This window comes from Anaerostipes stercorihominis, from assembly GCF_057535655.1.
Genome location: NZ_BAAJCL010000003.1, coordinates 1,403 through 116,745 on the forward strand (window position 1 = coordinate 1,403; position 115,343 = coordinate 116,745).

The 115,343-nt window shown below is 41.3% G+C and carries 120 protein-coding genes, 1 tRNA gene, 3 pseudogenes and 1 other annotated feature (1 of these 125 cut by a window edge); of the genes and pseudogenes, 24 read left to right on the plus strand and 100 right to left on the minus strand.

All coding sequences use genetic code 11. The features are described 5' to 3' along the window. Positions 1–258 (plus strand): IS3 family transposase (locus AC27EF_RS03830; protein WP_487109012.1); only part of this gene is annotated, 258 nt, incomplete at its 5' end. 6 nt (positions 259–264) lie between these two features. Here AC27EF_RS03830 and AC27EF_RS03835 read toward each other — a convergent pair. The 7 genes from AC27EF_RS03835 to AC27EF_RS03865 all read right to left on the minus strand — a co-directional run bounded on the left by AC27EF_RS03835 (position 265) and on the right by AC27EF_RS03865 (position 4,422). Further along, a complete protein-coding gene (locus AC27EF_RS03835; protein WP_487109014.1) occupies positions 265–696 on the minus strand; it encodes a site-specific integrase in 432 nt (143 codons plus the stop codon). Continuing rightward, the gene (locus AC27EF_RS03840; protein WP_487109016.1) at positions 684–1,268 is read right to left on the minus strand and encodes a site-specific integrase family protein; all 585 of its coding nucleotides are present in this window, start codon (positions 1,266–1,268) and stop codon (positions 684–686) included. The genes AC27EF_RS03835 and AC27EF_RS03840 overlap by 13 nt, the downstream gene beginning before the upstream one ends. A gap of 30 nt (positions 1,269–1,298) precedes the next feature. Then, complete coding sequence (locus AC27EF_RS03845; RefSeq protein WP_004843915.1) at positions 1,299–1,475, minus strand: hypothetical protein; 177 nt, start codon at positions 1,473–1,475, stop codon at positions 1,299–1,301. An 89-nt stretch (positions 1,476–1,564) separates the two neighbouring features. Continuing rightward, the gene (locus AC27EF_RS03850; protein ID WP_009245419.1) at positions 1,565–1,789 is read right to left on the minus strand and encodes a DUF6462 family protein; all 225 of its coding nucleotides are present in this window, start codon (positions 1,787–1,789) and stop codon (positions 1,565–1,567) included. A 100-nt stretch (positions 1,790–1,889) separates the two neighbouring features. Next, the gene (locus tag AC27EF_RS03855; protein WP_243116269.1) at positions 1,890–2,801 is read right to left on the minus strand and encodes a nucleotidyl transferase AbiEii/AbiGii toxin family protein; all 912 of its coding nucleotides are present in this window, start codon (positions 2,799–2,801) and stop codon (positions 1,890–1,892) included. Beyond that, on the minus strand, positions 2,792–3,391 hold the full coding sequence (locus AC27EF_RS03860; protein ID WP_487109019.1) for a type IV toxin-antitoxin system AbiEi family antitoxin domain-containing protein: 600 nt from the start codon (positions 3,389–3,391) through the stop codon (positions 2,792–2,794). The genes AC27EF_RS03855 and AC27EF_RS03860 overlap by 10 nt, the downstream gene beginning before the upstream one ends. 248 nt (positions 3,392–3,639) lie before the next feature. Next, complete coding sequence (locus AC27EF_RS03865) at positions 3,640–4,422, minus strand: AAA family ATPase (RefSeq protein WP_487109021.1); 783 nt, start codon at positions 4,420–4,422, stop codon at positions 3,640–3,642. Between the two features lie 783 nt (positions 4,423–5,205). Between AC27EF_RS03865 and AC27EF_RS03870 the strand changes: the two genes are divergently transcribed. Genes AC27EF_RS03870 through AC27EF_RS03880 form a run of 3 tightly spaced genes read left to right on the plus strand, consistent with a single transcriptional unit; the run spans position 5,206 to position 6,347 of the window. Continuing rightward, positions 5,206–5,592 carry a plasmid mobilization protein gene (locus AC27EF_RS03870; protein WP_487109023.1) on the plus strand — a complete coding sequence of 129 codons (387 nt, stop codon included), beginning with the start codon at positions 5,206–5,208 and terminating at the stop codon, positions 5,590–5,592. Beyond that, complete coding sequence (locus tag AC27EF_RS03875) at positions 5,570–6,064, plus strand: hypothetical protein (RefSeq protein ID WP_487109025.1); 495 nt, start codon at positions 5,570–5,572, stop codon at positions 6,062–6,064. The genes AC27EF_RS03870 and AC27EF_RS03875 overlap by 23 nt, the downstream gene beginning before the upstream one ends. A gap of 4 nt (positions 6,065–6,068) precedes the next feature. Continuing rightward, positions 6,069–6,347 carry a helix-turn-helix domain-containing protein gene (locus tag AC27EF_RS03880; protein ID WP_487109026.1) on the plus strand — a complete coding sequence of 93 codons (279 nt, stop codon included), beginning with the start codon at positions 6,069–6,071 and terminating at the stop codon, positions 6,345–6,347. A gap of 50 nt (positions 6,348–6,397) precedes the next feature. Here AC27EF_RS03880 and AC27EF_RS03885 read toward each other — a convergent pair whose 3' ends face one another. From AC27EF_RS03885 to AC27EF_RS03930, 10 genes and pseudogenes are all read right to left on the minus strand, one after another. Further along, a complete protein-coding gene (locus tag AC27EF_RS03885; RefSeq protein WP_487109027.1) occupies positions 6,398–6,844 on the minus strand; it encodes a hypothetical protein in 447 nt (148 codons plus the stop codon). A 17-nt stretch (positions 6,845–6,861) separates the two neighbouring features. After that, a complete protein-coding gene (locus AC27EF_RS03890; protein ID WP_487109028.1) occupies positions 6,862–8,040 on the minus strand; it encodes an HNH endonuclease domain-containing protein in 1,179 nt (392 codons plus the stop codon). Further along, the gene (locus AC27EF_RS03895) at positions 8,001–8,609 is read right to left on the minus strand and encodes a class I SAM-dependent methyltransferase (RefSeq protein ID WP_487109029.1); all 609 of its coding nucleotides are present in this window, start codon (positions 8,607–8,609) and stop codon (positions 8,001–8,003) included. Before AC27EF_RS03895 ends, AC27EF_RS03890 begins: the two co-directional genes overlap by 40 nt. 88 nt (positions 8,610–8,697) lie before the next feature. Next, entirely contained in the window at positions 8,698–9,624 is a 927-nt protein-coding gene (locus AC27EF_RS03900; RefSeq protein ID WP_487109030.1) for a site-specific integrase, read from the minus strand. 347 nt (positions 9,625–9,971) lie between these two features. After that, positions 9,972–10,358, minus strand: a pseudogene (gene metG, locus AC27EF_RS03905) (methionine--tRNA ligase subunit beta); the annotation flags it as partial. A 246-nt stretch (positions 10,359–10,604) separates the two neighbouring features. Further along, the gene (locus AC27EF_RS03910; RefSeq protein WP_226844448.1) at positions 10,605–11,840 is read right to left on the minus strand and encodes a site-specific integrase; all 1,236 of its coding nucleotides are present in this window, start codon (positions 11,838–11,840) and stop codon (positions 10,605–10,607) included. Between the two features lie 32 nt (positions 11,841–11,872). Next, a complete protein-coding gene (locus AC27EF_RS03915) occupies positions 11,873–12,046 on the minus strand; it encodes a hypothetical protein (RefSeq protein WP_004606461.1) in 174 nt (57 codons plus the stop codon). A gap of 111 nt (positions 12,047–12,157) precedes the next feature. Continuing rightward, complete coding sequence (locus tag AC27EF_RS03920; protein WP_008976866.1) at positions 12,158–12,367, minus strand: DUF6462 family protein; 210 nt, start codon at positions 12,365–12,367, stop codon at positions 12,158–12,160. Between the two features lie 196 nt (positions 12,368–12,563). Then, positions 12,564–12,836 (minus strand): hypothetical protein, encoded by a 273-nt coding sequence (locus AC27EF_RS03925; RefSeq protein WP_487109031.1) that lies wholly within the window; start codon positions 12,834–12,836, stop codon positions 12,564–12,566. 30 nt (positions 12,837–12,866) lie between these two features. After that, positions 12,867–13,277 (minus strand): peptide deformylase, encoded by a 411-nt coding sequence (locus AC27EF_RS03930; protein ID WP_487109033.1) that lies wholly within the window; start codon positions 13,275–13,277, stop codon positions 12,867–12,869. A 372-nt stretch (positions 13,278–13,649) separates the two neighbouring features. Here AC27EF_RS03930 and AC27EF_RS03935 point away from each other — a divergent pair, with 372 nt between their 5' ends. The 6 genes from AC27EF_RS03935 to AC27EF_RS03960 all read left to right on the plus strand — a co-directional run bounded on the left by AC27EF_RS03935 (position 13,650) and on the right by AC27EF_RS03960 (position 17,548). Continuing rightward, positions 13,650–14,036, plus strand: coding sequence for a plasmid mobilization protein (locus AC27EF_RS03935; protein WP_268803559.1), 387 nt, complete (start codon positions 13,650–13,652; stop codon positions 14,034–14,036). Then, positions 14,014–15,561: a relaxase/mobilization nuclease domain-containing protein gene (locus AC27EF_RS03940; protein WP_487109034.1), complete on the plus strand. Its 1,548-nt coding sequence runs from the start codon at positions 14,014–14,016 to the stop codon at positions 15,559–15,561. Before AC27EF_RS03935 ends, AC27EF_RS03940 begins: the two co-directional genes overlap by 23 nt. Positions 15,562–15,588: 27 nt before the next feature. Next, positions 15,589–15,915 (plus strand): hypothetical protein, encoded by a 327-nt coding sequence (locus tag AC27EF_RS03945; RefSeq protein WP_487109035.1) that lies wholly within the window; start codon positions 15,589–15,591, stop codon positions 15,913–15,915. Then, complete coding sequence (locus tag AC27EF_RS03950; RefSeq protein WP_487109036.1) at positions 15,902–16,681, plus strand: FAD-dependent thymidylate synthase; 780 nt, start codon at positions 15,902–15,904, stop codon at positions 16,679–16,681. The genes AC27EF_RS03945 and AC27EF_RS03950 overlap by 14 nt, the downstream gene beginning before the upstream one ends. Continuing rightward, positions 16,671–17,084 (plus strand): dUTP diphosphatase, encoded by a 414-nt coding sequence (locus AC27EF_RS03955; RefSeq protein ID WP_487109037.1) that lies wholly within the window; start codon positions 16,671–16,673, stop codon positions 17,082–17,084. Before AC27EF_RS03950 ends, AC27EF_RS03955 begins: the two co-directional genes overlap by 11 nt. 260 nt (positions 17,085–17,344) lie before the next feature. Continuing rightward, entirely contained in the window at positions 17,345–17,548 is a 204-nt protein-coding gene (locus AC27EF_RS03960) for a transposon-transfer assisting family protein (RefSeq protein ID WP_487109039.1), read from the plus strand. A gap of 115 nt (positions 17,549–17,663) precedes the next feature. On the opposite strand, the gene AC27EF_RS03965 is transcribed toward AC27EF_RS03960, so the two are convergent. The 9 genes and pseudogenes from AC27EF_RS03965 to AC27EF_RS04005 all read right to left on the minus strand — a co-directional run bounded on the left by AC27EF_RS03965 (position 17,664) and on the right by AC27EF_RS04005 (position 23,546). Next, on the minus strand, positions 17,664–18,656 hold the full coding sequence (locus tag AC27EF_RS03965) for a zinc metalloprotease (protein WP_487109041.1): 993 nt from the start codon (positions 18,654–18,656) through the stop codon (positions 17,664–17,666). 157 nt (positions 18,657–18,813) lie between these two features. Beyond that, on the minus strand, positions 18,814–19,134 hold the full coding sequence (locus AC27EF_RS03970; protein ID WP_487109043.1) for a hypothetical protein: 321 nt from the start codon (positions 19,132–19,134) through the stop codon (positions 18,814–18,816). Next, the gene (locus tag AC27EF_RS03975; RefSeq protein ID WP_487109419.1) at positions 19,131–19,355 is read right to left on the minus strand and encodes a helix-turn-helix transcriptional regulator; all 225 of its coding nucleotides are present in this window, start codon (positions 19,353–19,355) and stop codon (positions 19,131–19,133) included. Before AC27EF_RS03975 ends, AC27EF_RS03970 begins: the two co-directional genes overlap by 4 nt. A 102-nt stretch (positions 19,356–19,457) precedes the next feature. Further along, positions 19,458–19,664 (minus strand): annotated as a pseudogene (locus AC27EF_RS03980) (recombinase family protein); the annotation flags it as partial. Between the two features lie 42 nt (positions 19,665–19,706). Then, positions 19,707–21,218: a recombinase family protein gene (locus AC27EF_RS03985; RefSeq protein WP_487109045.1), complete on the minus strand. Its 1,512-nt coding sequence runs from the start codon at positions 21,216–21,218 to the stop codon at positions 19,707–19,709. A gap of 93 nt (positions 21,219–21,311) precedes the next feature. Then, entirely contained in the window at positions 21,312–21,467 is a 156-nt protein-coding gene (locus tag AC27EF_RS03990) for a hypothetical protein (RefSeq protein ID WP_022788525.1), read from the minus strand. A 43-nt stretch (positions 21,468–21,510) separates the two neighbouring features. Next, positions 21,511–22,452 carry a MobV family relaxase gene (gene mobV / locus AC27EF_RS03995; protein ID WP_065535596.1) on the minus strand — a complete coding sequence of 314 codons (942 nt, stop codon included), beginning with the start codon at positions 22,450–22,452 and terminating at the stop codon, positions 21,511–21,513. Between the two features lie 173 nt (positions 22,453–22,625). Next, on the minus strand, positions 22,626–23,021 hold the full coding sequence (locus AC27EF_RS04000; protein WP_022788524.1) for a replication initiator protein A: 396 nt from the start codon (positions 23,019–23,021) through the stop codon (positions 22,626–22,628). 111 nt (positions 23,022–23,132) lie between these two features. Then, positions 23,133–23,546 carry a cysteine-rich VLP domain-containing protein gene (locus AC27EF_RS04005; RefSeq protein WP_487109047.1) on the minus strand — a complete coding sequence of 138 codons (414 nt, stop codon included), beginning with the start codon at positions 23,544–23,546 and terminating at the stop codon, positions 23,133–23,135. Positions 23,547–23,917: 371 nt separating this feature from the next. On the opposite strand from AC27EF_RS04005, the gene AC27EF_RS04010 reads away from it, so the two are divergent. The 3 genes from AC27EF_RS04010 (at position 23,918) to AC27EF_RS04020 (ending at position 26,362) form a co-directional block, all read left to right on the plus strand. Continuing rightward, positions 23,918–24,817, plus strand: coding sequence for a helix-turn-helix transcriptional regulator (locus tag AC27EF_RS04010; protein WP_084462068.1), 900 nt, complete (start codon positions 23,918–23,920; stop codon positions 24,815–24,817). Positions 24,818–25,081: 264 nt separating this feature from the next. Continuing rightward, positions 25,082–25,882, plus strand: a complete 801-nt coding sequence (locus AC27EF_RS04015) for a helix-turn-helix domain-containing protein (RefSeq protein WP_065535597.1) — start codon at positions 25,082–25,084, stop codon at positions 25,880–25,882. A gap of 33 nt (positions 25,883–25,915) precedes the next feature. Then, positions 25,916–26,362, plus strand: coding sequence for a DUF4624 family lipoprotein (locus AC27EF_RS04020; RefSeq protein ID WP_487109049.1), 447 nt, complete (start codon positions 25,916–25,918; stop codon positions 26,360–26,362). Between the two features lie 560 nt (positions 26,363–26,922). Here AC27EF_RS04020 and AC27EF_RS04025 read toward each other — a convergent pair. The 22 genes and pseudogenes from AC27EF_RS04025 to AC27EF_RS04130 form a co-directional block, all read right to left on the minus strand. After that, a pseudogene (locus AC27EF_RS04025) lies at positions 26,923–27,225 on the minus strand (recombinase family protein); the annotation flags it as partial. 255 nt (positions 27,226–27,480) lie between these two features. After that, positions 27,481–27,771 (minus strand): molecular chaperone, encoded by a 291-nt coding sequence (locus AC27EF_RS04030; protein WP_117468700.1) that lies wholly within the window; start codon positions 27,769–27,771, stop codon positions 27,481–27,483. Positions 27,772–27,776: 5 nt separating this feature from the next. After that, positions 27,777–28,652, minus strand: coding sequence for a DUF4316 domain-containing protein (locus AC27EF_RS04035; RefSeq protein ID WP_173864534.1), 876 nt, complete (start codon positions 28,650–28,652; stop codon positions 27,777–27,779). Next, on the minus strand, positions 28,642–28,902 hold the full coding sequence (locus tag AC27EF_RS04040; RefSeq protein ID WP_173864533.1) for a transposon-transfer assisting family protein: 261 nt from the start codon (positions 28,900–28,902) through the stop codon (positions 28,642–28,644). Before AC27EF_RS04040 ends, AC27EF_RS04035 begins: the two co-directional genes overlap by 11 nt. Beyond that, positions 28,899–30,848 (minus strand): YodL domain-containing protein, encoded by a 1,950-nt coding sequence (locus AC27EF_RS04045; protein WP_487109052.1) that lies wholly within the window; start codon positions 30,846–30,848, stop codon positions 28,899–28,901. The genes AC27EF_RS04040 and AC27EF_RS04045 overlap by 4 nt, the downstream gene beginning before the upstream one ends. A gap of 89 nt (positions 30,849–30,937) precedes the next feature. Further along, positions 30,938–31,960 (minus strand): DUF5688 family protein, encoded by a 1,023-nt coding sequence (locus AC27EF_RS04050; RefSeq protein WP_487109054.1) that lies wholly within the window; start codon positions 31,958–31,960, stop codon positions 30,938–30,940. 15 nt (positions 31,961–31,975) lie between these two features. After that, on the minus strand, positions 31,976–34,087 hold the full coding sequence (locus AC27EF_RS04055) for a DNA topoisomerase 3 (protein WP_487109056.1): 2,112 nt from the start codon (positions 34,085–34,087) through the stop codon (positions 31,976–31,978). Between the two features lie 75 nt (positions 34,088–34,162). Further along, positions 34,163–34,882 carry a DUF4366 domain-containing protein gene (locus tag AC27EF_RS04060; protein ID WP_487109058.1) on the minus strand — a complete coding sequence of 240 codons (720 nt, stop codon included), beginning with the start codon at positions 34,880–34,882 and terminating at the stop codon, positions 34,163–34,165. Then, entirely contained in the window at positions 34,857–35,165 is a 309-nt protein-coding gene (locus AC27EF_RS04065; protein ID WP_487109059.1) for a DUF4315 family protein, read from the minus strand. The genes AC27EF_RS04060 and AC27EF_RS04065 overlap by 26 nt, the downstream gene beginning before the upstream one ends. A gap of 19 nt (positions 35,166–35,184) precedes the next feature. Then, positions 35,185–37,452: a C40 family peptidase gene (locus AC27EF_RS04070; RefSeq protein ID WP_487109420.1), complete on the minus strand. Its 2,268-nt coding sequence runs from the start codon at positions 37,450–37,452 to the stop codon at positions 35,185–35,187. 1 nt (position 37,453) lies between these two features. Further along, entirely contained in the window at positions 37,454–39,871 is a 2,418-nt protein-coding gene (locus AC27EF_RS04075; RefSeq protein ID WP_487109061.1) for a VirB4-like conjugal transfer ATPase, CD1110 family, read from the minus strand. Then, positions 39,840–40,244 carry a PrgI family protein gene (locus tag AC27EF_RS04080; RefSeq protein ID WP_120106234.1) on the minus strand — a complete coding sequence of 135 codons (405 nt, stop codon included), beginning with the start codon at positions 40,242–40,244 and terminating at the stop codon, positions 39,840–39,842. Before AC27EF_RS04080 ends, AC27EF_RS04075 begins: the two co-directional genes overlap by 32 nt. Before the next feature lie 21 nt (positions 40,245–40,265). After that, positions 40,266–41,138: a VirB6/TrbL-like conjugal transfer protein, CD1112 family gene (locus AC27EF_RS04085; protein ID WP_054705757.1), complete on the minus strand. Its 873-nt coding sequence runs from the start codon at positions 41,136–41,138 to the stop codon at positions 40,266–40,268. Positions 41,139–41,157: 19 nt separating this feature from the next. Next, a complete protein-coding gene (locus AC27EF_RS04090) occupies positions 41,158–41,373 on the minus strand; it encodes a Maff2 family mobile element protein (RefSeq protein ID WP_009268903.1) in 216 nt (71 codons plus the stop codon). Between the two features lie 244 nt (positions 41,374–41,617). Then, positions 41,618–42,070 carry a helix-turn-helix transcriptional regulator gene (locus AC27EF_RS04095; protein ID WP_487109064.1) on the minus strand — a complete coding sequence of 151 codons (453 nt, stop codon included), beginning with the start codon at positions 42,068–42,070 and terminating at the stop codon, positions 41,618–41,620. Between the two features lie 103 nt (positions 42,071–42,173). Continuing rightward, complete coding sequence (locus AC27EF_RS04100) at positions 42,174–43,988, minus strand: VirD4-like conjugal transfer protein, CD1115 family (protein WP_487109065.1); 1,815 nt, start codon at positions 43,986–43,988, stop codon at positions 42,174–42,176. Continuing rightward, positions 43,985–44,548, minus strand: a complete 564-nt coding sequence (locus AC27EF_RS04105) for a PcfB family protein (RefSeq protein ID WP_117826105.1) — start codon at positions 44,546–44,548, stop codon at positions 43,985–43,987. The genes AC27EF_RS04100 and AC27EF_RS04105 overlap by 4 nt, the downstream gene beginning before the upstream one ends. Then, positions 44,549–44,740, minus strand: coding sequence for a hypothetical protein (locus AC27EF_RS04110; protein ID WP_487109068.1), 192 nt, complete (start codon positions 44,738–44,740; stop codon positions 44,549–44,551). 69 nt (positions 44,741–44,809) lie between these two features. Further along, complete coding sequence (locus AC27EF_RS04115) at positions 44,810–50,038, minus strand: SpaA isopeptide-forming pilin-related protein (protein ID WP_487109069.1); 5,229 nt, start codon at positions 50,036–50,038, stop codon at positions 44,810–44,812. A 470-nt stretch (positions 50,039–50,508) separates the two neighbouring features. Further along, positions 50,509–51,129, minus strand: a complete 621-nt coding sequence (locus AC27EF_RS04120; RefSeq protein WP_487109071.1) for a sigma-70 family RNA polymerase sigma factor — start codon at positions 51,127–51,129, stop codon at positions 50,509–50,511. A 909-nt stretch (positions 51,130–52,038) separates the two neighbouring features. After that, entirely contained in the window at positions 52,039–52,455 is a 417-nt protein-coding gene (locus tag AC27EF_RS04125) for a hypothetical protein (protein WP_487109073.1), read from the minus strand. An 11-nt stretch (positions 52,456–52,466) separates the two neighbouring features. After that, complete coding sequence (locus AC27EF_RS04130) at positions 52,467–53,738, minus strand: Y-family DNA polymerase (RefSeq protein WP_487109074.1); 1,272 nt, start codon at positions 53,736–53,738, stop codon at positions 52,467–52,469. Positions 53,739–54,043: 305 nt separating this feature from the next. Here AC27EF_RS04130 and AC27EF_RS04135 point away from each other — a divergent pair, with 305 nt between their 5' ends. Next, the gene (locus tag AC27EF_RS04135; protein ID WP_487109076.1) at positions 54,044–54,454 is read left to right on the plus strand and encodes a helix-turn-helix domain-containing protein; all 411 of its coding nucleotides are present in this window, start codon (positions 54,044–54,046) and stop codon (positions 54,452–54,454) included. A 177-nt stretch (positions 54,455–54,631) separates the two neighbouring features. Next, positions 54,632–55,063, plus strand: coding sequence for an ImmA/IrrE family metallo-endopeptidase (locus tag AC27EF_RS04140; protein ID WP_268999734.1), 432 nt, complete (start codon positions 54,632–54,634; stop codon positions 55,061–55,063). Between the two features lie 59 nt (positions 55,064–55,122). On the opposite strand, the gene AC27EF_RS04145 is transcribed toward AC27EF_RS04140, so the two are convergent. Further along, complete coding sequence (locus AC27EF_RS04145) at positions 55,123–55,284, minus strand: type II toxin-antitoxin system antitoxin (RefSeq protein ID WP_009263236.1); 162 nt, start codon at positions 55,282–55,284, stop codon at positions 55,123–55,125. Between the two features lie 132 nt (positions 55,285–55,416). Between AC27EF_RS04145 and AC27EF_RS04150 the strand changes: the two genes are divergently transcribed. Together AC27EF_RS04150 and AC27EF_RS04155 are read left to right on the plus strand one after the other, a co-directional pair. After that, positions 55,417–56,130: a hypothetical protein gene (locus AC27EF_RS04150; RefSeq protein ID WP_487109077.1), complete on the plus strand. Its 714-nt coding sequence runs from the start codon at positions 55,417–55,419 to the stop codon at positions 56,128–56,130. Between the two features lie 51 nt (positions 56,131–56,181). Further along, positions 56,182–56,604 carry a regulatory YrvL family protein gene (locus AC27EF_RS04155; RefSeq protein WP_487109078.1) on the plus strand — a complete coding sequence of 141 codons (423 nt, stop codon included), beginning with the start codon at positions 56,182–56,184 and terminating at the stop codon, positions 56,602–56,604. A 190-nt stretch (positions 56,605–56,794) separates the two neighbouring features. Here the strand turns inward: AC27EF_RS04155 and AC27EF_RS04160 are convergent, their stop codons facing one another. The 24 genes from AC27EF_RS04160 to AC27EF_RS04275 all read right to left on the minus strand — a co-directional run bounded on the left by AC27EF_RS04160 (position 56,795) and on the right by AC27EF_RS04275 (position 79,052). Continuing rightward, entirely contained in the window at positions 56,795–57,091 is a 297-nt protein-coding gene (locus tag AC27EF_RS04160; protein WP_487109079.1) for a hypothetical protein, read from the minus strand. Positions 57,092–57,101: 10 nt separating this feature from the next. After that, the gene (locus tag AC27EF_RS04165; RefSeq protein WP_487109080.1) at positions 57,102–58,100 is read right to left on the minus strand and encodes a DUF6017 domain-containing protein; all 999 of its coding nucleotides are present in this window, start codon (positions 58,098–58,100) and stop codon (positions 57,102–57,104) included. 90 nt (positions 58,101–58,190) lie between these two features. Next, the gene (locus tag AC27EF_RS04170; protein ID WP_487109081.1) at positions 58,191–59,096 is read right to left on the minus strand and encodes a ParB/RepB/Spo0J family partition protein; all 906 of its coding nucleotides are present in this window, start codon (positions 59,094–59,096) and stop codon (positions 58,191–58,193) included. Beyond that, positions 59,086–59,871: a ParA family protein gene (locus AC27EF_RS04175; RefSeq protein WP_487109083.1), complete on the minus strand. Its 786-nt coding sequence runs from the start codon at positions 59,869–59,871 to the stop codon at positions 59,086–59,088. Before AC27EF_RS04175 ends, AC27EF_RS04170 begins: the two co-directional genes overlap by 11 nt. Further along, positions 59,850–60,107 carry a DUF6462 family protein gene (locus AC27EF_RS04180; RefSeq protein WP_118700171.1) on the minus strand — a complete coding sequence of 86 codons (258 nt, stop codon included), beginning with the start codon at positions 60,105–60,107 and terminating at the stop codon, positions 59,850–59,852. Before AC27EF_RS04180 ends, AC27EF_RS04175 begins: the two co-directional genes overlap by 22 nt. Before the next feature lie 33 nt (positions 60,108–60,140). Further along, complete coding sequence (locus AC27EF_RS04185) at positions 60,141–60,377, minus strand: DUF6462 family protein (protein ID WP_008976884.1); 237 nt, start codon at positions 60,375–60,377, stop codon at positions 60,141–60,143. 239 nt (positions 60,378–60,616) lie between these two features. Beyond that, complete coding sequence (gene lysS, locus AC27EF_RS04190; RefSeq protein WP_487109085.1) at positions 60,617–62,554, minus strand: lysine--tRNA ligase; 1,938 nt, start codon at positions 62,552–62,554, stop codon at positions 60,617–60,619. Positions 62,555–62,569: 15 nt separating this feature from the next. Beyond that, the gene (gene greA, locus AC27EF_RS04195) at positions 62,570–63,049 is read right to left on the minus strand and encodes a transcription elongation factor GreA (RefSeq protein WP_487109086.1); all 480 of its coding nucleotides are present in this window, start codon (positions 63,047–63,049) and stop codon (positions 62,570–62,572) included. A gap of 74 nt (positions 63,050–63,123) precedes the next feature. Further along, a complete protein-coding gene (gene dusB, locus AC27EF_RS04200; protein WP_487109088.1) occupies positions 63,124–64,137 on the minus strand; it encodes a tRNA dihydrouridine synthase DusB in 1,014 nt (337 codons plus the stop codon). Beyond that, positions 64,124–64,888, minus strand: coding sequence for a type III pantothenate kinase (locus AC27EF_RS04205; RefSeq protein WP_487109090.1), 765 nt, complete (start codon positions 64,886–64,888; stop codon positions 64,124–64,126). Before AC27EF_RS04205 ends, dusB begins: the two co-directional genes overlap by 14 nt. Before the next feature lie 4 nt (positions 64,889–64,892). Continuing rightward, positions 64,893–65,225 (minus strand): DUF6145 family protein, encoded by a 333-nt coding sequence (locus AC27EF_RS04210; RefSeq protein WP_487109091.1) that lies wholly within the window; start codon positions 65,223–65,225, stop codon positions 64,893–64,895. A gap of 14 nt (positions 65,226–65,239) precedes the next feature. Next, a complete protein-coding gene (locus tag AC27EF_RS04215; protein WP_487109092.1) occupies positions 65,240–66,220 on the minus strand; it encodes a biotin--[acetyl-CoA-carboxylase] ligase in 981 nt (326 codons plus the stop codon). An 8-nt stretch (positions 66,221–66,228) separates the two neighbouring features. After that, complete coding sequence (argF, locus tag AC27EF_RS04220) at positions 66,229–67,167, minus strand: ornithine carbamoyltransferase (protein WP_487109093.1); 939 nt, start codon at positions 67,165–67,167, stop codon at positions 66,229–66,231. A gap of 72 nt (positions 67,168–67,239) precedes the next feature. Further along, positions 67,240–67,890: an SGNH/GDSL hydrolase family protein gene (locus AC27EF_RS04225; protein WP_487109094.1), complete on the minus strand. Its 651-nt coding sequence runs from the start codon at positions 67,888–67,890 to the stop codon at positions 67,240–67,242. Positions 67,891–68,027: 137 nt separating this feature from the next. Next, the gene (locus AC27EF_RS04230; protein ID WP_487109095.1) at positions 68,028–68,759 is read right to left on the minus strand and encodes an amino acid ABC transporter ATP-binding protein; all 732 of its coding nucleotides are present in this window, start codon (positions 68,757–68,759) and stop codon (positions 68,028–68,030) included. Next, the gene (locus AC27EF_RS04235) at positions 68,749–69,435 is read right to left on the minus strand and encodes an amino acid ABC transporter permease (protein ID WP_487109097.1); all 687 of its coding nucleotides are present in this window, start codon (positions 69,433–69,435) and stop codon (positions 68,749–68,751) included. The genes AC27EF_RS04230 and AC27EF_RS04235 overlap by 11 nt, the downstream gene beginning before the upstream one ends. A gap of 15 nt (positions 69,436–69,450) precedes the next feature. Continuing rightward, positions 69,451–70,209 (minus strand): transporter substrate-binding domain-containing protein, encoded by a 759-nt coding sequence (locus tag AC27EF_RS04240; protein ID WP_487109421.1) that lies wholly within the window; start codon positions 70,207–70,209, stop codon positions 69,451–69,453. 65 nt (positions 70,210–70,274) lie between these two features. After that, the gene (locus AC27EF_RS04245; protein WP_487109098.1) at positions 70,275–71,210 is read right to left on the minus strand and encodes an SPFH domain-containing protein; all 936 of its coding nucleotides are present in this window, start codon (positions 71,208–71,210) and stop codon (positions 70,275–70,277) included. A 4-nt stretch (positions 71,211–71,214) separates the two neighbouring features. Continuing rightward, positions 71,215–71,649: an NfeD family protein gene (locus AC27EF_RS04250; RefSeq protein ID WP_487109100.1), complete on the minus strand. Its 435-nt coding sequence runs from the start codon at positions 71,647–71,649 to the stop codon at positions 71,215–71,217. A gap of 1 nt (position 71,650) precedes the next feature. After that, positions 71,651–72,427 carry a TrmH family RNA methyltransferase gene (locus tag AC27EF_RS04255; RefSeq protein ID WP_487109102.1) on the minus strand — a complete coding sequence of 259 codons (777 nt, stop codon included), beginning with the start codon at positions 72,425–72,427 and terminating at the stop codon, positions 71,651–71,653. 7 nt (positions 72,428–72,434) lie between these two features. Then, entirely contained in the window at positions 72,435–73,079 is a 645-nt protein-coding gene (locus AC27EF_RS04260) for a potassium channel family protein (RefSeq protein ID WP_487109104.1), read from the minus strand. Between the two features lie 18 nt (positions 73,080–73,097). Then, the gene (locus AC27EF_RS04265) at positions 73,098–74,447 is read right to left on the minus strand and encodes a TrkH family potassium uptake protein (RefSeq protein ID WP_487109106.1); all 1,350 of its coding nucleotides are present in this window, start codon (positions 74,445–74,447) and stop codon (positions 73,098–73,100) included. 73 nt (positions 74,448–74,520) lie between these two features. Continuing rightward, positions 74,521–75,510 carry a 6-phosphofructokinase gene (pfkA, locus tag AC27EF_RS04270; RefSeq protein WP_487109107.1) on the minus strand — a complete coding sequence of 330 codons (990 nt, stop codon included), beginning with the start codon at positions 75,508–75,510 and terminating at the stop codon, positions 74,521–74,523. Positions 75,511–75,596: 86 nt separating this feature from the next. After that, a complete protein-coding gene (locus AC27EF_RS04275) occupies positions 75,597–79,052 on the minus strand; it encodes a DNA polymerase III subunit alpha (protein WP_487109109.1) in 3,456 nt (1,151 codons plus the stop codon). Between the two features lie 134 nt (positions 79,053–79,186). Between AC27EF_RS04275 and AC27EF_RS04280 the strand changes: the two genes are divergently transcribed. Both AC27EF_RS04280 and AC27EF_RS04285 read left to right on the plus strand, forming a co-directional pair. Further along, positions 79,187–80,560 (plus strand): UDP-N-acetylmuramoyl-tripeptide--D-alanyl-D-alanine ligase, encoded by a 1,374-nt coding sequence (locus AC27EF_RS04280; RefSeq protein ID WP_487109110.1) that lies wholly within the window; start codon positions 79,187–79,189, stop codon positions 80,558–80,560. A gap of 76 nt (positions 80,561–80,636) precedes the next feature. Beyond that, positions 80,637–80,880: a binding site (T-box leader), on the plus strand. Between the two features lie 183 nt (positions 80,881–81,063). Continuing rightward, positions 81,064–82,779: a carbon starvation CstA family protein gene (locus AC27EF_RS04285; protein ID WP_487109112.1), complete on the plus strand. Its 1,716-nt coding sequence runs from the start codon at positions 81,064–81,066 to the stop codon at positions 82,777–82,779. Positions 82,780–82,867: 88 nt separating this feature from the next. Here the strand turns inward: AC27EF_RS04285 and AC27EF_RS04290 are convergent, their stop codons facing one another. Genes AC27EF_RS04290 through AC27EF_RS04305 form a run of 4 tightly spaced genes read right to left on the minus strand, consistent with a single transcriptional unit; the run spans position 82,868 to position 86,985 of the window. Beyond that, the gene (locus tag AC27EF_RS04290; RefSeq protein WP_487109113.1) at positions 82,868–84,238 is read right to left on the minus strand and encodes a sodium-dependent transporter; all 1,371 of its coding nucleotides are present in this window, start codon (positions 84,236–84,238) and stop codon (positions 82,868–82,870) included. Between the two features lie 52 nt (positions 84,239–84,290). Then, positions 84,291–85,646: a sensor histidine kinase gene (locus AC27EF_RS04295; protein ID WP_487109114.1), complete on the minus strand. Its 1,356-nt coding sequence runs from the start codon at positions 85,644–85,646 to the stop codon at positions 84,291–84,293. Further along, the gene (locus tag AC27EF_RS04300) at positions 85,643–86,317 is read right to left on the minus strand and encodes a response regulator transcription factor (protein ID WP_487109115.1); all 675 of its coding nucleotides are present in this window, start codon (positions 86,315–86,317) and stop codon (positions 85,643–85,645) included. The genes AC27EF_RS04295 and AC27EF_RS04300 overlap by 4 nt, the downstream gene beginning before the upstream one ends. 44 nt (positions 86,318–86,361) lie before the next feature. Further along, entirely contained in the window at positions 86,362–86,985 is a 624-nt protein-coding gene (locus AC27EF_RS04305) for a GNAT family N-acetyltransferase (protein WP_487109117.1), read from the minus strand. Between the two features lie 180 nt (positions 86,986–87,165). Between AC27EF_RS04305 and AC27EF_RS04310 the strand changes: the two genes are divergently transcribed. From AC27EF_RS04310 to AC27EF_RS04320, 3 genes are all read left to right on the plus strand, one after another. Continuing rightward, complete coding sequence (locus AC27EF_RS04310; RefSeq protein ID WP_487109118.1) at positions 87,166–87,651, plus strand: OmpH/Skp family outer membrane protein; 486 nt, start codon at positions 87,166–87,168, stop codon at positions 87,649–87,651. A 32-nt stretch (positions 87,652–87,683) separates the two neighbouring features. Beyond that, positions 87,684–88,577, plus strand: coding sequence for an Ig-like domain-containing protein (locus AC27EF_RS04315; RefSeq protein ID WP_487109119.1), 894 nt, complete (start codon positions 87,684–87,686; stop codon positions 88,575–88,577). A gap of 116 nt (positions 88,578–88,693) precedes the next feature. Then, positions 88,694–88,996, plus strand: a complete 303-nt coding sequence (locus tag AC27EF_RS04320; protein WP_487109120.1) for an alpha-helical endospore appendage domain-containing protein — start codon at positions 88,694–88,696, stop codon at positions 88,994–88,996. A gap of 69 nt (positions 88,997–89,065) precedes the next feature. On the opposite strand, the gene AC27EF_RS04325 is transcribed toward AC27EF_RS04320, so the two are convergent. The 14 genes from AC27EF_RS04325 to AC27EF_RS04390 all read right to left on the minus strand — a co-directional run bounded on the left by AC27EF_RS04325 (position 89,066) and on the right by AC27EF_RS04390 (position 103,210). Then, positions 89,066–90,130, minus strand: a complete 1,065-nt coding sequence (locus AC27EF_RS04325; RefSeq protein WP_487109122.1) for an acyltransferase — start codon at positions 90,128–90,130, stop codon at positions 89,066–89,068. 166 nt (positions 90,131–90,296) lie between these two features. Further along, positions 90,297–90,369, minus strand: a tRNA-Thr gene (locus AC27EF_RS04330). Between the two features lie 22 nt (positions 90,370–90,391). Beyond that, complete coding sequence (locus AC27EF_RS04335; protein ID WP_487109123.1) at positions 90,392–90,649, minus strand: HPr family phosphocarrier protein; 258 nt, start codon at positions 90,647–90,649, stop codon at positions 90,392–90,394. After that, a complete protein-coding gene (gene whiA, locus AC27EF_RS04340; RefSeq protein ID WP_487109125.1) occupies positions 90,646–91,572 on the minus strand; it encodes a DNA-binding protein WhiA in 927 nt (308 codons plus the stop codon). The genes AC27EF_RS04335 and whiA overlap by 4 nt, the downstream gene beginning before the upstream one ends. A gap of 3 nt (positions 91,573–91,575) precedes the next feature. After that, a complete protein-coding gene (rapZ, locus tag AC27EF_RS04345; RefSeq protein WP_487109126.1) occupies positions 91,576–92,430 on the minus strand; it encodes an RNase adapter RapZ in 855 nt (284 codons plus the stop codon). Positions 92,431–92,440: 10 nt separating this feature from the next. Then, positions 92,441–93,349: a UDP-N-acetylmuramate dehydrogenase gene (gene murB, locus AC27EF_RS04350; RefSeq protein ID WP_487109127.1), complete on the minus strand. Its 909-nt coding sequence runs from the start codon at positions 93,347–93,349 to the stop codon at positions 92,441–92,443. 23 nt (positions 93,350–93,372) lie between these two features. Continuing rightward, entirely contained in the window at positions 93,373–94,308 is a 936-nt protein-coding gene (locus tag AC27EF_RS04355; RefSeq protein WP_487109128.1) for an ROK family glucokinase, read from the minus strand. A 13-nt stretch (positions 94,309–94,321) separates the two neighbouring features. Further along, on the minus strand, positions 94,322–95,254 hold the full coding sequence (gene hprK, locus AC27EF_RS04360) for an HPr(Ser) kinase/phosphatase (protein ID WP_487109130.1): 933 nt from the start codon (positions 95,252–95,254) through the stop codon (positions 94,322–94,324). Between the two features lie 40 nt (positions 95,255–95,294). Then, entirely contained in the window at positions 95,295–97,178 is a 1,884-nt protein-coding gene (gene uvrC / locus AC27EF_RS04365; protein WP_487109132.1) for an excinuclease ABC subunit UvrC, read from the minus strand. Between the two features lie 220 nt (positions 97,179–97,398). Then, positions 97,399–97,890, minus strand: a complete 492-nt coding sequence (gene nrdG / locus AC27EF_RS04370; protein ID WP_487109134.1) for an anaerobic ribonucleoside-triphosphate reductase activating protein — start codon at positions 97,888–97,890, stop codon at positions 97,399–97,401. Position 97,891: 1 nt separating this feature from the next. Next, positions 97,892–100,012 (minus strand): anaerobic ribonucleoside-triphosphate reductase, encoded by a 2,121-nt coding sequence (gene nrdD / locus AC27EF_RS04375; protein WP_487109135.1) that lies wholly within the window; start codon positions 100,010–100,012, stop codon positions 97,892–97,894. A gap of 124 nt (positions 100,013–100,136) precedes the next feature. Continuing rightward, positions 100,137–100,673 (minus strand): Ger(x)C family spore germination protein, encoded by a 537-nt coding sequence (locus tag AC27EF_RS04380; protein WP_487109136.1) that lies wholly within the window; start codon positions 100,671–100,673, stop codon positions 100,137–100,139. Beyond that, a complete protein-coding gene (locus AC27EF_RS04385) occupies positions 100,660–101,709 on the minus strand; it encodes a GerAB/ArcD/ProY family transporter (RefSeq protein ID WP_487109137.1) in 1,050 nt (349 codons plus the stop codon). The genes AC27EF_RS04380 and AC27EF_RS04385 overlap by 14 nt, the downstream gene beginning before the upstream one ends. Beyond that, positions 101,699–103,210 (minus strand): spore germination protein, encoded by a 1,512-nt coding sequence (locus AC27EF_RS04390; RefSeq protein WP_487109139.1) that lies wholly within the window; start codon positions 103,208–103,210, stop codon positions 101,699–101,701. The genes AC27EF_RS04385 and AC27EF_RS04390 overlap by 11 nt, the downstream gene beginning before the upstream one ends. Before the next feature lie 117 nt (positions 103,211–103,327). Here AC27EF_RS04390 and AC27EF_RS04395 point away from each other — a divergent pair, with 117 nt between their 5' ends. Continuing rightward, positions 103,328–104,683 carry an MATE family efflux transporter gene (locus AC27EF_RS04395; protein ID WP_487109141.1) on the plus strand — a complete coding sequence of 452 codons (1,356 nt, stop codon included), beginning with the start codon at positions 103,328–103,330 and terminating at the stop codon, positions 104,681–104,683. A gap of 73 nt (positions 104,684–104,756) precedes the next feature. On the opposite strand, the gene AC27EF_RS04400 is transcribed toward AC27EF_RS04395, so the two are convergent. The 7 genes from AC27EF_RS04400 to metF form a co-directional block, all read right to left on the minus strand. Next, on the minus strand, positions 104,757–105,431 hold the full coding sequence (locus AC27EF_RS04400; RefSeq protein ID WP_487109143.1) for a GntR family transcriptional regulator: 675 nt from the start codon (positions 105,429–105,431) through the stop codon (positions 104,757–104,759). A gap of 21 nt (positions 105,432–105,452) precedes the next feature. Continuing rightward, positions 105,453–106,316, minus strand: a complete 864-nt coding sequence (gene ispE / locus AC27EF_RS04405; RefSeq protein ID WP_487109145.1) for a 4-(cytidine 5'-diphospho)-2-C-methyl-D-erythritol kinase — start codon at positions 106,314–106,316, stop codon at positions 105,453–105,455. A gap of 108 nt (positions 106,317–106,424) precedes the next feature. Next, positions 106,425–107,987: a DUF3794 and LysM peptidoglycan-binding domain-containing protein gene (locus AC27EF_RS04410; protein ID WP_487109147.1), complete on the minus strand. Its 1,563-nt coding sequence runs from the start codon at positions 107,985–107,987 to the stop codon at positions 106,425–106,427. Positions 107,988–108,052: 65 nt separating this feature from the next. After that, positions 108,053–108,301, minus strand: coding sequence for a Veg family protein (locus AC27EF_RS04415; protein WP_487109148.1), 249 nt, complete (start codon positions 108,299–108,301; stop codon positions 108,053–108,055). A 167-nt stretch (positions 108,302–108,468) separates the two neighbouring features. Continuing rightward, positions 108,469–110,835 carry a homocysteine S-methyltransferase family protein gene (locus tag AC27EF_RS04420; protein WP_487109149.1) on the minus strand — a complete coding sequence of 789 codons (2,367 nt, stop codon included), beginning with the start codon at positions 110,833–110,835 and terminating at the stop codon, positions 108,469–108,471. Beyond that, entirely contained in the window at positions 110,802–111,452 is a 651-nt protein-coding gene (locus AC27EF_RS04425; protein WP_487109151.1) for a Vitamin B12 dependent methionine synthase, activation domain protein, read from the minus strand. The genes AC27EF_RS04420 and AC27EF_RS04425 overlap by 34 nt, the downstream gene beginning before the upstream one ends. Continuing rightward, on the minus strand, positions 111,449–112,342 hold the full coding sequence (gene metF / locus AC27EF_RS04430) for a methylenetetrahydrofolate reductase [NAD(P)H] (RefSeq protein WP_487109152.1): 894 nt from the start codon (positions 112,340–112,342) through the stop codon (positions 111,449–111,451). Before metF ends, AC27EF_RS04425 begins: the two co-directional genes overlap by 4 nt. A 232-nt stretch (positions 112,343–112,574) precedes the next feature. Here metF and AC27EF_RS04435 point away from each other — a divergent pair, with 232 nt between their 5' ends. After that, positions 112,575–113,252 carry a Crp/Fnr family transcriptional regulator gene (locus tag AC27EF_RS04435; protein WP_487109153.1) on the plus strand — a complete coding sequence of 226 codons (678 nt, stop codon included), beginning with the start codon at positions 112,575–112,577 and terminating at the stop codon, positions 113,250–113,252. On the opposite strand, the gene trxA is transcribed toward AC27EF_RS04435, so the two are convergent. Next, positions 113,249–113,569, minus strand: a complete 321-nt coding sequence (gene trxA, locus AC27EF_RS04440; protein WP_487109154.1) for a thioredoxin — start codon at positions 113,567–113,569, stop codon at positions 113,249–113,251. The two genes, AC27EF_RS04435 and trxA, sit on opposite strands and share 4 nt — an antisense overlap. A 164-nt stretch (positions 113,570–113,733) precedes the next feature. After that, a protein-coding gene (ftsH, locus tag AC27EF_RS04445; protein ID WP_487109422.1) for an ATP-dependent zinc metalloprotease FtsH crosses the window boundary here: on the minus strand, positions 113,734–115,343 show its 3' portion. 289 nt of this gene lie beyond the right edge of the window; only the last 1,610 of its 1,899 coding nucleotides appear in the window; the start codon falls outside the window, past its right edge; its stop codon occupies positions 113,734–113,736.

Sequence of the window (115,343 nt, forward strand, 5' to 3'; positions counted from 1 at the left end):
ATTCGTAGTTATTCGAAGAAAGCATATCCATGGGATAATGCTTGCATCGAATCCTTCCATGCACTCTTGAAAAGAGAATGGATTCATCGGTTTAAAATCTTCAACTACACGCATGCATATAAATTGATTTTTGAATACATCGAAACATTTTACAATACCATACGCATTCACAGTCATTGTGGATATTTGTCTCCAACTGAATACGAAGAACAATATCTCGAAAAGCTTGAAAAGAATGCAGTAAAAATTGCAAGTTAAACTTTGCTAAAAATAGAGAAAATTGGTTACATTTAATTTGTGCTTTTTCTTGACATAGGACCACACAGCACTTGGTAAATAAATTGATCCAGTAGCAGTTACAAAAACAAAATTAGAATACCCATCAATTTCTTCTGAAGAAAAACCCACACACTTTTGAAGTTCATATTCATCTAAAAATGCATTGAATACTTCATCAATCATAGGAATCGTTCTTCGACCGGAAATTGTTTTTGGAGTCGAAATATGCTTTGCAGATTTCCCTTCCTCGTCTGGTCTGTAAACAAATGTATGATTCACACTGATGATACGATTTTCAAAATTCAGGTCATCCCAGCGTAACCCTAAACATTCTCCGATTCGCATTCCTGTTCCAAGAAGCACTGTAAGAATCGGTACCCAGCCATGATATTCTCGATGTGCTTTCAAATAATCCATAAATGCTTTCTGCTGCGGAATCGTAAGAGCATGTCTGGGATTTTTTCCCAAATATGACTCTTCTTAATCTCTGCCATAACTCCATCTGTAGGATTCTGTCTGAGAATTTCATCTCTAACTGCCATTTGGAAGGCCGGATGTAGCTCAGTATGAATAGTCTCCAATGTATTTAGCTTCATTTCCTCATCTAATATCATTCCATAATAAAATCTCTTTATATCAGAATATTTGATTTTTCCAATAAATCTTTTTCCAAATGTCGGTCTGACAAAACGATTATACATATATATGTAATTCACTTTTGTCGATGGTTTCAGATCATATTTCTGTTCAATATATTTGTCATATAAACGATTCAGCGTAATCCTGTCCGCAAGCATAGGATCAAGCCCATCTTCCTTGTCACGGATTATTTTTCTTTCTTTTGTTCTTAATTCTACTAATGTTTTTGCATAAATAGTTCGCCTTTTTCTATTCAAATCTGTATAAGAATAGGAATAGCGACCGTCTTTTCTCTGACTCTCACCGGTTCGCAACACATACCCCCGGCTGTCTTTTCTTGATTTTGCCATCCTCTCACCTCACTAATCGTGAGGAGCATCTTAGCTGTGCTTATCCTGTCGGTATAATAGTTCCAATCCTTTCTTAAGCACCTGCCCTTTTGTAAGATCGTACTTTTCAGCATAAGCTTCCAATTGCTTCTGCTCAGCATTGGAGAAACGGATGGTGAAACGATAATTCATGGGATCATCACTCTTTGGTCTTCCCATCTTTGCCATACTATTTCCTCCTTCCTTACAACACCATTATACTTTATGTCCGACAACAAGTCAACGTGTTTTGCTCCTCATGTATTACATTTTATTTTTTATAATTCATCTCTGAAATTCTCAAGATATTCATCCACAATCTCTGTATTGACCAGAACAACTCTCTTCACATGATAGACTGCTTTCGCATCTTTCGCTAATTCCTGAAATGTATGCAACCCCATAGAATATAATTGTGCCCCTTCCTCATAACGGACAAATTTCTTTCTTCCGACCTGCACCAGCTTTTCCAATTCTGGAATTTCTTTTCTGACTTTAGGCATGAAAAAACCTCCTTCCTTCGTACATAAAAAATATCTTTCATATATACAAAAGAAGGAGGGTGAAAATACAGCCTCTGATATGCAATTTTTTTAAAACAAGTTATTTCCATACATTTTCTTTCGATGACCACATCCCAAAGAATTCATCTTCTCGCAGTAGTGCTCCATATACAGGGCAAATAAACCGGTTAATCTGAACCAATACAGAAGAAAAATCCGGCTTTTCAAGCCCTGGTCCGGGATTGTAATTATTCCACAATTTTTGAAGGAATTCATTCTGATCAAATGCTCTTATTTGTTCCATGCTATCTTTCTCGTATGGCGTTCCTCTATGTTGCAAGGTTTCAGAAATTGCTTCCTGCAACACCCTGCCTTCAAAATCAAATACCTGCGACCAGTAATAAATATCATAAAAATCTTTCATCCTACTAGAAGCAGTCATTCTCTTTAAGATGGCATCAAATTTCTCTGCCATTGTGCTCTCCAAAGAATATGTATAAATATTTGGTTCCTCAAAGCCTTCCAGCCTAGTTGCCACAGTTCGCTTAACTGCACCAGGTACTATCACGTCATCTACACCAATATCAACAGAAAATGGAATTCTCACATTTTTGATATGAGCCATCAAATTTATACCTATACCAGGATACTTTTTCTCTGGAGTGATTTTCCTCGTTCCTAGCACTTCCATACTAATAAAATCATTGTGAGTATCTGTTTGACAAATTTCCTCCATGATTGTTTCCATCCCAGCTACATCATTTGACATTCTTCTTAGCATGAAATCAATATCCATAGTTGGTCTGCCCTCATAATTTGAAATAGTGTATAAGAACATTCCACCTTTCAAAACAAGATTCTCTGCATATCCTGACATTTCAAGCTTACGAAGAAACTCTTCCTGTGCAAAAAGCTGTAGACAAGTCTGATAGTTGATTCCTGTTTCTTTCGCCTGTTTCTTTAATCTTGTGAGCACAGATGCACCCATATCTTTTATCTCTTTTACAGCCATATTCCAACCACCCTTCTTGCTTTCTTCTCCACACCAAGCTTTGAGGCATACATCATTAGTTTCGCAGCATCTTTCTTTTTATCACCAATATACCTTTGGATTACAGTATTAAAGACCTCTCCATCCATCGTATTAACATGACGCAAACAATCACATACAACACGCTCTCTGTCATAAATCTTTACCGTAATTCCATCTATGTTTCCTTCACTCACACCAATATTCAATCTGGATGTTTCAATAAAATGTGGTTTTATGATAGGAAAATCTAGCTTGAATTTGTTTCTTGCAGACTTATTATCTACAGCTATATGCCAGACTCCTGGCACACGATCCGTATAACCATAATACATCGCAGCTGACATGTCACAGATAATAGCTTTGGGAAAGAGTGCCGTTATTACTGACACTTCTGTAAAAGCCTTTTCATCCTGCCACTGATAATAACCATACTTGATCTTTTCTACTCTTCCTTGTTCTATTAGATTTTGAAGTACCTGATAAGATATACCTTCCCTTGTAAGTTCGCAGGTACGCATTATTCCTCCATATCGTTTAAATATTGATTCATAATTCATAACCGTATTCATGCACATCTCCTTAAACAACTTCATACAATTTCTTAATAGTTTTTGTACCAAGTTCTATTATACACAAATGTCGAGAAAAATCAACTTGATACAAAAAGTAATATGTTTTTGTATCAAGTTCTAAAAATAATTTTCAACATATACATCCAATTTCTTCTGCTCAGCATTGAAGAAACGGATGATGAAACGATAATTCATGGAATCATCAATCTCTGGTCTTATATTTTGCCAGTTCCATAGCACACCTCCTATTTCAGAGATGCAGCTATACTTTTCTTCAACTGCATATAAGCTTCATAAGTAGGTGTCGTTCCTTCCAGAAATCCACTCTGATAAGCATCGCTTTTCTTAATATCGTTTCTTTTTAGAATGTTGGAAAGATTCTCTGCTGTAATCCCATCTCTGTTTCTAGTAATAAAAATACTGTCATTACGGTCGTATTCATCCAAAAGCTCCGGATAATGAGTGGAAAAGATTAGCATACCACCATTTTTATTTATTTTTCCGTCCATAAAGAAACGTATTAAAGTACTTACTATTTCTTTATTGAAATGATTCTCTACCTCATCAACAATCAGGCAGCCTCCATCTTTCAGAACTTCTTGCGCCAGAGTGAAAGTAATCATTCCTTTTACAGTTCCTGACGAGAGATAATTATTTAATTCGATTGGATTGTTCAATACAATCTCTTCTTTTCCTTTAAATTTTAAATGTATAATTGGCTTCTCATTTTTTTCTTCAAAATATAATTTTTCAATTGTTGGATCCAGATAGGAAATAACCTCAGCCGGAATTCCTTCTGAAAATGGTAACACATTCACATTGGTGAAAAGTAACATGCTGACTACTTTTATATGTTCACCAGTTTTTTTATTATATGCGATCATAATACTAACATCATCTGACAAAAAGCTTTCCTGTTCATCTCGAACAATGAATGGTTCTCTCTCCTCAAAATCCAGCATAGCTTTACGAGTTGTTACTTCTTCAGCTTTTTTTGACCATAATGATTCTGATTCAATACTGTACACAACTCCTTCTACTTTCGTATTCTTAGATGTTATGACCGTTTCCAGTCTGCAAATTTCTTTTGTAGTCTCCGAATAAAAATATACATTCAAAATAGCATTTTTTGTATTTCCTAATATATTTTTCGTATTCATATGATTGATTGGTTCGTTATTTATAATTCCCAACGCAAGAAGAAGCACCTTTAATACAGAGGTCTTTCCTGAAGCATTGATTCCTATAAACGCGTTAGCCGGATTTAAATATATATTTGAAAACAAGGAATACAAATTCATTTTATCTTCTTCCGCAACTCTTTGCTGCGCATAAAAAGATAAATCCAGCTTCTCTTTAAACAATGGTAAGCCTTGTGCGGTAACTCTCAATAATTTTATATAACGCCTCCAATTTAAAAACTGATTATACGTGGTTATTTTTCTTTTTCTTCAATTACATCCACATTTCTATATTTTATCAACGGATAACCCGTTTTTATTTTTTTAATTTGAAAATTTTTCTCTCACACCCTGTATTTTTCCCCTCCATCTTTTGTATATGTAAGAGGGTTCGTAGATTAGAGCAAGATCCACCCAGGTATTACCGTATCGCCATTTTATGGCTACGGCATACCTCCGGGTAAGTCTCTTGATGGGGATTCCGATTCCCCATACCCTCGTACAGACATCAAAGATATCTGTTGGCTCTCTATCAAAGATAGTCGCAGCACTTTATATAACCGGAAGGGACAGCCGGTTAAAAAGTGTAATCGCACATCCAAGATGTCTTATCAAAAAGGAAGGAGGACTATGGCACCAAAGAAGAAAGAAAAGAATCTCAAGAGGAGTAACATCATCACGTTGAAATTAACGGATATTGAACTGGCAGTGTTAAATGAAGCTGCTGACATTACAGGATTTTCCCGATCTGAATATCTGAGAAAACTTCTGCTTGAGAAGCAAATCAATCATCAGATTGAAGTTGTTGCAGACATGAATGATCTCAGAAAACTGGTCAGTGAGTATGGAAAAATCGGATCGAATCTCAATCAGATTGCCAAGCATTTTAACAGTGGAGGCAGTCAGTCACGTGCTATAGAAAACGAAATCCATCAGTGCATCACGGACTTATTCCTATTGAGAAAAGAGGTACTGAAACTGGCAGGTGGTATGAATGGCAATCGTAAAACACATTAAAAGCAGAAATGCAAATTACTCGGCGGCTATCAATTATCTTCTGTTTGAACATGATGAAAAAACCGGAAAAAAGATTGTAGATGAATCCGGACGAAGCATCCTGCGAAAAGAATTTTATATGGATGGGCTGAACTGTGATCCGATGTCTTTTGACAAGGAATGTGAACTGACAAATGCTCATTTTCATAAGAATAAGAAACGTGAAGATATCAAAAGTCACCACTACATTATCAGCTACGATCCAGCCGATGTTACAGAAAACGGACTTACCGGAGAGAACGCACAAGCAATCAGTTTGAAACTTGCAAAGCAGATGTTTGCCATTATCAGCAACGTGAGTACATCTTCTCAGACCATTCATAAAGACACACGCGTCGGTCAGCTGGTGATCACACCGGTCGTGATCGCAGACTTTGTCCTGGACCTTGGCGAAGAACGAGGAACCGGGGCATTCGGAAGCACAGGAGAATAATACTATGATTACATTTGGAAGAAAATTAAAACACTTAAGACAGAAAAATCATCTCACCCAGAAAGAACTTGGCATGGCTGTTGGATTTCCCGACAGCTGTGCTGATGTCCGGATTGCTCAGTATGAAAGCGATGTCCGAACACCGAAAGAGGATCTTATGAAACTCTTCGCATCAACTCTCGGTGTTCCGATTGAACTCTTTACCGTTCCGGTGCTCTCAGAACCCAGAGAGTATGAGGCAGCGGAGTATTGGAGGTATGAACTCGGGGCAGAGTTGGGTTGATTGTTATGATGTTGAAGGGAGGCAACGGATTTCCGCTACCTCCCTTTTAATCATTTTTTATGATTATCAAAAATATCATCTAAGATTTCCATTGTTCCATAAGCTTCCCAAAACGAATCTCGTTTCTGTCTTTTCAATTTCTGCTTTTCTTGTTTTCTGATACGTTCTGGGTGTTTATAGTGTTCATTCATAATCATAAAACTATCTTGTGCATCAGCAATCTTTTTTTTCTGATTTTTATCAGCATACTTCTGAATTTTTGACAATGCATCAAAATGCTGTAATGCCAACCCATATCTTTCTTCCCTTGTCTTGCTATTTTTAGACTCCATCACACGACAAACACTTTCTTCTAAAATTCTAATATGCTGATTGATATAGATTTCTGTAGCATTCTTTAAAAGACCATCATTAATCTGCATACCTGGCTTAATTCCATGGATTACAATAGATGCCCAAGTTTCTTTTTCTCTCCGAGATAAACCAAATAATCCCATCGTATCATGATCTCCTTCTATCCATAGTTCCAGATTTCATATCCCTGTCTTCTAGCTGAATCATATACCGGCATCATGTTCTTTTCCAAAATGTTATAAAAAACTTCTTTTGAATTACCTTTACGATACAATTCCTGACCTGCCCAGATAGAATGTAGATTATCCCGATAACATGCTTCAAATCGTTTATGAAGTTCTGGTCTTTTATTTATCATTTCATACATCAGATACTGGTTTCTAGCGAAAACCTCAAAAAACGGATTCCATTTGGGTAATCGGTTGCTTTTTGACGAATTTAAGGAAGAGTCCATCGGCATCAGATTCCATAATTCATCATTCATCACAAATGACCACGGAATAAAATGATCTACATCATACTGCTTTTCTTTTACTGGTTGTCCTGTAAACACATCCCTTACTTCCTGTATTTCCATGATTCCCTGCCACAACTTCCGCACATTTGACAGTTTTCGCATTTTTTCATCCATTGGAGCAAGTTTATATATCAGACCAGGCACTTCAGGATTATTGTTTTGAAGCCATTTCACTTTTTCATATTGAATCCAGCCAAGGATATTGACTGTATTATCCTGAATCATTGCTATCCAGTCTGGATGAAAATGCACCTCTTTTTTTAATTTGCTGCTATCACCCAATATATATGGCAAAGGAGTTACCAGTTCATTTATTTTTTCAATATACGCTGTAATGCGTTTGACACTTCCCCAGTCTGGTACTTCATTACTCCTTGTAAAAAAGCCTGCCAGTGCTCTATATGGCACCATATTAGTCAACTGTTCTTTGGCTTTCTTTAAATCTGTCTGATGTTCCCGAATAGCATTCTTTATTTCAATCTTAGATGCATTTGCTGGAAGATCACTGAGTTCTGTCAGCTGTAAAATTGCCCTTTCCAGACCATCTCTGACCAATCCATCTACCTGCATTCCACTAAGGTGAATATGGAATTCTCGTACTGAATACCAAGCATTCGCTATCATTTCATCAATAATCTCATCAAATGTTGTCTCATTCTTTCCTTCTGAAATAATATGTACCACGGCCTCCAGCCAATAAAACTTGTAGCAATAAGAAGGATCTTTCATCATCTGAGAAAAAGCTTCGATATCCAGTTTATTATAATATTTTGCTTCAATATTCAACAAATGTCCGTCTTGCGAAGCAATATATTCAACCATCGTTCATCACCTCTTCCTTCTCTCACATCTCCGGTAATCCACATTTTATCTATCTGTAATCCAGAAATCTGTCTTGCAAACTCTTCAAACATCACTTCTGTAAAATCCGTAAAATATCGACCATTTCGTTCACCTTCAAATGTACCGTATTTGAACGATGTATAAATTATGCCATTTGTTTTTAATGCTTGATACATTTTATGAAATATATCCGGTAATTTTTCTCTGGACAGATGAAGAATAGAGGCACATGCCCAGATTCCATCATATTGGTTTCGATCATCAAATTCTTCAAACAGCATCTGTTTTACTTGGATGCCTGTGTAATCAGTTGCCATTTTACAAATCATCTCTGATCCATCTATTGCTGTTACATGATAACCATGATTTAAAAAATACTTTGTATCACGTCCAGATCCACAACCAAAATCCAGAATAGAAGCATTAGGGGAGAGATGCTTTGTGAATATTTGCTGTACTTCCGAAAAATCTACATTCTTTGTAGTTTCAGAAAAAACAGCAGCATTGCTATTATAATAATTTAGTGTTATAGCATCGCTCATATTCATACCATCCCTTTCCGACTTTATTATTCAGTCAATTTGTTATATTTATAGCTATAGATCAGCGTAAGTAATCCTGTTTAATTATTTGCGTTTATAATCCTGATAATGTTCTCATTACCAAGTCAACATCTTTATTTTCGAGTTCCTGAATGATATGCAGATATGTTTTCTGCGTTGTTGTCATACTGGCATGCCCCAGGCGTCTGGCTACACTGGCGATTGATACACCTGCAAACAGAAGAAGCGAGGCATGTGTATGTCTGAGTCCATGAATTGATATCTCTGAAATTCCACACGCTTTGCAATGTCTGGTAAGTACATCATTCACTGTAGAATTATAGATCTTTGTTTCTCCAACAAAAATCGGTTTATCTTCTGGCAGATTCTTCGTAAGCTCTGAAAATTTCACAACGATCTGCCAGTCAATCTGAATTTTTCTCACTGATGAGTTATTCTTTGTTGGAAGGAAGCCACCATTACCCTTATAATCCCATGTTTTACTAATAGACAATGTCTGTCTTGCAAAGTCAAAGTCCGAAGGAGTAATCGCAAGTGCTTCTGAAAATCTCATACCGGTTTTTGCAACCAATAGAATAAACCAGTCCCAGTTTACCTCTTCTCGAATATCAAGGTGTGCAATTAACGTATGTAATTCAAACTGATTCAAATACTTTATCTTTTTTGTTCTTGGCGATTTTCCCTTGATGATTGCCTTTCTGGTAGGATCTCTATCTATCATTCCTTCATCTACTGCATCCAGAATTGCTCCTTTCAACTGATGATGAAAATCGAGCGTTGTCTGACGTTCATGATCTTTCGCATAATCATTCAGCAATTTCTGATAAGCAGTCCTGGTGAGTTCACAAACCTTCAACTCCGGAGCAAGTTTTTCTACCCATTTCTGCGTCATCAGATACTTAGCCATCGTGGCATCCCTGATTGCACCTTTTTTGTATACTTCAATCCACTGTTTATAGTACTCATAAAATAATTGCATTTTGTCTGTTTCCTGTTGCATAAGTTTCTCTTCCTTTCCCGAATCACTTACGCTGATACAGACAATTAATCACCTATTATTTTCTTAAAGGACACCTTCCATTGGTATTTCTACCAAAAGAGAAGTGTCCCTTTATACACCTTATTTTTGAAAAATGCTCCTCAAAAATAATCCATATTTTACTTGTAAACAAATAAGTCAAACAGTTAAGAATCCATAGAGCTCCTTATTCTGTTTCCTTATAATCCATACATCATTATTTCAATCTATACAGCTCCAAGCCGATTCATGTAGCTCCATGTCAATCCGTGGAACCACTTTTCCTGATTGGACGTCTATGACTACCAAACCGAACTCTTTTTTCTGGATTAGTACAGCTTAGCACCTGCCGGGATTCTGTCATTTACCATCAGAAGGTTCAGTCCTTCGTGACCGTCTTCCTCGTGTACTGCTGAGATCAGCATACCCTCAGAAGGGATTCCCATCATCTTTCTCGGTGGCAGGTTCACGATAGCGATTGCGGTCTTACCAACCAGTTCTTCCGGCTCGTAATAGTCGTGAATACCGCTTAAAATCACACGGTCTTTGCGTTCTCCGTCATCTAATGTAAACTTCAGAAGTTTCTTTGACTTCGGTACTGCTTCGCAAGCTAAAATCTTAACTGCACGGAAATCAGATTTTGCAAATGTATCGAAATCTACCATCTCTTCAAAGATTGGCTCAATCTTTACCTTAGAAAAATCAATTTTCTCAGGCTCTGAATTTGGTGTAGAAACCTCTTTAGAACTTACACCATTTTCGGATTTTACACCACCGAGGGTCTTCATCGTCGGGAAAGATTTCAGGTTTTCTTCACGATTCTTCGGGATGCGTTATTATACTATATTGTCCAAATTTATAAACCTTATATATTCTTCACTATTCTTCATTATTAAGTTCTTTTTGTTGTCAATTTGTTGTAAATCAAACAAATTGTTGTCATCCGTTCTACTAAGCACTTCTCAAAAAATATCTAATTTTGTTGCTAAATTCTCGAATGACTCTTGTTTCTTTTCCTCTGTTGCTTCCGCATAAATATCCATTGTTGTTTCAATGTTTCTATGTCCCATAATGGATTGAATAACTTTTAAATTTGTTTCATTTTCACAAAGTCGTGTACAAAAAGTATGTCTCAGATGATGACAAGAAAAATTGGGTAATATAATAGGATCTCTCCGTTCTTTCTTAGCTCGCACCACTTCGTCTGCATTATAACTGTTTGCTATACGCTTAATCGTATGATTGACTGTTTGTGGATTTGGAACTGTTCCAAAACGATTACAAAAAATAAATCCTGACATTCCATCAATTTCTGTTTCATTAAAACCATTTTCCAGTTGTTCTTCATAAAGCATTTCAAAAGCATCTTTTACAACGTCCAGCATTGGAATTGTACGTATTCCAGCTTCTGTTTTTGGTTTGGATATTCTCAACACACTTTTGTTGTTCTCTGGTTTTTGATAATAGCTCAAACTATGATTTATACTGATTGTTCTTCTGTCATAATCTAAATCTTGCCATCGAAGCCCTAATGCTTCTCCAATTCTGCACCCTGTTCCAAGCAACACCGTAAACATAGGCCACCAATGATAATATATCGGATGGTTCGCAATGTATTCCATGAATGCTCTTTGCTGCTCTACGGTCAATGCATGTCTGATTCCTCTGTTCTTTCCGGATTCTCTGCTGATTTCTTTCATTACTCCATCCGTAGGATTATTTCGTATAATCTCATCCCGTACTGCCAACTGAAATGTTGGATGAAGCAAACAATGAACAGTATCTAAAGTTCCCAATGAAATTTTCACTTCATTAAGAAGATAATAATAAAACTGCAATACATCAGAATACTTTATTTCTGCAATCCGCTTATTTCCAAAGGTATCACGTACATAATGATCGTACGTATAGAAATATGAACTTCTCGTAGATTCACGCAAATTATACTTCGTGGACATATACCGATCAAACGTATCATTCACACTTGCCTTTCCCGCAACATAGAGATCCAATCCGTCCAACTGATCCTTCATCAGTTTAGCTTCTTTCTCTCTTAGTTCTGTTAGATCGTTAGCATATATAAATTTACGTCTGCCCATCGGATCTGTATAGGTGTACATGTATCTTTTATCTGATGATCTTTGTACTTCTCCTTTGCGTAAAGATCTTCCTCGCAAATCTTTTCTGACTTTCGCCATAATAGTTTCCTCCTCTTAAAGAGAAGCACTCACTATTTTTTCTGCTCGGATAAAAGTATCTCTACCCCTTTTAGGACAATGTCCGTTGTAGTCATTTTATGTTGTTCGGCGTATGCAAGCATCTGGGAATATAGCTGATCAGGAACACGAATGCTTAATACTTTTTTCTTTGCATTGTCTGATTTTGGTCTTCCCATCTTTTTCATTTCAGCTCTTATACCTCCTATACCAACATTATACTTTCTGTATGACGTAAAGTCAATTAAAAATGCAGAAAAATATAGAAGTTCTTCTCTCTTCTTTTCTCTCTTAAAATTTTAATATTCTCGGAATGTTTCCAAATATTTTTCAAATATCTCACAATTTACTAAAGCTACTTTATCAATTTTATAGACTGCTTTTGCCTCTTTTGCTAATGCCTGAAATTTTGTCAATCCTAAACTATATTTCTCCGCACCTTCTGGATATCTCACGAATTTCTTTTCCATTTTCTTTGTAGCTTCCACATCTTTTCTTGCAAAACCCATATCACAAAACTCCTTTCCATTTAAAAATAAGAAAGAAAACAAATTTGTCTTCTCATATAACGAAAGGAAATCAATGGATTTTACAGGGTGATTATGAAAAAAGTTAAAAAAATAGTTGCCGAAGTATCTTCTTCAGCAACTATCATGTCAAATTACCTCTATTCGTATCGCATTATTTCATTTTTCACGTTTTACATCATAATCCATTTCTATAAATCTCATTTATAACAGCCTGCGCCTGCTCCATTTCTTTTTTCTTTATGATTTCTTCCCGGTCACTTAGGATTGCAATCATTTCATCTATCACATCTTCCAGTCTAGGCTCTGTGTAACGATACAAGTATCCCAACATCCTGGTCGCTGTATAATCTGTATTCAGATTCTTATAGGCTATTTCTGCACAAAGTTCTTTCGGATATCCTTTGGTAAGTAAAAACTTATATAATTCATCTGTTCTTTCCGTTCCCATAAAGTATCACTCCTGTAAATTTCTCTCTGCTTAAATCAGTATGCCTTCCAAATGATCCAGCTCATGCTGACAAATCTGTGCGGTCCAACCGTCAAGTTTCAAATTCTGTTTCTTCCAATTCATATCCAAATATTCAACTTCTATCGTCTGATATCTCGTTGTCTTACGCACTCCCGGAAGAGATAAGCATCCTTCTTCGGTTTCATAAGGCAATTCTTTTTTTACCAATACAGGATTAAACATTACCACATCTACAAATCCCATATTTACAATAATAACACGTTTTTTCACACCGATCATATTCGCTGCCATTCCAACACATCCCTCACGGTTCGCAGCTAACGTGTCCATTAAATCCCTTCCTATTTGAAGATCCGCTTTTGTTGCCAGCTCAGATTTTTGTCCCAGGAAAAATATATCTTTCATGATTTGTTTTACCATTTTCTTCATACCCCTACTATTCTAAAAGTCGCTTTTTTTTATTGTTCCTGAATGGTAGTATAGCAGTTTTTTTACTTTTTTTCTATCTCGCCCTGTATTTTGCCCTCTGAGCCTTTCGTTATATGAGAGGGTTAATCTTTCAAGAGCAAGATCCACCCAGTAATACGGTATCGCCATTTTGGCTTTCCTATTACTCTGAGTTTTATCTTGATGTGGATTACGCTCCCCATACCCTCGTTACTGACATTCACAAAATGTCAGATTGGCTTCCACATAAAATGTGTGCGCAGCACCAGAAGTATCAGAAGGGACAGCTGATATTTCTAGTGGAGTACCATAAAGTTGGAAGCACTCAATTAAGGGAGGAGGAACATGGCACCAAAGAAAAAAAGAAATGAAATGAAACACTCTAATATCATTTGTTTAAGATTAAGTGACATTGAATTAGAGTTAGTCAATCATGCCGCTTCTCAGGCGAAATTATCCCGTTCTGATTATCTGAGAAACCTGATTTTAGATCACAAAATGGCTATACACTATGAAGTTGTCATTGATAGCCAAACAATAAAAATGCTCTTAGCAGAGTATGGAAAAATCGGCTCTAATCTTAATCAGATCGCAAAATATTTCAATACAGGAGGAGCGTACTCTAAATCTATAACAAACGAAATCCAGCAATGCCTTTACGACCTCTATAGGTTAAAAAAGGAGTTGCTAAAAATGATAGGTGATTATCGTGGCAATAGTGAAACATATTAAAAGTCGGAATGCAAACTATTCAGATGCTCTGAATTATCTCATCTTCCAGCATGATGAATCAACCGGAAAAATGATTCTCGATAAATTTAATCGGCCACTGCGAAGAGATGAATTCTACATGGATGGTCTCAACTGTGATCCCGATACTTTTGATGTTGAATGCTATGAATGTAATGAACATTTTAAAAAGAACCGAAGCAGATCTGAAATCAAAAGTCATCACTATATCATCAGTTTTGATCCAGATGATAAATCAGGATGTGGGCTGACCGGAGAAAAAGCACAGGCTCTATCTTTAGAACTTGCAAAGAAAATATTTCCCGGATATCAGGCTCTTATCGTGACACATACCGATGGTCACAATGGTTCCGGCAATATCCATACGCACATTGTGATCAACAGCGTCCGTAAAGAAGCTGTCAGAAGGCAGAGTTACATGGATAAGCCCCATGAAGAAATTGCCGGATACAAACACCGATCCACAAATAAATTCCTGAATTATTTCAAAAAGGAAATTATGGATATGTGCATCCAGGAGGGACTTCATCAGATTGATCTTCTCTCTCCGGCTGAAACAAAAATCACACAGGCTGAATATATGGCGCAAAAATCCGGACAGAAAAAATTAGAAGAGACAAACAAAAAAATCATTGCAGATGGGTTGAAACCAACTGCCACTACATTTCAGACACAGAAGCAAGAACTCCGAAATGCCATCAAAGAATGCAGCTCGCATTCTAAAAGCTTTCAGGAATTTCAATCTCTGCTTTTTGAAAAATATCAGATTTCCGTCATTGAAGAAAGAGGAAGATATCGTTATCTCCATCCGGATCGGGACAAACGGATTACAGAGAAGGCTTTGGGAACTCAATACGGCAAAGAACATTTAGAACAGTTCTTCTTACGAAAAGATCCGATAACCATTCTTTATGTCAGATCTCATTTACGGCTGGTGGTGGATCTCCAGAAAAATGTGAAAGCAATGCAAAGTCCCGGATATGCTCATCGGGTAAAAATATCCAATCTTCAGGAAATGGCAAATACCATTATCTATGTGCAAGAACATGGATACAATACCCAAACTGAATTAAAAGATGCCTTTTCCGAATCTCAAAAACAGTTAGATCAGGCAACAGAGCAGCTTATGGAAATGAATGCAGATTTGAAAAACATCAACCGTCAGATCCATTACACCGGACAATATTTTGCACAGAAAGCAATCTATACCGAATTTTTAAAAGCGAAAAACAAAGGCAGATTCCGAAAGGAACACACCGCTGAAATTCAAGCATATGAAGAAGCCCGTGACTGGCTGAAATCTTTTTATCCAGATGGAAAGATGCTTCCTATCAAAACATTGAAGGAACAAAAAGCCAGCTTGCAGGAACAGATCGACCAGCAAAAATCATCCATCCGATCTCTAAAGTATCTGACACAAGATTTAAGAACCGTAGACAAAAATGTGGAAGCAATTCTCCACAACCAGGTTCCCAAAAAACAAAAGACACGGGAACCCGAATTATAAATCATTTTACGAAGGAGGAATTACAATATGACACAAAATGAATTTAATGTTGTCCTTGAACAACAATATCGAAAATGTGCCGATGTCCTGGCACATAAGAAGAAAGAATACACAGGAGACCGCATTGACCGCCTGAGTGCATTTAAAATCGCTGCCTCATTACAGGGATGCACACCTAAGGCTGCTCTAGCCGGAATGATGTCGAAGCATGTCGTATCTCTCTATGACATGTGTTACTCTTCTCTGCTCCAATTTGACTTAGAACAATGGGATGAGAAGATTACAGACTGCATCAACTATCTCGTTCTGCTGAAAGCATTGATAAAGGAGGAACAAGCCTATGGATCACATTGAGACAAAGATTTTAAATAGTTATACCATTCAAGAAGCAGATCAGAACATGGTATTCGCAGCAAGGCTTACCCAACAGGGGCATTCCATTCAAAACATGGATGATCTTATGGCTCTTTATCAGAAATCTTTTACGGATAAAACTGTAGACCGGATTGTCAGTCTTCCCCATCCAACCGTACAGAAATTTACGGTGATCACCGTTGCGATTGTAGGTGCAAGCAGACGTTTTCTTGCACAGATCACCCGTCATCAAAATGAAGTAAAATTCACGAGTGCATCTCTGCAATATAGCAACTATTCAGAAAAAGCTGCATTTGTGATCCCATATGAAATCCTTTTTTCCGAACAGAGATACATTGATCTCTATCTGCAAAGCTGCTTATCGGATCTCAGATGTTATCAGGAATTGTGTTCTGTGGGATTTCATCATGATTCTGCCGGATATGCCCTCCCCCATGCTTTAAGAAATATTCTGATCATCTGTGCTACACCTTATGAGTGGAAACATATGATTAGTCAGCGTATCTGCAGGAGAAATACCGATGAAACAAGAATTGTAATGTTGGATATCTGGCAGAAACTATATGAATTCGATCCGGTGTTATTTTCACCGAAGCTGACCGGTCCTTTTTGTCAGAGGGGCTGTTGTGAAGAAGGTGCTATGTCTTGCGGAATCCCCATCCCAAAAGATTGGTCTCCATTAGAAATAATGAGAGCAGATTATCCTCTGCTCGTAGAAGGGAGGGAAGCTGTTTATGAAAATTAAATTGATCGATTTTGGATTAGAGAAAGATCATTATCCCTTCCGACCTCATGAAAACGATGCCGGTGCTGATGTATATATGCCTTATGACTGCACATTAAAGCCAGGAGAGATTGCAAGAATCCCCTTAGGATTTGGTCTCATGATTCCGGATGGATATGCCGGGTATGTCTTTCCACGAAGCAGTATGGCTGCAAAAGGATTGGTCTGCGAGCTTCCGCCTATTGATTCCGGATATCGTGGAGAAATTCATGCCATCATCAGCAATGTTAGTTCAGAATCCCAAACACTCCGCAAAAATACCCGCGTAGGGCAACTGGTTATCACTCCTGTTCTAATCGCTGACTTTGTTCTGGATCTCGGAGAAGCAAGAAATACCGGTGCTTTCGGAAGCAGCGGAGAATAAGCCTCCCTATAAAACCAGAGGTGCCGAATAATTTATGATTCGACACCTCGCACACTCAAAATAACTTATAAGTCCCTGTGCTTTACCGGCATAAAAGACCGACACGGGGTATATGCCATGATTGACAAAGACGAGCGCCGGGATGTGAGTATTCGCAGGCCCCGGCCCTCTATCCGAAAGCAGCTTGCCGACACCAAACAGGCCGCCAGCCCGAAAAAGGCGGCGGCCAGAACCAGGAAAAACGAATTGGAGGTATGAGAATGATGCACTTTACCGTGGAGGAAGAAAACCTGATCTGTATGTATCACAACGCCGACCGGCGCAGGACGATAGGCAAGATCACCGCCGCCCTGCCGGATATGGACGGGGATATGCGGGCGCTGGCCCAGCAGACCCTTTCCAAGCTGGAACGCATGACGGATGCCGACTATGACGGCCAGAAGTTCCATTTCACTGACGAATAAGTAAAGCAGACGCCGGGCGCGGCGGCCATGTGGCCGCTTGCGTCCGGCGTCTTTTCTTTTTGTCTGTTTAATATCCAGATCACACATACAATCCCATGACGAATTTATCAGAATACTAAGCAGAATAGCTCTGTAATAGCCCCATCATAAACTTTTCGTGTTCTACAATTCCTTTGTTGCAATCTATCCGACACTTAACATTAAAATCCTTTGCCGCTTGCATTGCTTTTTCTTTATCACGCAGCACAAATATAGCATGGGCGTATATAGTGTGGTACGAAGATAAGGGGTCAAGACGTTCTTTTAATATGTTGCCTTTTAATGAGTATGCAATATTCCCTGAACCTGTTTTTACTGCCAACATCATTTCGCAGAACTGTTTCTCGCAAAGTGCTTCATTCTTATAAGTACCCAAAACAGCTTTTGCTTTAAGAATTTCATTGCATATATCAAGGGCCTTTTGATATTCCTGCTGCTCCAAAAGGAAGTAAATCCGATCAATAGCAAAGACACAAATCAAAGGATTGCTATAATTATGATCGGGTAGATCAGAGAACCATTGCTGGGGGAAATCCAAAAGATTCTTTTTTTCTGTTGCCCCAAACGCATTTATCTTCATCACTCTCCAAAATGCCCGTTTTGCGCTCGAATTGCTTATCATTGATAAGATATTATAAGCATCGTTAGCCGCTACTCTTGTTCGCATCGGGATTCCATTAGACACAACAAAGAATAAACCTATAATGCCGGCAAGAAGAAACGAAGTTCTTGCCATTGTTCCGTCACTAAAAATAAACGCAATTCCAATACAAAAGATTCCAGAGAGCAAATTAAATATTGCTCCACCTGCGTTATACCAAAAATAAGGAATACTATTGCTTTCTTCAAAAGCCGGTTCCATAAGGCATTGCCCGCCTGCTCCCGCAACACTGGATTTTCCAACAGATATTTTTTTACCATGTTTATAAATCCTGAAATTGAGTACGGTAAAAGAGATAAAACGATACCCAGTGGCAAGGCCAAACACAAGATGACCCGCTTCGTGAACCAAAATTTGCAAAATAGCAGAAACTCCTACAATCAAAATCAGCAGCATACTTTCAAACATACCGTGGCTCCTCTCTAAAACTTCCATAGAGGCATGAAAACCTCGGCATTAGTATAAATCATTTTTGCCAGAATGTAAAGTATTTCATACTTGATAAAAAAAAAATATTCATCCCTCGGATGTAGCAACAACCCATCTAAAGGATGAATAAAAGGGCTTAACGAATTTTTCTTAATATGGCAATAGAAATAATTGTCACCAGCATAAAACCGTCATATACAAGGCGAATAGCGTTTGCAAAAACAGCAATGCTTTGTATCACATGATACATATAATATGTCAGGATATTCATAAAGACGATTATGCCAATTATGCCATAAAAGCAGGCTGTTCCGATAATCGCTTTGCCGTGTTCGTCGCGTCCCTCTTTTGAGAGCGCATAAGCGAAAAAGAGAATAGTAAGTAAGATTGTTACTATCCAGACAAACCATGTAAACCCAATACTATTTAGCAATTCTCCAACAAAATCAATCATCATTGCACCTCTGAAAAATCGAATAAGTCCTCTATTGTTACATCGAAAACTTTTGCAATACCGTATGCCAGCATCATAGACGGATTATAGCGGTTTCTTTCAAGCTGCATAATAGTCTGCCTGGACACTCCCACCAGATCGGCAAGCTCCTGTTGCGTCATGCGCTTTGTGGCACGATATATGTGTATTTTACTTTCAAATTGGTACTTATTTTTATTTGCCACCATCCCACCGCCTTTTTCTTTTACTACATCGCCATCAGTGTAACATATTTCTTGCATTTGGTAAAATATTATTTTACATTCTTTTTGTCCCTCTATCCAATCAGGAAAGGAACCACTACAACGCTTTCCATCTTTCATACGGGCATCAAATACAGCCTTGATTTTGTTGCTTGTGTCTTTTGCATACCATTCATTCATAATATTCAAGAACGGGGCAAAGTCATTATCCAAAGCATTATCACTATCAATACTGTTGTTTATTGCAAGAAAACGAACATCTTTCTGTGGAAATAAAACTTCACTAATATAGACAAGAGCACAAAAGGGTAATGTACGACGGAGGTTAGCCCGTCAGATTTTCCACTCGATTTCTACTTTCTCATTGGTCGCCCGGATAACGGTTATCAGTGCGTCCACTACCTGCCGCTTGTCCTCAAAGCTGACATTTTCCCAATCGTCCAGATAGCCGGAAATGCTTTCTATCTTTTCGGCTGGCACAGCGTCCGCAGACAGTTTCGCAATCTCGCTGGAAATGTCCTGCCGCCTTGCGTCCAGTTCCTCAATCCTGCTGTTTGCGTAGGAGAGCAGCACCGGGCTTGCGCCTGTCAGCGTATCAAGCAGCTTTTCAATCTCGCTTTCCACCTGCGCCAGTTCCAGCCGCTTCGCTGTCAGCTTCGGGGAGATTTTTGCCGCCTTTTTCCGTCCCGTCAGCGTCTTAAAATCTTTCAGCTTCTTCACCATCGCCTTATACACAACCGCTTCCAGTTCGTGCAGCTTCACGCACCCGCAGCCGGGACAGGCCCCGCTGTCTGCATGGACGGTACAGCGCATATAAAGAATACCGTTGGAGTGCGCCGACATGAGCGCATAGCCGCATTTTCCGCACTTGATTTTTCCCGCTGTCCAAGTGTTCCGGGCTTTCCTTGCTGGCTGGTAAGTATGGCTGGCAAGCAGCTTCTTGCGGCATTTCAGCCACAGTTCGGAGGGGATAAAGCCCTCGTGGGGAGCAAGCACCAGCGTCTGCCCTTGCAGGTGTTTATGTTTGTCCTCGGTGTTCCCCTTGCCCTGATAGTAATAACAGCCGTTTGTCCCCGCAAAGTCGGCGGCGTTATTGTAAATATCCGTTCCCTGGCTTTTGTAGAACTCGTATATGTCGAGGTCAGCCATGACATAAATCGGGTTGCGTAGGATAACGCTCAAAGTTGCCCTCGACAGCGGCCTGCCATGATAGGTACGCATACCGTCCGCTGTCAGTTTCTTTGTAATGTCATGCAGGGACACCTGCGGGTCTGCGTACATTTCATACATCTGCCGCACAAACGCCGCTTCTGCCGGCTCAATGACCAGCTTCTTTGTCCGCACCCCGTCCATCACATACGGCTCTGTCCGAAACCCGTAGGGTGTTTTCCCTCCCATCTTGAAACCCCGCTGACAGCGGGAGTGCCATGCGTCCTGCACCCGCTTCTGTATGGTTTCCCTCTCAAGCTGGGCGAACACGATACAGATATTCAGCATAGCCCGCCCCATCGGGGTGGAGGTATCAAACTTTTCCGTAGAGGACACAAACTCCACTTCATACTTTTGGAAGTAGTCCATCATCTTCGCAAAGTCGAGAATGGAACGGCTGATACGGTCCAGTTTGTAGACCACTACTTTCCGCACAAGTCCGCTTTCGATGTCCCTCATAAGCTGCTGGAACTCTGGACGCTCCGTATTTTTCCCGGAATACCCTTTGTCTTTGTACTCTTTACAGTTACTGCCTTTTAGTTCATATTTGCAAAACTCAATCTGGCTTTCAATGGAAATGCTGTCCTTTTTGTCCACCGATTGTCTTGCATAGATCGCGTCTATTCGATTATCCATATTGTCGCTCCTTTTCTAAAAAAGAAACGGAGCTACTGACAGTTTCATTATACCGCCAGCAGCCCCGCAAATCAACGATGGCTTCGGAAAACCTTACGCCCCGGCTTCCTCGTTCTGCCGCTTGTCGGCGTACTTGCGGAACACCTCATAAAGCTGCTGTTCCAGCTCCCGGCGTTTCTCCGCTTCCTGCTCCGGCGTGAATATTGGGGAGAGATTTTCCAGCGTGATTTCCTTTCCCTGAAAAGTCACGATTTCGGTTTCTTTCTTGTATCTGATACTGTTACTTATAAAATCACCTTTCCTTTCTGCAATGCTGCTGCCGTTTCAGTTCTGCCAGCACCTCCGGCGGGATACGCTCAACCAGTCTTTGGATATTGTGCAGTTCGCTTTCTAACTTCGCCCGTTCCATACGGTCTTGCATTTTGCCGCTTTCGCTGGCTTTGGCTCTGGCTTCCAACTGCTGATTTTCTTCCAAAAGGTCATTGATTGTGACCTTGTACTTTTTCAGTTGCCCGGAGAAGTTGTCCATCTGCGGGAACCATTTTTTCAGCATAGCGAGGGCTTCCTCTTTCTTCTTTCCGGCGTTCAGTGGGTTAATGCTGTCAAGGGTGACTTCAATGGCTCTTGCCTGTTTGGAGAGGGAAACCGCCTGTTTGAACAGCCGGGTGGGGATATGCTTCCTGCCCGTCTTGCTGGCGCTTTCCCCACGCTCCAAATCCGTGTATTTCTCCACCATGTAGGCGTGAAAATCGTCCTGCCATTTTGTCAAATTCGCCCGGTTGCCTAAAATCTCTTTGGCGCACAGGCGGTTGTCCTGTGTCAGCGGAACAAAGGTCAAATGCAGGTGTGGCGTTTTCTCGTCCATGTGAACCACCGCCGACACGATATTTTCTTTGCCCACTCTATCAATGAGGAAGTCCGCCGCTCGCTGGAAAAACGCTTGTATTTCCTTTGGGGACTTCTTCTTAAAAAACTCCGGGCTGGCGGTAATCAGCGTATCTACAAACCGGGTGCTGTCCTTGCGGGTGCGACACCCTGCCTGTTCAATGCGGTTCTGGATAAAGTGGTAGTATCTACCCTCTGGCTTAATGATATGGAAGTTGTACTTGCTCCGGCTGGTGTCAATGTCGGGATTGCTGGCGTACTGTTCCTTTTGCCGTTCGTGATGGGCTTCCAGCGGTCTTGCCGGGTTGCCCTTGTGCTTTTCAAACCGCAAAATTGCGTGCTGTGCCATGAAACTCCTTTCCCCGTTCCCTTCCTTTCCAGCGGGTTTCCCCGCCAAAATTATCTCTGATAGGATAGGAATGAAATAGATATAAATCAATCGTTTTAATCTTTGTATTTCTATATACCGTCCAGTTTCCGTACTTCAAGAGGATTGATTATCGTACTTGTCGAGTACGGTTTTCAATTCGACCGCGTACCATAATCGGATTTCTTAAAGTCGGTGTTTGAAACCGCTTCATAAGATTTTGGATAAATGCGATTGGGTTTTCCGCAGCCCTGTTTCTTAATGTCAATCAACTCCGCATACTGCAACTCTCGCAAGGTGTTGACTGCTTTTTGCCGCCCACAATGGAGCAGGGCAACCACCTCGCAAATGGGATAATACAGGTAAATGCGACCGTACTCGTCCGCCCACCCGTTTTTCCGGGATAACTCCGCCCGCCGCAGGATAAAGGCATACAGCAGCTTTGCTTCGTTGGATAAGGGCTGGAATGTGGGCGCTTCAAAGAGAAAATTGGGGAGCCGGGTGAAGCTGGACGCCTTTCCTGGCTGATGAATATAAATCATGCTTGTCATAGTATGCTTTGTGGACGGTTAGAAAGGCATTTTCAGGGGAGGGCGATACTTTATACCACTTCTTCCGGTTCTGCCCTCTGAACGCTTTATAAATCAAGGACTTTTCAGCCCCTAACTGTCCACGCTCGACCTCCTTTTCCGTTCACTTTCTGTTTTCTGCCGCCTGTGAACTCTGGCGGCACAGTCCGGGCAGTATTTCCCTCGGTTGGATTTTGGGACGAACACACCGCCGCAGACCTCACAGCGTTTCAGATCCTTATTCCGGTAAATCGCCGCTTCCAGCGTCCCCATAAGTGGTAAGACCGCCCAACGGAACCACTTGCAGCAGACCGAGAAAGAAATCAGCTGCGGGCAGGTGTGGCTGTCCCAGTCGCCAAGGGCGATACAAGCCCCGTTTTCACAATTACAGCACTCCCGCCGGATAAGGGCGTTTGCCTGTTTCCTCTGCGCCGGGTTCATGCGGTAGAGGGAACCGTCCGGCCTGCGCTCTATGGGTGGCAGTCGTTTATATGGATTATCTCTCATGCGTTTCCTCCATTTGCTTTTTCGCTGCCGTTCTCTCCGAAAGGTTTTCCGACGTTGGCACGCTCCCCGGACTTCGGGACAAGTTGTCCCGAAACTGGCTCCTTGCGTTGCTTCCCCTGCCGGGAAACGCCTTTCGGACGGTCATTCTGTTTTCAAGGTGCGGCTCATCGATGAACTAAGATAAGTCTACACCTAAATGACCGCCCGTCCCGTATATCCATAATGTCGGAAATCAGCCCGGAAAACTTTCTATTTCCACGCTCTCGGAATTGTGGTAGAATGGAAACAGCAAAGCGACAAATGACAATTTGTCTAAATAAATCAAGATAAGCACGTTGTTAATTATGTATATTAGAGGTGGGTATAATTGAATGAGAGAAATAGAAACGGTACAGAAAATACAGGACTATATACGCATACATCATAAAGATGCTAATTTCAATATAAATGATATCTGTTCTAAGATTGGGTATTCAAGGCGACAAGTTGACAGAATTTTCAAGAAGTATCTGAACAAAACATTACAAGAATATGTTAGTGCAGTTTGTTTAACGGATAGCGCAAATGAATTATTGAATACAAAAAAAACAATTTTGGAAGTCGCATTGAACAGCCATTATGAAACGCACGAGGGATTTTCGCGTTCCTTTTATAAAAAATTTCATATCAATCCCTCTGTATATCGTGAAAAAAAGATTGCTATTCCATTATTCATACAATATCCGATTAGTCACTATTATGCTTTGTTTAAAAATAAGGAGGAATTATTTATGGGTAATGATTTAAGTTTTTGTATGATTACTGTTAAAGAACGTGAAAGAAGGAAGTTGATTTATCTCCCGTCACACCATGCACAAGATTATTTTTCGTATTGCGAAGAAGTTGGCTGTGAATGGGAAGGTCTGCTAAATAGTATTCCAGAAAAATTTGAACCTGCTGCTTTGATTGAATTACCAGACAAATTAGTCGAAAATGGTTTTTCAAAGATAGCAGCAGGCGTTGAAGTGCCATTAGATTATGATAAAGAACTTCCAGAAACATATAAAACAGTGGAACTTCCAGAATGTATCATGCTTTATTTTCAAAGTGAACCATACGAGAATGAAGAGGACTTCTGTAAGGCGATTGAAATCACATATGCAGCGATAGGAAAATACAATCCTGCGGTATATGGTTATAAATTCGCATATGATATAGCCCCAAGTTTTAACTTCGGTGCAGATACAAGTACGGGAGCAAGGATAGCTGTTCCAGTAATACTAACGGCTTGAATAGCTATAAATTCCAGTTCGTATAGAGCATGATGAATTAGAATTTGAAAGGTAAAAATATGAAACCAGAAGAAATATTAAAGTATTAATTCAAGCACCACGAATATATACGTTAATTCCAAAAAGAGTTTTTAAAGACCTAAACGAAAAACAACTATTTGAAGAAATTACACAATCAAGAGTAAAAACAACAAAACATGTATAATAAACATACCCCACAATGTAACAACTTCCTATTTTATAGAGTGGACAAGGAGGGAGAGCATGGAACTATCCACACAAGAACGCTTAAAAGACCTGCGTGTGGAGCGTGGCTTGACACTGGAACAGCTTGCGGAGCAAACGCACCTCTCCAAGTCTGCGCTGGGCAGTTATGAAGCGGATGACTTCAAGGATATCAGCCACTATGCTCTTATCAAACTGGCGAAATTTTACCGCGTGACTGCCGACTATCTGCTGGGGCTGTCCGAAACAAAAAATTACCCAAACGCCGATCTTGCAGACCTGTGTTTGAGTGATGATATGATTGAACTATTGAAAAGTGGGTTGGTAGACAATTCCCTCTTGTGTGAACTGGCGGCGCACCCGGATTTTCCCCGGCTGATGGCTGACCTTGAAATTTATGTGAATGGAATTGCCGGGAAGCAGGTGCAGGGCGCAAACGCCATTGTGGACGCTATGAGCGCAACCATTATGAAGCAACATAATTCCGGCTTGACCGACCCGCAGTTAAGACAGCTTATCGCCGCCCATATTGACGATGACAGCTTTTGCCGCTATGTGATACAGCAGGACATAAACAATATAGCATTTGACCTGCGGGAAACCCACAAGGACGATTTTTTCAGCGTCCCGGAGGATAACCCGCTGAAAGGATTGTTGCAGGCCGCAGACGAAGCCGCCAGCGAGGACGATGACATGGAGCAAGCGTCTATGGCTTTTATCTGCAAACAGCTCAAATTGAATTTGAAGAAGCTGTCAGAAGAAGAAAAGAAGTGGCTGAAAAAGATTGCGGAGAAATCGGACTTGCTGAAAAATCCAACCCCACAGCGGGGGAGAAAATAAAAGAGCAGAAAACCAAAGTATGCGGAGGTATTTATGAAGAAAATTCTTGTTTTATGTATTGCACTTATTAGTATGGCGGCCTTAACATCATGCATAAGTTCCATAGCCAATGCCAATACCGCAGATGGTGTAAAAATCGAAATGCAATTAAATGAAAATTATGATGATACAGAACCATTTATCAATGAAAAGCTATTTTGTGTATCAAATGATTTAGAGAATGTGACAGCAAAATGTGAATTGGAAATGGATGGAGAAAAAGGAATTTTAGAAATCAAGAACAATAAAACAAATGAGATTTTATGGAGTAATACATGGGACGGAGCAGTTGAATTAACTACTTTTTCCATTTCACTGGACAATCTAAAAAAGGATGACGAATATGCTGTATGTTTTACAGGGACAGGAATAAAAAATACAATAATTTCTATTAGCTTTGAAAATGATTATGTTCAAGAACGTGAAAAGCCACTCAAATAATTTCCTAATCTATCGGGGAAATAGCAAAGCCAGGCGAGCCAGTCAACGGTCAAGATGAACGGCGCATAAATGCGCCGCCGCTGACAGTCCCGCCTGTCTTTGCTGATGGGTAGTCAAGGCGGGAAAGCCCTAAAATGGCTTTCCTGCCCATTTCAATTTTGAGAGAAAAATCCGTCTTCTTTTTTGTGAGTGTGGCTATCCGTTTGGGACACTTTGTCTCATAGTCCGGCGTGGAACGGAAGTTCCATATACGCCCTGTCTGCTGATAAGACCAGTCTTGCGCTTGCGGCTCCACGTCACGCAATCACAGCCCTGTTTTCCTGCCGCTCCAAATGCTATTGCCTTTCCCGGTGGCAATCCCATTTTCGCAGCAACGCTGACAGAGCGTATAACACACTACACTTTGCAAGCAAAGTCGTGTGCCAAGGGGCAAGCCCCTTTGGAAACCCCAACAAACAACAAAAAGGCTGAATATCCCGCACTTTCCCTGTGCCGGATATTCAACCTTTATTTGTTGTCAGCAGCCCCATTTCATGGTCTGCCTTTTGTGTCCTTGTCTATAATGTTTCTGTATAAAAGCCAACTTGCAGATAGTTTCGCCCTAATCGGCTCATATCTTTAACAATGATTGTTGCGACATTGCCTGCTTCCACTTCTTTAATCAACGCTTGAAAGCCTGGGCGATTGAAATTCACACCCGAAAAACCATCATCCGTAAAATGTCGAATGTTACCGAACCCATTTCTACGAGCATAATCTTCCAAGTATTTCTTCTGATTGATGATTGAATTTGACTCGCCGGTAAGGTCATCGTCCCTTGATAATCGCTCATAAAGTGCGGTAATCTTTGAAGTCCTTGACATTCTCTTAACCTCCTTTCGTTATGTAATCTTGTAATTTAAAAAGGACGATGTTTATCGTCCTGTTAAAGTATAGCCCTCCGGTGCAAATTTTACTATATTTATTGTCGTTTCAAAAACATATGCCCCAACTACTTTTTTACTAAAAAAAGCCTAGAAGAGACATTTTCTCTTCTAAGCCTTATTACTTTATCACAGAATACTTTTTGCTTTCATTTTTCCTCATGGTCATGAGACATTTTTCGCTTAAATTGTGTCTTATGAATCATCCAACTTCTCTTCACGTGCTATTTGAATTGTTTCTAATGCTTTCTGAATTCGTTCCTTTGCATAAGGAGGTCTTAAATTCAATGATAACCGTCCCTTTTGGATTATATAGGTTTCACTTCCTTCTTTTGTTGAGTTGCTTAGATAGCAGCATTCAGGATATCTCTCTGCAAAATTCTTTAGTCGTTTCTGTAATCCCTGATTAAATGTATAGACACTATAATATCGATCTTCTTCATTTGTCAGGATAATCGTTTCTTTTTCATACTTTGACAGTTTCATAGCATCTATCCTCTCCTCCTTTCCATATCCTGCTCCAAATATCTCGGTACCGGTTTTCCAGATTTCACAGCGATTGCAATCTGTTTTTCTCGTAATCTCTTGATCACCGACTCTCTTTTCTTTGGTTTCTTTTTTGAGGATTGTTCTGGGCTTTGTGCCGGCTTTCTTTCCACTCTTTTCCCTTCTGCACTTTTTAGATTATTTACCTGACCATCCACCATATTATAGTTTTCTTCTGTTCCGGATTCCCAGCTTCTCTCATAAGTACCATTCTCAAAAAATTTCTGATAATGTTCCAGCCTGTCTTTATATTTTTGATGTTCCTGTTCTTTTTGTTCCGGTTCTTTCATAAGCTCATGGAGTTTCTGTTTGGTTTTTTCATCAAATCCATTCTGACATTCCTCCATGATCATCTTTCCATAACTGTCTAGGATGATATAGGCAACCTGTCTGTGATATTCCTGATGCTCCATGAGATAAAACTGTTTTCCATCAATAATGATATCATCCGTAGCCATCCAGTTTCCCGGCTTGCCACTAATGCGATAATTTTCCGTATCCAACGTGACCAATGTACCTGACGGGTTTAATCGGATGAACCCTGATAAAAGCTGTGGATAGTCTTCATTGACATAATAACAATGGATTTCCCCATTCTGATTCAGTACAAGCACATCACTGACTTCACAAGACTCTTTCATGCGTTTCCATAAAGCAATCGCTGTTTCTCCCGGCAATAATGGTCTGATATCCATCTGCCGGTAATATTCAATCCGTATCGCAAGTTTCCTACTTACCGCTTCCTGATAGGAAAGGTGCCAGAGGTCTCTCCCTTCCGAATTACGGTCTACTCGGTAAACTGCAAATTGATCATTCTTCATAAGCATCATCCTCCAGATTATTCAGATAACGATTCAGATCCAGGGAATAATAATATTTATCTTCGATCATCTGTAACTTACTGATCGCAGATGCAATGGTTTCCAGCAGATCGTCTTCCAACGGATTTTCTTTCGTTTCTTCCAATGCCTCTAAAGTGTCTTTCAAAATATCTATCGTATCTTTTCTAGTGTTTTCCTGGAAAAGAGCCACAACTGCTAATTCATCTTCTTCAAATGTTACTTTGCTCATAAGCTCATATCCTCCCTTCTTTTTTGAGATTTGGTTTTCTGTATCTCTCCTTTTTCTTCTTTTGGTCTGGTTTTCTCTACATTCAGAGGCTTTTCTTCGATATATTGTTCTACATGTTTCAGGGCTTCCTGCACCAACCTGTTCTCCCTGTAAAACGGTATGGAATCTAAGATTTCTCTTTGTGATCTTCCGGCAACCATCAGATCCATCATTCCGTCATAATCACTGCCTTCCTGCAGGTTAAATCCAACTGATTTTATTCCATTCATTCGTTCTGCAGGTATCTTCTCATACGCTTCTAAAGCTTCCGGCAAAGTAAGATCATGATGAACTTCTCCTAATACCGGAAACTCTGAACATTCTGCCGCATAGAAGCTGATACAGCTCGTTTGCTCTAAGATATCCTTTTTCTGAATGTCACTTTCCATTCCAAGTATCTTTTTTCTCTCTTCCACAAAACCCGGAAGTTCCTGGAAGCCAAAGCGATCCACAAAATATGCTTTCATATCCCCATTCTGGTTCATAATCACAACATCACTGACAGACAGGGAGTGTGCCTTATAATCTGCCGGTGGATCATCATTAAAAATACTGTAAATCGCATTCATATCTTCATTTGGCAGATACAGGCTGGAATAAACACATCGATACTGATCAGCAGTTACCGTGATCCCTTTTTTCTGCAAGTCTTCCATTCCTACAAATAATTGATCTTTTCCAGAGCCATTTTCATCTAAATGATAAATTGAGAGTCTGCATTCTTTTCTTGTAAACATCATTTCTTCAAAACTCTGTTCAAACCGTTCCGGATAGATTACTCGCTCTACACGTTCTTTCTGGATTGGATCTCCTTTTTCTATGATTGCATCTACCCATCGTTCCACTTCATTCCAGGATTTTGCAAATAAATGTCCCTGCATCCTATGAGTGCCGTCCGGAATAAACTGCAGATGTTGGGAATTGCTTTCTTCTTTTACATAACGGTATCCGGCAGCTTCTACTGCAGCAAGTAATTTCTCTTGTTTCTGTTCCAGCATCATTTCTATTTTTTCTGTCAGTTCATCGATCATTTCTCCGGCTGTCTTACGGATCACATCCATAGATGCTTTCAATTCTCTCATTTCTTTTCCACTACTCCAACCAGCAATATAAGGAAAACTATATTCTGATGTATCTAATTCAAACGCAGAACATACACAATAAGCGACAGACTCTGCTTCCACTTCTTTTGTCAGCCGGTCCTTCTCAATGCCCTGGCTTTCCATGATTTCTCTGTCATGCAGCCTTGCATGTGCTGTTTCATGGATTGCCGTTTTTAATGTCTGACTCTGGCTCATATCCTTTTTGATCACAATCTCTTTATCCAGATTGTGATAATAACCGTTTGCAGTTCCATCAATCGTATCGAATCGTATCGGTACCGGTGAAATTTCCTGGATTGCTTGCAGGAATAAGTCAAAATCTTCTACTGCCGCTGTCAGGATTTCCGGAGCAAGTGTCTGGATCGGTTCTCCCGTGGTCTGTTCAATATCAAATACTGTAATCGCCTTGAAACACGGAAGTGTGATCTCTACCTCTTCTGTCTTTGGTTTTCCATTCGGACCGATGACTGGTTTCTGATCCTGATCCAATACTGCCTGCTCCTTTTTTCTTTTGATTGGTGCCGGTGCGATAATGGTGATTCCCTTCTCCCCTTTTTTTACCTGTCTGCCCATAGACTGCCAGTTCCGATATCCCGTTACTAAGGTGGCATCTGGCCTTTGCATTGCAATCAACAGCGTATTATTAAAAGAATAATTATGGAATTTTGACATGGTTTTCAAATATTCCTGATACCGTTCACTGGTAAATAGTTCTGCGACTCCTGTTTCCAGATTTTGCATGATACTGTCCATATCTTTTCCCTGTATGGGAAGTAATTTGGTTTTTGTCAATTCTTCGCTCATTCATTTCCTCTCTTTCTCTTTCAAAAAATCCCCCATACAGCCGTGTGTATGAGGGATTCCCATCTTATTGTTATACGGACTCTACACTTCTATAATTCCATAGCATGTTTCTTTGGTTTTGGATGCTCCATCTTCTGCTCTTTTCTGGTATGTTCATTTTTATCGAGCTGAGCTGCCTTTTCTTTCTGACGCTCTTCAAATTTATCTGCCCTTTCAAATACCCGGTCTTTCACATCATAATGATAGACATGATCGGAAAGTCGTTCTTCCGGAGCGACTTCATTTTCATTGATCGTCTGGACCATATCCTCCAGAACCCGGTAATCAAATGCTCCATTATCTGGAATGACTAATGTTTCATGAGTGGAAGAAGGCAGAATAAAGAAGTCTCCCTGAAAACCTTCCCCAATCTGATCCATTACTTCCGGATAAAAAATCACACCTGCTCCATCCACTGTCTGTGAGTTCGTTACAATAAACATCGGATTCTCACTTCCCATTCCATTTGAGATAACTTCTGCAATACTCTGAACAGATTCATCTTTCAGAATTGTTTCTGATCCCATTCCCATAAGCTGCTCGATCATACTTCCCATTACCATCACATGGATGGGTCTGACATTCGGACTGTTTTCCATAGCATCTGCATGAAGCTGTTCCTCACTGATCCCATAACGCTTTAAAATATCATTCGTGATCGTCGTAGAACCCACCCCAATATCATCAATGCTGATTGCAAGATGATAGGTAATTGCCAGATCTTCTCTCATCTGGTGAGGTACGTTCTGCAGCATTTCTTCATTTTTTTCTGCTGAAGATAATTCTGTGATGCTCTTCGGATCAAACTGTTCCGGTGCATCAAGCACCAGCTCCGTAATATTTCTCAAAATGTTTTCCATAGAATTCTGTGGATCTGACTGGAACATTTCGTATAACTGATTCAGGTTAAAGGTCGGCGCGATTACCTGATTTTCTTTTAAGACCGTGATTCCGAGATAATTCTCATTTAATTTCTTGATTTCTTCGATTCTTACCTGTGCATCTTCATATTCAATCGGAAGAAACTGTTTAATTCCTCCCTTTACTTCGTCAACAAATTGATTAAAATCCATATCTTATTCCTCCTTCTATTTTCTCTTATTTTTCTTCGTTGTTTTCTTTTTCGGGAAAGATAATGAAAATGTCACTCTCCCGTTTTCATCGGCTTCCATATGCAGATCTGCTTCAAAATACAGATCTTTTTTTCTGGAATACAGATCCTTCACATGAACACTTCCATTCTTCAAAAGCTCAGCAGCCATCCTGGCATCCATATCCTTTTCCATACTCTGTAAATACTTGTTTTCTTTCCAGAGACAAAAATCACATGCACGGTTACCGCAATAGAAATTTTTCTTTCCTTCATAGACCAGGCCGCCACAGACCGGACAGGTTCCCACGCTCTCTTTTTTCTGGAACCTTCGTGTCTCTTCTTCCGGAATGGAGTCACAATGATTCAGCATCATGGAAATAAGCTTTTCGATGCCTGTCATAAACTGCCCAGGAGCCATCTTTCCCTGCTCCATCTCTAACAGTTGGTTTTCCCATTCGGCTGTCATGGTGGCAGACTTCAAGAAATCCGGTAAGATATCAATCAATATTATTCCGTCCTCTGTTGGAAGGATCTGTTTGCCTTTTCGTACCGCATATTGGGAAGCGATCAGTTTTTCTATGATCCCTGCTCTTGTTGCCGGAGTGCCCAGCCCTTTCTTCTCGGTATCTTCCTCAAATTCTTTATTTCCAGCGGTCTCCATAGCTGCAAGCAGAGTATCTTCACTATACGGTTTCGGTGGTGCTGTAAAATGTTCCGTCTTCGCTGCGGATACGTTGTAAAACTTATGATCTGCTTCTACTTTGGGAATGCGGTCCTTCCCTGCATCCGCCGGGTTTTCTATGGCAAGTCCATCATCATTCTTAAAGCATTCCTCATACAGTTTCCAACCGATCTGTTTGACCACTTTTCCTTTTGCTTTAAAAATCTCATCCTGACATCGTACTTCCACCTCTGTCTCCATGAATACATGATCTTCTTCCATTGCTTCTACGGTATGTACTGCGATCAGGAATAAAATCTTCTGTTCCCATTCTCTTAACTTAGAGAAATCAAATTCTGCAAGTTCTACCGTAGGAATGATTGCATGATGATCCGATACTTTCTTGTCATTCAGCACCTTCTTTACCTCCGGTGTTTTAGGCTGGTCAAACGGTCCCATCAATTGGTATTTCTCATGGATCTTACGGATCACTTGTTTCGCTGTTTCTTCCATATCACTTGTCAAATACTGGCTGTCTGTACGCGGATAAGTGATCACCTTCTGCTCATACAGGCTCTGCGCCGCATTTAATGTCTGCTGAGCAGTCATTCCATAGATACGGTTCGCCTCTCTCTGTAGGGTTGTCAGGTCATACAGTTTCGGTGGTTTTACCGTCTTTTCCTTTGACTCCACCTTTTCCACAATCGCCTCACTACCCTGACAGGTTTTCCACACTCTTTCTGCTTCTTCCACATCGAAGATTTTCTTCTTCTCTGCGATCAGTCCATCACAATCCAAAACTACATTAAAATATTTTTCTTTTTTGAAACCGGAAATCTGCTTCTGCCTTTCGACAAGCATGGCAAGTGTCGGTGTCTGCACGCGTCCAACTGCCAGCTTTTTAAAATATTTTGTCGTGTAAGCTCTGGTCGCATTCATACCGACAAGCCAGTCTGCCTGTGCCCGGCAAACCGCTGCTTCTGCCAGATTATGGTAGGTTTCTCCAGCTTTCAGATGTTCCATCCCTTCTAAGATCGAAGAACTTTCCAGCGAACTGATCCATAATCTCTTGACCGGTTTTTTACTTCCGGACAGATCATATACATGCTTAAAGATAAGTTCTCCTTCCCGTCCGGCGTCACAGGCATTTACCACAAACTCGATATCCGGGCGGTTCAGCAGCTTTTTCAAAATATAGAACTGTTCTTTCTTATCTTTGGATACTGCCAGTTTCCATTCCTCTGGGATGATCGGAAGATCCTCATACAGCCATCTGGTAAACCTTTCATCATAAGAATCCGGTGGAACATATTCTGCAAGATGGCCAAAACACCAACTGACAATGCATCCCTTTCCTTCCAGATACCCTTCTTCTTTTTTTGATGCCCCGATCACTTCCGCAATCGCTTTGGACACGCTTGGTTTTTCTGCAATTACTAAATACATAACTTATTACCTCCTTCATATAACGAAAGGAAACGCCCCAAAAATACAGGGCGTTCCACTCATTTTTTTTATTTTTTATTCATTTTCTTCTTCCCGGTCTTCAAATTCATCCTCATTGATGATTTCCAATCCGTCACTTGTTTCCAGTCCTTCCTCTTCAAAATCCTCTTCTTCCTCTTTCTTTGGCTTATAGATCTTGAAGTAGTAATAAGCTGCAACTCCACCTAACGCAAGAATAAGGATCGCTGCCATTGCTCCCATATTAGCTTGTGGCATCTTCTCTTTTTCTGGCTTTGCTATCTCTTCTTTTTTATCGGTTTCTTCGGTTTTATTTTCATCGATGACTACCTGCGGAGTGGGTGTGACAGTTGCCGGCCCTTTTTCCTGATCCACAAATTCCTTCAGCTCATTTTCATCTACCTGAGATAACAGATATACATTCTGGGAGGTAGAACTACGGTCAATCACAAGATAAAAGGTATTGTTATTCTTTGTTGTGATCGTAAGGAATTCTTTACTGGATTCATTCTGGATATCATCCTGGACTTCCCCATTTCCCGGTTCTGTAAAAGCATCTTCTTTCTTCTCTGTTGTATTATTTTCCGGCAGAATCTCCTTATCTGCCGGCTTTTCTGTTTCTTCATTCTGTACCGTCTCCGTCTGTGCCGCTTCTGTATTTGCCGTCTCTGCCGACGGATCCACATATGCAAAGGCTGTTGTGGATGCGGAAAAAAGCACCATAACGCCTAACAATACTCCTGCCACTTTCTTATTCAGTTTTTTCCATTTCACCATACGGATGTCCCTCCTCTTTCTTTTCTGTAAATACAAAGGAGCCTGCTCCTTCTTCCTCAGACTCCTGGCTGACCTGAAATTTTACGGTTCCTTCCTGGATTCCATTCAGAAGATCATGCAGGGCATGACTGTCTAATTTCATTCCACGGATGCTTTTGATCATCTCATTATCTTCTTCCTGTTTTAAAGCAGCATGAAGTCCTTTGAGATACTGCTGAAGATCAGCGATCTTCTGTTCTGTCTTATGGATCTCCTCCATATATTTCTTGATTTTTTTATTCAAATCTTTCACTCTCCTTTTCTTATGGCAATCTGCCAAAACACATAAAATGTTGCTGCCAGTATGCTGTACCGATATTGGAATAATGGATCGGATCCCCACAATGGATCATCATGTTATTTCCCACATAGATACCCACATGGCTTGCTCCTGGCGTACTGTACGTTCCCTGGAAAAAGATCAGATCCCCCGGCTTTGCATCTCCCGGAGAAACAAACGTACAACTGTTTCGCAATCCCTCTGCGGTCTGCCTTCCCAGATTCCATCCGTTTCCACAATGATTGATTACATAGGATACAAATCCGGAACAGTCAAATCCAGAAGGAGAATATCCTCCCCATACATACGGGACTCCCAGATATTTCTCAGCTTCCCGGATCATCCGGGCAAATTCTTCATCCTGTAATGCTTCCGGCGGTATCTCATAACTCATTCCGTCCGAACCGGAGCCTGTGGAGATATTTCCTATATCCCACAAGTAATTTCTGTTTCCATAGGTGGTATTCAAAGCATTGTATAGGATCATCTGTTCCTCATTCAGATTGGCTCTTGCGACTGCATCAAATCCTGTATTCCCTAAGGTTACATACAAGATCTTTTTCGTTGTTGTATTCGTTACCGTCACTTCATTGCTTCCGTTACTATCCGCAATAAACGCTTCCCAGGTCTTATGACCATGTGCGGATGCTGCGCTATGATTATCATAGTAAACATCGAACTGCACCCCATATCTTGCAAAGGCTCCCGTATCCTCTACGGTATATTCCACGCCATTCATCACAATCTTTGTTCCCATCGGAACAAATGGATCAGAAGCATCTACCGCGATCGTATGGTTTGCAGTTGGATAAACGCCACTCGCTGTAGGACCGCCTGACCATTGTCCGCAACAGATCGAACAATTACAGTAACCGCTGGTAACTACGTTCCCTAAGGATTCCCCTACCCGTACTGTCTTCGTTTCTGTCACGGTTTCTGTTTTGCTTTCTGTATCCAAGCTGTACTGTGCTTCAAATAAAGCCTGTAATTCATCCTTGATATCTTCAAATTTCCAATCCCCATATTTTGCTGTCAGATAGGAGATCAGATGATACGGATTATGAGCGATCTCGCCTACGTTGTACTGGTATTCATCATAGTCCGGATGAGTGGCTTCCATCTCATTGATCTGCTGGTTCAAAGCCGTTTCCAAAGAAACATAGTAGTTCTCAGCCGCATAGATATCTTCATCCGTTCCCGGATATGTGGTGATCTCGATCACAGAGCCGCCCCCTTGTATGGAAGCGCTGCAGCTTCCCAAAGATACTGCCACGATCAGAAATAAGAGCACAAAAATACCGGCGCCGAAAAATACAGCCCGATTCCGCTTCACAATCTCTTTTAATGCGATCTTCGCTTTCACGGTTATATTCTCAACGCCGGCAACAGTTGCCGCCCCGCCTGCACTGCCTGCAGTTTTTCCTGTTCTGGCAGCCCGATAGACATCCTTATATCGTTTTCTCTGGAAAAAGCGGTTCAGAACCCTTTTCTTCTCTTCCGACTTTTTGGCCATTTCCTCCGCCCCTGCTTTCCCCATGCTGTCACTCATACCAAATTTTAACTTTTCTCCGGTTTCATCCAGATGATATCCTCTCCGGTTTGCCTTTACATCTGCACGCTGGCTCCGAAGCTGTGCATAGCGCAGACCTCTTATTGCTGTTTCGGTTCCTCTTTCTGCAAACTGAACCGTTTCCGTTGCAACATCCTGTTCCTCTTCTTCTGGATCCGATACCCCTTTTGAAATTGCATCCCTTACCGCATACCTTCCAATGGTTCTGCCCGGTTTCATCCCCGGTCCTTTTACCATCTGATTTTCCTCATCATCAAAGGATAACCTTCCGGATTTTGCCTGCTCTTTTCTCATCTGTTTCTGGATCTGCTTTTTCCGGATCTTTTTCTTCTGTCCGGTCAAGGAGTCATCTTCCGGTATCTGCGCATGTTCCCGAAACTTTTTCTTGTATTGGGGAGATTTTTCAGATACGTTTTTCTCCCCAGCTCCCTCTCCGTCTAACACAGATTCTTCTAAAATAGGTTCCTCAGATATTGCTTCTTTTCGCAAAGAGGAGTTTCGGATCTGCTTTTTTTGCAGATTCCGTTCCTCGCTTTGTCCATCTGACAGCTTGTCTTTCTTCTTTTCCCGGTCAAAAACAAAGTCCTGTTTCATTTCCGGCGGTCTGCCTCGGCTTTTATGGCTGATATCTTTTACAGAACCATCTGCCAGATTTTCTTCCGTCAGACCGTCTCTTGTCATTTTACTTACAACTTTCTCTCTTCCTTTCAGTTCTTTCCCTGCCAAGACTTCCGCCTCCTTCCTTTTCTCTTTGTTCCACTTCTTCCGGCTTTGTTGTCATGAGCGAATATAACTTCAGCGACTTATCAAATTTATCCTTAAACGGAATGATTGTTGTCCCATAGAAGAGAAGTCCTTCTCCTTCCCCGGAATTCGTAACATAAGACAACTGATACGGTGAGATATTTAATTGTTTTGCCAGGATCTGCCGGTCACCTGCAGCCTGATTTAACATCAGAATAAAATCACTATTATCCAAAATATTTTCAATCTCACGGCTGGCAAGGAGGTCCTTTATATTCTGCGTGATTCCTGTCGGGATGCCTTGCCACTTCCTAAATCTCTTGAAGATCTCCACCGAATAAGATGCGGTCTGCTCTTCTTTCAGAAGAAGATGGAATTCATCGATATAGTACCAGGTAGATTTTACGCCACGGTTAACCGTCACCCTGTTCCATACCTGATCCTGTATGATGAGCATTCCAAGCTTTTTCAACTGCTTTCCAAGCTCCTTGATATCAAAGCAGACAATCCTGTTATTCAGTTCTACGTTGGTCTGGTGATTGAACACCTTCAAAGATCCGTTGACGTAGATTTCCAGAGCTGTGGCAATCCTCTGTGCCTGGGGTTCTTTCTGTTTGCGGAGACAATCATATAGATCTCCAAGGATCGGCATATTTTCCGGTTTCGGATCAGAAAAATAGTTCTGATATACAAGCGGAAGGCATCGGTCAATGACCGACTTTTCTTCTGCTTCAATCCCATCCCGGCTTCCCATGATCAATTCACAAAGGGATAAAATAAAGTCAGATTTTACTCCCAGCGGATTATCATCCTCAGAATAATTCATATTGATATCCATCGGATTGATGTAATCCTTACTGTTTGGGGAAATATGGATAACTTGTCCTCCCAAAGCGTTAACCAATGGATAATACTCGCCTTCCGGATCTCCAATGATAATGTCATCTTTGGTCGTAAAAAATACGTTTGTCATTTCCCTTTTTGCCGCAAAGGATTTTCCTGATCCGGGCGTACCGAGGATCAGACCATTAGGGTTTTTCGACTTCTTTCTATCTACCATGATCAGGTTATTGCTGGTAGCGTTCAGTCCATAATATAAAGAATCGCCGCCCATAAATAATTCCTGTGTGGTAAACGGTACAAAAATCGCTGTACTGGTCGTTGTCAGCGCTCTTTTTATCGGAATATGGCTGACTCCAAGGGGAAGGCTGCTCATCAAACCTTCTTCCTGCTGATAGTCCAGACGCTTTAACATACAATTATATTTCTGTGCAATACCGGCTGTCTGAAAGATCGCATTTTCCAATTCCTGCTTGCTTTTTGCTGTATTTAAAAAGAGCGCTGTTACAAGGAACATACGCTCATTTCGTGACTGCAGATCTTCCAAAAGCCGTTTTGCTTCCCCTCCATAGGTATTCAGATCCGACGGAATGATATCCATATCGTACCCTGCTCTTACTGCTTTTTTCTGCTCTTCAATTTTCATTCTGTTGATATCCGTTACTTTACTTTTTACCAGTTTGATCGCTTTCATCTGATCCACGGACTGAATGTGCAGATTTACGATCAAATCCTTATCAATATCCAAAAACTCTGCCAGCATCTTGTCCGTCAGTTCCGGAGCAAGGATCTGTAAATAAGAAACCGCCCCCATCGTATTTCCCATCTGGAAAGTCTTCCCATCCTTAAAGACAAAACTGGTAGGCGCTACATAATCTTTTGTATTTAAGCCGGTTTTAATCATAGAGCCATAATCAAACTGGAATTCTACCGTAGAATCCGGATTAAAGGTTTCGTACAGAATTCGCAATCGTTCTTCCCCGTTCAGAGGATACGCCATTACACCAAGTATTTTAAAGTTATTCAGGATATCAGACTCGATACGTTCCAGCTTCGGTTTTGCTTCCCGGATATTTTCTGCTTCAATGGAAAAGGTGATGTATTTCGTTTTCACCAAACCATTGTTTCCTTTTGCAAGCTGCTTTTTCAGCATATTGGCATATTCCATACGGATATCATCATAAGCATCTCCCTGTGGGCTGATCTTGATCACCTGCTCAAATTCCTTCATGCTGCTCTTATGATTGATAAAACTGAGCTGAAAATGGATGCTGCTGTCAAAATAATTCAGGAAATCACACCAGTTTTCAAAGATCGCATTCTTATCTTCATTCTGCGCCAACTGATAGTTGATATCGTAAAACCGGATACATTTGGAATAGACGTTTCCCTGCACCCTGCAAATACCATCCCTTCCCATTTCTTTGTAGGCAATGGTCTGTTGAACGGTAAGTTTCTTTACATCTTTTTTTCCATTCTTCTTTTTATTTGCGGTCTTTTTCCTTTTTCTTACCACCGCTTTTTCCCCCTTTCCTCTCTTCCTTTCTCATCGTTTTCTGATCTTCTCCATCCGGATCCGATTCATAATAGTTTTCAGTTTCATATTTTCTGACAGATGGCCGGATAAATTTCATCCGGATCACATGCATCAACACGTCTTCCAGATGCATTCCATCTTTCTCATACATGGCAAACAAAAAGGCCGGCAGCATCATAAGGACCATAAGGACTGCAGCATTATTGATTCCAAGAGCATTTCTAAAGAGAAAATAACAGGGAATCCCCATAGCTGCTCCAATGCCAATACAGATCAATTGCCTTTTCGTAAGATTAAATGCCACTTTATTCTTTACTTTCGTTAAATCTTTCGGCACACTCACATACGCCATGTGTTTCACTTCCTTTCTTTATTAATGTGCATTAAAGATTGACTTACTGAGTGATCCTGTCTTGAACAGACTGAAACATAAGATCACCGTATATGCCATTACACCAAATAATGAGGAACTCAGATTATCTGAAAACTGGATGCCTGCCACTAATACTGCATAAATAGCAACACATACCATCATCAGAAATGCCTGGAATGCCAGGGCAAAGAGTCCTCTGAAATAATTCGTTCCGATCTGTCCCCACTCTCTGTTGCTCATCGTTGCGAATGGGATCGGTGCAACTGAGGTATAAAGGTAAATTTCTATCATACGGACATACAAGATAACCGTAATGAGTACAGACATGATCTTCATACAGAAACTTACGATCAAAGTTTCCAATGCCAATATCACAAGTTCTCCGATCTCCATGCTTTCCAATGTAGTAGATAAATCTGTGATCGCAGAGCTGATATCAATGGATGTATCTCCGGAAACCAGCCCTGCCGCCGAGTTTACGACGTTTTGTCCTACATCAAAGACCGCCATCGTAATGGTAAACGTATTACTTACCAGATAAACGGCGATCCACATTTTTACAAAATACTTAAAGAACATCCATGTATCAATATCATGCATATTATTTCGCTCTGTCAGCATGGAGATCAGTTCATAACACAGTACAAATGTTATAATGATACCTGCAATCGGCATGATGACTGAATTTGACAGTCCTTCGATCATGCTAAAGATACTGCCATTCCATCCTTGTGGCGTCTGTCCAACCTGGCCCGCAATCTCACTTGTCTTCTGATTGACATCCGTAAACATACGGTCCAGGTTAGAACTGATCATACCTGTTAGAAGTTCCCTCATCCATTCCTCAATCGCATCAAAAATTTGATTGAACATGGATCTCTACTCCTTTCTTTTAACCAAATAATCCACTCAAAAGCGGAATCAACTGTGTACCAATCAGGATCACACCACCGCCACTCATAAGCTGCTTAATTCCCTGTGATTTAGCACCCGGATTATCATTTCCGTAACCTTCCATCAGGTTGATGACTCCCCAGACACCAAGACCTGCACCAATCGCTACGACTAATGTCTGTAAGATTGTAATTGCACTTCCGAAAAATCCCATATTCTTTTCTGAATAAACGCTGTTTCTATGGTCTGTCAGCGTTTTCTCTCTCCTTTCCCTATTATTCAGACCTCTTTTTTTACCTGTTTTATTTGCAAGGTGATCTTATTTTTATCTTCACTTTTTTCTCCTTTCTGCCTGATCATCAGGACCTTTTCTTAAAAAAACGCAAAAAAAGAGCACATAGACGGATATCTACATGCTCTAACGCTTTTTATTCTGTTTACAAATACTTGAAGATTTTTTACTTTCTTTCCAATTTTTTAGCCAACATAAAATTAAACATAAATGCTACTGTCACTATTAAAGCACATATTATCGTAATCCATGCTGGTACTTTCATATCAAATTGAACTCTTAATAACAAAGAAATTGCTAAAAATATACCTCCTACAATCTCTATAAAATCCAAGACTCTTTTTTGAATCACCTGAATTTTTTCCCTTTCTTTTATCTTATCAAATTTCCATATCCCATATTTTGATTGAATATCAGTGATATCTTCATCTGATATAAGTTCATCCAATGTGACTCCAAGCTCCATTGCTAATTTTTTTGCTGTAATTAGATCTGGACATCTTGAACCATTCTCCCATCGGCAAATAGTTTGTCGTGATACGTACAGTTTATCGGCAAGTTGTTGCTGTGTATATTTTTTTTCTTCTCTAAATTTTTTAATGTTATCATTTAATGCCATACTTCTTACCTCTCTTTCATTCATATCATATAACGATACCATTAAAAATGAAAGAACCAGCATGGTTTTCCTATGTTTCCACTTTGGTAACATATAAATTTTCTTAATTATTGATTTCCACTTGTCTTATTTCATCCTCTGTCACATCAATCCGAAAGGTGTCAAACTCAGTATCCTTTGAAAATGTCAACTTATGCTCCAGATATTTTTCCACATCAAACGCATTCCTTGTATCCGCATCTGCCAATTCCTTGTATCGTTTATGTTTTGTGATATCGTATTTATTGCTGAAAAATGGTCTTACACCTCTCAACTGAAGAATACATTTATTTCCATCCATAACAGCCAGCTCATCCCGGCTCATCAGTTCTTTTCCTGTCTTTTGGTAATTTAAACCATAAGACTGACTCGTTCCTCTGGTATCAGAAGTATTATATAGATCAATCGTCTCTTTCCCAAGCGTTTCAGAAATTTCCTTTAAAGTGGAGCTTTCCTTTCCCCCAAGAAATAATACGGTATCACAATTCCCCGTGATGGTTTCCGCAGCATCCTTATAAATGGTTTTTAACTGGCTTTGCGACTGTAAGATAATAGAGGCGGAGATCTCACGGCTTCGGATCGTTGCGATCAGTTTATCAAATTTGGGAATCTGACCGATATTACTGAACTCATCCAGCAGTAATCGCACATGGTACGGAAGTCTTCCACCATGCTCATCATCTGCTTTATCACAGAGCAGATTAAAAAGCTGTGTGTACATGATCGCCACCACAAAGTTGAAAGTATCATCAGTATCACTGATAATGACAAACATTGCTGTCTTCTGATCCCCGATCATATCCAGCTCCATCTCATCATAGGACATGATCTCCCGAAGTTCCTGGATATCAAATGGAGCAAGTCTGGCACCGCAGGAAATAAGGATCGACTTCGCTGTTTTTCCTGCAGCCAGCTTATATTTTCGGTATTGTCTGACTGCAAAGTGTTCCGGATTCTCTGCTTCCAATTCTTCAAACAGTTCATCTACCGCATTCTTAAATTCTTCATCATCTTCTCTCGTTTCACTGGCATTGATAAATTCCAAAAGCGTAGAAAAGTTCTGTTCCTCTTCCGGCGCTTCATACCAGATATAACCGATCAGGGCAGAATACAGAAGACGTTCCGCTTTAATCCAGAAATCCTCCGTAGATTTTTCTCCTTCCCCCTTCGTATTTGCTATGATGGTATTCACCAGTTTTAAGATATCTTTTTCACTACGAATGTAATGAAATGGATTATAGTGCATGGACTTTTTAAAATTGATCGTATTCAGCACCTTGATCCGATAGCCGCCATTTACCAGCATCTTTCCACATTCTACAATAATTGTTCCCTTTGGATCTGTCACCACATAGGATACGCGATCTGTCATCTGCATCAGATTGGGTTTGACGTAAAATCTGGTTTTACCGGATCCTGAGCCCCCGATCACGATCACATTCTTGTTTCTGGCATATTTGGGAGCCTTTGGCCTGCTGTTCATCGTAAGCCGTTCTGTTTCGGTCAGAATAATGTTATTTTCAAACACTGGATCTTCAAATGGCTCGATATCCTTCCGGTTTCCCCATCTGGCCGATCCATACTCTTCTCCATGCCGGAACTTCTTCGCATTCTTCGCTTTATAATACAAGATCAACCGAAAGATAAGCGCGGTCACCACTCCTCCTAACAGATCCTGCATATGGAAGCTTGGCAGCCAGTTGGTAAATGCCAGTTGGAAATTCATCAGCATCACACCGATTTTTTCAATCATACTGTCACCAATGCAATGACGGTATAGCCAAAAGCTTTTATCTGCAAGATAGAAGATGATCAGATACGGAATACTTAATATCACCACTCTCTTCATCGGGATATTCTGCATCTTTTCCCGGATCATCGTTCCTGCCCTCTGACTTTCTGCTTCGTCTTGACTCTCTGACGATGTTTTGCTTTCCTCTCCTGTGTCTTCTGCAGTTTCTTTCGGACAGAAGGCTTTTTCTTTTTAGACTGATCCAGCTCTATGCCTGCATATTCTTTAAATGCAGCCGTCATTACATCTACATCTTTCGATTTGAAAAATACCAGATACAACGGCGGTTCCACATGAGAATCCTTTTTCAGACTATAATCAATCCCGTATTTCCGGGCTACCCGGTCAAAAGACTTGATATTTTGATCCGTAATCTGAATATTTGTAAGCTGTGCTCCCTGTGCGATCAGTTGTTTTATCGTCTGCTTTCCATGAGGCTTTTTCATCTCCTGTCGTTTTCTTTCTTTTTCTCTGCCCTTTTCCTGTGCTTTTCCCGTTTTGACAGCCTGTTTCACCTGTACCCGCTTCTGTTTCTGTCTGCTCATTCCATCCAGAAATTTTCTCATAGATGCCTTTAGCACGCCGGTACTCATCCGGGTTGTCTGGACACACAAAGCTATGATTTTTTCATTCACTTCATCCTGCAATTAACCACTTCCTTTCTTCCTTTGATCCTTTTGGGGAAGCAAATAATAGCACTGCTTCTCAATGCAGCCCTTTTTTCTCCCTCCCCACCAATAGCAATATTTACAGGACCAGGGCTTTTCTTCACTGTATTTTCTCCCCGGCATTGCTGCATTTGGTTCTATGATCAGATTCTTATCTCTTCTCCTGTCCATCCTCATGTTCCTCCTAACAAAAAAGCGTTCACAGATTCCCTCCGGTTTCCATGAACGCTTTCTCTTACATTATTTCTTCTTTATTTTTCTTCCAAGGACTACCACTCCACTAAAGCTCATTCCAAGCACGATCAGCCATAACAGCAAGTTGGTGTTATCCCCAGTCTTCGGTGCATCTTTAGAAGGTTTTCCACCTTCCGGAGTGCTTTCTTTTGGTTTTTCCTCATCAACCATAACAACCTTCTGCACTTCGGCGGTATCTTTTACTTCAAATTCCACATCCTTTGCAACCAGATAACCTTCCGGTGCCGTTTCTTCCCTGAGCGTGTACTTTCCAATCGGAAGCCTCTCTATATAATGTGCCTCTTCTGTAGATGTCCAGCTTTCTACCACTTTTCCATCTTCATCTAAGATCGTAAGTTTTGCACCTGGAAGTTCTTTTCCTGCGATATCCTGTTTCGAGATCAACACTTTTGTCACATCATCTTTCATCTCCTGTTTCTGGATTTCTGCAGTATTTTCTACTGTAAAGGTAATGCTCTCGGCAGTTACATATCCATCTGCCGGTTTTGTCTCAGTCATCGTATAGGATTTTCCAACTGTCAGCTCCTTGATCACATGGGCTTTCTCTGTAGATACCCACTCATCGATTACATTTCCGTCTTCATCTGTTACCTTCAGATAAGCTCCCGGAAGTTCTTTTCCTGTGGTAAGGTCTGTTTTCGTAAGTTCTACCGTTATCGGCTCATTTTCAAAAACAAACTCATAGGAAACCTCAGCTTCTTCTGGTTTTCCATACTCAAAAGTGAATTCCTTTTCTTCATTCGATGTCACAAAACCATCCGGTGCATAGATTTCTTTTACGATATAACTCCCATCCACTGGAAGATCTGCTTTGAAAAGGATCTGTCCATTTTCATCCGTTGTTTTCTGCTCGATCAGCGTTCCGGCTTCCATCAGGACTTTTCCATCTCTGCCTTTGATATCTTCTTTTGTAAATAACCCGAAGATCGCACCTTCCAGCATACGTTCTGTATCCTTTTCTTTTTTAAGGACTGTTACTTTTATCTTCTGGCGGTTGTTCTGCCATTCTTCATCAAAAGTAACCACCGGTGTATCCTGATCTCGATAGGTCAAATCCACAAATCTAGGCTCTCCATCCAGTACAAAACCATGTGCCGTTTTCACTTCCTTCACATAATATTTTCCTACCGGAAGGTCTTCCATTTTTGCGATCCCCTTCTCGTCGGTTGTGATCGTGCCTACCAGCTCATCTTTCTTATAATGATCTGCACTTACGCCATCCGCAGCCTTGATATCTTCTGCAGCATAGACTTCAAAGGTGACTTCACTTAAGTTTCCTGTGATATATTCAAAGAAATGTTCTACCGTTCCTTTCACATTATCCAGAAGAGTGATCTTCTCTAAAAATACTCCCTTTTTGTTGATGATCAGAAGCCCTTTTGGAACCTCATCCTTCATTTCCACTTTCTGTACTTCGGCAGTATCTTTGAGCGTAAATGTCACATCCGTTGCTTTCAGATAACCGTATGGAGCAAATTCTTCATGAAGAATATAAGTTTCCCCTACTGCAAGACGTTTGATCACATGTGGCTTCCCTTTTACGGAAGTCCATTCATCAATTACTGTTCCATCTTTATCAATCACTTTCAGGCTTGCGCCCTCCAGCTCTACGCCTGTGGTCAGATCAGACTTTGTGAACTCTGCTGTAGTCGGTTCATTCTTCTTTACGGCCTGTAAGGAAACAATCTTTGTCTCCTGTCCCTGATACTCTGCAACAAATTCCAACACCTCATCCGAAGAAACAAAACCTTCCGGCGCTTTTAATTCTTTTACATAGTATTCTCCAAATGGAAGATCCAGGGTGCATGTTGCCATACCGTTCTCATCGGATGTCATTTCCTGTAATAAGGTATCTGCTTTCACAAGAACTTTTCCATTTGCCTGGATATCTTTCTTGTTATAGATGCCAAATACAGCCCCGGATAATACCTGTCCATTTTCTGCATCCTGTTTTTCTACGGAAATAGAGACTTTCTGTCTGTCATTTCCTACGATTGCTTCTGCTTCCACGATCGGTGTATCCTGATCCTGATAAGTTAATGCAACCTTTACCGGCTCCGGATTTAATACAAATCCTTCCGGCGCCTTTGTTTCCACTACATAGTATCTTCCAAGCGGCAGATCCTTTGCTACAGCTTTTCCACTCTCTCCCGTTGTGATCATTGCCACAAGCGTATCCTTTGCATAAAGTACGATACGGTTTCCATCTGCATCTTTCTGATGATCCGGAGTGCAGATATCCTCTGCAGCACGCACTTCAAATTCCGCCCCGGAAAGGTACTGTTCTTTATAGATAAAGTCGTTCTCAAAACCGGAAAGCATCTCACCTTTCTTATACACAACAAGATTTCCCTTTACCGGCTGATCTTCATAGGAAACTTCAATGATCACATCTCCACTTACTCCATCTACTTCATAGGCAGTATCCGAATCCACGGTGATCTCTACATAGTTTTTGTTCACAACATATCCTTCCGGCGCTGTCACTTCTTCAATACGATAGTGTCCGATCTCTAAGTTTTTTGGCAAGATCAGGTATCCCTGGCTGTCCGTAAAGAAAGATTTATGGACTGTGACCGTAGGATAGGTTGTTACCTGTTCCACATATTTCTTATGATCCAGATCATAAATTTTGAATTCTGTGCCGGCTACTAATACCGGTTTCTTTGTTTCATCATCTTTTTTGATGATCTTTAACTTTGCGGAAAATTCTTTGTCCAACAGTACCTTCCAAACCTGTGGTTTGTTTGGATTGTTTTCACGGATGGTAATCTCAAAATCCTCTACCGGTTTATAATTATGAGGCGTGGTTGTTTCTCGTACAATATACGTTCCATATGGAAGTGGAATACTGCACGCATACCCTTTCTCATCTGTGAACATTTCCGTTTTACCATCTGCTGTAAGGATGACTGGCTCTGCATGGGAGAAATCATAACTTCCATCTTCTTTTTTCTCCAGACTGCTCTTTAAGTAAGCGCTGAAACCTGCCCCTTTTAACAGATCTGCATCCGTTTGTCCATTGTTCGCAGCTTTTATGATCTGGAACGGCTGTTTCATAACAAGTTCTGTTGATTTCACAGTACGTTCTATCGTTGGAACTGTGCCACCTTCATAAGAACATTCCACATCATGCTCTGTCTCGTCTAACAGATATCCTTCCGGCGCCTGGATCTCTCTTACAAAATATTTTCCAAGATACAGGTCTTTTACCACAGCATCTCCCTTCTGATCTACTTTTAAGGTAGATACAAGATCACCGGCTTTATGTACAATTCCTGTTGTTCCATCTGGATGTACAATGTTTTCTCTCGCATAGAGGCCATACACCGCACCTTCTAAAGTCGCATCTCCTTGTGGATTTGCTCCTGTTTCTGCATCTTCTTTGATCAGATGGATCTTTGCATAAGTACGTTCATTCCGAACATTCTTTGTACTTGTTTTACCGATATTGACATCTACCGTATAAACAGTTGGATCTGCCTGATAATTTGCCGGTGGCTGGATCTCTTTTACATACACAACATCCTGTGTTTTTTCGACTGTTACTTTAGAAGCACCTTTGCTGTCTGTTGCTGGCATCTGTGTGATTAAATCTGAGCATTCCTTATCACGGTAAACACCATAGATTGCTCCTGCCAGATGGTTTCCGGTGTCTTTATCATTTTTTACAATCGCAATTTCCGCCTGTTTTGTCCATGTAACATTCAGACTTACTTTATTTGTTGTTTCCACACCTTCCCCGAAAAGAAAGGCAAGATCTTGAGTACTGGAATTCGTTGTCAGTTTATACGCAGAATAATCTTTCTTTAATCCACCTGCCATGGTTGTAGCAAATACTTCTGCGGTATCTTCTGCCTGTGTCAGAGGTGCAGAAAGATAAAACTTTGTACCTCCCTTGACCGTTACCTTTGCTCCCGGTGTACTTGTACTTCCTGTACTCACGTTGTGAAAACGCACTCCGGATGGAAGGCTGATCGTCACACTCTGCTGTCCTGCCGCATGGAATGTGATTTCCTTTGTACGCTGTGTATTTCCTTCTACATAAGCCTTTACATTGGCATCGGAAAATGACATGGACACATCCGGTATCTCAGGCTTCTTTACACAATAATTGTAAATATCCATTGCTAGTTCCTGTCCTGTTGCATTGGTTCCATAGAACGCATCACTACTGCCATAAGCATAAGCAGCCGCCATATGGACAAGGATAAATCTCTTTCCTGCTGAAAAATCACTGTGCTTGTTCGCAAAATAACTTTCTTCACCTGCCGCATCGGTACCGTAATAACAGACCTTTGCAAGAGCCTGATTATCAGCCAGCTTTGTGATGGTATAGGTACCGGAACCCGGACCTGGCTTTGCCGGCTGGATACAATAAGCCGTTGCTCTTACACTTCCATAAGAAATATAATACGGCTCTGTAAGATATGTTCCAAGCCCATAGTCTGCATATCGATATATTGGACCTTTTTCAATAGTTACCTGCTGAGATCCTACACTTGCATCTCTGGCTGCTATTGCTGAAAAAGTCGCAACTTCTCCGGTTTCCATAGCCTCAAAATCCACTCCCTGATTTGCAGCCTGTTCCATTACATCATGTAATGCTAATCCCGATCCTTCATCAAAGGTATCCTGTTCTGTCATCTGTTCTACCAAAGCATCAAAAGCAGCATTTCCTTCTGATACATCCGGTGTCTCTGTTGGGATTTCTGACGGCTTCTCTGAATCCTCCTCATCTTCTTCCGTCTCTTTTGTTTCGGATTGCTCTGCATCTGCTGAAGGACTTTCACTCTCTTTTTCTATTTCCTTTACGACCACATTTCTGCTGATCTGATAATTCGGATGTTCCTGATTGACCGTTTCTACCTGATAAACAGTTTTATAGGTATCTGCATGGGATGTTGTAAAATCCTCTCCCTGCTCATTCTTTGCTTCTTCAAAAGTAATCTTTACTTTTGCCGCATCCTTGATCTCTAACCCTGTAAAATCTGTTTTTACATCAAAATTTGTTCCCACTTCCACCTGATGATCCTTTGCCAGAACAATCTCATCTTCATCTAACTGGCTTTGTACCTCTTCCAAAAGAGGCAGTTTTCTTTCTTTGGGAAGCTCCGCAGCATAACTGCTGATTGGTGATAACACCGTAGATAAAAGAGTGACCGCTGTCAGCAATCCGGATACAACCCGCTTTGCTTTTTGTTTCACTTTCATGTTCTTAAATCCTTCCTTTCTTCTGAATCTTATTTATCCGTTATACTTGTTCATCGTTTTCCATCATTCTTTCCTGAAAATAATCCCCTCCTTTCCTGGTCTTGTGCTATTTGGGACAGTCAGCACTTTTGCCGAGATAACAGCACAAATATATGGCGGTATCTGCCTTTTCAAACAAACACCGCCATATGATTTCTACTGTCATCCTCATTTTGATTCAGACAATTATTTTTTATTTAAGATTTAAGCGTTTTCCTGTTCTCTTCCCCGGATCCGTTCCTGTTTTAGAGTCCATATCTCCAAAACGTTTTCTCTGTCAGGACACGCACAATGCACATTCAAGGCAGGTATCACTCCGGGCAGGCTATTCTCTTTTCAAGGTACATGAAGTGTTTCTTACAAACGTCTTCATATAACGAAAGGAAAATGGCCTGTTTTACAGGGTGCTTTTTAAATTTTTTTGATTTTTTTTAATTTTCTTCTGCATCTGCATGTTTTTTCATGACAGAAAGTGCTCTTTGCATCATTTCACAAACACTCTGCTGTCTGATCCCAAGATAGTCCGCAATCTTCTCTTGATTCATTTCTTCAAAGTAAAATAACTGGATGATTTCTTTCTGTCTGGCAGTCAGACAACCTAAGAAATCGCGGACCATCTCCTTTTCAATATACTGGTCGAGAAAATCTGAAGCTGGATCTAGCAGTAAGATCCTGTCATCCGCATAATCGCTATACGAAACGAGTCTATGGTTTGATGCCACCTTAGTCTGATTTATTTCCATACGATCCGTTGCTTCCATTAACAAACGAATGTACCAGTTTTCGTTGTCAAAAAATTCTTCGTTCATAATGCTTCGATCTTCCTTCACATCCATGTATTGATAATCTTTACAGGAATGGAGTGGAAAGATGGTTTTCTTTCCGTTTTCCCTGTATAACACATACCCATTTGCGTAAACGGTAATATCACATTCCCCACTCAGAATTTCCTTTACTACAATCTCTTCTGTTTCTAACGCCTTTTCAGAAGGGACTCTCTTTGTCATACCTGCCACTTTTACTACTTTCTTTAATTCTTTTAATGTCAACATATGAACCACCTTTCTGCCTTACGGCTACGGGTGATCCATGAACTCTATAAAAATCTCATCACAATTAGCCACGAACTCACCCGTTTTTTTTGAACGGGAGCCCGCAGCTCCTATGTAATTACCTCCTTCGGCTATATCATACAAAATCCCGTATGATCTCTGATTTTTGCACACGAAACTTTGCCCTCTATATATAGAAAGGAAAAAGCCCTGTTTTACAGGTTAAAAACTCAACTTTTTTTTAAATTTTTGAGAAAACAAAAAAGCCGGCAAAACAAATGCTTCCACAGACACAGAATGAAATATCATCCTGCATTGTATCTGCAAATGTTTTGCCGGGCTCTTCATGATTCCAGTCAGGTTCAGCTCCTTGACAAACTCTTGCTATCAGGTACAGCCTTAATGGTTCCAGCCAAATCCACCGCTTATCCTAATAGCTCATTTTATTTAGTTTCCTTTCGGGAATTCATCACTTTTTGAGAATATACCCGCATTCTTTCTTTCAGTTTTTCGTCTTTGATGTGCAAAGGCCGTACTGAAACAATATCATCTTTTACTAAAATCTCCAAAGTGCTTCTACATTTCTTACATTCTACTTCTGAATCGCAATGTGCGCTTTTTTCAATAAATGCTCCGCATACAGAGCAATGTACATGCCATCTGATAGCATCTGATCCCATAGGCTTCCTCCTTTAAGCAATAATAAAAAAGTCCATTTTATTACTCAACGGATCAAAGGGAAATCAAATCCGCCTTATGAGCATCATGTTGTCCATTCCGTAAGTGCCAAAGCTGCACGAACAGCATGATCATCAAATCCCAGACCTGCTTTGTTGATCTGGTGCATCCATCCTTATTCTCTCCGGATTCCCACTCACCCAGGATACTAAAAATTTCTGCCGATTGTATTTAACAAGGTAATTCCAATTCTTCAAATATATCTCCGGATAACTCACAAAGATCCTGGATCAAAATGATCGTATCATCAATCCGTAAATGAATCGATGGATCAAAAAATTCAACGGTTCCGCAAATCGTATGATACTGGCCTGCCGGTTTCATTTCCCGGCTTTCTTTAAAATAGGTTGCCTGTATCTTCATTCCAACAGAAACCATCTGTAGCTTCCTATCCAATCCACATTTTTGTTCTTCGGATAACATCTTCCTTTGTTCATAAAGTATTTCCTGTTTCCGTATGATCTCTTCAAATCCCCGAAGTGCTGCAAAAGGGGCAAATTGCTTCGCCCTGTGCTGCACATCCATAGGATATCTTTTGGAAACCGGTCTCGGAATATATAAATATTTCTGATAAGCCTTTGCCAGCATACTTTCACCTCCTACGCACGATGTCCCCCAACCTGATTATTTCTTTCCCGATAGGTAGAACATTCCAACAGATTGGATCCCCGCATGATCGCATTTTTTCCATAACGCTTTTTCACCTGTAATACTGCTTCCTGCAGATGTCTTTCCTTTTCTGCTTTTATGGAATCCTGGAAAAGAGTATATTGCTGATAGCCTTCCGGTGTTATCTTATTTGCAATGATCTCTATCCGTCTGATCCCGGTATGTGGATCTGCGATCTTTCGATAAAGCGCTTCTACTGTATCGATTATTTCCTTGGAACGATTGGTACGATCCGGAAACCTTGCGGTTCCTTTCGATGACTCCCTCTCAAAACGATGATCGTAAGCGATCCATAAGGTTACAGAATTCGTTACCAGTCCCTTTTCCACCAGATCCAAAACCAGTACATCTGTCATTTCTCTTACAACAACAGCAGCTTCTTCAAATGTGTAATTTCTCATCAATACCTGTCCATTGGAAAGACTATGCTCTTCTGTATGATAATTTTTGATATCACTCATTTTACAGGACTCACAGCCCCAGGCATGATCGATCAATAGTTCTGCATCGATCCCAAACATTTTATACAGCCAGTCTTCCGACTGGATAGAGGTAAGTGCGATATCCCCCATCGTTTGGATTCCATATCCGGCTAATTTTCTCTCTGTTCTGGAACCAATGCGCCAGAAATCACTCAATGGTTTATGTCCCCATAACTGTTCCCGGTAAGAGATCTCATCCAGCATTCCGATATGATCCTCTATATGTTTTGCCACAATATCCATTGCGATCTTTGCAAGATACAGATTAGTTCCGATTCCTGCTGTTGCTGTAATTCCGGTTTCTTCCATGACCGCATCCATCAGTTTTTGTGCCATTTCTTTCGCAGTAAGGTGATACAGGGGAAGGTATCTTGTGACATCCATAAAGCACTCATCCACACTGTAAACATGGATATCTTCTTTTGCCACATAGTTTAAATAAATCCCATAGATCCTTGCCGAATACTCCATATAGAGCTGCATCCTCGGTTTTGCCACAATATATTCGATATGATCCGGTATCTCATGGATCCTGCAACGGTTACGGATCCCCAGCTTTTTCATAGCCGGCGTGATAGCAAGGCAAATGGTGGATACCGATCGGTCCGGATCTGCAACAACCAGATTGGTAGTAAACGGATCCAGTCCTCTTTCCACACACTCAACAGAAGCATAAAAAGATTTCAGATCAATACAGAGGAATGTTTCCTTCTGTTTCAAATCAATCACCTCCCATAAGTTGCCTATCTTTCTCTTTCCCATAAGCAATCCGATCTCATCCCAACTCGTTTTCACACGATAGAAATCGTGTCAAAACAGGCAATTTTCAGTAAATCCATTGACAAGAAAGGAAATATCATTTATATTATAGGCAAGTAATTGCCGTTCTGTTGTGATTCACATTATAGGCAATCATTCGCCTCTTGTCAAGAGGCAACTTGTTGATTGTGGGAAATTTATTTCCCATCCCGTTTCAGCATCATACATAAAGATCCTGAAACGCCAATTAGAAAGTAGGTATTTTTATGACATTCGGTGAAAAAGTGAAAAATTTAAGAAAGAACAAAGGACTCAACCAAACCCAATTAGCCGATGCTGTCGGTGTCTCCCTTCGGACTGTTCGGGGATGGGAAATTGAAGGCCGTTATCCAAAGAAACATGACCTTTACCAGAAACTTGCAGACATTTTAAGCTGCGATATCTCCTATCTCATGACAGAAGAAGAGGCTTTTATCACAGAAGCATCTGAACGATTTGGAAACCGTGGAGCAAAACAGGCTCAGCAGATCTTAGAACAGGCCGCTGCAATGTTCGCCGGCGGGGAACTTTCTGATGAAGACAAAACAGCCTTTATGGATGAGATCCAGTCTTTATATCTGGATTCCAAGAGACGTGCAAAGAAATTTACACCAAAGAAATATTTAGATGCCAAATAGATGGGGTGATTATTGGACAGCCTATAGGATATAGTTTTATTGTCAGAAGTAACATTACCCGCTTCTGTTTGATTCATACACGAGGTGATATATTTGGGGAATTCATATATTTACAACAAAGTAGAAAAACTTGTAAAAAAGTTCAAGACCAGGGATCCTTTTGAAATACTGGAGGAAATGAATGTGATCGTTGGAGAAACAGACCGCTACGAAAAATTAAAAGGATACTGTTTCATGAGCTGCCAGACCATTTATGTTATGGTAAGCAGTTTTCTATCTGAGGAAGAGAAAAAGATCGTTGCCGCCCACGAACTCGGTCACATCATTCTGCATCGCTCTCAGCTCAAAATGGCGCCGATGAAAGATGATGTCTTATATAACATGAGGGATAATACGGAATACGAAGCGAACCTTTTTGCTGCAGATCTTATCCTGGATGATAAAGAAATCGCAGACCTGTCAAAGAACGAAGATCTGAACTATTTCGGGCTCTGTAGCTGCTTAAACTCCAGTCCAGAACTCATGAGCTTCAAGTTATATAGTCTGATCAAACGCGGTCAGAACTACAATATGCCGCTGGAAATACAGAGCAACTTTCTGGCCAAATAAAATTTGCCCGTTCCATACAACTGAACGGGCTTTTCTTGTATCCATATTTGAAGATTCTTTTATTTCAGTTCTCCATGCTTATTTTCAAATTCCATGATTGCCTGACGTATTAAATATAACACTTCTCCATTGATCGAACGCCCTTCAAATTCTGCCAGACTTTTCAGTTTTTTATGCGTTTCAGCATCAATCCGTAATCCTAAATGCTTCTCTTTCTCCATGATTATTCTCTCCATCTCCATAAGTACATATTAAGTTCATATTTCAAGTTCATTTTAAGTACAAATAGTGGTAGAATGTTTTAAATGGACTTATTTTAAGTACACTATATTTTTCCACGGAGGAATTCGATCATGCATGAAAAAAGAAAAAAATATTATCATATCAGGAAAGATTTATTCTGGTGCACCATCCTATTAGCTATATCCTTTCTCATCGGTTATGCTATACATCACCGCATTTTTCTAACACATTCCCTGAAAGCAGATGCCCCAAAAGAACGGACAGAAATAACCTTTGACGATCTGCAATCAAATCTGAAAGATATCTCTACATGCTATTTATGTGGAAGTTCTGATTATAGTATGATGGACTATTATCGAAAATTTGATACGGTTGGACTGATTTCCCTCACTGACTGGTATGTCTTAGATTTCCAACTGAAAGCATATGATGAAAACGGAAATGAAATACCAAATAAAACCGGTTCAAATATACTTTTTGGAAACACAGGCAAAATCACCTATTCCTCTCATGGAGATGTTTCCAGAGGAATGGCTGAAATAGATATCACGTTACCGGAAAACTATAAATTGAACAAAAGAAATCTAACGGATCATCTCTGCCAAAGTTGCCTTGATAAAGTTGCTGCTTCCTTAGAATATTGGAAATATAAAAATGAAAAGAAAGAACCAATCCTGCTGTGTTTGGTCGATTTTAAAACTCTTGATATCTATTCCTTACAAGATTATTACCGATCAATTTTCATCCGGGATTATTATGTGGAAATGGAGTTTGAAGACAATTCCGTAGAAACAAAAGCCTTTTATCTACCGGAAAGATTATAATTATGATATACTGAAAAAAACGACAAATTTGAAGTTGTGGAGTGTGAAATATTGAAAGAATTTTTTGAAAAACATAAAGAAAAGATAATAACACTTTTATTATGTGGAGTTTTACTTATTATCGTACTATCTGTTTTAGCTTTAATAAGTGGTGCAATAATGAAAGTGTTTGGGTTTGAATATCATTCTATTGGAAGTATTATTTTGTTTTTTATTATTGCAACTATTATTTCTTATCCATTAGGATTGATTGCAGGTGCATTTCCAAAGGCTTTACTGTCTTTAGACAAAGTATCTATTCATACAGCAATAGCACTCTATTTAATCTTAGATACATTTGCAACTTTTTTTGGATTGAGAATTACAGATTATTGTATGCAAACTATTTCAGCAGAAGATATATCTATTTTTGTTATATCACTAATATTTGCATTATTAGGGGTTAGCGATATTAAAAAAAATTCGCACGACTAAGAACGATAAATTCTACTTTCACAATTTCATATCCATATACACAAAGCAGTTAGTCTTAGGATTGACTGCTTTTTTCTTACCTAAATTATAGTTTGGGTTTTTCTTATAGAGCCTTTCCATGAAGGAGAGGCTCTAATTTTATCTGAAATCGCTAAGACTATTTCAACTATCATCATCATCATCATCTTTGTCAGCCTAAAATCAATGTACATATTTTTTCTCTAAGTAAGTCGATTACAGTATCTATAAATTCTCCGGCAAATAAGATAAAGATCAGAACACCTCCCATACAAGCCAGAAAAGCAGCCTGGATCCAGTCATGATAACAGATTACTGTTCCAATAAGCAAAGCCAGGATTCCCAATCCCAATATTTTTTTTGCGACTGCCACCATATGTACTAATAGCTTCACTCCGGCACCTATGATCGAAATGATAAACCACAATGGAATCAATAACACTTTTCCTGCCACTTTTAAAATACCCATATCTGTCCTCCTATCTTGCCAGCCACGGCATATCATGATTTACTTCTGCCCGGTAATATCCACTTATCGTTGAAGGAGCATTGAACAATGCCGCAAGTAAATATTTCTTGATATTCTTGATTTTACTCGTATTTCCTTCCAGACAATGCAGCACATACTCCACATGGGAATAATCCAGCTTCATGAATTTTCCTCTTACCAAAGCTCCTGAATACCAGTTGCTTGCAATCAGTACTTTATCACTCTTACACATAACAGTCTCTACAATCAGATCCACAATTTCATCAATCTGATTTTTGTCATGAGGATGACTCACTAACAAAGAATCATAATCCAGATTGTCTTTGATCAGAGATTGATACGCATGTAACGTTTCCATCTCATCCTCTTCGGATCCTATCCCATCTGCAGATACGATATGATTAGATTTATTCTCACTAAGATTAGTATTGTTAATATTAGTATTATTAGAGTTTGAAATGTAAACTTCTTGAAGTTTATTTTCGGGACTTCTTGAAGTTTGTTTTTGGGACTTCTTGAAGTTTGAAATGTAAACTTCTTCTGTCTCTTCTTCCTCTACAGAAGTTTGATTTATAAACTTCACCATCTTTGATTTTTCTTTTTTCTGTTCCTCACATTCCTCCTGAACAAATGATTTTACATAGATGATCGTAACCTTTCCAAAGCCCTGTCTGCGCTTTTCAATCAAACCTATCCCTTTTTCATCATCCAGCTCCTGAAGAGATTTCACCGCTTTATTTCTGCCACAATTCAATAATTCCATGATATCTTCAATGGAAAAATAGATATATGCCCGATTTTCTTCATCAAACCACTGATTCTTAATGGATAAAGACATTCTGTCCAGCATCAAACCGTATAAAATCTTCGCATCACTGGAAAGATCCTTGAAGCACTCATTGGTAAATAGAGCTTTGGGTATTCTGTAAAAACTAAACTGATCTGCTTCTGTTCCATAAAAATATTTAAAATTCATTTTTTTGTCCATGTATCTTCCTCCCTTCCTTTCTCTCATAGAAGTCCTTTTTTTAAACTTCTGTATATCTTTTTTCTTCGGATTGTCTTATTTTGACAACCCTTATTTCTGTTCTCTTTTCCATTGTTCCAGTAATGCCTCAATCACTTTTTCCATATCCGTTTCCGAATAATCTTCCGGAAAATATTTTGTGAGCTTCTTTCCTGATAACACCACTTTTCGTTCCGGTGCTTTTACTGCTATGCAGCTATTGAAAATCGAGATCATAAATCCCTGGTTCACTGGTCCTTCTTCCAACTGTTTTCTCAAAGCTGTAATCTGCTTTGGTTTAACAAATCCTGTATCACGGATATACTCGTAGATCCATTTCTGTATTTCCTTTTCAATGTAGGAAATATCAACGGCAATGGTAAAATTCAATTTTTTTGCATCTACCATATCTAATAATTCTGGAATCAATTCTGTAAGGCGAATGTAACGCTGAACATTACGAGGACTTTCTCCTACTTGTTCCCCTAACTCTTCTCTTGATTTTTTACCCAACTTGTGGCCATTATGACCACAAGTTAAATCAGCTCTTTCTCCTTGTCTCTTCATTGCATCCAGTTTCATTCTATAAGCAAATGCTTTTTCACTGGGAAGTAACTCTTCTCTTTGAATATTCGCATCTACCATAGCGATTACCGCATCATCATCGGATAATTCTCTCACAATTGCAGGAATTGTTGCCAAGCCAGCTATAACTGCCGCGTGCATTCTTCGATGACCTGAGATCATCTCATATCCATTTTCACCATCAGATCTTAATAAAACTGGTGTCAATACCCCGTAAATCTTTACACTCTCTACCAAATCTGCCATTTTTTCATCGTCCAATACTTTGAAAGGATGATCTTTAAATGCATGTATTTTGTTGATTTCTATTTCCATTGCAGACTCTTCGTTAACTACTCCCAACAATTCATCAATACTTGTCAATTTGATTTTTTCTCCGCTTCTACTTTTCATTTTCCAAAACCTCCTGCGTCAGATTTTCATAAGCCATAGATACTTTTCCATTTGGACAATGACTATAAATACTTTTCCCTTCCGCACTTGCTTCAGCCACCTTAACTGACAGCGGAATGACATTTTCAAAGATAGAAATCTTAGATCCATAAGTTTCTCTCACTCTGGATGCAATATCTTTGGCATAATTAGTACGAAAATCCACCATTGTCAAAAGAATTCCCTGTATCGTCAGCTTCCGGTTCAATCTCTTCTTTACCATAGAAATAGTTCTGATCAACTGTTGAAGTCCTTTAACCGGCAGATATGCAGCTTGTACAGGTATCAGAACCGTATCAGAAGCTACTAAAGCATTGATGGTCATCATGCCTAAACTCGGCATACAATCAATTAAAATATAATCGTATCGTGATCGCATCGTATCAATATATTCCTTCATGATCAGCTCTCTGCTCATTACATTACTCATGGTTACTTCTAAAGCAGATAACTCAATATTGGCTGGTAGGAGATCGATTTGTTCCTTATGATGTAAAATTCCTTCTTCTTCTCCAATTTCCTCGTCATTGATAATATTCATCATAATAGTTGCAAGAGTAGTTCCAATATCATCCGGTTCTACATATCCAAGACTTGCAGTTAGGCTTCCCTGTGGATCCGCATCAATCAACAATACTTTCTTTCCCTGTCTTGCCAATCCCACTCCAAGATTTAAAGTCGTTGTACTTTTTGCGACTCCGCCTTTCTGGTTTGCTACTGATATAACTTTTCCCATTCTTCTTTCTCCCTTCTGATATTCTCTCGCAGATATTTTTCAAATGTACTTCGTTTAATTAAAACTTTTTTTCCAATCTTATAAACTGCTCCTGCCTTATGAGATAATCTTACGATTGGCTTATATCCAAGATTGTAATAATCCATAGCTTGTCTATAACTTATAAATTCATGTTGCATAAATTCTATATCTTCATCATCAATAAGATGAGAAAACATCCAAACTTTTCCATGCATCTCGAATCCCCTTTTCTTCAAACTAACGTTCCCTTATTTTTCATGAAATTGCTCAAGATACTCATCAAAGATTTCTCTGTTTATCAAAACAATTCCATCCATTCTGTAAATCGCTCCTGCATCATTTGCTAGTTCCATCAATTTTTTATGTGACAAACTATATACAATTTCAGCTTGTTGATAACGAAGAAATTTTCTTCTAAGTCTGCGTGCTTCTTCTTTTACCTCTGAACGCTTCTGCTGGTTATAATACATATTTTCTGTTTTCAAATCTGTTTCCCCTTTCACCTTTTATTCGACCACAACGAACATTGTTAATGAATAAAAAAAGGACACTCTCTGAAAGATTTTTCTTTCAAAAAGTGCCCTCAACAATTCATATTGTTGGAGTAGTATTACTGACAACTAATCACCATTCTTCATGATGATTCATGTTTGAATACAAATTTGTTGTCAAATTGTTGTCAAAAAGAATTTTTGTTGTCAAATTGTGAAGATTTCTTACTTTCTTAGTACAATTTCGCTCCTGCCGGAATCTTATCATCCAGAATCAGAACATTGAGTCCTTCTCTTCCCTCTACAAGATGTGTAGCAGAGATAATCATACCACATGAATCAATTCCCATCATCTTACGTGGTGGAAGGTTTGTGATTGCAAGTAATGTCTTTCCAACCAGTTCTTCCGGCTCATAATAATCGTGAATACCGCTTAAAATCACGCGATCTACGCCACTTCCGTCGTTTAATACGAACTTCAGAAGCTTCTTAGATTTCGGAACTGCCTCACATTCTTTTACCTTTACAGCTCGGAAATCTGACTTGCTGAATGTCTCGAAATCAACCATGTCTTTGAATAATGGTTCTACTTCTACGTTGGAGAAATCGTATGTTTCTTTCACTTCAGCAATCGCTTTTTCCACTGTTTTTTCAGCCGGAGCGGACTGTGCAGCGTTGTTTGCTTCATTCTTTGCAGCTCCCATGCTCTTCATTGTCGGGAACAGTAATACATCTCTGATTGCAGAGGAATCTGTCAATAACATAACCATTCTGTCAATTCCGAATCCAATTCCTCCCGTTGGCGGCATACCGATTTCCAGCGCATTTAAGAAATCTTCATCGGTTGTATTCGCTTCTTCATCTCCCTGTGCAAGCAGTGCTTCCTGCGCTTTAAAACGCTCTCTCTGATCAATTGGATCGTTTAACTCTGAATAAGCATTGGCAAGTTCCCATCCATTCATAAAGAACTCAAACCGCTCCACATAATCCGGATTTTCTGGTTTTCTCTTTGTAAGAGGAGAGATTTCCACCGGATGGTCCATAACAAACGTTGGCTGAACCAGTTGATCTTCTACAAATTCTTCAAAGAATAAATTCAGAATATCGCCCTTTTTATGACGTTCTTCATATTCCACATGATGTTCCTCTGCTGCTGCCCGGGCTTCCTCTAATGTCTGAATCTGGTCAAAATCCACCTTGGCATATTTCTTCACGGCGTCCACCATCGTAATTCTCTCAAACGGCTTCCCAAGATCCATCTCAATCCCGCTATAAACAATCTTTGTACTTCCCACAACCTCCTGCGCAAGATACCGGTAAAGATTTTCTGTCAGATCCATCATTCCATTGTAATCTGTATATGCCTGATACAATTCCATCAATGTAAATTCCGGATTATGCCGGGTGTCCACTCCCTCATTTCGGAAAACCCGTCCTATTTCATAAACCTTTTCCAATCCGCCTACAATCAGTCTCTTTAAATATAATTCCAGAGAAATACGGAGTTTCACATCCTCGTTTAACGCATTGTAATGTGTTTCAAAAGGTCTTGCAGCCGCACCTCCTGCGTTGGATACCAGCATTGGAGTCTCAACCTCCATAAATCCTTGACCATCTAAATAAGAACGGATTTTGCTGATAATTTTGGAGCGCTTGATAAATACTTCCTTGGACTCCTCATTCATAATTAAATCTACATAGCGCTGACGATATCTTGTGTCAGTGTCTGTCAGACCGTGAAATTTTTCCGGAAGAGGATGCAGGCTCTTGGAGAGTAGCAGGACTTCCTCCGCATGGATGGACTTCTCTCCGGTCTTCGTCGCAAATACCTTTCCTCTGATTCCGACAATATCTCCGATATCCATCTTTTTAAAGTCTTTATACGCTTCTGCGCCAATTTCATCTCTTGCCACATAAGCCTGAATCCCTCCCTGAAGATCCTGAACATTACAAAAAGATGCTTTCCCCATGACACGTTTGAACATCAAACGTCCCGCAACGGCTACTTCCTTTCCTTCCAGTTCTTCAAAATGGTCCTTAATTTCCATGGAATGATGTGTTACATCATACTTCATGACCTCAAAAGGGTTTTTTCCTGCTTCCTGCAGGTCAGCAAGCTTCTGCCTTCTTACTTTAATCAATTCATTGGTATCTTTTTTCTGTTCTGCCACTTTCTTTGTTTCCTCTTACTTTCTTTGTACATCTATCACTCTGAATTCGTTGACCTGATTGATTCCCTCAACGCCAACAATGTCGCCGATTTTCTTTCCAAGCAGCGCTCTTCCGATCGGAGCTTCATTGGAAATCTTGTTTTGCAGAATATCCGCTTCTGTGGAGCCTACAATATGATATTCTACTTCTTTACCGAGAGAAATGTCTTCCAGAAGCACATGACATCCAAGACTAATGACACCTTTTTTGAACTTTTCATCAATGACAACTGCATTTTTTAAGATCTTTTCAATCTCTTCAATTCGCGCTTCCATGTCACGCTGTTCATCTTTTGCCGCATCATACTCTGCGTTCTCTGACAAGTCACCCTGCTCTCTTGCTTCTTTAATTTTCTGTGCAATCTCTTTACGTCTTACAACCTTTAATTCCTGCAATTCATCTTCTAATGCTTTTAAACCATCTGGTGTTAAAATATTCTTCTTTGCTTCTGCCATAACACTCTTCCTTTCGTTCTAAATGTTAACTGATTAATTATAGCTTACCTGAGTTTCCTTTGTCAACTGCGGCTTCAGCAGTGCTGCCGAATCCCGTAGTCTTTGCTGTCTTTTAAATATTGAAGCAGCAGTGCCTCTAATTCCTGATATGTTCTGGTATGGTTTACCCGGTCACGAAGCTTCGCGGCTCCGTCGAATCCAAAGGTATACCATGCCACATGCTTTCGCATTTCCCGAACACCAATATACTCTCCTTTAAAATCAAGCATCATCTTCCCGTGGCGCAGCATCATCTTCACAACTTCCTCCAGTGACGGTCTTGGAAGCTTTTCACCGGTTCTGAAATAATGAACCATCTCCTGAAAAATCCATGGATTCCCTTTGGCCCTGCGTCCAATCATAAATCCATCACAACCGGTTTCCTCCCTCATACGCACTGCATCCTCCGGACATGTGATATCCCCATTTCCGATGACCGGAATTTTTACAGATTCTTTTACTTCCCGAATGATGTTCCAATCTGCACTGCCTGAATAATACTGTTCTCTTGTTCTTCCATGAACCGTAATTGCCGCCGCGCCGTTTTCTTCCGCAATTTGTGCAATTTCCGGAGCATTGATATGATCGTCATCAAATCCCTTCCGAATCTTTACTGTCACCGGAACACCGGCTGCGTCCGATACTGCCTTGATAACTTCTCCTGCCAGCCGGGGATTTTTCATCAGAGCAGATCCATCTCCGTTATTTACAATTTTTGGAACCGGGCATCCCATGTTAATATCAATCATCTGGAATTTCCCATCATCGACCTTCGCTGCCATTTGTCCCATGATTTCCGGATCCGAACCAAAAATCTGAATCGCCGCAGGCGCTTCTTTCGGATCCGTTGCCATCAGTGGCTCCGACTTTCGATTCCCGTAGTAAAGACCTTTTGCACTGACCATCTCTGTGCACATTAAACCGGCACCCTGTTCCTTACAAAGAAGACGATACGGCAAATCTGTTACACCGGCCATCGGCGCAAGGGCAAAAGGATCTTCAATTCTGATATTTCCGATGATAAGCGCCGGTAATTTACTGTTTTTCATATATGATCTGTAACCCTTTCAACGTTAATGTGGCATCGTAGTAGTCAATTTCCTCCACCGCTTCTGCTACCATCTTGCCCAATCCTCCGGTAGCAACAACCTTCAAATTCTCATAACCGGATTCTTTCTTCATTGTCTGAATAATATGCTTGGTTTCTCCTACGACACCATAAAATAATCCTGCCTGCATACTGTTGATTGTATTGTTGGCAAGAATTGTTTTGGGCGTCACAATCTCAATTTCCGGAAGTCGTGCTGCTCCCTGATATAAAACATTTGCTGACGTACGAATTCCCGGCGCTATCGCCCCTGCCAGGAAAACACCGTTCTCTGAAACAAGATCGTACGTTGTTGCCGTTCCGTAGTCGATGACCAGAGCCGGTCCCCCGTAGATCTCATATCCTGCAACCAAATCTATAATTCGGTCTGCGCCGACCTCTCTGGGATTGAGTCTTCCCAGATTTATGCCTGTTTTAATGCCGGGACCCACGATAATCGGTTTTACATCAAAATATTTAATCACTCCGCTTGTCAATGAATGCATAATATTCGGAACAACCGAACCGATAATTGCCGCTTTTACTTCTTTTGCATCCAAACCCTTTTCATGGAGAAGACTCGATATTAAGATTCCGAATTCATCGGAGGTTCTTGGTAATTTTGTTGTAATCCTAAATACTTCAATAATTTCTTTTCGCTTGAAAACACCGATGGTAACATTGGTATTTCCAACATCCAGCGCTAATAACATGTGCTCATACCTCTTCTTCCCCTAAAAAGAATATTTTATAATACATTTCCAGAGATTCCCAGAAATCTTGTTTTTCCTGACGGAGTTTTTTTATCAGCAATTCACTTCCGATCTCATCATAGAAGAAATCATTTTCTTCTGCCCGCGTTACAAAAGAAAGCTTTCCTCCCTCATCAAATTCTAAAGTTAAAATTCCCCCGACTTCCTCTGTAAACAATACGCATGTAATTTGCAGTTCTTTTTTAATCTGTTCCGGCAGCCCTATGAAATCTTGATTTAAATAATATTTTTTCTCATATGCGTTAGAACCACACAGTATAATCTTATCCTGATACATTGTATTTCCTCATCCTATACATAACCTAATATTCCTCTGACAGAAACTTCCCCGGATACTACCTTTGAAAGATTTCCCTGCTGATCTTCCACTATCAACTCTCCTTCTTCATTGATTCCCCTGGATCTGCAAAGTTCCTCTGAATCGCCGTGAATCAACCGTATATCCTGATCCCGATGCACCAGAAGGTTGTTGTACAATTCCATCAATGCAGATAAATCCTCCGTTTTCAGGAAAATATCATAATACTTTTCAAAGCATTCCAGTACTTTCGCCGCAAGAGGCGCTCTTCTTACCCGAGCTCCTCCTTCCATCTGCAAAGATGTAGCTTTCTCTTCCAGCTCTTTTGGAAATTGTTCAATATTTACATTGATTCCAAGCCCTACGACGATATAATTGATCTCATCCATCTGAAGACTCATTTCCGTAAGAATTCCACAGACCTTCCTGCCATGGATAATGATGTCATTGGGCCATTTAATCCCCGATCTGATGCCTGTAATTTCCCGAATGGCTTCTTCCACCGCCAGCGCAGTTACTAAAGTCAGCATAGAACTGTTCTCTGCTCCAATGGAAGGTCTTAGTAAAAAACTCATCCATATTCCGCTTCCCGCTTCGCCAAGCCAGCCTCTCCCTCTTCTTCCTCTGCCCATGGTTTGTTCCTCGGTAATCACAGTCGTCCCATGACATGCTCCGTTCTCTGCAAGTCTTCGGACTTCAAGATTTGTGGAGTCCAGGGAATCCATACAAATCAACTCCTTTCCGAGCCATTTTGTGCGCAAATAAAGGGCAATCTCTCCTTCCTTTAAAAGATCCGGTTCCGCCACCAGCTTATATCCTTTATTGGTCACCGAATCAATCTGATATCCGTCTTCCCGCAGTGACCTGATATGTTTCCAGACGGCAGTTCTGGAAACGCCAAGCTGCTCACATAAACGCTGGCCGGAGATATATCCTTCCGACATTTTTAATTCTTTCAGAATTCGTGTTTTCATTGCCTGCCCTATTCTCCCAACGTTGCTACCATAACTGCTTTGATGGTATGCATGCGATTTTCTGCTTCATCAAAAATCACATCTGCATACTTCTCAAAGACCTCCTCTGTAATTTCATTTCCTTTCACCGCCGGCAGACAATGCATGACAACCGTTTTTTCTTTTCCTGTCATATCAAGCATTTGCTGATTTACCTGATATGGTCTTAAAAGTTCCATGCGCTCTGCTGATTTTTCCTCTTCTCCCATAGAAACCCAAACATCTGTATAAATACAATCGGCATCTTTCACAGCCTCTTCTACATTTTCTGTGAAATTCATTTCTGCTCCGGATTCTTTGGCATACTCTCTGCATTGTTCCATCAACTCTTCTTTCGGCCAAAGACTCTTTGGCGCGAGACAGGTAAAGTGAACTCCCATTTTGGAACATCCGATCATCAGGGAATTTCCCATATTATTTCTTCCGTCTCCCGCAAACACAAAACGCAGCCCTTTCAATTCCCCAAACTGTTCTCTTAAGGTCAAAAAATCAGCCAGAATCTGCGTTGGGTGGTAATCGTCTGTAAGACCATTCCAAACCGGAACACCGCTGTATTTTGCCAGCTTCTCCACATTTTCATGCGAAAAGCCACGAAATTCAATTCCATCAAACATTCTGCCCAGAACTCTTGCCGTATCTTCTACCGATTCTTTATGTCCCAGCTGAATATCATCCTTGCCCAAATATTCCGGATGTCCGCCCTCATCAATACATCCAATGGTGAAAGAACACCTCGTCCTTGTACTGGGCTTTTCAAATATTAACGCAATATTCTTTCCTTTTAGACGATTTCCGGTAATCCCCTGTTTTTTGTCTGCTTTTAATTTTGCAGCTAAATCTAAAAAATAACCAATTTCTTCTGGCGTAAAGTCTTTTAATGTCAGAAAATTTCTACCTTTTAACTCCATGCTTTTTTCCTCCGCTTTCTTCATATGTTGTTATTATATCGAAATGTATCTTTGAAAACAACCCTGAACCCTCTATATTTCTAGGATTTCTCTGCACTTTTTCGTAACCATTTCCGCCAATGTTTTATGACTTTCCACGGTCAGATGGCAGGCGTCCAACGCAGAAACTTTCGCATACTTTGCGGCATCCAGAAAATGAATCTTATGTACCTTTGCCCACTCCTTATAAATCGGGGCAAGTCTTCTGGAGAAATCCACGCCTCTCTGGAACCCCATTTCCTCTCCGCTTGGAAGGTCACATAAATTTTCTCCCAAATATGGCGGTGACATTAGTAAAATTTCTGCCGGGCGTCGATCCTCTCTTTTTTGCGGCGTAATTGAGAGAATCATTTGAAGCAGGCGATCAATTCCTTTTCCGATGTCTGTCGGTGTCGCCTGAAACCGAATTTTCATATCATTGGTTCCCAGCATTAAAATCACAAGATCCAAAGGTCCATGTGTATGAAGACACGGATCCAGATAAACGGCGCCATTGCGTCCGGGACGAATCTGATCTTCAAAACAGGTGGTTCTCCCATTTAGCCCTTCAGGAATTACAATCGCACTATTTTTCAAATTGTTCTGTAAAATACTGGTCCACCTTTGCTCGTAAGGATACCGATATCCGGTCTCCGGATTGTATCCATATGTATTGGAATCTCCATAGCATAAAATTGTTTTCATTTTCGCTTCCCTCCTTAGAATAAAACGGACAAGTCCGCCTCGAACTCCCTGAATCCCGCAAAGCGTTTTATAATATAGGAAAGTTCTGACTTTCCTATATTATAAAAAGAAGCCCGCAAGCGGACTTCTTTTAACTTTTATAATACCTGATTCAAGAAATTAATGGTTCTCTCTTCTTTTGGATTCCCAAGAACCTCTTCCGGTGTTCCCTGTTCCACAATGTATCCGCCGTCCATGAAAATAATACGGTCTGCCACTTCACGGGCAAATCCCATTTCATGTGTTACTACGACCATTGTCATACCTTGTTTTGCCAGAGTTTTCATAACATTTAATACTTCTCCGACCATCTCCGGGTCTAAGGCAGACGTTGGTTCGTCAAATAACATAATATCTGGATGCATTGCCAATGCCCTCGCGATGGCAACTCGCTGCTTCTGCCCTCCTGACAGCTGCGCAGGATAGACATCTGCTTTCTCAGACAATCCGACTTCTTTTAACAGGCTGATTCCAACGCCTTCTGCCTGTTCTTTTGTCATCTTCTTCAGTTCTATCGGCGCCATTGTAATATTTTCCATTACAGTTTTGTGCGGAAACAGATTAAAATGCTGAAAGACCATACCAATGTTCTCGCGAACTTTATTGATATCTGTATTTTTATCGGTAATATCATATCCGTCTACAATGACCTGTCCGCCAGTGATAGACTCCAACCGATTTAAGCATCGAAGAAACGTACTCTTTCCGGAGCCGGATGGTCCGATCAGACAAACCACTTCACCGTCCTTGACTTTTACATCCATTCCTTTCAGAACTTCCAGGCTGCCAAAACTTTTTACCAAACCTTTGACTTCTACTTTATTTTCCATAAGACATTCTCCTTTCTAAAACTTTTGCCACTTTAGAAAGAAGCGTGCAAATGACAAGATAGTAGATCGCCGCAATCACATAGACCGTCAATACTTCCGTGGACTCATTTGCTGAAATCATATTCGCATTCATTGTCAGTTCTCGGATACCAATGACAGAAATCAATGAAGTATCTTTTAATGAAATAATAAACTGATTAATGATGGACGGAAGCATGGTGCGGATTGCCTGAGGAAGAATGACCTTGCTCATAGCCTTTCCGTAGGTCAGACCAAGACTTCTTGCCGCCTCCATCTGTCCCCGGTCCACAGATTCAATACCTCCGCGGACAATCTCTGCCATATAGGCTCCGGCGTTCAAACTAAGCGCAATGGCTCCGGCGGTGAAAACACCTCCCAGCTCATTCCAGCTAATATCAAAGACCGGCCTTAAAACACTGGCTCCAAATCCATAATATACAATGAACACCTGTACAATCAGCGGTGTACCTCGAATAATGTCAATATAAATTGTCGAAATTACATTTAAAATTTTATTGTGCGCGATACTGAACATTCCGAAAATAATTCCCAGAATGCTGGCACAAATCAGCGAAACTACAGTTAACTGTAATGTGAGGACTAAAGCCTCGTTAAAGGTCGGTGCATATTTTACAAATAAATCGAAAAAACTCATGTCCTAACCTCAGTTCTATTTTTCTTTTGCATATTTGTCGATGATCTTCTGATATTCACCGTTTTCTTTAATTTTCTTTAATCCGCTGTTAAATTTCTCTAACAATTCGCTGTTTTCGCCCTTTTTCACTGCAAATGCATATTCGCTTCCTGCATCTGAGATAAACGGTACCTGTAATTTCTGACCTTTTTGTGTAATTTCATAATTCATAACAGGATAATCTTCAAAACAAGCAACTGCGTTTCCAGAAGTTACTTCCTGATACATCATTGCAGAGCTCTTTACCTGCTTTACATCAAAATCATATTTCTTTGCCATTTCCTCTGCGTAGGTTGCTCCCACAGTACCGACCTTGGCAATGACATGTTTTCCTTTCAGATCTTTTAATGTCTTAATTTTAGATCCTTTTTCCACTGCGAAACATACCTTTGATGTGTAATAAGAATCAGAGAAATCATATTTTTTCTCTCTTTCTTTGTTTACAGACATACCCGCAATCATTCCATCGCTCTGTCCGCTCTCCACAGATGTCATCGCTGCTTCAAATCCGACTGCATCGACTTCATATTTAAAACCTTCTTCTTTTGCAATTGCCTCAAGCAATTCCATGTCGATACCTACGCGATCTCCATCTTCATTTTCAAATTCAAATGGTGCGAACGTTGTGTCAGAAGCGATCTTATATGTTTTTTCTTTGCCGTCATCTTTCTTACCACATGCTGCAAGGCCAAGCCCCATAACTACCGCCAGAGATAATGCTAATACTTTTTTCAATCTCATGTTGTATTCCTCCTATTTTTTATATCTGCGTTAACGTACAGTTAACACACTGTAATATATTATACATGATTTTCGTCATTTTGTCCAATTTCTGTCACAGATTTTACCATTCCCGCCAAACTTTGAATTTCAGATGGAATAATAATCTTCGTAGCCTTGCCATCTGCAGCCTTCCCAAATGCCTCCAGACTCTTAAGCTGAATGACCGCATCATCTGCTCCTGCTTTTTTAATAAATTCAATTCCCTGCGCATTTGCTTTCTGAATGGAACGAATTGCTTCTGCCTGCCCTTCCGCTTCGCGAATGGTCGCCTCTTTTTTGGCTTCTGCACGCAAGATTGCCGCTTCCTTATCACCTTCTGCCTGAAGAACCAATGATTCTTTCTGCCCTTCTGCACGCAGCACCGCAGATTTCTTTTCTCCCTCTGCAATCAAGATTGCTTCTCTTCGCTCACGTTCCGCTTTCATCTGTTTTTCCATGGCATCCTGAATCGCAGCCGGAGGAATAATGTTTTTTAGCTCCACCCGGTTTACTTTGATTCCCCATGGGTCCGTCGCAACATCCAGCGTGGACCTCATCTGTACATTGATCGTTTCTCTGGAAGTTAACGTCTCATCCAGCTCCAGATCACCAATCACATTTCGCAGCGTTGTCGCTGTTAAATTTTCAATCGCCATAATCGGATTCTCCACACCGTAGCTGTAAAGCTTAGGGTCTGTAATCTGAAAATATACCACTGTATCAATCTGCATTGTTACATTATCTTTTGTAATCACTGGCTGCGGCGGAAAATCTACAACCTGTTCTTTCAAGTTCACCTTTCTGGCTACCCGGTCAATAAACGGTACTTTAAAATGCATCCCCACGGACCATGTATCCCGATAGGCGCCCAGACGTTCTACCACATAAGCATGCGCCTGCGGCACAATCCGGACAATGGATAAAATAATTAAAATTAGAAAAATAATTAAAATTAGAAAAACAAGAAAACTCATCAATCTACACCTCTCTTTCAGATTCTACAATCAGCTTAACTCCCTGAATCTCCCGAATGATTACCTCTGTCCCCTCAGGAATTTCACTTCCGTCTGCAGACCTGGCAGTCCAGTCCAATCCGTTGATACACACAACGCCTTTTCCTTCTATATTATGAATAGATTCTTTAACCAGCCCCTTTTTGCCAATCAAAGCATCCGTATTGGTTTTCTGGACCCTGCCGTTTAAATACCGCTTCGCAATGGGACGTGTCAGCACAAACAACAGACAGCTTATGACAATAAAAATAAGTACCTGCACCCAGAACGGACCTCCCACAAATGCAGCTGCAGCTGCAAGCACCGCTCCTCCTGCAAACCAAATGCTCGTTAATCCCAAGGTCAGTATCTCAATAAGAAGAAACACTCCTGCTGCGATCAGCCAATACACTGCATACATATTATTCTCCTCCTTCCTGCCTCTGGCGCCTGGCTTCATAGATTAAGAGTCCGGACGCCATCGCTGCATTTAATGATTCAACTTTTCCACACATGGGAATCCGGATTTTTTTTTGTGCAATTTCTGATAATTCCGCACTCAATCCATTTCCTTCATTTCCAATAAGAAATGCTGTTCCTGCTCGGTAAGATTCTCCTGTATAGTTTGTTCCGTCAAGATGTGCGGCATACGTCATGATCTGATTTTTTTCCAAAGACTTCACCGTCCCGGTCAAATCATCTGTATATGCAAATGGGACTCGAAAAATCGACCCCATGGTGGATCGAATTACCTTCGGGTTATAAATATCTACCGTATCTCTGCTCATAATGACTCCGTCAATTCCCGCTCCTTCTCCTGTGCGCAGAATTGTTCCCAAATTCCCCGGATCCTGAATATTTTCAAGCACCAAAATCAGCGGGCATTTTTTCGCCGTCAAGTCCTCAATTGCAGATTCCTTCGTTTGAACCAGCCCCAACACTCCCTGCGGCGTCATTGTATCTGAAATTTCTTTCATGACTGACTCTGAAACCAATTCCGGTTTTATTCTGGAAAAAACATTGGAATGCTTCTGGTAAAACGTTTCGGAAACATAAGCCCGGACAAGCCGGTCCTTCGGAATCTCCTGAAACATGCGAATCCCTTCCACAAGAAAAAGTCCTTGCTTCTTGCGTTCCCTTGCGCTTCTTTTTAATTTTACGATCTGTTTGATCTGTTTATTCTGATTTGTTGTAATCATATTTCTCCTAACGAAGCTTCTCCAAATATTTTTTTCTTCCAATCAAAACCAAACTTTCACCGGCTTTTAACGGCACCGATGGATTTGGCGCCCCATCCACGCCTTCATCTCCTTCCACTGCGATTACGTTGATTCTATATTTTCCCCGGAAATTAATCTCTGCAAGAGATTTGCCAACCCACTCTTTTCGGACGGAGGTCTTTACAATGCTCGTGTCGGCAGATAAATCAAATAAATCTGTCATGCTTCCTCCCAGAAGATTGTTGGCAATCCGCATCCCCATTTCTTCTTCCGGATAAACAATTTCATCCGCGCCCACTTTTTTTAAGATCTCACCCTTCAGCTCTCCATCCGCCTTGGCAAGAATATAAGGAACTCCGATTTCCTTTACAAGCATCAACGCCATAACGCTGGCATCCAGGTGCTCTGCCGTACTGATGACGACAGCATCCATCGCCTCCAGCCCAATACTGTTCATAGCTTCTTTATCAGAAATATCAGCACAGACAGCACAAGTGACATCGTCCACAATATCCCTCACATGTTCTTCATTTTTATCCACAGCCAAAACCTCTGCCCCGCCTTGCGCCAGCCCTCGTGCAACACTGCTTCCAAATTTGCCCAGCCCCAGCACTGCAACTGATCTCTTCATTTCCATTTACCTCCATTTTTATAAAATCAACTCTTGCTCTGGATACATCTTCAACTTTTTCCGCCGCTGTGAAAATCCCAGCGCCATTGAGATCGGTCCCACTCTGCCAAAGTACATTGTAATGATAATAATTATTTTTCCCACAACTGTCAAATTCGGTGTCATTCCTTTGGTCAGTCCCACTGTTCCCAGTGCGGACATACATTCATAGCAGGTGTCCATAAAACTTCCATGATCAAAAATCAGCAGCATTAGGACGGAAAACAGCAGAACTATCAAGTTGATCGCAACAATCGCCAATGCTTTCGGCACAAGATTTTGAGGAACTCTTCTCCGAAACAGGCTGATGCCATCTTCCTGTTTTGCCACTGAAACCACACAAAATACAAGAATGGTAAACGTAATGGTTTTAACGCCTCCTGCCGTTCCGGTCGGAGACCCTCCGATAAACATCAAAATCATTGAAATTAAAGAAGAGCTGTCCGTCAACTGATTTTGTGCCAGCGTTTCAAATCCAGCCGTACGAGTGGTCACTGACTGAAACATTGACGCCATAATCTTGCCGTGCAGCGGAAGATGTTTCATAGTTTCGGGATTCTTATATTCAAATAAGAAAATCAAAAACGTTCCGGTAAAAATTAAAAACGCTGTAACAGTCAGCACAACCTTCGTATGAAAACGCAGCTGCTCAATGGATCTTCTTACCGAAACTTTTTTGAAAACAACCTTCTTAAAAGCCTCCCACAGATCCTTCCAGACGATAAATCCCAAACCGCCCATCACAATTAAAAACATCGTCGTAAAGTTAATGACAGGATTCAGCACATAACTGCGCAGGCTGTCTTCCTTTACAATATCCATTCCCGCATTACAAAATGCAGATACTGAATTAAAAACCGATGCCCAAATTCCATATTTCCATCCAAATTCAGGAATAAACTGCGTTGCAAAAAGTGCAACTCCAATTCCCTCTACAATAAAAGTTCCAATCAATATTTTTCTTACAAGCCCAATCAGCCCAGACATTGTATTCAGCCCCAGAGATTCCTGAATCAGCATTCGGTTTCCCAATGAAATCTTTTTTCCAATGACAAACAGCATCCCCATGGAAATTGTAATAACGCCAAGACCTCCGATTTGAATTAAAAGCAAAATAACAGCCTGACCGAAGCTGCTCCAATAGGACATGGTAACCTCTACCGCAAGTCCTGTTACACAAACAGAAGTTGTCGCTGTAAATAAAGCATCAATATATGGCGTCACCTGCCCGCTTTTTGACGCAATGGGAAGCACCAGCAGAACAGATCCTGCTAAAATCGTAAGAAAAAAGCCAAGCAAAATAATCTGAACCGGCCGTAATTCTTTCATGACAATCATTCTCCTAAACATAAGAGCAATCCCAAAACGAGACGAAACAGGATTGCTCTAAAATTCCTTTTATTTATTTTCCTAACAAATGTGCAACCTGAAGCTGATAATCATCAATATGTTTCTCCATTGCAAGTCCTTCCTCGATATCCATATCCATAAACTTACCGTTCTGATATCCTACCACACGGTTGCTTTTCCCTGCACATAATAAATCTACTGCGTAAGCTCCCATCATAGAGGCATAAACACGGTCTTTTGCAGTCGGGCTTCCTCCACGCTGCATATGTCCGAGAATCGTCGCTCTCGTTTCGATTCCTGTTGCAGATTCAATTCGTTTTGCCATGCTGTAAGAATGACCGACTCCCTCTGCATTGACAACCATATGATGAGTTTTTCCCTTTGCTCTGTTGCGAAGCAAATGCTCAATGATCTGCTGCTCTACCTTCGGCAGATTTCCATCAAAGCTTTCCGGAATCAGAATATCCTCTGCTCCCGTAGCAATTCCGCACCATAACGCAATGTATCCTGCGCCGCGTCCCATAACCTCTACGATGCTGCAGCGCTCATGAGATGTGGATGTATCACGAATTTTATCAATCGCTTCCATCGCCGTATTCACTGCGGTATCAAATCCAATGGTATATTCTGTACATCCGATGTCAAGATCAATGGTTCCCGGAACACCGATTGTGTTAATTCCTAACTCGGCAAGCTTTCTGGCTCCCTGAAAGGATCCGTCTCCTCCGATGACTACCAGACCTTCAATTCCATAAGCTTTACAAATCTCAGCTCCGCGTTTCTGACCTTCCGCCGTCTTAAATTCATCACAGCGGGCAGTGAACAAAATCGTACCTCCGCGGAAAATACTGTCGGCAGTATCTGTTGGCGTCAGATCTACGATATCCTCATTCAAAAGTCCATTGTAACCTTTTCTGATTCCTTTGACCTTGAGCCCTCTCTCAATTCCCATTCGTGTTACGGCACGCACTGCCGCATTCATCGCAGGTGCATCTCCGCCGCTTGTTAATACTCCAATTGTTTTAATTTTTGGTTTTCCCATTTGATATGTCCTCCAATTATTAATCCATACAATTCTTGACTTGGCTTTATTCTAATCTATTTGTCGAATTTTTTCAATAGCCTTTGTTAGAAACCTAACGATCTGACACGAATATTGTCTTTCCCATACTTTGTTTCTAACCGGGTAAACAAAGCCCGGTCTGCTGAAATCATAAAATCCCTTCCCAGCCGATTGACTGCTCTCTCTTGTTTGCAGTAAATCACAACCGGGTGACTCCCCGGATATTCCTTCAAAGAATTTTTTAATTGCTCCTCCTCGCGGAAAAAGTCTTCTTTCCCCACAAACTGAATCCACAATTCCTGCTTCAATTCTCCGAACGGCTGAACCTGATTACAAATCAGCCGACTCTCTTCCTCCGAGATCTGCGACGTACCTTTCACAAAAATCTTAGCGTCTTCCCGCAAAAGCGACTGATACAGTCCATACTGTCTCGGGAAGACCACAACCTCCACCGTTCCTCTTAAATCCTCCAGTGTAAGAAACGCCATATTCTGATTTTTTCTCGTAAGCTTTACATTTATCTCACTGATAATTCCGCCTACAATACAGCTTTGCTGATCGTGAATCGCGGTTCTTTTCGTCTCCTCATCCATCAAAAAATCAGATGTATGTGCTGTCACGTTCCTCTCCAGCATCTCCATATCGTCATCTAGAGGATGACCGCTGACATAAATTCCAAGAACTTCTTTCTCCATAGAAAGTAATTGCTCCTTCTCATATTCCCCTACCTCGGGATACGTTATTTGAAACTCTGCCTTCTCTTCCTCGCCGAGAAGATCCATCAAACTCATCTGTCCTGCGATCTCATTTTTGCGCTCTCTTTGAATGCTGTCAATCACCCCGGCATAAATGAACATCTGCTGCTTTCTTGTGGCGCCAAAACAATCCAATGCCCCTGCTTTAATCAGATTTTCTACGGTACGCTTATTGATTTCCTTGCTGGAAAGACGTTCCACCAAGTCTTTGAAGTCCCGATAATTTCCATGCTCTCTGCGTTCTTTGATCATCGCCTCAATGACCGGTTTGCCCAGACTCTTGATTGCCGTCAGTCCATACCGGATATTTCCGTGGTCCACGGAAAACGCTCCCTCTCCCCGGTTAATGTCCGGCGGCAGAATCTTAATCCCAAGCTTCCGGCAGGCATAACTGTACTCTGCAATCTTGGCAGTATTCCCCAAAACAGAGGTTAGAAGCGCCGCCATAAACTCTACCGGGTAGTGACACCGCAGATAGGCTGTCTGGTAGGCAACCACCGCATACGCAGCCGCATGGGATTTATTAAACGCATATTTGGCAAAATCAAGCATCTCATCCCAGATTTGATTGGCGGTCTTTTCATCAATTCCGTTTTTTATACACCCTGGAATTTTTTCCTCTTCGTTTCCATACACAAAGTTTTGACGTTCTTTCACCATGACGTCGCCTTTTTTCTTAGACATTGCGCGCCGCACCAAATCACTGCGCCCCAAAGTATAGCCGGCAAGCTTCATAACAATCTGCATTACCTGTTCCTGATAAACAATACATCCATAGGTAGGCTCCAGAATTTCTTCCATTTCACGACATTCGTAGTGAATGGATTCTGTCCGGTTTTTTCCTTCCACATATCTCGGAATAAAATCCATCGGTCCCGGCCGGTATAAAGAGATTCCGGCAATGATATCTTCCATATTCTGCGGCTTTAATTCCTTCATAAAACTCTTCATTCCGGAACTTTCCAACTGGAAAACCCCTTCTGTATGACCATTCCCGATCATTTCATAAACCTTCCGGTCTCCCGGATCTGCCTGTCGGATATCAAACTCAGGAATCCTTTTTCGTATCATCTGTTCCGCATCTCGAATCACAGTCAGAGTCCTTAAACCGAGGAAATCCATCTTTAACAGCCCCAGCTCTTCGATGGTTGTCATGGTAAACTGCGTTGTCACTGCATTATCAGCCCCGAGCGCCAATGGAACATACTCGTCAATGGCTGTTTTACCGATTACAACCCCTGCGGCATGCATGGATGCATGCCTTGGAAGACCTTCCAGTCTTCTTGACATATCAATCAAATATTTGGATTCTTCATCCTCCTGATAGATTTTCTTAAAATCAGGGCTGGTTCTTAACGCCTTATCAATGGTAATGTTCAGCTCATTGGGAATCGTCTTCGCAATGCCGTCAACCTTCGCATACGGAATATCCAAAACCCGTCCAACATCACGAATGACTGCCCTGGCAGCCATGGTACCAAATGTAATAATTTGGACCACCTGATCCTTTCCGTATTTCTCTACCACATAATCAATAACTTCCTGTCTTCTCTCATAACAGAAATCCACATCAATATCCGGCATTGATACGCGCTCCGGATTTAGAAACCGCTCAAACAACAGCTGATAACGAATCGGATCAATATCTGTGATCTCCAGGCAGTAGGATACAATACTTCCCGCAGCAGAACCTCTTCCCGGTCCCACGGCAATTCCATGCTCCTTGGCATAGTGAATAAAATCCCAGACAATAAGAAAATAATCCACATATCCCATATTCTCAATGGTTCTTAACTCATACTCCAAACGTTCCCTTAATTCCTGCGTTACCGACGCATACCTGCGCTTGATTCCTTCTTCACACAGATGCGTGAGATAACTCACCGGCGTATACCCCTGTGGCACCTCATATCGTGGTACCTTCTGTTCCCCAAAAACAATTTCAACGTTACATCTTTGTGCAATTTTCTCTGTATTTTCCAGCGCCTCTTTTGCATAAGGAAATAATTTTTCCATCTCCTGAGGTGATTTCAGATAATACTGACCTCCTTCATAGCGCATGCGGTCTTCATCCTGCACCTTTTTTCCGGTCTGAATGCAGAGAAGAATGTCATGCGCCTCCACATCTTCTTTAAAAGTATAATGAATATCGTTGGTGGCAACCAACCCGATTCCGGTCTCTTTTGCCATTTTTAAAAGCGCTGTATTTACTTTCGCCTGCTCACTGATTCCGTGATCCTGCAATTCCAGAAAGAAGTTTCCCTTCCCAAACAGATTTTCCAGACCAATCGCAGCATTTTTCGCCTTCTCGTACTGATCTTCCCGAATATAAGACGCCACTTCTCCGGCAAGACACGCACTCAAAGCAATGACCCCCTCTTTATACTGCTCCAACACTTCATAATCTACTCGCGGCTTATAATAAAATCCTTCTGTAAATCCTCTGGAAACAATTTTCATTAAATTATGATATCCCAGATCATTCTCTGCCAGCAGCACCAGATGATAATACCGGTGATCTCCCCGGCGGCTGTCCTTCTCAAATCTTGAGCCTCGGGTCACATAAACCTCACAGCCGATAATCGGTCGAATCCCTTCTGCTTTTGCAGCTTTGTAAAAGTCAATCACGCCATACATCGCGCCGTGATCTGTGATAGCAATGCTATCCATTCCCAATTCTTTTACCTGATGTACCAGCTCTTTGATCTTACTGGATCCATCCAGAAGACTGTATTCTGTATGAACATGTAAATGTGTAAAACTCATAGCTCCTATGTCTCCTACTAAAACATAACTTTCCTGCAATTCTCTTTATAATTTTATCATATCACTCTTTTTTATGCTATAATTGTTTTATCTTCCCCGGGAAGCTAAAAATAAATGACAGAATCGAGGTTTTTATGGAAAATATAACAATTCAGGATATTCTGACTGCAACCAGTGGCACATTGCTGTGCGGAGATTCTTCCATGATCATTGATCATATCAGCACAAATTCCATGGAGGTCGGAAAAAATACTCTCTTTGTACCAATTATCGGAGAACGCGTCGACGCTCATATTTTTATTTCCAGCGCTCTGAAAAACGGCGGCGCCTGCCTGACTCAGGAGCATGAAGAGGCAACCGGAGACTCTCCTTATATCAAAGTGCCTGATACCTTAAAAGCGATGCAGCAAATTGCCGCTTATTACCGCAGCAAAATGTCGCTTCCGATCATCGGTGTTACCGGAAGCGTCGGAAAAACCACCACCCGTGAAATGATTGCCCACGTATTAAAAGGAAAATACCGTGTCTTTGAAACCGCAGGCAATCAAAACAGCCAGGTCGGCGTTCCGCTCACGCTAGACCGCCTCTCTTCCAAGGATGAAATCGGCGTCCTAGAAATGGGAATGAGCGAACCGGGCCAAATTACAATCTTAGGAAACATGATCCGCCCTGATCTTGGAGTTGTCACCAACGTCGGTGTTTCTCACATTGAAATGATGGGATCCAGAGATCAGATTTGCCGGGAAAAATTAGACATTCAAAATGGTCTCTCTGACAGCGGAATCTTATTACTAAACGGCGATAACGACATGATTCGCAAACATCTGGATTATGTAAAAAAACCCTATGAATTTTATGGCTTTGCAAAAGACTGTACCTACCGCGCTCAGAAGATCCGTGAAAAAAACGGTCAGACTGTTTTTGAGTTCTGCCGCGGAACCCAAAAAGAAGAAATCACTCTGAATGTACTTGGAAAGCATAATGTCGCAAATGCCCTGGCTGCCATTGCCATCGGACTGCGCTATGACACTCCAATGGATACAATCAAAAAACAGTTATCCACATTTTCCGGTCAGCGCCAGACAATTCTCCACATTCGTGATTTCACTTTAATTGATGATGCCTATAATGCAAGCCCTGATTCAATGAAAGCAAGTTTAAGCATTCTCTCCGATTATAAAACCCGCGGAAGAAAAATTGCGGTATTATCTGATATGTTAGAATTAGGACCCGATTCTCTCAAATTCCACCAGAAAATCGGACATTTTATTGCTTCCACCAAAGTCACAGATTTATTTGTCACCGGAGACTTCTCCAAAGCATATATTGAGGAAGCATGGAAGGAAAACCCGACTTTGCATACCCGCTATTTTTCTTCCAATGGTGAGCTAATTGATTTTCTGGAATCATACCTGAAAAAAAATGACGTCGTACTTATTAAGGGTTCCAACGGAATGAACCTGAAAGAAGTATCTTCCGTGCTCATCCGCTCTCAGACATCCGATTAAGCTTGCACAAAAAAAGATACACTATTTTCTATTGACATTGAAATTATTCAGGATTACAATAAGTGCCAACAAAATACAGAATGCAATGAACAAGACACACTGTTGTAAACCTTCTTTTTCAGAGAGCTGCCGGTTGGTGGAAGTCAGCAAAGAACTTATGACAGTATCCCTTGCGAGCTGTCAGCTGAACAATTTTTTATCTAGTAAGCCTGACCGGTATCCTGCCGTTATCCGGGGACACATTAAATGATGTGAACAGAGAGATTACATAAATTGTAATAAAAAGAAGTGGTACCGCGGAACATATTTTCGTCTTCTAAAATGTTTTTACATTTTAGAGGGCGTTTTTTATTTCATCAAACCTCCCTTTTGATCCAATAAAAACGCTCTGCAAAGGCTGCTTTTGGAGAAAAGTGTTCTCTGTCTGTCAAAGCAGGCTTGTCCCCTTGTTCTGCTGTATTTTGAATAAAAAATTCAATACAAATTTTAAGGAGTGATTAAAAATGAATAGTTTAACCATCGTAGCCATCGCTATCATTGCACTGGCTGCCGGCTATGTCCTTTACGGACGCTGGCTTGCCAAAACCTGGGGTATTGATCCCAAAACCAAAACCCCCGCTTACACCCATGAAGATGGAGAAGATTATATCCCCACACCAAAGTTTGTGGTATTTTCCCATCAATTCTCGTCGATTGCAGGCGCCGGACCTGTTACCGGACCAATCATTGCTGCCATGTTCGGATGGTTGCCTGTTCTCTTGTGGCTGATTATCGGCGGTATTTTCTTCGGCGCTGTGCAGGATTTTACCGCACTATACGCCTCCGTGAAAAACGAAGGAAAATCTATGGGTGTGCTCATCGAAAAATACATCGGAAAAACCGGAAGAAAACTGTTCCTGCTGTTTTCATGGCTGTTCACACTGCTTGTAATCGCAGCCTTTACTGATATGGTAGCCGGAACCTTTCATGGATTTACAGCAACCGGAGCAAAAAGCTCTCCAAACGCCGCTGCAGCTTCTATTTCCATGCTGTTTATTGTCGGCGCCATTTTCTTTGGATTGTTTACCAAACACGCAAAACCAAATCAGAAAACAGAATTTATTGTTGGTATCATTCTGTTGATTGCCATGCTGGCAGCAGGAATCGCTTTTCCTCTATATTTTGATAAAAATGTCTGGATTGGCGTTGTCATGCTCTATTTATTCCTTGCATCTGTAATGCCAATGTGGCTTTTAATGCAGCCTCGGGATTATTTGAGTACATTCCTTTTGGTGGGAATGATTATCGGAGCTGTTCTCGGAGTGTTTATTGCTCATCCGGCAATGAATCTCCCTGCATTCAATGGATTTGAAATTGGCGGGAAAAGCTTATTCCCTACACTCTTTATTACCATTGCCTGCGGAGCTGTTTCCGGATTTCATAGTCTGGTTTCTTCCGGAACATCCTCCAAAACCATCCGCAACGAAAAAGATATGCTCTGCGTGGGATATGGTTCTATGATGGTAGAATCTTTGCTGGGCGTTATTGCACTGGTTGTTGTTGGTGCTGCCGCCGTGGGCGGAACAATGCCTTCCGGAACACCATTTCAGATTTTTGCCGGAAATGTTGCCGGATTCTTAACATTGCTGGGAATTCCAAAACATGTTGCCACCTGCTTTATGACCATGTGCGTATCTGCATTAGCCCTGACATCTCTGGATTCTGTTGCAAGAATCGGACGCATGTCCTTTCAGGAACTATTTCTGGGAGAATCCGCAGACGGCTCTGATTTGACCGGAATCCGCAGACTTCTGACCAACAAATATTTTGCAACCGTTATCACCTTGTTCTTTGGATTTTTATTGTGTCTAGGCGGATATAATAATATCTGGCCGCTCTTTGGCGCTGCCAACCAGCTTCTTGCATCGTTAGTTCTAATTGCATTGTCCGTATTTTTATTAACAACCGGACGAAAAGGCTGGATGCTTTATGCTCCGATGTGCATTATGCTCATCGTTACATTTACAGCGCTGATTCAAGCGGTTATTGGAATCTTTACCAAAATCTTTGTTACCGGCGGATTTGTATTTATGATTGACGGACTTCAGTTGATTGTCGCACTGCTTCTTATGGCACTCGGTCTTATGGTTGCAGTCTCCTGCTTCAAAAAGCTATTTCAAAAACATACAAATCAGAACAATCCGTCAGCAAACACAGACCATCCTGCAACAGCAAAATAAAAAAGAACATCCCGGAAAACGATTTTAGCACAGTACTCGTGCCCATTCCGTTTTCCGGGATGTATTTTTTACCAGCTAACTTTGGACTCTAAAAAAATTTATCAATATATCCTTGTACAAAAATGAAAAGTACAATCAGTGGAAGGATGTATGTCACATAGACTCTTGTCCATTCCGGAAAGCGAATTCCTTTTCCGGCATTAGCTTCCCGGGTAAAGTTTTTCCATCCCCATCCATATCTGGTCACACAAAATAAAAGATATACCAGAGAACCCAGAGGCAGGATATTATTACTGACAATAAAATCTTCCAGATCCTGAATCGTCGTTCCGGCACCCAATGGTTCTATGAAGCTCCACAAATTAAATCCCAATGCGCAGGGCAAAGATAAGATCACAATGGCCACTGCATTCACAGCGATGGCTTTTTTCAAGCTCCATCCCCACAGGTCCTGTGCAAAGGAAAGAATATTTTGAAAGACTGCGATGATCGTTGACAATGCTGCAAAACTCATAAATAAGAAGAACAACGCTCCCCAAAGCCAGCTGACGGGCATTTCGTTAAATACATTCGGTAGTGTAATAAATACCAGATTCGGACCGCTGTCCGGACTGACACCGAAAGCAAAACATGCAGGAAAAATCACCAGCCCTGCCATCAAAGCCACCAGTGTATCAAGCACCGCCACGCTTATGGCTTCTCCTGTCAGCCGATGGCTTTTGTCAATGTAACTTCCAAAAATCGCAATTGCACCGATTCCAAGACTCAAAGTAAAAAACGCCTGCCCCATAGCTGCCGACACAACCGTCATAATTCCCTGTTCTTTCATTGCCTCAAAATTGGGAATTAAATAAAATTCCAACCCTTTTGCGGCTCCTCTAAGCGTTACACTGCGAAGAATCAAAACAATAATAATCAAAAACAAACAGGACATCATCACCGTTGTAATCTTTTCCACACCCTTTTGCAGTCCCATCGAACATACCAGAAATCCGATAGCTACCACAATTAACATCCAAAAAATCTGTGCTGCAGGCTCTGACAACATCTGCCCAAAAAGACCCTCAATTTGCTGCGGGGTTTTCGATATAAAATCACCTTTGAGCATCTTTACAAAATAACAAAGCATCCATCCGGTCACGGTCGTATAAAACATCATCAAAAGATAATTCCCTGCCATCCCAATAAAGCTGTACCAATGCCATTTGCTTCCTTTTGGCTCCAGTTCCTGAAAAGATCTTGCAATACTTTTTTGGCTGGCTCTGCCAACAGAAAATTCCATGATCAAAATCGGCAGTCCCAAAACGATCAGAAAAAACAAATAAACCAACACAAAAGCGGCCCCTCCGTACTGGCCTGTAATAAATGGAAATCTCCATACATTTCCAAGTCCCACGGCACATCCGGCGGAAATTAGAATAAATCCGATTCTCGATGAAAATTTTTCTCTCTTTTCCACAATTTTCTCCTCACTTTTATTGTATTTCACAATTACCTATTTTAACACATTCCTAATTTTTGGGAAACCAAAATGTAAAGGTCGTTCCCACACCTTCCTGACTCTCTGCATAAATTTCTCCGCCGTGGACTTTGGTAATCCACTTTACCATAGACAGACCCAAACCGTTTCCTCCATTTTTTCGGGATCTGCTTTTATCTGCACGATAAAAGCGATTCCAGATTTTTCCCAGATGTTCTGGTGCAATCCCAATTCCATCATCCCGGACCTGACCTCTAATCCTGCCCTTTTCTCCTGCAATTGTAATCCATATGGAGCCCTGCTCTTTTCCATAAGAAATAGCATTCTGAATCAGATTCATGAGCATCCTCATCAGCAGTGTCTGATCTCCATAAATCATCTGTCCTTCTTCGATCTGCGTGTAGATCTGAATCTTCTTTTTTGCTGCTTCTATTTTTAACTCTTCTGCAACCATCTCTGTCAGCATCCCCAGATCGATTTCCTCGAACTCTTTCGTACTGACAGACTGCTCCTGTCTGGCAATCATTAAAAGCTGCGAAACCAGCTTGGACATTCTCCTGCTTTGCTCCAATAAAACTCTAACCTCTGATTTCTCCTCAACCGTCAGCATTGAATCGTCCAGCAGGTATTCGCACTGGGAAATTAAAACTGCTATCGGCGTCCGAAGTTCATGTGACACGTCTGCAGTAAACTGTTTCTCATCCTCAAAGGATTTCTGGAGCCTTTCAAACATCTCATTAAACTTCTGTGTTAAATGATACATTTCATCTTTTGCTTTCGGAATGGGCAGTCTTCTTGACAGATCATTGCCTCCGCTGATTTTTTGCGCTTCTTCACAGATATCATCAACCGGCTGCAGCGCTCGCCGAATCATAAAATATCCGACAAATCCAATCATTATAATCAGAGCCGGAAGCAAAACAATCACAAGTCTCACTCCTGTTTTAATAAACTGTTCCATATTATGTATGGAGGTGATGCCGCGAACCCATACTGCCTGATTTTTTCCATAAGAATAAACAGCATCATAAATCATCCACTCCCGTCCCCGATTTTCTACCACTCTGGCTTTATGAGATTCCAGACGGGTCCCGGACGGAAAGTCTACCGGCTGACTTCCATACAGAAGATGTCCATTCTGATCATATACACAAAACATCACGCCATCGTTATAAAATTCTACATCGCTGTCCATATAAAACGTATTGTCCTGAAACAAAATATTCCCTGAAAAACCGGTGACAGCGCCCTGAACCTCTTCCTCTGTGGAACTCAGTCCAATCTTATTTACAAAAATTAACATTGCGGCAAACATCATTCCGAGAATCATAGCCACAATTCCTGTGTACCAGAGCGTCACCTTAATTTTTATCGAATATTTTTTCATGGCTCACCTCTTAATACATATCCCGCTCCCCGAACTGTATGCAATAGTTTCCGTTCATATCCCTCATCAATTTTCTTGCGCAAATACCGAACATAAACATCCACTACATTGGAACCACCTTCAAACTCAAAATCCCAGGCGCTCTGTTCAATCTGATTTCTGGAAAGCACAATGCCCTGATTCCGCATAAAATATTCTAAAACCATAAATTCCTTGCCGGAAAGCTTAATCTCCTTTCCACCTCTCCAGACTTGTCGGGTATCACGGTCTAAAATCAGATCCTCTACTTGAAGCTGATTGGAGGTAAACTGCGGTTTTCTCCGCATCATTACCCGGATTCTCGCCAGCAGTTCCCGGAAGGCAAATGGTTTGATCAGATAATCATCCGCGCCCAAATCTAATCCTGTCACACGATCCTCAATTCCGTCTCTGGCAGTTAACAGCAGCACTGGAGTATCCATGCCCTTTTTTCGCATTTCTTTTAGAATTGAAAATCCATCCTTTCCCGGCAACATAATATCCAGAATTACCCCATCATACTCTGTCATCGCAAGATAATCTTCTGCTTCCAGACCGTCACCACATGCATCAACGCTGTAATGTTCCCTGGTCAATCGCTTTTTTAATATTTCTCTTAAATCTTTTTCATCTTCAACAACCAATAATCTCATAATAAATTATTATAATACATATGAATTTCGCGGTCAAAATTCTTTTAAATTTCACTCTCATATAAGAAGAATGTTTCTTTTTGACGCTTCCCCTTGATCTGAAAGCTTTCAGATTCTCTGCATCTTTGAATCATTCCCCGGGCATCATAAAACTGATAGTTGCATGTAGTATCCGTAAACAGATAATATTGTTCCACCCCCTGCTTTTTCATATAATCCAGAGCAGAAGAAAACAATCGTTTTCCAACTCCTTTTCCCTGTGCTTCATTGGATACTGCAAACAATGCAAGTTCCGCCTGATATTGTCTTCCGCTTCTCTTTAACAGCCGGTCATTCATCCGATGATCACTTAGAAACAGAAAAGCCGCCTCTCTTCCCTCTCGGGTACGCAAAAGATCTGCTGTATACAATAGTTCTTTTCGTCGATATTTCCGGGGGCGCCGAAATCCTTTGACTTTTTTTGCCATAATAATACCAACAACCCTTCCTTGCCACACCGCAACTTTCGCAAAGGTCTGGTTCGCAAGACAGCCATATAAAAATGCTTTGGATACTTTTTTGGCGATCTCCTCACTGCACACTTTCCTATAGTTCCACGCAGACTCCAGAATCGACTCTGCCTCCTCCAAATCTGTTTCTCGAAACTCCCTTAATGTTATCTCACACATCTAGATCTACCTTCTTCCTTAACCAAATGAATTTGCTCTTTTTACTGTCTCTTGTAATTTCCGATATACAAGGACAGAAATTTTAAAAATTTTTCATTCTTTAATTTTTCTTTAATCTTCGGGCATTATAATAAGGATAACAAAAAAACAAAGAACCAACAACAGAAAGGAGAATTTCTTATGAGAAAAAAACTTTTATTCTTTATATTATCTGTAACTGCTGTCATTTCCCTCGCTGCATGCTCTAATCCAAAAGAGTCGTCCTCCGAGGCAACTACAACACAGGAAATCGCATCCACTGAGAAAACAGAAACGGATGACAGCAGCGAAACATCGACCGATACCGGTACAACTGCAAAAGCCGAAGCTGATTACGATTTTTCCTCTTATGAATCCAGAATCAATAAGGTAACAAAAAAAGTAAACAATGCAAAAACCAGCTCCGACAGTTCCACCAACCACAAACGTTTTTATGCTCTGAAACAGGAGTTAGATTCCATTGAAAACGATTTGGATTCACTGGAAGATACTTTTGAACATTCTTATGAATCCGGTTCCATGAGTTTTGATGAATACAAAAAAAGGGAACGTTCCATCGAAAAACTGGAAAACAAGTTAGACCTTGCAGAAGATGCACTAGAAAATAAATTCGGCATCGACGATTAAACGATGCTGTATTTCAGGAAAGGAGATCCATTATGAAAAAGATGAAACAACAACTTGCTTTTCTATTATGCACCATCCTATTGTTCACTGCAGCCATTCCAACAACTGCATTTGCGGATGATGACCCCAAGCCAACCAACATTGTCAAATTAAATTATTCCTCCAGAACCGTAAAGTCAGGCAGTGAATTTGAACTCCGTGCCTACGCCTCTCCTTACGATTTCGATGACGACTATCTTCACTGGAAAACAAGCAATTCCAAAGTAGTTGCTTTTGATGATGATGACCGAACCGGTGACGAAATGGAGTTTAAAGCTCGAAGCGCGGGCACCGCATATATTACCTGCTATATCCCCGGAACTAAGGTTCAAAAAACCTGTAAGGTTACTGTAACAAAGCGTAAATCAGCACGCATCCGAAAATTAAATTATACTTCCCGCACAGTAAAAATCGGAAGTAAATTTAAGCTTCGTGCTTATGCATCCAATTTTGATGATGATCGACTCCGCTGGAAAACAAGCAATTCTAAAATTGTTGCCTTTGAAGACCGGGACCGCACCGGAGATGATATGGATTTCATCGCCAAGAAAGCCGGCACTGCATATATTACCTGCTATATCCCCGGAACCAAGATCAAAAAAACCTGCAAAATCAAGGTAAAACGCTATGGAAAAGCTAAAATTGTCGTAGATGACAAACACGTGGAGGTTGATCAGGGAGAATGGGAAGATCTTGAGGCACGACTGGTTGGCGGAAAGTATAAAAAACGCAGTTTGTCTTACAAGGTTTCCGGATCTCGTTATATTCGAGTAAAAAAAGGAAAAGTGTACGGAAAACGCCCTGGAAAAGCCAAAATTACGATCCGCGCAAAAGCCAATAAAAAAATAAAAAAAGTAGTCTATGTCCGAGTGGAAAGAGACGACTAACTGCAAAGTTACACCGGTTTTGATCTAAAGTCAAAACCGGTTTTTTGTGATTGCGATAATTAACATCTTTTTCTTTTCGTCATACTTTATATCAAAGGTAAAAGGAGACCTGACTTATGAGTATGCCAAAAATTGAGTGCACAAACATTGATAAATGCTGTGCTGCTGCCTCTCTTATGCAATCCATTGCTTTGGAAGAAACATCGATTTCTCATATTCTCAACGCAGAAGGTAAAAAGCTCCAAAAAGCAATTTCCATTGACTGCAGTCACAAGGATTTAATTGAAATCAATAAATCCGTCGAAAGTATGGTCGAAAAGATCACCAATCTGGAAGTGGTTTTAAAATCCAAGTTGGAAATGGTAGTTCCTCTTGTAGAAAAGTGTCATAAAAAGCCGGAAAAGCTTCCGGATTGTTAAGCCATTGATGTTTTAAGGGAAGGAATTGATCCTAAGCGACATTTCCTTCCCTTTTCTAAACATAGAGTTTTACATCCAATACCGTATGAACTTGAGCTTTCTTAAAAAATATACAATCAAGGCAGAACTGCCAAGTACCAGAAAAGAAAGAACTGGAATTTCCAGAATTGGATTCCCTGATCCAACCATATCTCTGGAAACGAAAAAATGAATGATGATATTATGAATCAGATAAACGCCGAATGTAAGCTGTCCTCCAATCATAATAAAGTTCTCAAATTTCTGAATAATACCGGACTGCCCAACCTGAACGAGCAGTACAAAAACCGCAGTCCCCGCAAGAACAATTCCCGGTGCAAAATCGTCTGTCCAGAGCTCATTCCATGTTCCAGAATCAAAACTAGCGGTCCTTGCAAGAAACACCGTCACAGTCATCGAAAAAATACCCGCTACATAAATCATACAACGATAGAAGCGTTTTAACGGATATCTATAAATATACCATCCCGCAAGAAGAAAACCTCCATATTTCAAAAAGCCAGTTAATTTTAAACAGGATAAAAAATGATTCATATAAGAAATCGGCTGAATTCCCAACGCATTGGCAAATGGTATCATACAGTTTGTAACAAATAAAAGCAGCAGCAAATATAAATACATAGATTGATTCATCTGTTTTACCAACAAACGTAAAAACGGAAGTATTAGATAAAGCCCAATCATTAAGTAGAGATACCAATAAACCACGTTTCCGTCACTGACCAACAGTGTATGCAATGCATGCTTTATGTCTGAAAAAGAAACAGAAAATGTATGACGATAAAAAATGGAATGGCATAGATCAAACACAGGAATCATTACAATAATCGCAATTAACATTCTTGGAATATACTGCCCGAAAATTTTTTTGAAAGGAAGATCCTTTTCCGGATTCAATAGAAAAATTCCAGTAATCATCAGAAATAGCATTACCGGCCAAGAAGAAACCAAAATATTAAAAAAATGACAAACTTGCCATCTCTGGCTCCAAAAAGCAGACGCTCGAATTTCCTGTGATGATATGTGATTCAAACATACCAATAAAATAGCCATGATCCGAATAAACTCAAGATATAAAATGCGTTGTTTCTTCATTTCTATTCTCCACCCATAATTGCCAAAAGGCACATTCCGGAATTGCAAGCGGTCGCCAAGGTCTCGGGCAAGCCCGGATCTTGGCCCATTGCTATCACAAAAAAGAAGCATCCATCGCGGATGCTTTTTCCTTCACTGTACCTTGCCAAACGATACTGCCATTAAAAGCCGAAAACCGGACTTGAACCGGCGACCCCTTCATTACGAGTGAAGTGCTCTACCAACTGAGCTATTTCGGCATATTTGAAAGCACAGATAAATCTATGCTCCTTTTGTAAGATATTGTTCAATCTGGCTGACGGCTTCTTCTTCGTCAACTCCATCTGCAACGACGGTCAAATCTTCAATTTGATATAATCTCAGACTCATCATTCCCATCATGCTCTTTACATTCACTTGCTTATTCCCAGTCTCAAATAAAATTTTACTCTCAAACTGGCTTGCCATCTGTACGAGAAATGCTACTGGTCGGTCTTCTTCCTTTAATGCTGCTTCTACTCGAACATTTTTTGAAATCATTCTTTTCCTCCTAATCTCATCTCTTCTGCCATCCTGCTTATCTTTTTCAAGCGATGATTCACACCGGATTTCCCTACGGGCGGATCCAGCATGCTCCCCAGCTCTTTTAAGGTAGCTTCGGGATGCTCCAAACGCAAATAAGCAATATCTTGTAAGCCCTGATCCAGAAAACGAAGACCCTTATGTTCATCAATGTACCGAATATCTTCTGCCTGCTTTACCGCCGCTGAAACTGTTTTGTGAATATTGGCAGTCTCACAATTCACACGACGATTGACTTTATTGCGCATCTCTTTGAGAATCCTGACATTCTCCAGTTCCATCAAAGCAACATGCGCCTCCATCACATTCAGGACATCCACAATTTTGGAGCCCTCTTTCATGTACACGACGTAATATTTTTTCCGCAAAACAATTTTAGCATCTAATTCAAAAAAATTCAAGACATCTTTTAACTGATTTGCTATTTCTTCATCTGTGGACACCACTTCAAAGTGATAATTCTTCTCCGGATCACTCATGGAACCTGCTGCCTGAAAAGCTCCACGGATATATGCTCTCTTACAACATGTATTTTGCAAGATGATTCCAAACGCACCGGGTTCTATAAGTTTCACTGCCTTCAATATTAAAACACAATCAGGATGCTTGTCAACACTAATTGTATAATTTCGACTCCTTTTCAGAAAATCACTGCGCCCGACTTGAATATTTGCCTGAATATGAAACACATCTTTCACCAGTGTATAAAAGCGTTTCGCGGCAGATACCGTCTCCGTATGAATCTGAATTTTATAATTTTCATTTTCCCGAATGACTTCGCCACCAAACTTTAAAAATCCTGCGATTTCAGCAATCTTACAATGTCTGGCGCCGGTTTCATTTCTGGATAATTCTTCTTTGATATTGCTTGAAAATGACATCTCCTACCTCGTTATATCTCTATGCTCAGTTTTCACAGAATATGGCAATTCATTTAATTTTTCTGTCAGAGCATTGGCAATGGTAACAGACCGATGTTTTCCCCCGGTGCATCCGATTCCGATCACCAGATTGTACTTTCCCTCTTTAATATAATTGGGAATGAGGAATTTCAGCATTCCCTGCAATTTTTCCAAAAATTTGGCTGCCTCTTCATGCCCCATTACAAAATCCTGAATTGCTTTATCGTTTCCTGTCAGCGGCCGAAGCTCTAAATCATAAAATGGATTCGGCAAAAATCGCACGTCAAATACGAGATCCACATCTGCAGGAATTCCAAACTTAAACCCAAATGAAACAACGGCAATCTGGAACCGCTCCCCGCTCTCTCCATTGACATAAATACGATCAATTTCTTCTTTCAGCTCTCTGGTCAAAAGCTGACTCGTATCAATCACATAATCTGCCTGATCCTGCAGAAACTTCATAACTTCCCGTTCCTTCGCAATACCGTCCTCAACTCTCCCGTTTCTGGAAAGGGGATGATTCCTTCTTGTCTCTTTATATCTCTTGATTAAAATCCGGTTGCTGGCGTTTAAATAAAGAATTTCAAATTGAATGCCCATAGCCTCAATTTCATTTAATTTTTGCTCCAATTCTCTGATTCTCTGGCCGTTGCGAATATCAATTCCCAACGCCACATTTTCTACCGAAGCCGTCTGATCCAGCATCATTTCTGCAAATTTATCCATCAGTCCCACCGGAAGGTTGTCCACACAAAAGTATCCGATATCCTCCAGCATTTTCAATGCGCTGCTCTTCCCTGCGCCTGACATTCCTGTAACTATTACAAATCTCATATAACTCCTTCTAAAACCGTCCGACTCGTTTAACCTCCGGCTCGATCGCAACACCAAACTGTTCTTTGATCTCATTTTGTACATCCTGAATTAACTGCATAACGTCTGCCGCTGTGGCATCTCCCCGATTAATTACAAATCCGCTGTGCTTTTCAGAAACCTGAGCACCTCCGACTCGATATCCCTTTAAGCCTGCATCCTGTATTAGCTTCCCTGCAAAATATCCTTCCGGACGCTTAAATGTACTTCCTGCGCTTGGATATTCCAACGGCTGCTTCGTCTTTCTTGCCAAAGCATATTCTTCCATCTTCTGTCGGATGATTTCCGGATTTCCATGTTCCAGTGCAATCACACCCTCCAGCACAATGTAACCGTTTTTTAAAATGTTGCTGGTTCGGTACCCCAGTTCCAGCTCCTGCGCTTTCAGCGTTTTAATTTCCCCTTCTCTTGTAAGAACCGTCACTTCCTTTAAGACCTGAACAATCTCACCGCCATAAGCGCCTGCATTCATCACAACGGCCCCTCCAAAGGTTCCCGGAATTCCTCCGGCAAACTCAAATCCGGTCAGCTCCTCTGCCAATGCTGCCTTTGATGCTGAACTTAAAAGAGTTCCCGCCTGAATCTTCATCTCCGTTCCACAAACAGAAATTCCGCTGTAATTTTTGTAAATTTGAAGAACCATGCCATCCATTCCGTCATCTGCCACCAAAAGATTACTGCCATTGCCAAGTACAAAGAATGCAAGGCCATGTTCTCTGGCAATTTTGCAGGCATGCCGGATTTCCTCCAAATCAGACGGTACAACAAAATAATCTGCCGGTCCGCCAATTCGGAAGGTTGTGTGATTCTTCATGGGTTCATCCATTAAAATATGATCGTCTGCTATTTTTTCTCTTAACTGCTCTGTGATCGTCTTCATATTTTCTCCATATCTATTCTAAATTATGACAACATCAAACTGGCTGCACCATAAATTCCTGCATCATTTCCCAGACTTGCCAATGCAAATCTGCCTTCTTGCGCTTTCCCAAAGGTGTATTTCTTATAAGATGCCTCTACGGCGTCCAAAAGAATCTTTCCCGCCTTCGACACTCCCCCTCCGAAAACAAAAATTTCCGGATCAATCATCAAGGCAATATTGCCTGCCGCAAGAGCTAATTTCTGTCCCAGTGAGGCCACCTGCTCTTTTGCAAGCACATCGCCTGCCTTAGCAGCATCAAATACATTCTTAGCAGTGATAGAATCTGCATTTCTTAAACAGCTCTGCCGCCCAGTCTGTTTCAACGCTTTTTTTGTTTCAAATACAATTCCTGTCGCAGAGGCATACAATTCAAGACATCCTGTCTTCCCACAGTTACAGACACGGTCATCCCACGGATCGACTGTCATATGTCCGATTTCTCCGCCATAGCCATGAACTCCATCGACAATCTTTCCATCAATTAAAATGCCCCCGCCAACACCGGTTCCAAGTGTGATCATAACCGCACTTCGATAATCCGACGCCGCTCCCATCCGAAGCTCTCCGAGCGCTGCCGCATTGGCATCGTTGGTTACCCGAACCGGACATCCCATCCTGTCGGACAGTTCCTTCGCTACGTCAACATTTCCCCATCCAAGATTCACACATTCGTGAACTCTGGCAAACTCCAGCACTGCGCCTGGAACGCCAACGCCGATTCCTTTCAAATCCTGATCTGAAATTTTATTCCTCTCCATATGAGCTTTCACCACATCTGCAATATCGCCCAAAATATTTTTTCCATGGTCCTCTGTTCTCGTTGGAATTTCCCATTTTTCCTTTAACGCTCCATCTTCCCGAAATCGTCCGATTTTTACAGATGTTCCGCCAATATCAACTCCATATACATGCTTCATACAGTCTCTCCTGCTATTCCATCTGACCGGTAACACGTTTATAAAGCTCTTCCGCTGCATTATATCCCATCTTTTTCTGTCTGTGATTAATCGCGGCAGCCTCTACAATGATTGCCAGATTTCGTCCCGGACGAATCGGAAGCGTATGTGCAGCCACTTTATTCCCCAGATATTCCACATGCTTTTCTTCCAGTCCAAGACGGTCATAATCCGTTTCTTTGTTCCAATCTTCCAATTGAATAACCAGATCAATCTCCTGCTCCATTTTCACACTCTCAACACCATACAAATTTTTTACATCAATAATTCCGATTCCTCTCAATTCAATGAAAAATCGTGTGACCTCCGGAGAGGTTCCAATTAAAGTCTTCTTGCTGATTCTTTTAATCTCAACTACGTCATCGGAAACAAGCCGATGCCCTCTCCGAATCAATTCAAGCGCGGCCTCACTTTTTCCAATACCGCTTTCTCCCGTAATTAAGATTCCTTCTCCAAACACATCCACCAAAACTCCGTGAATCGAAATACTCGGCGCCAGTACCACACCCAGCCACCGGATCACCTCCGCCATAAATTCAGAGGTTGCATCCTTCGAAATCAGAATCGGAACTTTATACTTTTTGGCAATTTTCAGAATCCGATCGCTTGGTCTTAAATCCCTGCAGAAAACGATACACGGAATCCCGGCCCCTATGAATTTTTCAAAAATAGTTTCAGCTGCAGCAGCGTCTTGTTCTATCTGCTCAATGAAAAGAGATTCTGCTCTTCCTACAATCTGCACCCGATTGGTTGCAAAATGATCATAAAAACCTGCCAGCTGTAATGCAGGTCTGTTGATTTCTGCCTGTGTAATATAAATTTCTCTTGTATTGATCTCTGGAAGAATTTCCTGTAAATTTAATTCTTTGATCAGATCATATACCGATACTTTGTGTTCTTTCTCCATAATCCTCTTTTCCTTTCTACCACGTCTCCTGTACTCTTATTTATCTTAACATATTTTTTCCCCCGGAAACATGAAAAAATTCATAGATTGTCTCCGCAACGCGCCGATTCATCCCCGGAACTCCCAAAAGATCCTCGACTCCGGCCATCCGAATCTCCGAAATATCTTTAAAATGTTTCATCAGCGCTCTTCGCCGCTTCGGTCCGATCCCTTTTATATCATCCAATACCGAATGCACCTGCCCTTTTGCACGAAGAGATCTGTGATACTCAATGGCAAACCGATGGGCTTCATCCTGAATTCTCGTCACGAGCAAAAAGGCTTCGCTATTTTTTGGAAAAATGATTTCCTCATTATTATAATACAATCCACGGGTTCTATGATTGTCATCTTTTACCATTCCGCAAACCGGAATTTTCAGGTCTAACTTCTCCAAAACTTTCATGGCAATGTTTACCTGACCTTTTCCTCCATCCATCATCAAAATATCCGGAAATTTTGTAAAACTTCCAAATTCCGCATCTTTTCCTTCTTTCCTCAACACTTCCAGTTCATTCTGTCCATGTACAAATCGTCTGGTCAGAACTTCTTCCATACTGGCGTAATCGTCCGGTCCGTCTATGGTCTTTAACCGGAATTTTCGATAATCTCTTCGCCTCGCCTTCCCTTTCTCAAACACAACCATGGACGCAACGGTTTGAAATCCGCTGATATTGGATATATCGAACGCTTCCATCCGATTCAGGCCTGTGATCCCCAGAAGCTCTTCGATTTCCCTGACAGCTCCGACAGTTCTTTTTTCTTCACGCTTTAATTTTTCCCGATCCATTCTCAGTACATTTTCAGCATTTTCTTTTGCCATCTCTACCATTCGGTGTTTCTGTCCCCGGACAGGTATGCGCAAATAAACTTTGGCGCCTCTCTTCTTGGCAAGCCACTGCTCAATCATCTCTTTTTCTTCGATTTCAAACTCCAGAAAGATTTCCCCCGGTAAATATGGCGTTCCCGCATAAAACTGCTTCACAAACGCCTCCAGAATTTCCTCTTTTGAGGTTTCCTCATCCGCCTCCATATGAAAATGTTCTCGCCCCAACAGTTTTCCCTGACGAATAAAGAAAATTGATACTACCGAATCTTTCTGATCTCTTGCCATTGCAATTATATCTCGATCCTCAAATCCAAAGGTATTAATTTTTTGCCGGTCCATAATTTTTTCAATGCTCTTTAACAGATCCCGATATTCCATTGCCTTCTCAAATTCCAATGCCTCCGAAGCTTTTCCCATCTTTTGTTTTAATTGACTGGCTACTTCCTGATAGTTTCCGTTTAAAAACCGCATTGCTTTTTCTATCTGTTCTCCATATTGTTCTTTGGAAATATAGCCTTGGCAGGGGGCGCCGCATTGCTTGATCTGATAGTAAAGGCACGGCCGATCTTTTCCTATATCCTTTGGCAGTTTCCGATGGCAGGTGCGAATTTTAAAAATTTTGCGCAAAAGCTCAATGGTGTCATTCACCGCTCCGGCACTTGTATAAGGACCAAAATATTTACCTCCGTCCTGTTTCATTTTTCTTGCCAGAAAAATCCTCGGAAACTCCTCATGGACCGTCACTTTAATATAAGGATACCCTTTATCATCTTTGAGCATCGTATTATATTTGGGACGATGTTCCTTAATTAAATTATTTTCAAGAATCAATGCTTCCAGCTCGGAATCTGTAATAATATATTCAAAATATGCTATATTTTTTACCATATGCTGAATTTTAACCGATAAATTACGGCTGTCCTGAAAATACTGACGCACGCGATTACACAATTTAATCGCCTTTCCTACATATATAATTTCATCTTTTTGATTATGCATTAGATAGACTCCCGGCTTTGCCGGAAGTTTTTTCAATTCTTCCTGAATATCAAACATAGCAGACCTCCGTTTCATCATTTTATCATACAAAAAACATTTGGGCAAAACAGAAAATCCCGCTGTTTCCAGCGGGATTCCTTTATCAAATGAAAAGAGAGGATTAAAAATATATGAAAAACTATGTCTTTAGTATATCAAAATCCTCCGTTGATACAATAGACGAAAAATAAAATTTTCTAAACAATTTCTAAAGAACTCTAAAAAAACAATAGCGCTTTTAACTGCAATGCAAAATCACCTGATGTTTCTCTAACGATTCCCTGACCCCAATCACTCTCTGATTGCTGCTTCCTCTCCAATGAAGTTTCGTATCTCTGAGCTCTTCTTTGTATGGTCCGTCTACCAAAACATCAGCCATCTGCACCGCTTCCAGCGTATGTATTTCTTCCCAGAGGAATCCTGTGTACAGCCAAATGGTTTTCTTCGGAAAACATTGCTTGATTTCTCTTATTAATTCTGTAACCTCAGAGTAATTGGCAGGATGCAGAGGATCTCCGCCGCTTAAGGTAATACCGGAAATGTAGGGCTTGGAAAGTTCCGAAAATACTTCCTTTTTTGCCTCCCGGTCAAAGACAAGACCACCGCAGATATCCCATGTTTCCGGATTATGACAATTTTTGCATTTATGAGTACAGCCGGATACCCAGAGCACGACCCTAAGCCCGTCGCCATTTAACATATCATCTTTGGTAATATTATGATAACGCATTTTACATAGATTTCCTTTCCGCAATCTCCGCCATCTTTGCATCGTTTAACCGAGTATCCCCTTTGACTCTGGAATAGGACAGATACCCATTCATACGGTCAATTTTTGTCAGATTGCGGCTTCCGCATTTCGGGCAAACATCCATCTCCAGTTCCTCATGACCACAGTCATCGCAGTAAGCCAGAGACAAATTAACCCCCTCATAATATCCAAGATCCATTGCCCGGCGCACCAAAGTTTTTACCGCCTGTTCATTATAATCAATCGGATACTTTACATACTGAATCTTTCCTCCGTTGCAAAGTTCCCAAAATCTTCCTTCCAGATTTTGTTTTTCAATCGGAGTGATATCCTCTGTCACATGGCAGTGAAAGGAATTGCTGACATATTCACGGTCGGATACGTTTTCCACAATTCCATATTTTTTTCGGAACTGTTTTACCTGTAAGCCGCATAGATTCTCTGCCGGCGTTCCGTAAATCGCATAAAGATTCCCGTCTTCTTCCTTAAACTGCGCAACCTTTTCATTAATATAGCGTAAGGTTTCCAGAGCAAACTCCCCATCTTCCGACAAAGATTTATGGTTATAAAGCTGCTGAAGTTCATTGAGCGCTGTAATTCCAAAGGACGCTGTTGCCGTTTTCAAAAGAGGTTTAATTTTATCCTGCAGATTTAAATGTCCTCCGAAAAAACCTCCCTCGCAATATGCCAGAGGATTGGTAGAAGCTTTCATCTCTCCCAGATACTCATAGGTACGAATGTGAAGCTGGCGAATCAGATTTAAATAATAATCCAAAACCTCGTGAAAATCTCTGTTTTCCTGCTTTGACTTTGCATAAATCATCGGAAGATGCAAACTGACCGCCCCGATATTAAAACGTCCCACAAATACCGGAACATCGTCCTCATCTGCCGGCTTCATTCCTCCGTTTTCATACCATGGAGACAGAAAAGCGCGGCATCCCATCGGGCTGATAATCTTTCCATATCTTTTGTACATATCTGCAATGTATCCTTCCCCTGTCAGGCTCAGCCAGTCCGGGTACATCGTCTTTCTGGAACAGCGGATACCCGCCTCAAATACGTCTTCCAGTTCTCCGCCCGGTCCATGAAGCTTCTCATCATATAAAAATACAATTTTCGGAAACAAAACCGGTTTTCTATGTCCTTCTTTTCCCTGACCTTTTCTGCGCACATCCAGCAGAGCAATGGAAGCCATTTTTGCAAATCTGCCGGTTCCCGTACCTGCCGTCATTGTTATAAACGGATAATCTCCGCGGCTTGACGATACACTGTTAAACTTATATTCAAGCCCCTGAAATCCCTGCGTAAATTCCCGCTCCACGTCCTTCAGGGCTTCCTCGTCCGCCCGTTCTTTTTCCAATCCCATTGCCTCATAGCGCTCTTTGGATCTCTGATAAGATTTTTCCGCATACGGTTCTAAAATCAATTCAATATTCGGCACAGTAAACCCGCCGTATTGCTGACTTGCCGCACTCAGTACAATATCTCCAATCACATCAAACGCAACGTCCAGTGTTTTGGGCTCATTATACCAGAGATTTCCCATCTCAAAGCCGCCTTTTAAAACTTCCTCCACATTGAACAGACAGCAATTCATTGTGTCTCTTCTCGCAGACATATCATGGATGTAAATATAACCGTCCCTGCACGCCTGAATTTCTTCTGTGGTCAGAAAAAATTTCTTATACAATTCTTTGTTCAGCTCATTAAAAATGAGACTTCTTTTTGTGGATACCAACGCACTGTCCGTATTGCTGTTCTCTTTATCTCCAATGTACATAATGGATTGACTCTTTTTATACACCTCATCCAGCATCTGTACGAAATCCTGCTTATAATTGCGGTAATCTCTATAACTTTTTGCAACCAGTGGATTGGTCTGTTCCAGGGCTCTTTCTACCACATTATGCATATCGGAAATCGTAACTTCCTCTTTCTGCATGCGATTTACCTTCTCTGTCACAAATTGACAAATAAAATCAAGTTCTTCCTCTGTGAATGTTACAAGAGCGCGGTACGCCGATTTGTTCACCGCTACCACAACCTTTTGTACATTAAAATCTTCTCTTGTTCCATCTTTTTTTATCACTCGAATCATACAATTTCCTTTCCTTCCCGCTCGTTCTCTGATCCGTCGTATCATACAATATATAGTGTATGATCACTGTTTTATCTACAAGATCCTGTTAGTATTTCAATACTATCATCGACCGCACCGGAAGTCAATACATGATTCTTCCCAGAGTAAGATTCTTTGGTTCTCTGATTTTCTCCGAATTTTCAATGGTTTGCGCCATATATTCCCCAAAAGAGATCGGAAGATTTTTTTCTCTGGAAAATACTTCCTGTATTTCTTTTTTCGTTTTTAATACAAACACGGATTTTGCAATATGAGGATATCGCAGCAATTCCTGTACAATCTTCCAGTCTGTCTGATTATTTCCGAAAACCACTACCTTTAAATGTCCGAAATTTAACTGTTTTGCCTGATATTTCTGCCAAAGCCGATTTGCGTCCTTCAGGGAATCTGCCAGAAATGTAATGGATTTGGAAGGAACCTTCGTTCCCATATTGCTTCCCTCCCCATCAAAGTCTGCATAAGAATAGCGTATTAAATACTTTTTTTGATTGATTTTTTCAAATCCCATCGCCAAGATAAAGCAGCTGTCCTCAATATCCGGCTGCTTTTTGCAGCCGGATGCGCCAATCGCCAAAATCATCACAAGAATCCCTGCTGTAATTTTCCTAAGCGTTCCCATGGTTCCTCCTTCTCACAAGCCAAAATAAAGTAATCGGAAGTATCAGCCCTGCCGCCAGATTTCCATAGATCAACGGATAAAAATATTGATGAAACAGTTCTCGGCTTTCTGCCAGCCATTTTGTCAGTGCAAAAATACCTCCGTAGGATAAAATAACACCAACGATTCTCCCCTTGGGAAACGCATGTTTTACACTCTCATTGGCATAAAATAAATACCCGCTAAAAACACAAAAGACGCCTACAATCCAAAATGCAATTAAAAAAATATCCAGCCGCGCCATTAAGCCTCCCGGCATTGCGGCTCCCTGAGCCATAGACATTACCGGATTCTCGTCAAATAACGTCAGCTTTCTTCCCAGTGAGCCCACCGTCACAACAAAAATACCCACAAATAAAATGGTCAGACCAAAAAGAGAGCCTAATTTCATGTCTCCCTGTCTCATATCTCCACGGTAAAACCAAACCAATTCAATGGGGTGCAGCAGCGCCAGCAAAAGAAAACTCCCCTGCATCCACATTTTCCAATCCCACTGGTCAATGACAAGCTGATCCAACGATAAATTTCCCACGCTTAATAATAAAACAAAAATTACGGGAAGAAGGACAAACCAGAAAATCCCCTCCATGACACGCCCCCGTTTGCCAAGGCCTCCACGATTCATCTGATAAGCCAGAAGTACCAACGGCAGCCCGATCAGATATCCGGATCTTCCCGGCATAAGATACTGTCGAGCCAAAGAGACAATGCACATATAAAAAAATGCTGCGTTAATCCAAAATCGAAGGTAATAAAAAAACGTTACCCACGGATACTTTCTTAATACTTGTTCTACGGAAATTCCTTTTGCGGTCTTTGCAGTCACCAAAAGATACCCTCCCGCCAGAATACAAGCCGTTATAACTGTAATCAGACCGCATCCATAAGCACCCTGCAGAGCAATCTGCGGCAGAAACATTGCCGCCGCAGAGAATGTCTCCAAAATAAATATACGATTGCCCTGCCTTTGCGTAATTTTTTGCAAATTAGTTTTCATCCCGTTCCTCCTTTTGCCGGATTCTTGCCCCTTTCTTAGTAAATTCCGGACGGTATTTCATAGTCTGCAGAGGAGCTCGTATTACAAAATCCTGAAATCCTGTTTTTTTCTCTCTCCCTTGGCTTGCTGCCGGATACATATAGGGAACCCCATAATTTTCCAGACAGAACAGATGAATGAACACTCCCAGAAATCCCAAAAAGAACCCATACAATCCCCAAACTGCACACATCAGAATCAGAAAAAATTTCATCAGCCGAAACGCACTGTTAAAAATCTCATTGGGAATGGAAAATGTGGCAATGGCAGTTAGCGCCACAACGATCACAACAATTGTACTGACCAGGTGAGCGTCCACTGCCGCCTGTCCTACAATTAATCCTCCAACAACACCGATGGTTCCCCCCAGCTGCCCCGGGAGACGAATCCCGGCTTCTCTCAACAGTTCAAAGGACAATTCCATCAACAGAACTTCCACGACAACGGGAAAAGGAACCCCCCCTCTTGCAGAAATCAGTGCCAGAAGAAAAGACGTTGGCAAAACTTCAGGATGGAAACTGGCAATTGCCACATAAAATCCGGGAAGCCCTACTGCAAGAAACGCGGCAAAATATCTCAAAATTCTTGCAAACGTTGCCGTCTCCCATCGATTATAGTAATCATCACTTGCCTGAAAAAAAACATTCATTGTCACCGGAAGCAATAAGACCATCGGAGAATTATCCACAACAACGGCAATTCTGCCTTCCATCAGAGCGGAAGCCGTTTTATCCGGTCTCTGGGTCAGCTGGTAAATGGGAAATGGCGTTTTGCTGTTCCTCTCTAAAAACTGCTGCAGCATTCCACTGTCAAACACCCCATCCACACAGATTTTGTCCAGCTGCTTCTGAATGGTTTTTAACACATCCTCTTTTACAAGATCCTCTATATACATCAGTGCGTAATCTGTCTTGCTCCTGGTCCCCACCTGCTTTTGTAAAACCTTTAGTCTCGTATCCCTGATTCTTCTCCGAATCAACGCAGTATTCGTTCTCAGACTTTCATTAAAGCTGTCCTTCGGACCAACCATGGCTACTTCCTGATCTGCCGTCTGCACTCCCCTGGTCGGAAAAAATTTGCTGGATATCAACAGCGCCTGCTCCATTCCATCGAAAAAAATAACGGTATTCCCTGAGAGCACCGCAGTCATCGCTTCCTCCATTGTGGAGATCCACTTCCAATCTGCATTTTCAATAACCCATTGATCAATGGCTTGCTCCGCGTCCCGAAGCGGGTCCAAAAGCATCGGTTTCATGACGGATTCCTGAAGCATTTCCGTATTTACCAGTCCGTCAATATAAACCAGATACATTTCAAGATTTCTCTTTTTTCCAATTTTAAATTTCTTTTTCACCAGATCATTACAATCTTTCATAACTTCTTCCACATATCGGATGTTTGCGGAAAGACCTTTTGAAATATTTCCAATGAGCCGGTGCTCTCTGCTGTGAAACTGATCCATAAAAATCCGCCTCTCTTTTTTCTTTATTATGCGGAACTTTTTTAAAACTATTCATTTACTTCCTTTTTGTCTCCTTTTATAATGATTACAAGACAAATAGAAATCGAGGATCTGCCTATGATATTTACAAGAGATAAAAAATTTTATAAAACACTGGTTCATCTGATGGTTGTGGTCATACTTCAAAATCTGGTGGCTTACAGCGTCAATATGGCAGACAACCTGATGCTGGGCATTTACAGCCAGCCCGCTTTGTCGGGAGCTGCCACCGTCAATCAGATCCAGTTTTTGCTTCAGCAAATGACACTTGCCATCGGAGACACACTGGTTATTATCGGTTCCCAATACTGGGGAAAACGACAGCCAAAGCCAATTCGCAGTCTGACCGGAGTTGCCATTTTATTGGGGCTTCTTCTCGGCCTTTCCGTCTTTTTTATTACCAGCGCTTATCCCAGAGAACTCCTGATGCTTTTTACAGACAAAGAAAGCTATTTAAGAGAAGGTACCGCTTATCTTTCCCTGATTCGCTTTACCTATCCTTTGTTTGTTCTCTCAACCATCCTGATGTCCGCTCTGCGCAGTGTCGAGACGGTTTCCATTGCGCTGAAAGTGTCTGTTGCATCACTGGTGGTAGATGTTTCTATTAACTATACTCTGATTTTTGGGAAATTCGGATTCCCGGAGATGGGAAGCCGGGGCGCCGCCGTGGGAACGCTTGCCGCCCGTATTTTGGAATTGCTTGTAATCTCAGGCTATCTTTTGTTCTTTGACCGAAAGCTGAGACTGTTTGGACGGGAACTCTTTCATATCACAAAAAAAACCTTGAAACATTTTTGCGAAATTTTATGGCCTTCCTTTGTATCCAATACCCTCTGGAGCATTGCCACCCCAATTCAGACCGGAATCCTCGGACGTCTCTCTGCTGACGCCATTGCCGCAAACTCTGTGTCCACAACCTTATTTCAATATCTGAAGGTTGTGACCATCGGGGAAGCCTCCGCATCCTCCGTCCTGATCGGCACTGCCATCGGAGAAGGAAACAGCCGGTCCAAAATCAAGGAGTACAGCCGCACGCTTCAGGCAATTTATCTTATGATCGGCACAATCCTAGGCATCAGTCTGTTCTTCCTGCGGACTCCGCTTCTTCAAATGTACAATCTGACTCCGACGGCCTACCGAATGGCAGATCAAATTCTGATTCTTTTGGCATTTATCATGGTTGCTATGGCTTACCAAATGCCAACCGGCCTTGGAATTATCAAAGGCGGCGGAGATGTCAAGTATATGATGTATTTAAATCTGATTTCCACCTGGGGAATTGTAATGCCGCTGTCCTTCCTTGCTGCTTTTGTCTGGAAGCTTCCGGTTGCCGCAGTTGTCGCAATTTTAAATTCCGATCAGTTTTTCAAATGTATTCCGACGTGGCTTTATGTAAAAAAAGACCGCTGGATTCGGACATTGACGGATTCTTAAGTCACAAAAAGAAACAGCCGGTCATCTGATCGGCTGTTTCCTTTCTGTTCTCTCTTTGGATACATGCATTGTTCTAGTATTCTTCTTTGATATTGCGAATTACCGTCATCTCCTGATTCACAATATGCTTTTTCATTATCTCCCTTGCTTCTTCTTTTTTCCCTGTGATCATCGCCTTCACCAACTCCTGATGCTCTTTTAAAAGCACCGCATGATACTCTGCATCTTTTACATACTCTAAACGATAACGATAAAACTGCTCTCTTAAATTTCCGATAATCTGAATCAGACGAGGGTTTGCTGTAGCGTCAAAAATAATATCATGAAACTCCATATCACTGTCGGCAATTGCGCCGTTATCTCCGGATGCAATGGCATCCTCAAATTCTTTCAGCGCTGTTTTCAGTTTTTCTCTTGTTTCCTCATCCATGCGCTCTGCCGCCAACTCCGCCGCTAATTCTTCCAGAGAGCAGCGAACCTCCAATACATCTCTTAAATCTTTTTCCGTAATTCTTGCAACTTCCGCACCCTTTCTTGGAATCATAACAACCAGACCTTCCAGCTCCAGTTTTCGGATTGCCTCTCTCACCGGCGTTCTGCTGACACCAAGACGATTTGCCAGCGCAATCTCCATCAGCCGCTCTCCGGGTGCAAATTCCCCGGTAATAATTGCCTGCCGCAATGTATTAAATACCACATCTCTCAGTGGCAGATACTCGTTCATATTTACCTTTAATTTATCGCTCATCGTTTTCTCCTCCTGCTTCTCTTACTGTATTGGATTTACCACATAGGCCTGCTTTACGTCTTTCATCTCTCTTAAAGATTCCAATGCCGCTTCTGCGGCAGAAGTATCTGAAAAAATTCCGAAAATTGTCGGTCCGCTTCCGCTCATCAATACTCCCATCGCGCCCTGTTTTCTCAAATGATCTTTTATTTTTTTGATGATTGGATATTCCCCAATTGTCACAGTCTCTAAAACATTCTCCAGCCGATCGCAAATCCCCTTCAAATCCTTCTGCTCCAAACATGTTATCATACCGTCAATATCCGGATGACTTGAAAGTTCAGATAATCTTAAATTCTGATATACAAACCCGGTTGAAACACTGATTCCCGGTTTCACAATCAATATTTTACAGTCCGGCATTGGTGCAATCTTTGTCAGTTTCTCTCCAATTCCCTCTGACAGTGCCGTCCCTCCCCAGATACAGTACGGAACATCCGCGCCCAAAGTCACACCGATCTCACATAATTTTTCTTTAGAAAGTCCCAAATGGAATAATTCATTCATTCCATGAAGCGCCGCCGCACAATCAGTACTTCCTCCTGCCATACCGGCTGCCACCGGAATCCTCTTCTGAAGATCAATTTCAATTCCGCCTCTCAGCCCGTAAGTTTCCTTCATGATTTTCACAGCCCGATATACAAGATTCCGCTCATCCACAGGAAGAAACGACAGATTGCAATGCATTGTAATTCGGTCTTCTGCAATTTTTCGCATCTTTAACAGATCATAAAGACCCACCGTCTGCATAATCATCCGCACCTCATGATACCCGTCCTCACGTTTTCGGATCACATCCAGACCAAGATTAATTTTCCCATATGCTTTTCGAACAATATGATTCATAGATACTCCTTTGCCTTAAGACACACGAAAAGACAGACCGCTTCTGTCTCTCATGTTCTTGTATACAAAATATTATAATATTGTTCTGAAAAAAATGCAATCCTTAATTTATAAATTACGCCCCATTTCCTTGACAATCAAAAGTTTATCCCCCGGATTCACTTCCTCAATTCCTTCATTTTGTTCCCGAATACTTTCTACCGTAGTAAAATACGCTTTGGCAATAGACCAAAGAGTATCTCCGTCTTTTGCCACATATCCGACAATTCCCGGTATTTTTTGTATTTTCTCATAATCCAGTGATTCTTCCTTCATATCAACCATGATTCTCTGTCTTGTTTTTCGGAACGAAATAAAATCAAAAACCACCGATACCCGAATTTCAATCTCCTCTCCTTCTGTCGGTACTCCCGTCATCTGATCCAGACGCACATCCAACTGATAATCGTCTTCCCCGGTCAGTCCTTTCGCCTCTATAAAAAAAGAAAAAGGCTCCATGTACGATTCACTCATAACCGGCATTTGATCTTCCGTGGATAAGTATAAAACATCTGCCATCCAGACACCCTCTACCGATAATCCCTGATCGGTTATTTCAATATCGTCAACAGTCACGCTTCCTTTCACCGACAGCACCTGCAAAAGTTTTCCAGATTCCTGCTCCATTGGAAATTTCTTTGCAGCCTTCATAATCGCCTGATTCTTTCCGATCAGTGTCTCAAAGTCAAATGTCCGATATTCCGGAATCAATGCCGCCTCCATTGTATAGCCGTCATCGACGTAAGAAAGCATCTGATCTTCATAGATTTTTATATCGCAGTCAATGGTGACATCCACAGAAATGACCCGTTCTTCTCCATCTACATCCGGTCGGACTTCCAGCTGCTGTCCTCCGAGATTTAATCCGATATGCCCAATCATTCCCGGTACACATTCATAGCATTCCAGCTCGGTATGAACCGGCACTTCCCATCTGGAATACTGAACCGGCATCTGGTCATCCTCTCCTAAATATAATAGAAAAACATGCATAACCCCCTGAATTTCAATCGCATGATCGCCAAGTTTTCCCTGAAGATTTTCCAAATCCACCTGACTCCACAAAATTTCATAAATATTCGCTTTATTTGCCGGAAGTACCAAATCTTCCTTCATTCTGGCAATATCCTTTTTGCTGACCACCAGATCCGTCACCGGTATCTCTTTTTTTAATACCGATACCCGATCGTCAAATATATCAATGATCGCCTCTTCTTTCATCTCTTCATTTACCTGAAGTGTAAAAGTCAGCAACACTCTGATACTCAATTTCCGAGAATTAATCAGCACCGTATTAATATCGTCAATGGTATACTGTACTTTCACATAATCTGCCGGAATTACGCCATCCATATGTATGTATTCTTCAAAAGGAAGCGAGTACTCCAAGGATTCCAGAAACGTCCGCGGATCATTTGCGCCATACAGCCCCTGAAAATGAAATTCTCCCTTCATGCGAATTTTATCCACCATCATCTCTGTTTCCTGCATTTTTACCATACCTTTTGTCTGTATGATTTTCTCAATATCCGGTTTGGTATCCGGCACGTTGCAGTCCTGATCTATGGTAATTTGCACCTGTTTTCTTTCCTTTGCCGCGATTCCATAAAAATCTTTTTTATTAAAGTCCATAAAAATTCCTCCCTGTCTGTATATACAAATATATTCAGACAAGGAGGTTTCTATGCATTCCTCATTCAATTTTCCAAAAGCATCATACGTACATCTCTCGTGATCACATCCTGATAGCTGAAACTCACGGTTTTATTATGATCTTTCCCCGACTCATCCTCTAACTCCACTAAAAAAATATTCGGATAAGTTTCTGTAATCACGCCTTTTGCAGTTTCAAATTTATGTCTTCCTCTGTTTGCGCTAATCTTAATTTTACTTCCGATCTGCCCTTTAATTGACTGACGAACTCTTTGCAGGTCTAACTGTGTCATATCATTCACCTCTTTCATATACAGAATTTTCTAATAATTCTGTATAATCCTTTCTATACTATAGCATTTTGCCCTGTTGTTGTCAAATTTATGCATACAAAAAACAATAAAAAGAAGAACTGCAGACAGCTACAATTCTTCTTTTAAGATGCATTTTACGTTTCTCTCTATTGTTCTCCAAACACTTTTTCCAATAAAGTAACTGACGCCATCGCGTCTTCGGCATAATAATCTGCCCCGATATTTTTTGCAATATCCTCTGTTAATACTGCACCGCCGACCCAGATTGGCACCTCACACCCCTCGTTTTTCAATGCCTGTATGGTCCGTTCCATAGACACCACAGTGGTTGTCATCAGAGCGCTTAATCCAATGGCTTTCGGCTGATATTCCTTCCATGCCTCCACCACGGCCTCCACCTTTACATCCTTTCCGAGATCAATCACACGATATCCATAGCTTTCCATAACTACCTTCACGATGTTTTTTCCGATATCATGGATATCCCCTTCCACAGTTGCGATTAAGATTGGTCCTTTTTCTTCTCCATCGGAGGCGGCAAAGGATTCTTTAATCACCTCAAAAGCCTTTTTGGTCGTCTCTGCCGACTGGATCAGCTGCGGAAGAAAAACCTTCCCTTTTTCATATTCTGCTCCTACGGTATTCAGCGCCAGAATGATGACCTCATTGACAACTTCCAGTGGTTTCCTGCTCTCCAGTTCTTTCCTTGCCGCCTGCGCCACTTCGTCCTTCAGCCCATGAACAATGATATCCTTTAGGGAAAATACCGCCGCCGGAGCATTCGCCTGGCTCACCACTGCCTCAGACTGATGTTCAATATAGGTCTGACTGTCCACATCCTGACAGAACAGTACATGAAATGCATCAATGGTTCCCATCAGCTCTGAATCCAGAGGATTGATAATCGGAAGATCCAGTCCCGCTTCCATGGCAAGGGTTAGGAACGTACGATTTAACAGAGGACGATTGGGCAGCCCAAATGAAACATTTGAGACCCCCAAAACTGTATGAACCCCCAGCTTTTTGACCATTTTCATTGCCCGGAGCGTCTCCCGAACCTCTTTTTGCTGCGCAGACGCAGTGAGCGTCAGACAATCAATCATAATGTCTTCTTTTGCGATCCCATAGGTTTCTGCCTTTTTTATGATCTTTTTGGCAATTTCAAACCGCTCTTCCGCTTTTAAAGGAATTCCCTCATCCAATGTCAGACCGATGACCACGCCTCCGTATTTTTTCACCGTTGGAAAAATAGCCTCCATCACCTCATCTTTTCCATTGACAGAATTCACCAAGGGTTTTCCATTGTAATAACGGCAGGCTTTTTCCATTGCTTCCGGATTGGAACTGTCAATTTGAAGAGGCAGCGTCACCACTTCCTGAAGCAGGTGAATCACCTGCTTCATCGTCTCCGGCTCATCAATTCCCGGCAGACCCACATTTACGTCCAGGACCTGCGCCCCCGCTTCCTCCTGCTTTACAGCCTCTATCACCAATTCATCGTAACGCTTCTCAAGAAGCGCCTGCTTCATTTTTTTCTTTCCTGTAGGATTTAACCGCTCGCCGCAGACAATCACCCGATCTCCAAAGGAAACCGTCTGTGTCTGACTGGAAACTCTCGTCTTTTTTACAACCTGCCGTTCCCGAACGGTTTTCGGTGCGGCTTTGGAAAGCTTTTCTATAAATTCCGGCGTTGTTCCGCAGCAGCCTCCCACAATTGCGGCTCCACGTGCCATATAGCCGCTCATCGCCTCCACATATTCATCCGCCGTTACATGATAATGGGTTTGTCCATGTTCCAGACACGGAAGTCCGGCATTGGGCTGCAGCATCACAGGAACTGACGCGGTTTTCAAAATTTCATCTATCATCGGCCCCAGCTCCTTCGGTCCTAACGAACAGTTCACACCCACAACCTCGGCTCCAAGCCCCTGTGCAACATTGACAAAAGTTTCCGGATCATTTCCGGACAGCGTACGACCGTTTTGCTCAAAAGTCATAGTCACAAAAACCGGAAGTTCGCTGTGCTCTTTGACTGCCAGAATTCCCGCTTTCACTTCATAAAGATCGCTCATCGTCTCAAAGAGCACTCCGTCGACCCGATCCTTTGCTATCTCGATCTGTTCCGAAATGATATCATAGGCTTCATCAAAGGAGAGCGTACCCATAGGCTCCAGTAGCTGCCCGATGGGTCCGATATCCAGCATAATATAGGCATCCTGTTCTCTTCCCGCTTCACATCTGGCTTGTCTGGCATTTTCCACAGCTGCCAGGAGCATATCCTTCATTTCATATTTTGCCTCTGACATTTTCAGTCGATTACATCCAAAGGTATTGGTCGTAATAAAATCTGCTCCTGCCTCCAAATAATCTTTGTGAATCTTTTTTAAAAGCTCCGGCTGCCGGATATTGAGTTCCTCCGGAATATCTCCTGCTTTCAAACCGGCGCTTTGGAGCTGTGTCCCTATGGCTCCATCAAATATTAACAAGTCTTTTCCGATTCGGTTCCGTAACATCGTTGTCCTCTCTTTCTAAATGGGCAGTCTTTTTTCACAACACAAGTTTCACAGGACTTCTTTTGTTTGAAGCTCCCGATTCCAATCAGGCCAAGCATAGATTTCTGCGGCAGCAGCAAATCTGTCGCTGTGATTGTGACTCCAAGATTCTTTGAAATATCTAAAAGGGAAGCAATTTTTCTGTTAAAGGACAGCGGAAAGTCCCCATAGCCCGGACATGCGCGATACGTCCGGTTTTGATATCCGAGCCTGCGCTCATATGTATCACAGAATTCTTCCAAATAGGCGCTTGCCACAGCATCCATAACCACCGCTTTTGTCATATGAATCTTTTCATAGTACTTTATTTTTCGTTCCAGTCCAATTCCCAGAGTGCATCCAATCAGCAAACACTCTGAACAATCTTCTAATAAGCTCCCCATCTGCCGTCCCGCAATTTCATCTCCTGTTTCTCCGATTCGCAGCGGTTCTTTTTCAAGATGAAACTTTTTTACAACTGCTTTGGGCTGTGAAATCTGCCGGACTTCTGTGATACAGTCTTTGATAAGTTCCTCAATCTCCTGCGACGGCAGACTGCTGCCGTATCCCAAATATTTTAATGCCGTCTCTCTTATCATCTTTGATTTAATTCCCTTAATATCGTTGGAATATTTTCAAAAATACTTTGAGCAATTTCCGGTCGATTCATCGTATAAATATGAATCCCGTCAACTCCGTTTGTTATCAGATCAATGATCTGCCGGGCAGCATAGTTAATTCCGATTTCTTTCATCGCAGCAGGATTATCATAATATGCCTCAATCATCGTCGACAGCCGGTACGGAATGGTACATCCGCACATTTTGGTTGTACGAATTAAGGATTTTGCATTGGTAATCGGCATAATTCCTGCAAGAATCGGTACAGTAATTCCAATCCTTCTTGCCTCCCGTACCAGACGATAGTAATAATTGTTGTCAAAGAAAATCTGCGTCACCAAATACTTTGCCCCTGCATCCACCTTCTTTTTTAATGCCTCAAGATCCTTTTTAAATCCATCTGCCTCCTGATGTGTCTCCGGATAACAGGCTCCGGAAAGGCAAAACTGTTCCGGGAAATGTTCCTCAATAAATTCATTCAATTCACTTGCATAATGAAATTCCAAATGTTCGGGATCGAATGCTTTGGAATCTGCCGGATAATCCCCCCGAAGTGCCAGGATATTATCGATTCCCTCTTCCTTAAGACGTCTGCATTCTCTTAAGACATCCTCTTTTGAAGATGAAATACAGCTTAAATGCGCCACAGCTTCAATCCCATATTGATGTTTAATTGCAGAGGCAATTTCTACCGTCTTTCCCTTGGTCGATCCGCCCGCTCCATAAGTCACACTAATAAAATCCGGCGCAAGCTTTGCCAGCTCTTCGATGGTATGATAAATGGAGGAAATATCTCCTTCCTTATTCTTAGGCGGAAACACTTCAAAGGAAATGGTTGCTTTTTCCTTTAAAATCTCTGATATTTTCATCTTAGCTTCTCCTTCCTCTGTTATAGACCAAAGCGAACACTTTAAAACCAGTGCTGAACATACTCGCTTCCAATATCATAAATTAAATTCTACCATGTTCCTTTTTCAGTGTCCACCAACGCATCAAGACCAGTTTCCTATAGCCTATTATAAAAATATCCTATAGCCTTGCAGCTGGACGAGCTTCGCTCGATGAGGTATACTATACGTATTTCTAAGAAAGGAGATTTTCATGTTAACCCAACAAGATCTTTCGTTGCTTCGCTGCGCACTCCCATTCTGGGAAAGCTTATCCGGCGCTGAACAAAAGGCTCTGCTGCCTCATGTCACGAAACTTCAATTTTCCAGGGGATCTCTGATCCACAGCCATGACAATGAATGTATGGGGATGCTTCTGATTCAATCCGGTACTGTTCGTGTTTCGATTTTATCAGAGGAGGGACGTGAAATTACGTTATATCGAATGGAAACCGGAGATGTCTGTGTTTTATCCGCATCCTGTGTTCTCAGCGCCATTGATTTTGAAGTTTCTATTGAAGCTGCCGATGATTGTGAGATTTTACAGCTTGCTCCCGCCGCGCTGTCAAGACTGACCAGACAAAACGTCTATGCGGAGCTCTATTTTTACAAGCTTGCCACCGAGCGTTTTTCCGATGTCATGTGGACCATGCAGCAGATTTTATTTACCAGCTTCGACAAGCGACTGGCGGCTTTTCTGTTAACCGAAACCAATCGCACTCAAACCGCTTCTCTGTTTATGACCCATGAACAAATTGCAAAGGAACTGGGTTCTGCCCGGGAAGTCGTTTCCAGAATGTTAAAATATTTTGCAAAAGAAGGGCTTGTCGTCCTTTCCCGCGGCTGTGTCACCATTGCCGACCGAAAAAAACTCCAAGCCCTGACTGTTTAATCTGCTATTTTGTCCAGCATCTTTAAAATTTCTTCTTTTGGTTTCACTCCCACAGAGCGGTCCAAAACTTTCTCTCCATCCATTAAAACTAAAGTCGGAATGGTCATCACCTGAAACTGCTGTGCAAGCTCCGGCTGTTCATCTACATTAATTTTGCAGATTTTGGCAGTCTGTACCTCCTGTGCAAGCTCCTCAATCACTGGCAGCAGCATCTGGCACGGTCCGCACCAGCTTGCCCAAAAATCAATGATTACCGGCTGACTGGAATTTAAAACCTCCTGATCAAAATTTTCCTTTGTAATATGTAAAGCACCCATCGTCTAATCTCCTTTCGTGGCTTGTTGATGATCTTGTCTATATCTTAATCTTTTTGCTGTCATCGTTCTGTAACCAAATCACAAAAGGCCCCGGAAACAAAATGAAGCGGACAAGTCCGCTTCAATTCCCTATATTTTATCAGCATCATTCATACATCCTGTATTTATGACTCTGCATCATCATCCTCTACCCACTGTGCAAATCCTGATTGAGTCGGCAGCTCATCTGCTTCTTCCTTTTTCAGCTCAACCTTTTGTGTCTCCTCGGCAGGCTTTGGATTTTTATGTTTATGGAAAATTTCCATAAATTCCTTTCCGGTAATTGTTTCCTTCTGAATCAGAAACTTTGCCGCCTCATCCAGAATCTCCATATTCTCGCGGATATATGTTAACGCTTTGGCATAAGCCTCTTTTAAGATCTTCATCACAACTTCATCGACTTTTGCTGCCGTAGATTCCGCACAGTTCATCACAGCACGCCCATCCAAATAACGGTTGGTAATAGATTCCAAGCCAATCAAACCAAACTCCTCAGACATTCCATACTGCGTTACCATCGCCCGCGCAATGGCTGTGGCACGTTCAATGTCATTGGATGCACCGGTAGTCACCGATTGGAATTTCACTTCTTCTGCTGCACGCCCTCCAAAGAATGACACAAGATCTGCCAGCATCTCCTCTTTCTTATTCAGATATTTTTCCTCCTCCGGACGTTGCATTGTATACCCGAGAGCTCCCATTGTACGAGGAACAATCGTAATTTTCTGCACCGGTTCCGATTCCTTCTGGAGCGCCATAACAAGCGCATGTCCCACCTCATGGTAGGCTACAATCTGTTTTTCCTCTTTTCCGAGAATCCGGTCTTTCTTTTCTTTTCCTGCGATGACAACCTCTACCGCCTCAAACAGATCTTTCTGTGAGACTGCTTTTCTTCCAGCCTTCACGGCTCCCAGCGCCGCCTCATTGATCATATTGGCAAGATCAGAGCCCACAGCTCCGGAAGTTGCCAGAGCAATCTCTTCAAAATCAACGGTTTCATCCATCTTGACATCCTTGGCATGAACCTTCAGTGTTTCAATTCGTCCTTTCAGATCCGGCCGTTCTACAATGACACGACGGTCAAAACGTCCCGGACGAAGCAGAGCCTTATCCAAAACTTCCGGGCGGTTGGTGGCTGCCAGAATAATAATTCCTTTCGATGTGTCAAATCCATCCATCTCTGCAAGAAGGGCATTCAACGTCTGCTCCCGCTCATCATTTCCGCCTCCGTGGACGCCATTATCACGGCTTTTTCCGATGGCATCAATTTCATCAATAAATATAATACAAGGCGCCATCTGCTGAGCCTGCTTAAACAGATCTCGAACTCTGGAAGCGCCTACGCCCACAAACATCTCAACAAAGTCCGAACCCGACAAGGAGAAAAACGGCACTCCTGCCTCACCGGCAACCGCTTTGGCAAGCAAAGTCTTACCGGTTCCCGGAGGTCCAACTAAAAGGGCTCCCTTCGGAAGCTTTGCTCCGATCTTCGTATAGCGATCCGGGTGATGAAGAAAATCTACCATCTCTGTCAAAGTCTCTTTCGCTTCTCCCTGACCTGCAACATCTGCAAAAGTTACTCCTGTTTTCTTCTCCACATAGACTTTTGCATTGGATTTTCCAACTCCCATCATGCCGCTGCTTCTGCGCATCATCATGACTAAAAATCCAAAAATTAAAATCGTCGGTATAAGATTAATAAGCACTGCCACTACCGTATCCATCGGATCCTGCG

Excerpts from the sequence above, each read along its gene's own strand:
- AC27EF_RS03835 (WP_487109014.1), bottom strand. The coding sequence starts at position 696 with ATGGATTATTTGAAAGCACATCGAGAATATCATGGCTGGGTACCGATT.
- AC27EF_RS03840 (WP_487109016.1), bottom strand. The coding sequence starts at position 1,268 with ATGGCAAAATCAAGAAAAGACAGCCGGGGGTATGTGTTGCGAACCGGT.
- AC27EF_RS03845 (WP_004843915.1), bottom strand. The coding sequence starts at position 1,475 with ATGGCAAAGATGGGAAGACCAAAGAGTGATGATCCCATGAATTATCGT.
- AC27EF_RS03850 (WP_009245419.1), bottom strand. The coding sequence starts at position 1,789 with ATGCCTAAAGTCAGAAAAGAAATTCCAGAATTGGAAAAGCTGGTGCAG.
- AC27EF_RS03855 (WP_243116269.1), bottom strand. The coding sequence starts at position 2,801 with ATGGCTGTAAAAGAGATAAAAGATATGGGTGCATCTGTGCTCACAAGA.
- AC27EF_RS03860 (WP_487109019.1), bottom strand. The coding sequence starts at position 3,391 with ATGAATACGGTTATGAATTATGAATCAATATTTAAACGATATGGAGGA.
- AC27EF_RS03870 (WP_487109023.1), top strand. The coding sequence starts at position 5,206 with ATGGCACCAAAGAAGAAAGAAAAGAATCTCAAGAGGAGTAACATCATC.
- AC27EF_RS03875 (WP_487109025.1), top strand. The coding sequence starts at position 5,570 with ATGGCAATCGTAAAACACATTAAAAGCAGAAATGCAAATTACTCGGCG.
- AC27EF_RS03880 (WP_487109026.1), top strand. The coding sequence starts at position 6,069 with ATGATTACATTTGGAAGAAAATTAAAACACTTAAGACAGAAAAATCAT.
- AC27EF_RS03885 (WP_487109027.1), bottom strand. The coding sequence starts at position 6,844 with ATGGGATTATTTGGTTTATCTCGGAGAGAAAAAGAAACTTGGGCATCT.
- AC27EF_RS03890 (WP_487109028.1), bottom strand. The coding sequence starts at position 8,040 with ATGGTTGAATATATTGCTTCGCAAGACGGACATTTGTTGAATATTGAA.
- AC27EF_RS03895 (WP_487109029.1), bottom strand. The coding sequence starts at position 8,609 with ATGAATATGAGCGATGCTATAACACTAAATTATTATAATAGCAATGCT.
- AC27EF_RS03900 (WP_487109030.1), bottom strand. The coding sequence starts at position 9,624 with ATGCAACAGGAAACAGACAAAATGCAATTATTTTATGAGTACTATAAA.
- AC27EF_RS03910 (WP_226844448.1), bottom strand. The coding sequence starts at position 11,840 with ATGGCGAAAGTCAGAAAAGATTTGCGAGGAAGATCTTTACGCAAAGGA.
- AC27EF_RS03915 (WP_004606461.1), bottom strand. The coding sequence starts at position 12,046 with ATGAAAAAGATGGGAAGACCAAAATCAGACAATGCAAAGAAAAAAGTA.
- AC27EF_RS03920 (WP_008976866.1), bottom strand. The coding sequence starts at position 12,367 with ATGGGTTTTGCAAGAAAAGATGTGGAAGCTACAAAGAAAATGGAAAAG.
- AC27EF_RS03925 (WP_487109031.1), bottom strand. The coding sequence starts at position 12,836 with ATGGGAACGGAAAGAACAGATGAATTATATAAGTTTTTACTTACCAAA.
- AC27EF_RS03930 (WP_487109033.1), bottom strand. The coding sequence starts at position 13,277 with ATGGTAAAACAAATCATGAAAGATATATTTTTCCTGGGACAAAAATCT.
- AC27EF_RS03935 (WP_268803559.1), top strand. The coding sequence starts at position 13,650 with ATGGCACCAAAGAAAAAAAGAAATGAAATGAAACACTCTAATATCATT.
- AC27EF_RS03945 (WP_487109035.1), top strand. The coding sequence starts at position 15,589 with ATGACACAAAATGAATTTAATGTTGTCCTTGAACAACAATATCGAAAA.
- AC27EF_RS03950 (WP_487109036.1), top strand. The coding sequence starts at position 15,902 with ATGGATCACATTGAGACAAAGATTTTAAATAGTTATACCATTCAAGAA.
- AC27EF_RS03955 (WP_487109037.1), top strand. The coding sequence starts at position 16,671 with ATGAAAATTAAATTGATCGATTTTGGATTAGAGAAAGATCATTATCCC.
- AC27EF_RS03960 (WP_487109039.1), top strand. The coding sequence starts at position 17,345 with ATGATGCACTTTACCGTGGAGGAAGAAAACCTGATCTGTATGTATCAC.
- AC27EF_RS03965 (WP_487109041.1), bottom strand. The coding sequence starts at position 18,656 with ATGTTTGAAAGTATGCTGCTGATTTTGATTGTAGGAGTTTCTGCTATT.
- AC27EF_RS03970 (WP_487109043.1), bottom strand. The coding sequence starts at position 19,134 with ATGATGATTGATTTTGTTGGAGAATTGCTAAATAGTATTGGGTTTACA.
- AC27EF_RS03985 (WP_487109045.1), bottom strand. The coding sequence starts at position 21,218 with ATGGATAATCGAATAGACGCGATCTATGCAAGACAATCGGTGGACAAA.
- mobV (WP_065535596.1), bottom strand. The coding sequence starts at position 22,452 with ATGGCACAGCACGCAATTTTGCGGTTTGAAAAGCACAAGGGCAACCCG.
- AC27EF_RS04000 (WP_022788524.1), bottom strand. The coding sequence starts at position 23,021 with ATGACAAGCATGATTTATATTCATCAGCCAGGAAAGGCGTCCAGCTTC.
- AC27EF_RS04005 (WP_487109047.1), bottom strand. The coding sequence starts at position 23,546 with ATGAGAGATAATCCATATAAACGACTGCCACCCATAGAGCGCAGGCCG.
- AC27EF_RS04010 (WP_084462068.1), top strand. The coding sequence starts at position 23,918 with ATGAGAGAAATAGAAACGGTACAGAAAATACAGGACTATATACGCATA.
- AC27EF_RS04015 (WP_065535597.1), top strand. The coding sequence starts at position 25,082 with ATGGAACTATCCACACAAGAACGCTTAAAAGACCTGCGTGTGGAGCGT.
- AC27EF_RS04020 (WP_487109049.1), top strand. The coding sequence starts at position 25,916 with ATGAAGAAAATTCTTGTTTTATGTATTGCACTTATTAGTATGGCGGCC.
- AC27EF_RS04030 (WP_117468700.1), bottom strand. The coding sequence starts at position 27,771 with ATGAAACTGTCAAAGTATGAAAAAGAAACGATTATCCTGACAAATGAA.
- AC27EF_RS04035 (WP_173864534.1), bottom strand. The coding sequence starts at position 28,652 with ATGAAGAATGATCAATTTGCAGTTTACCGAGTAGACCGTAATTCGGAA.
- AC27EF_RS04040 (WP_173864533.1), bottom strand. The coding sequence starts at position 28,902 with ATGAGCAAAGTAACATTTGAAGAAGATGAATTAGCAGTTGTGGCTCTT.
- AC27EF_RS04045 (WP_487109052.1), bottom strand. The coding sequence starts at position 30,848 with ATGAGCGAAGAATTGACAAAAACCAAATTACTTCCCATACAGGGAAAA.
- AC27EF_RS04050 (WP_487109054.1), bottom strand. The coding sequence starts at position 31,960 with ATGGATTTTAATCAATTTGTTGACGAAGTAAAGGGAGGAATTAAACAG.
- AC27EF_RS04055 (WP_487109056.1), bottom strand. The coding sequence starts at position 34,087 with ATGTATTTAGTAATTGCAGAAAAACCAAGCGTGTCCAAAGCGATTGCG.
- AC27EF_RS04060 (WP_487109058.1), bottom strand. The coding sequence starts at position 34,882 with ATGGTGAAATGGAAAAAACTGAATAAGAAAGTGGCAGGAGTATTGTTA.
- AC27EF_RS04070 (WP_487109420.1), bottom strand. The coding sequence starts at position 37,452 with ATGACAAGAGACGGTCTGACGGAAGAAAATCTGGCAGATGGTTCTGTA.
- AC27EF_RS04080 (WP_120106234.1), bottom strand. The coding sequence starts at position 40,244 with ATGGCGTATGTGAGTGTGCCGAAAGATTTAACGAAAGTAAAGAATAAA.
- AC27EF_RS04085 (WP_054705757.1), bottom strand. The coding sequence starts at position 41,138 with ATGTTCAATCAAATTTTTGATGCGATTGAGGAATGGATGAGGGAACTT.
- AC27EF_RS04090 (WP_009268903.1), bottom strand. The coding sequence starts at position 41,373 with ATGGGATTTTTCGGAAGTGCAATTACAATCTTACAGACATTAGTCGTA.
- AC27EF_RS04095 (WP_487109064.1), bottom strand. The coding sequence starts at position 42,070 with ATGGCATTAAATGATAACATTAAAAAATTTAGAGAAGAAAAAAAATAT.
- AC27EF_RS04100 (WP_487109065.1), bottom strand. The coding sequence starts at position 43,988 with ATGATCCGGGAAAAGATGCAGAATATCCCGATGAAGAGAGTGGTGATA.
- AC27EF_RS04110 (WP_487109068.1), bottom strand. The coding sequence starts at position 44,740 with ATGGACAGGAGAAGAGATAAGAATCTGATCATAGAACCAAATGCAGCA.
- AC27EF_RS04115 (WP_487109069.1), bottom strand. The coding sequence starts at position 50,038 with ATGAAAGTGAAACAAAAAGCAAAGCGGGTTGTATCCGGATTGCTGACA.
- AC27EF_RS04120 (WP_487109071.1), bottom strand. The coding sequence starts at position 51,129 with ATGTTGACATTAAAAGAATTAAAGAAAGTAGTAAAAGTGGCAGGTATG.
- AC27EF_RS04125 (WP_487109073.1), bottom strand. The coding sequence starts at position 52,455 with ATGCTGGCAAAGGCTTATCAGAAATATTTATATATTCCGAGACCGGTT.
- AC27EF_RS04135 (WP_487109076.1), top strand. The coding sequence starts at position 54,044 with ATGACATTCGGTGAAAAAGTGAAAAATTTAAGAAAGAACAAAGGACTC.
- AC27EF_RS04140 (WP_268999734.1), top strand. The coding sequence starts at position 54,632 with ATGAATGTGATCGTTGGAGAAACAGACCGCTACGAAAAATTAAAAGGA.
- AC27EF_RS04145 (WP_009263236.1), bottom strand. The coding sequence starts at position 55,284 with ATGGAGAAAGAGAAGCATTTAGGATTACGGATTGATGCTGAAACGCAT.
- AC27EF_RS04150 (WP_487109077.1), top strand. The coding sequence starts at position 55,417 with ATGCATGAAAAAAGAAAAAAATATTATCATATCAGGAAAGATTTATTC.
- AC27EF_RS04160 (WP_487109079.1), bottom strand. The coding sequence starts at position 57,091 with ATGGGTATTTTAAAAGTGGCAGGAAAAGTGTTATTGATTCCATTGTGG.
- AC27EF_RS04165 (WP_487109080.1), bottom strand. The coding sequence starts at position 58,100 with ATGGACAAAAAAATGAATTTTAAATATTTTTATGGAACAGAAGCAGAT.
- AC27EF_RS04170 (WP_487109081.1), bottom strand. The coding sequence starts at position 59,096 with ATGAAAAGTAGAAGCGGAGAAAAAATCAAATTGACAAGTATTGATGAA.
- AC27EF_RS04175 (WP_487109083.1), bottom strand. The coding sequence starts at position 59,871 with ATGGGAAAAGTTATATCAGTAGCAAACCAGAAAGGCGGAGTCGCAAAA.
- AC27EF_RS04180 (WP_118700171.1), bottom strand. The coding sequence starts at position 60,107 with ATGCATGGAAAAGTTTGGATGTTTTCTCATCTTATTGATGATGAAGAT.
- greA (WP_487109086.1), bottom strand. The coding sequence starts at position 63,049 with ATGGCAGAAGCAAAGAAGAATATTTTAACACCAGATGGTTTAAAAGCA.
- dusB (WP_487109088.1), bottom strand. The coding sequence starts at position 64,137 with ATGAAAAACAGTAAATTACCGGCGCTTATCATCGGAAATATCAGAATT.
- AC27EF_RS04205 (WP_487109090.1), bottom strand. The coding sequence starts at position 64,888 with ATGTTATTAGCGCTGGATGTTGGAAATACCAATGTTACCATCGGTGTT.
- AC27EF_RS04210 (WP_487109091.1), bottom strand. The coding sequence starts at position 65,225 with ATGTATCAGGATAAGATTATACTGTGTGGTTCTAACGCATATGAGAAA.
- AC27EF_RS04215 (WP_487109092.1), bottom strand. The coding sequence starts at position 66,220 with ATGAAAACACGAATTCTGAAAGAATTAAAAATGTCGGAAGGATATATC.
- argF (WP_487109093.1), bottom strand. The coding sequence starts at position 67,167 with ATGGAGTTAAAAGGTAGAAATTTTCTGACATTAAAAGACTTTACGCCA.
- AC27EF_RS04225 (WP_487109094.1), bottom strand. The coding sequence starts at position 67,890 with ATGAAAACAATTTTATGCTATGGAGATTCCAATACATATGGATACAAT.
- AC27EF_RS04230 (WP_487109095.1), bottom strand. The coding sequence starts at position 68,759 with ATGGAAAATAAAGTAGAAGTCAAAGGTTTGGTAAAAAGTTTTGGCAGC.
- AC27EF_RS04235 (WP_487109097.1), bottom strand. The coding sequence starts at position 69,435 with ATGAGTTTTTTCGATTTATTTGTAAAATATGCACCGACCTTTAACGAG.
- AC27EF_RS04245 (WP_487109098.1), bottom strand. The coding sequence starts at position 71,210 with ATGAGTTTTCTTGTTTTTCTAATTTTAATTATTTTTCTAATTTTAATT.
- AC27EF_RS04250 (WP_487109100.1), bottom strand. The coding sequence starts at position 71,649 with ATGTATGCAGTGTATTGGCTGATCGCAGCAGGAGTGTTTCTTCTTATT.
- AC27EF_RS04255 (WP_487109102.1), bottom strand. The coding sequence starts at position 72,427 with ATGATTACAACAAATCAGAATAAACAGATCAAACAGATCGTAAAATTA.
- AC27EF_RS04260 (WP_487109104.1), bottom strand. The coding sequence starts at position 73,079 with ATGAAGAGATCAGTTGCAGTGCTGGGGCTGGGCAAATTTGGAAGCAGT.
- AC27EF_RS04265 (WP_487109106.1), bottom strand. The coding sequence starts at position 74,447 with ATGAAAGAATTACGGCCGGTTCAGATTATTTTGCTTGGCTTTTTTCTT.
- pfkA (WP_487109107.1), bottom strand. The coding sequence starts at position 75,510 with ATGGGAAAACCAAAAATTAAAACAATTGGAGTATTAACAAGCGGCGGA.
- AC27EF_RS04275 (WP_487109109.1), bottom strand. The coding sequence starts at position 79,052 with ATGAGTTTTACACATTTACATGTTCATACAGAATACAGTCTTCTGGAT.
- AC27EF_RS04280 (WP_487109110.1), top strand. The coding sequence starts at position 79,187 with ATGGAAAATATAACAATTCAGGATATTCTGACTGCAACCAGTGGCACA.
- AC27EF_RS04285 (WP_487109112.1), top strand. The coding sequence starts at position 81,064 with ATGAATAGTTTAACCATCGTAGCCATCGCTATCATTGCACTGGCTGCC.
- AC27EF_RS04295 (WP_487109114.1), bottom strand. The coding sequence starts at position 85,646 with ATGAAAAAATATTCGATAAAAATTAAGGTGACGCTCTGGTACACAGGA.
- AC27EF_RS04300 (WP_487109115.1), bottom strand. The coding sequence starts at position 86,317 with ATGAGATTATTGGTTGTTGAAGATGAAAAAGATTTAAGAGAAATATTA.
- AC27EF_RS04305 (WP_487109117.1), bottom strand. The coding sequence starts at position 86,985 with ATGTGTGAGATAACATTAAGGGAGTTTCGAGAAACAGATTTGGAGGAG.
- AC27EF_RS04310 (WP_487109118.1), top strand. The coding sequence starts at position 87,166 with ATGAGAAAAAAACTTTTATTCTTTATATTATCTGTAACTGCTGTCATT.
- AC27EF_RS04315 (WP_487109119.1), top strand. The coding sequence starts at position 87,684 with ATGAAAAAGATGAAACAACAACTTGCTTTTCTATTATGCACCATCCTA.
- AC27EF_RS04320 (WP_487109120.1), top strand. The coding sequence starts at position 88,694 with ATGAGTATGCCAAAAATTGAGTGCACAAACATTGATAAATGCTGTGCT.
- AC27EF_RS04325 (WP_487109122.1), bottom strand. The coding sequence starts at position 90,130 with ATGAAGAAACAACGCATTTTATATCTTGAGTTTATTCGGATCATGGCT.
- AC27EF_RS04335 (WP_487109123.1), bottom strand. The coding sequence starts at position 90,649 with ATGATTTCAAAAAATGTTCGAGTAGAAGCAGCATTAAAGGAAGAAGAC.
- whiA (WP_487109125.1), bottom strand. The coding sequence starts at position 91,572 with ATGTCATTTTCAAGCAATATCAAAGAAGAATTATCCAGAAATGAAACC.
- rapZ (WP_487109126.1), bottom strand. The coding sequence starts at position 92,430 with ATGAGATTTGTAATAGTTACAGGAATGTCAGGCGCAGGGAAGAGCAGC.
- murB (WP_487109127.1), bottom strand. The coding sequence starts at position 93,349 with ATGAAGACGATCACAGAGCAGTTAAGAGAAAAAATAGCAGACGATCAT.
- AC27EF_RS04355 (WP_487109128.1), bottom strand. The coding sequence starts at position 94,308 with ATGAAGCATGTATATGGAGTTGATATTGGCGGAACATCTGTAAAAATC.
- hprK (WP_487109130.1), bottom strand. The coding sequence starts at position 95,254 with ATGGAGAAAGAACACAAAGTATCGGTATATGATCTGATCAAAGAATTA.
- uvrC (WP_487109132.1), bottom strand. The coding sequence starts at position 97,178 with ATGTTTGATATTCAGGAAGAATTGAAAAAACTTCCGGCAAAGCCGGGA.
- nrdG (WP_487109134.1), bottom strand. The coding sequence starts at position 97,890 with ATGCGTTATCATAATATTACCAAAGATGATATGTTAAATGGCGACGGG.
- nrdD (WP_487109135.1), bottom strand. The coding sequence starts at position 100,012 with ATGATTCGAGTGATAAAAAAAGATGGAACAAGAGAAGATTTTAATGTA.
- AC27EF_RS04380 (WP_487109136.1), bottom strand. The coding sequence starts at position 100,673 with ATGGGAACGCTTAGGAAAATTACAGCAGGGATTCTTGTGATGATTTTG.
- AC27EF_RS04385 (WP_487109137.1), bottom strand. The coding sequence starts at position 101,709 with ATGAAAACTAATTTGCAAAAAATTACGCAAAGGCAGGGCAATCGTATA.
- AC27EF_RS04390 (WP_487109139.1), bottom strand. The coding sequence starts at position 103,210 with ATGGATCAGTTTCACAGCAGAGAGCACCGGCTCATTGGAAATATTTCA.
- AC27EF_RS04395 (WP_487109141.1), top strand. The coding sequence starts at position 103,328 with ATGATATTTACAAGAGATAAAAAATTTTATAAAACACTGGTTCATCTG.
- AC27EF_RS04400 (WP_487109143.1), bottom strand. The coding sequence starts at position 105,431 with ATGAGCGATAAATTAAAGGTAAATATGAACGAGTATCTGCCACTGAGA.
- ispE (WP_487109145.1), bottom strand. The coding sequence starts at position 106,316 with ATGAATCATATTGTTCGAAAAGCATATGGGAAAATTAATCTTGGTCTG.
- AC27EF_RS04410 (WP_487109147.1), bottom strand. The coding sequence starts at position 107,987 with ATGGACTTTAATAAAAAAGATTTTTATGGAATCGCGGCAAAGGAAAGA.
- AC27EF_RS04415 (WP_487109148.1), bottom strand. The coding sequence starts at position 108,301 with ATGACACAGTTAGACCTGCAAAGAGTTCGTCAGTCAATTAAAGGGCAG.
- AC27EF_RS04420 (WP_487109149.1), bottom strand. The coding sequence starts at position 110,835 with ATGTTACGGAACCGAATCGGAAAAGACTTGTTAATATTTGATGGAGCC.
- AC27EF_RS04425 (WP_487109151.1), bottom strand. The coding sequence starts at position 111,452 with ATGATAAGAGAGACGGCATTAAAATATTTGGGATACGGCAGCAGTCTG.
- metF (WP_487109152.1), bottom strand. The coding sequence starts at position 112,342 with ATGAAAATATCAGAGATTTTAAAGGAAAAAGCAACCATTTCCTTTGAA.
- AC27EF_RS04435 (WP_487109153.1), top strand. The coding sequence starts at position 112,575 with ATGTTAACCCAACAAGATCTTTCGTTGCTTCGCTGCGCACTCCCATTC.
- trxA (WP_487109154.1), bottom strand. The coding sequence starts at position 113,569 with ATGGGTGCTTTACATATTACAAAGGAAAATTTTGATCAGGAGGTTTTA.